This is a genomic window from Erwinia sp. MYb375, from assembly GCF_037479175.1.
In the GTDB taxonomy this organism is placed as follows: Bacteria; Pseudomonadota; Gammaproteobacteria; order Enterobacterales; family Enterobacteriaceae; genus Erwinia; species Erwinia rhapontici.
In genome coordinates this window covers 350,598-462,779 of record NZ_JBBGZS010000023.1, presented here as the reverse complement: position 1 = coordinate 462,779, position 112,182 = coordinate 350,598, and the positions used below count along the sequence as shown (strand labels likewise).

Annotated in this window: 104 protein-coding genes, 2 tRNA genes, 1 other RNA gene, 4 pseudogenes and 1 other annotated feature (1 of these 112 cut by a window edge); of the genes and pseudogenes, 50 read left to right on the top strand and 61 right to left on the bottom strand. The window is 53.5% G+C overall.

Annotated features, from left to right (window positions below):
• The 6 genes and pseudogenes from WH279_RS15160 to WH279_RS15135 all read left to right on the top strand — a co-directional run.
• Positions 1-654: pseudogene (locus WH279_RS15160) on the top strand (electron transport complex subunit RsxC); the annotation flags it as partial.
• A complete protein-coding gene (rsxD, locus tag WH279_RS15155) occupies positions 655-1,716 on the top strand; it encodes an electron transport complex subunit RsxD (RefSeq protein ID WP_133845197.1) in 1,062 nt (353 codons plus the stop codon).
• Positions 1,716-2,348 (top strand): electron transport complex subunit RsxG, encoded by a 633-nt coding sequence (gene rsxG, locus WH279_RS15150; RefSeq protein ID WP_339457589.1) that lies wholly within the window; start codon positions 1,716-1,718, stop codon positions 2,346-2,348. Before rsxD ends, rsxG begins: the two co-directional genes overlap by 1 nt.
• Positions 2,341-3,045 carry an electron transport complex subunit E gene (locus WH279_RS15145; RefSeq protein WP_200643109.1) on the top strand — a complete coding sequence of 235 codons (705 nt, stop codon included), beginning with the start codon at positions 2,341-2,343 and terminating at the stop codon, positions 3,043-3,045. The genes rsxG and WH279_RS15145 overlap by 8 nt, the downstream gene beginning before the upstream one ends.
• Complete coding sequence (nth, locus tag WH279_RS15140) at positions 3,042-3,674, top strand: endonuclease III (protein WP_339457588.1); 633 nt, start codon at positions 3,042-3,044, stop codon at positions 3,672-3,674. Before WH279_RS15145 ends, nth begins: the two co-directional genes overlap by 4 nt.
• Before the next feature lie 111 nt (positions 3,675-3,785).
• On the top strand, positions 3,786-4,421 hold the full coding sequence (locus WH279_RS15135; protein WP_200643108.1) for a carbonic anhydrase: 636 nt from the start codon (positions 3,786-3,788) through the stop codon (positions 4,419-4,421).
• Positions 4,422-4,508: 87 nt separating this feature from the next.
• On the opposite strand, the gene betA is transcribed toward WH279_RS15135, so the two are convergent.
• From betA to betI, 3 genes are read right to left on the bottom strand one after another with little or no spacing between them, the layout of a single operon-like run.
• Positions 4,509-6,155: a choline dehydrogenase gene (betA, locus tag WH279_RS15130; protein WP_339457587.1), complete on the bottom strand. Its 1,647-nt coding sequence runs from the start codon at positions 6,153-6,155 to the stop codon at positions 4,509-4,511.
• A 46-nt stretch (positions 6,156-6,201) separates the two neighbouring features.
• Positions 6,202-7,659, bottom strand: coding sequence for a betaine-aldehyde dehydrogenase (betB, locus tag WH279_RS15125; RefSeq protein WP_339458721.1), 1,458 nt, complete (start codon positions 7,657-7,659; stop codon positions 6,202-6,204).
• Between the two features lie 20 nt (positions 7,660-7,679).
• The gene (betI, locus tag WH279_RS15120; protein WP_200643106.1) at positions 7,680-8,279 is read right to left on the bottom strand and encodes a transcriptional regulator BetI; all 600 of its coding nucleotides are present in this window, start codon (positions 8,277-8,279) and stop codon (positions 7,680-7,682) included.
• Between the two features lie 554 nt (positions 8,280-8,833).
• On the opposite strand from betI, the gene dtpA reads away from it, so the two are divergent.
• Positions 8,834-10,327, top strand: a complete 1,494-nt coding sequence (dtpA, locus tag WH279_RS15115) for a dipeptide/tripeptide permease DtpA (RefSeq protein WP_339457586.1) — start codon at positions 8,834-8,836, stop codon at positions 10,325-10,327.
• A 46-nt stretch (positions 10,328-10,373) separates the two neighbouring features.
• Here dtpA and WH279_RS15110 read toward each other — a convergent pair whose 3' ends face one another.
• Positions 10,374-11,261, bottom strand: coding sequence for a pyridoxamine 5'-phosphate oxidase family protein (locus WH279_RS15110; protein ID WP_339457585.1), 888 nt, complete (start codon positions 11,259-11,261; stop codon positions 10,374-10,376).
• A gap of 2 nt (positions 11,262-11,263) precedes the next feature.
• Positions 11,264-11,881, bottom strand: a complete 618-nt coding sequence (locus WH279_RS15105; RefSeq protein WP_339457584.1) for a glutathione S-transferase family protein — start codon at positions 11,879-11,881, stop codon at positions 11,264-11,266.
• 93 nt (positions 11,882-11,974) lie between these two features.
• On the opposite strand from WH279_RS15105, the gene WH279_RS15100 reads away from it, so the two are divergent.
• Both WH279_RS15100 and gstA read left to right on the top strand, forming a co-directional pair.
• The gene (locus tag WH279_RS15100) at positions 11,975-12,892 is read left to right on the top strand and encodes a LysR family transcriptional regulator (RefSeq protein ID WP_339457583.1); all 918 of its coding nucleotides are present in this window, start codon (positions 11,975-11,977) and stop codon (positions 12,890-12,892) included.
• 100 nt (positions 12,893-12,992) lie between these two features.
• The gene (gene gstA, locus WH279_RS15095; RefSeq protein WP_133845218.1) at positions 12,993-13,598 is read left to right on the top strand and encodes a glutathione transferase GstA; all 606 of its coding nucleotides are present in this window, start codon (positions 12,993-12,995) and stop codon (positions 13,596-13,598) included.
• Positions 13,599-13,643: 45 nt separating this feature from the next.
• Here gstA and pdxY read toward each other — a convergent pair whose 3' ends face one another.
• The 5 genes from pdxY to anmK form a co-directional block, all read right to left on the bottom strand.
• A complete protein-coding gene (pdxY, locus tag WH279_RS15090) occupies positions 13,644-14,504 on the bottom strand; it encodes a pyridoxal kinase PdxY (protein WP_339457582.1) in 861 nt (286 codons plus the stop codon).
• A gap of 71 nt (positions 14,505-14,575) precedes the next feature.
• Complete coding sequence (tyrS, locus tag WH279_RS15085) at positions 14,576-15,850, bottom strand: tyrosine--tRNA ligase (RefSeq protein ID WP_339457581.1); 1,275 nt, start codon at positions 15,848-15,850, stop codon at positions 14,576-14,578.
• A 136-nt stretch (positions 15,851-15,986) separates the two neighbouring features.
• On the bottom strand, positions 15,987-16,643 hold the full coding sequence (gene pdxH, locus WH279_RS15080; RefSeq protein ID WP_339457580.1) for a pyridoxamine 5'-phosphate oxidase: 657 nt from the start codon (positions 16,641-16,643) through the stop codon (positions 15,987-15,989).
• 64 nt (positions 16,644-16,707) lie between these two features.
• Positions 16,708-17,028 (bottom strand): MliC family protein, encoded by a 321-nt coding sequence (locus WH279_RS15075; protein ID WP_339457579.1) that lies wholly within the window; start codon positions 17,026-17,028, stop codon positions 16,708-16,710.
• Between the two features lie 63 nt (positions 17,029-17,091).
• Complete coding sequence (gene anmK, locus WH279_RS15070) at positions 17,092-18,210, bottom strand: anhydro-N-acetylmuramic acid kinase (protein ID WP_339457578.1); 1,119 nt, start codon at positions 18,208-18,210, stop codon at positions 17,092-17,094.
• Positions 18,211-18,484: 274 nt separating this feature from the next.
• Between anmK and slyB the strand changes: the two genes are divergently transcribed.
• Positions 18,485-18,952, top strand: a complete 468-nt coding sequence (slyB, locus tag WH279_RS15065) for an outer membrane lipoprotein SlyB (RefSeq protein ID WP_200643135.1) — start codon at positions 18,485-18,487, stop codon at positions 18,950-18,952.
• 44 nt (positions 18,953-18,996) lie between these two features.
• On the opposite strand, the gene slyA is transcribed toward slyB, so the two are convergent.
• Positions 18,997-19,434 (bottom strand): transcriptional regulator SlyA, encoded by a 438-nt coding sequence (gene slyA / locus WH279_RS15060; protein WP_200643097.1) that lies wholly within the window; start codon positions 19,432-19,434, stop codon positions 18,997-18,999.
• A gap of 149 nt (positions 19,435-19,583) precedes the next feature.
• On the opposite strand from slyA, the gene WH279_RS15055 reads away from it, so the two are divergent.
• The 3 genes and pseudogenes from WH279_RS15055 (at position 19,584) to WH279_RS15045 (ending at position 22,685) form a co-directional block, all read left to right on the top strand.
• On the top strand, positions 19,584-19,820 hold the full coding sequence (locus tag WH279_RS15055; protein WP_200643096.1) for a DUF1656 domain-containing protein: 237 nt from the start codon (positions 19,584-19,586) through the stop codon (positions 19,818-19,820).
• Between the two features lie 4 nt (positions 19,821-19,824).
• Positions 19,825-20,682: an HlyD family secretion protein gene (locus tag WH279_RS15050; protein ID WP_339457577.1), complete on the top strand. Its 858-nt coding sequence runs from the start codon at positions 19,825-19,827 to the stop codon at positions 20,680-20,682.
• Positions 20,679-22,685: pseudogene (locus WH279_RS15045) on the top strand (FUSC family protein). The gene WH279_RS15050 and the pseudogene WH279_RS15045 overlap by 4 nt, the downstream one beginning before the upstream one ends.
• Before the next feature lie 38 nt (positions 22,686-22,723).
• On the opposite strand, the gene WH279_RS15040 reads toward WH279_RS15045, so the two are convergent.
• From WH279_RS15040 to WH279_RS15030, 3 genes are all read right to left on the bottom strand, one after another.
• On the bottom strand, positions 22,724-23,620 hold the full coding sequence (locus WH279_RS15040; protein WP_339457576.1) for an aldo/keto reductase: 897 nt from the start codon (positions 23,618-23,620) through the stop codon (positions 22,724-22,726).
• 87 nt (positions 23,621-23,707) lie between these two features.
• A complete protein-coding gene (locus WH279_RS15035; protein WP_339457575.1) occupies positions 23,708-23,947 on the bottom strand; it encodes a DUF1289 domain-containing protein in 240 nt (79 codons plus the stop codon).
• Between the two features lie 42 nt (positions 23,948-23,989).
• Positions 23,990-24,904 carry a LysR substrate-binding domain-containing protein gene (locus WH279_RS15030; RefSeq protein WP_227536213.1) on the bottom strand — a complete coding sequence of 305 codons (915 nt, stop codon included), beginning with the start codon at positions 24,902-24,904 and terminating at the stop codon, positions 23,990-23,992.
• Between the two features lie 101 nt (positions 24,905-25,005).
• On the opposite strand from WH279_RS15030, the gene WH279_RS15025 reads away from it, so the two are divergent.
• The 6 genes from WH279_RS15025 to rnt all read left to right on the top strand — a co-directional run bounded on the left by WH279_RS15025 (position 25,006) and on the right by rnt (position 30,408).
• Positions 25,006-25,650 (top strand): NAD(P)-dependent oxidoreductase, encoded by a 645-nt coding sequence (locus WH279_RS15025; protein WP_133845240.1) that lies wholly within the window; start codon positions 25,006-25,008, stop codon positions 25,648-25,650.
• Between the two features lie 107 nt (positions 25,651-25,757).
• Positions 25,758-27,395, top strand: coding sequence for a phosphoethanolamine transferase EptA (eptA, locus tag WH279_RS15020; protein ID WP_339457574.1), 1,638 nt, complete (start codon positions 25,758-25,760; stop codon positions 27,393-27,395).
• Between the two features lie 38 nt (positions 27,396-27,433).
• A complete protein-coding gene (locus WH279_RS15015; RefSeq protein ID WP_339457573.1) occupies positions 27,434-28,024 on the top strand; it encodes a TetR/AcrR family transcriptional regulator in 591 nt (196 codons plus the stop codon).
• 44 nt (positions 28,025-28,068) lie between these two features.
• Positions 28,069-29,169, top strand: coding sequence for an alkene reductase (locus tag WH279_RS15010; RefSeq protein ID WP_200643087.1), 1,101 nt, complete (start codon positions 28,069-28,071; stop codon positions 29,167-29,169).
• An 87-nt stretch (positions 29,170-29,256) separates the two neighbouring features.
• The gene (gene gloA, locus WH279_RS15005) at positions 29,257-29,664 is read left to right on the top strand and encodes a lactoylglutathione lyase (RefSeq protein ID WP_133845248.1); all 408 of its coding nucleotides are present in this window, start codon (positions 29,257-29,259) and stop codon (positions 29,662-29,664) included.
• A 96-nt stretch (positions 29,665-29,760) separates the two neighbouring features.
• The gene (gene rnt, locus WH279_RS15000) at positions 29,761-30,408 is read left to right on the top strand and encodes a ribonuclease T (protein WP_339457572.1); all 648 of its coding nucleotides are present in this window, start codon (positions 29,761-29,763) and stop codon (positions 30,406-30,408) included.
• A 97-nt stretch (positions 30,409-30,505) separates the two neighbouring features.
• Here rnt and WH279_RS14995 read toward each other — a convergent pair whose 3' ends face one another.
• On the bottom strand, positions 30,506-30,844 hold the full coding sequence (locus WH279_RS14995) for a Grx4 family monothiol glutaredoxin (protein ID WP_200643084.1): 339 nt from the start codon (positions 30,842-30,844) through the stop codon (positions 30,506-30,508).
• A gap of 385 nt (positions 30,845-31,229) precedes the next feature.
• Between WH279_RS14995 and WH279_RS14990 the strand changes: the two genes are divergently transcribed.
• The gene (locus tag WH279_RS14990) at positions 31,230-32,102 is read left to right on the top strand and encodes a C40 family peptidase (RefSeq protein ID WP_339457571.1); all 873 of its coding nucleotides are present in this window, start codon (positions 31,230-31,232) and stop codon (positions 32,100-32,102) included.
• Positions 32,103-32,144: 42 nt separating this feature from the next.
• Here WH279_RS14990 and cydH read toward each other — a convergent pair whose 3' ends face one another.
• Entirely contained in the window at positions 32,145-32,234 is a 90-nt protein-coding gene (cydH, locus tag WH279_RS14985; RefSeq protein WP_118664219.1) for a cytochrome bd-I oxidase subunit CydH, read from the bottom strand.
• A gap of 294 nt (positions 32,235-32,528) precedes the next feature.
• Between cydH and purR the strand changes: the two genes are divergently transcribed.
• Positions 32,529-33,554, top strand: coding sequence for an HTH-type transcriptional repressor PurR (gene purR, locus WH279_RS14980; RefSeq protein WP_339457570.1), 1,026 nt, complete (start codon positions 32,529-32,531; stop codon positions 33,552-33,554).
• Here purR and punR read toward each other — a convergent pair.
• Entirely contained in the window at positions 33,551-34,483 is a 933-nt protein-coding gene (gene punR / locus WH279_RS14975; protein WP_339457569.1) for a DNA-binding transcriptional activator PunR, read from the bottom strand. The two genes, purR and punR, sit on opposite strands and share 4 nt — an antisense overlap.
• A gap of 113 nt (positions 34,484-34,596) precedes the next feature.
• On the opposite strand from punR, the gene punC reads away from it, so the two are divergent.
• Positions 34,597-35,808 (top strand): purine nucleoside transporter PunC, encoded by a 1,212-nt coding sequence (punC, locus tag WH279_RS14970; RefSeq protein WP_339457568.1) that lies wholly within the window; start codon positions 34,597-34,599, stop codon positions 35,806-35,808.
• A 314-nt stretch (positions 35,809-36,122) separates the two neighbouring features.
• A complete protein-coding gene (gene cfa / locus WH279_RS14965) occupies positions 36,123-37,271 on the top strand; it encodes a cyclopropane fatty acyl phospholipid synthase (RefSeq protein WP_339457567.1) in 1,149 nt (382 codons plus the stop codon).
• 49 nt (positions 37,272-37,320) lie between these two features.
• On the opposite strand, the gene WH279_RS14960 is transcribed toward cfa, so the two are convergent.
• Positions 37,321-37,986, bottom strand: a complete 666-nt coding sequence (locus WH279_RS14960) for a riboflavin synthase subunit alpha (RefSeq protein WP_200643078.1) — start codon at positions 37,984-37,986, stop codon at positions 37,321-37,323.
• Positions 37,987-38,271: 285 nt separating this feature from the next.
• On the opposite strand from WH279_RS14960, the gene WH279_RS14955 reads away from it, so the two are divergent.
• The 5 genes from WH279_RS14955 to WH279_RS14935 all read left to right on the top strand — a co-directional run bounded on the left by WH279_RS14955 (position 38,272) and on the right by WH279_RS14935 (position 42,427).
• Positions 38,272-39,645 (top strand): MATE family efflux transporter, encoded by a 1,374-nt coding sequence (locus tag WH279_RS14955; protein WP_339457566.1) that lies wholly within the window; start codon positions 38,272-38,274, stop codon positions 39,643-39,645.
• A 146-nt stretch (positions 39,646-39,791) separates the two neighbouring features.
• Positions 39,792-39,868: transfer RNA gene (locus tag WH279_RS14950), tRNA-Val, on the top strand.
• 69 nt (positions 39,869-39,937) lie between these two features.
• Positions 39,938-40,014 (top strand) — tRNA-Val (locus WH279_RS14945).
• A gap of 459 nt (positions 40,015-40,473) precedes the next feature.
• The gene (gene pykF / locus WH279_RS14940; RefSeq protein WP_339457565.1) at positions 40,474-41,886 is read left to right on the top strand and encodes a pyruvate kinase PykF; all 1,413 of its coding nucleotides are present in this window, start codon (positions 40,474-40,476) and stop codon (positions 41,884-41,886) included.
• A gap of 304 nt (positions 41,887-42,190) precedes the next feature.
• Complete coding sequence (locus tag WH279_RS14935; RefSeq protein ID WP_034895178.1) at positions 42,191-42,427, top strand: major outer membrane lipoprotein; 237 nt, start codon at positions 42,191-42,193, stop codon at positions 42,425-42,427.
• 106 nt (positions 42,428-42,533) lie between these two features.
• Here WH279_RS14935 and WH279_RS14930 read toward each other — a convergent pair whose 3' ends face one another.
• From WH279_RS14930 to sufA, 7 genes and pseudogenes are all read right to left on the bottom strand, one after another.
• A complete protein-coding gene (locus tag WH279_RS14930; RefSeq protein ID WP_339457564.1) occupies positions 42,534-43,565 on the bottom strand; it encodes a L,D-transpeptidase family protein in 1,032 nt (343 codons plus the stop codon).
• Between the two features lie 139 nt (positions 43,566-43,704).
• The gene (gene sufE / locus WH279_RS14925; RefSeq protein ID WP_133845272.1) at positions 43,705-44,127 is read right to left on the bottom strand and encodes a cysteine desulfuration protein SufE; all 423 of its coding nucleotides are present in this window, start codon (positions 44,125-44,127) and stop codon (positions 43,705-43,707) included.
• 67 nt (positions 44,128-44,194) lie between these two features.
• Positions 44,195-45,415, bottom strand: coding sequence for a cysteine desulfurase SufS (gene sufS / locus WH279_RS14920; protein WP_339457563.1), 1,221 nt, complete (start codon positions 45,413-45,415; stop codon positions 44,195-44,197).
• A pseudogene (gene sufD, locus WH279_RS14915) lies at positions 45,412-46,692 on the bottom strand (Fe-S cluster assembly protein SufD). The gene sufS and the pseudogene sufD overlap by 4 nt, the downstream one beginning before the upstream one ends.
• Positions 46,667-47,413: a Fe-S cluster assembly ATPase SufC gene (gene sufC / locus WH279_RS14910; protein WP_200643073.1), complete on the bottom strand. Its 747-nt coding sequence runs from the start codon at positions 47,411-47,413 to the stop codon at positions 46,667-46,669. Before sufC ends, sufD begins: the two are co-directional and overlap by 26 nt.
• Before the next feature lie 50 nt (positions 47,414-47,463).
• The gene (sufB, locus tag WH279_RS14905) at positions 47,464-48,957 is read right to left on the bottom strand and encodes a Fe-S cluster assembly protein SufB (RefSeq protein WP_200643072.1); all 1,494 of its coding nucleotides are present in this window, start codon (positions 48,955-48,957) and stop codon (positions 47,464-47,466) included.
• Between the two features lie 5 nt (positions 48,958-48,962).
• Positions 48,963-49,337: a Fe-S cluster assembly scaffold SufA gene (gene sufA, locus WH279_RS14900; RefSeq protein WP_133845281.1), complete on the bottom strand. Its 375-nt coding sequence runs from the start codon at positions 49,335-49,337 to the stop codon at positions 48,963-48,965.
• A gap of 391 nt (positions 49,338-49,728) precedes the next feature.
• Between sufA and WH279_RS14895 the strand changes: the two genes are divergently transcribed.
• Complete coding sequence (locus WH279_RS14895) at positions 49,729-50,133, top strand: hypothetical protein (protein WP_339457562.1); 405 nt, start codon at positions 49,729-49,731, stop codon at positions 50,131-50,133.
• 63 nt (positions 50,134-50,196) lie between these two features.
• Here the strand turns inward: WH279_RS14895 and WH279_RS14890 are convergent, their stop codons facing one another.
• The gene (locus tag WH279_RS14890; protein WP_200643071.1) at positions 50,197-50,610 is read right to left on the bottom strand and encodes a hotdog fold thioesterase; all 414 of its coding nucleotides are present in this window, start codon (positions 50,608-50,610) and stop codon (positions 50,197-50,199) included.
• Positions 50,610-53,666 (bottom strand): D-2-hydroxyglutarate dehydrogenase YdiJ, encoded by a 3,057-nt coding sequence (gene ydiJ, locus WH279_RS14885; protein WP_339457561.1) that lies wholly within the window; start codon positions 53,664-53,666, stop codon positions 50,610-50,612. Before ydiJ ends, WH279_RS14890 begins: the two co-directional genes overlap by 1 nt.
• A 241-nt stretch (positions 53,667-53,907) precedes the next feature.
• On the opposite strand from ydiJ, the gene ydiK reads away from it, so the two are divergent.
• A complete protein-coding gene (gene ydiK / locus WH279_RS14880; protein ID WP_339457560.1) occupies positions 53,908-55,032 on the top strand; it encodes an AI-2E family transporter YdiK in 1,125 nt (374 codons plus the stop codon).
• A 263-nt stretch (positions 55,033-55,295) separates the two neighbouring features.
• Positions 55,296-55,399: antisense sRNA RprA (rprA, locus tag WH279_RS14875), an RNA gene on the top strand.
• Positions 55,400-55,532: 133 nt separating this feature from the next.
• On the opposite strand, the gene ppsA is transcribed toward rprA, so the two are convergent.
• Positions 55,533-57,911, bottom strand: a complete 2,379-nt coding sequence (gene ppsA, locus WH279_RS14870) for a phosphoenolpyruvate synthase (RefSeq protein ID WP_339457559.1) — start codon at positions 57,909-57,911, stop codon at positions 55,533-55,535.
• A gap of 473 nt (positions 57,912-58,384) precedes the next feature.
• On the opposite strand from ppsA, the gene ppsR reads away from it, so the two are divergent.
• From ppsR to WH279_RS14840, 6 genes are all read left to right on the top strand, one after another.
• Positions 58,385-59,218: a posphoenolpyruvate synthetase regulatory kinase/phosphorylase PpsR gene (ppsR, locus tag WH279_RS14865; protein WP_200643068.1), complete on the top strand. Its 834-nt coding sequence runs from the start codon at positions 58,385-58,387 to the stop codon at positions 59,216-59,218.
• A 147-nt stretch (positions 59,219-59,365) separates the two neighbouring features.
• Positions 59,366-60,412 carry a 3-deoxy-7-phosphoheptulonate synthase gene (locus WH279_RS14860; RefSeq protein WP_339457558.1) on the top strand — a complete coding sequence of 349 codons (1,047 nt, stop codon included), beginning with the start codon at positions 59,366-59,368 and terminating at the stop codon, positions 60,410-60,412.
• 248 nt (positions 60,413-60,660) lie between these two features.
• Positions 60,661-61,692 (top strand): hemin-degrading factor, encoded by a 1,032-nt coding sequence (locus WH279_RS14855; RefSeq protein WP_339457557.1) that lies wholly within the window; start codon positions 60,661-60,663, stop codon positions 61,690-61,692.
• Positions 61,689-62,510: a heme/hemin ABC transporter substrate-binding protein gene (locus WH279_RS14850; RefSeq protein ID WP_339457556.1), complete on the top strand. Its 822-nt coding sequence runs from the start codon at positions 61,689-61,691 to the stop codon at positions 62,508-62,510. Before WH279_RS14855 ends, WH279_RS14850 begins: the two co-directional genes overlap by 4 nt.
• Entirely contained in the window at positions 62,507-63,508 is a 1,002-nt protein-coding gene (locus WH279_RS14845) for a FecCD family ABC transporter permease (RefSeq protein ID WP_339457555.1), read from the top strand. The genes WH279_RS14850 and WH279_RS14845 overlap by 4 nt, the downstream gene beginning before the upstream one ends.
• The gene (locus WH279_RS14840; protein WP_339457554.1) at positions 63,501-64,277 is read left to right on the top strand and encodes a heme ABC transporter ATP-binding protein; all 777 of its coding nucleotides are present in this window, start codon (positions 63,501-63,503) and stop codon (positions 64,275-64,277) included. Before WH279_RS14845 ends, WH279_RS14840 begins: the two co-directional genes overlap by 8 nt.
• On the opposite strand, the gene WH279_RS14835 is transcribed toward WH279_RS14840, so the two are convergent.
• The 16 genes from WH279_RS14835 to WH279_RS14760 form a co-directional block, all read right to left on the bottom strand.
• Complete coding sequence (locus tag WH279_RS14835; protein ID WP_339457553.1) at positions 64,274-65,713, bottom strand: protein adenylyltransferase SelO; 1,440 nt, start codon at positions 65,711-65,713, stop codon at positions 64,274-64,276. The genes WH279_RS14840 and WH279_RS14835 overlap by 4 nt on opposite strands.
• 90 nt (positions 65,714-65,803) lie before the next feature.
• Positions 65,804-66,547, bottom strand: coding sequence for an EAL domain-containing protein (locus WH279_RS14830; RefSeq protein WP_339457552.1), 744 nt, complete (start codon positions 66,545-66,547; stop codon positions 65,804-65,806).
• Between the two features lie 364 nt (positions 66,548-66,911).
• Positions 66,912-67,370: an NlpC/P60 family protein gene (locus WH279_RS14825; RefSeq protein ID WP_339457551.1), complete on the bottom strand. Its 459-nt coding sequence runs from the start codon at positions 67,368-67,370 to the stop codon at positions 66,912-66,914.
• A gap of 72 nt (positions 67,371-67,442) precedes the next feature.
• The gene (btuD, locus tag WH279_RS14820; protein WP_339457550.1) at positions 67,443-68,183 is read right to left on the bottom strand and encodes a vitamin B12 ABC transporter ATP-binding protein BtuD; all 741 of its coding nucleotides are present in this window, start codon (positions 68,181-68,183) and stop codon (positions 67,443-67,445) included.
• Positions 68,184-68,186: 3 nt separating this feature from the next.
• The gene (locus tag WH279_RS14815; RefSeq protein WP_339457549.1) at positions 68,187-68,729 is read right to left on the bottom strand and encodes a glutathione peroxidase; all 543 of its coding nucleotides are present in this window, start codon (positions 68,727-68,729) and stop codon (positions 68,187-68,189) included.
• Positions 68,730-68,774: 45 nt separating this feature from the next.
• The gene (gene btuC / locus WH279_RS14810; protein WP_339457548.1) at positions 68,775-69,755 is read right to left on the bottom strand and encodes a vitamin B12 ABC transporter permease BtuC; all 981 of its coding nucleotides are present in this window, start codon (positions 69,753-69,755) and stop codon (positions 68,775-68,777) included.
• 197 nt (positions 69,756-69,952) lie between these two features.
• Positions 69,953-70,252 carry an integration host factor subunit alpha gene (gene ihfA, locus WH279_RS14805; RefSeq protein ID WP_017802142.1) on the bottom strand — a complete coding sequence of 100 codons (300 nt, stop codon included), beginning with the start codon at positions 70,250-70,252 and terminating at the stop codon, positions 69,953-69,955.
• A gap of 4 nt (positions 70,253-70,256) precedes the next feature.
• On the bottom strand, positions 70,257-72,644 hold the full coding sequence (gene pheT / locus WH279_RS14800; RefSeq protein ID WP_339457547.1) for a phenylalanine--tRNA ligase subunit beta: 2,388 nt from the start codon (positions 72,642-72,644) through the stop codon (positions 70,257-70,259).
• Between the two features lie 15 nt (positions 72,645-72,659).
• Positions 72,660-73,643 (bottom strand): phenylalanine--tRNA ligase subunit alpha, encoded by a 984-nt coding sequence (gene pheS / locus WH279_RS14795; RefSeq protein WP_133845311.1) that lies wholly within the window; start codon positions 73,641-73,643, stop codon positions 72,660-72,662.
• A gap of 84 nt (positions 73,644-73,727) precedes the next feature.
• Positions 73,728-73,852, bottom strand: a sequence feature (Phe leader region).
• Positions 73,802-73,846, bottom strand: a complete 45-nt coding sequence (pheM, locus tag WH279_RS14790; RefSeq protein WP_133845469.1) for a pheST operon leader peptide PheM — start codon at positions 73,844-73,846, stop codon at positions 73,802-73,804. It overlaps the preceding feature by 45 nt.
• A gap of 109 nt (positions 73,853-73,961) precedes the next feature.
• A complete protein-coding gene (gene rplT, locus WH279_RS14785; RefSeq protein WP_004157375.1) occupies positions 73,962-74,318 on the bottom strand; it encodes a 50S ribosomal protein L20 in 357 nt (118 codons plus the stop codon).
• 41 nt (positions 74,319-74,359) lie between these two features.
• Positions 74,360-74,557: a 50S ribosomal protein L35 gene (rpmI, locus tag WH279_RS14780; protein WP_005968897.1), complete on the bottom strand. Its 198-nt coding sequence runs from the start codon at positions 74,555-74,557 to the stop codon at positions 74,360-74,362.
• Positions 74,558-74,649: 92 nt separating this feature from the next.
• Positions 74,650-75,201, bottom strand: coding sequence for a translation initiation factor IF-3 (gene infC, locus WH279_RS14775; RefSeq protein ID WP_072277407.1), 552 nt, complete (start codon positions 75,199-75,201; stop codon positions 74,650-74,652).
• A 3-nt stretch (positions 75,202-75,204) separates the two neighbouring features.
• Entirely contained in the window at positions 75,205-77,133 is a 1,929-nt protein-coding gene (thrS, locus tag WH279_RS14770) for a threonine--tRNA ligase (RefSeq protein WP_133845313.1), read from the bottom strand.
• A 445-nt stretch (positions 77,134-77,578) separates the two neighbouring features.
• Positions 77,579-78,178, bottom strand: a complete 600-nt coding sequence (locus tag WH279_RS14765; RefSeq protein WP_339457546.1) for a hypothetical protein — start codon at positions 78,176-78,178, stop codon at positions 77,579-77,581.
• 152 nt (positions 78,179-78,330) lie between these two features.
• Entirely contained in the window at positions 78,331-79,086 is a 756-nt protein-coding gene (locus WH279_RS14760) for a DUF481 domain-containing protein (protein ID WP_200643055.1), read from the bottom strand.
• Between the two features lie 452 nt (positions 79,087-79,538).
• Between WH279_RS14760 and ghoS the strand changes: the two genes are divergently transcribed.
• Positions 79,539-79,829: a type V toxin-antitoxin system endoribonuclease antitoxin GhoS gene (gene ghoS, locus WH279_RS14755; protein WP_133845471.1), complete on the top strand. Its 291-nt coding sequence runs from the start codon at positions 79,539-79,541 to the stop codon at positions 79,827-79,829.
• Between the two features lie 99 nt (positions 79,830-79,928).
• Positions 79,929-80,822, top strand: a complete 894-nt coding sequence (locus WH279_RS14750; RefSeq protein WP_133845317.1) for a fructosamine kinase family protein — start codon at positions 79,929-79,931, stop codon at positions 80,820-80,822.
• Positions 80,823-80,855: 33 nt separating this feature from the next.
• On the opposite strand, the gene WH279_RS14745 is transcribed toward WH279_RS14750, so the two are convergent.
• A complete protein-coding gene (locus WH279_RS14745; protein ID WP_200643053.1) occupies positions 80,856-81,395 on the bottom strand; it encodes a YniB family protein in 540 nt (179 codons plus the stop codon).
• Between the two features lie 170 nt (positions 81,396-81,565).
• Here WH279_RS14745 and hxpB point away from each other — a divergent pair, with 170 nt between their 5' ends.
• From hxpB to katE, 5 genes and pseudogenes are all read left to right on the top strand, one after another.
• Positions 81,566-82,237, top strand: coding sequence for a hexitol phosphatase HxpB (hxpB, locus tag WH279_RS14740; RefSeq protein WP_339457545.1), 672 nt, complete (start codon positions 81,566-81,568; stop codon positions 82,235-82,237).
• Between the two features lie 192 nt (positions 82,238-82,429).
• Entirely contained in the window at positions 82,430-83,191 is a 762-nt protein-coding gene (gene kduD, locus WH279_RS14735; RefSeq protein WP_200643051.1) for a 2-dehydro-3-deoxy-D-gluconate 5-dehydrogenase KduD, read from the top strand.
• A 149-nt stretch (positions 83,192-83,340) separates the two neighbouring features.
• Positions 83,341-83,931, top strand: a complete 591-nt coding sequence (locus WH279_RS14730) for a metal-dependent hydrolase (protein ID WP_339458718.1) — start codon at positions 83,341-83,343, stop codon at positions 83,929-83,931.
• Between the two features lie 165 nt (positions 83,932-84,096).
• The gene (locus WH279_RS14725; RefSeq protein WP_339457544.1) at positions 84,097-85,494 is read left to right on the top strand and encodes an L-cystine transporter; all 1,398 of its coding nucleotides are present in this window, start codon (positions 84,097-84,099) and stop codon (positions 85,492-85,494) included.
• Between the two features lie 121 nt (positions 85,495-85,615).
• Positions 85,616-87,769, top strand: a pseudogene (gene katE / locus WH279_RS14720) (catalase HPII); the annotation flags it as partial.
• A 66-nt stretch (positions 87,770-87,835) separates the two neighbouring features.
• Here katE and osmE read toward each other — a convergent pair.
• A complete protein-coding gene (gene osmE, locus WH279_RS14715) occupies positions 87,836-88,171 on the bottom strand; it encodes an osmotically-inducible lipoprotein OsmE (RefSeq protein WP_133845331.1) in 336 nt (111 codons plus the stop codon).
• A gap of 200 nt (positions 88,172-88,371) precedes the next feature.
• On the opposite strand from osmE, the gene WH279_RS14710 reads away from it, so the two are divergent.
• The 4 genes from WH279_RS14710 to cho all read left to right on the top strand — a co-directional run bounded on the left by WH279_RS14710 (position 88,372) and on the right by cho (position 92,054).
• Positions 88,372-88,956, top strand: a complete 585-nt coding sequence (locus WH279_RS14710) for a TetR/AcrR family transcriptional regulator (protein WP_339457543.1) — start codon at positions 88,372-88,374, stop codon at positions 88,954-88,956.
• Positions 88,953-90,143, top strand: a complete 1,191-nt coding sequence (locus WH279_RS14705; protein WP_339457542.1) for a multidrug effflux MFS transporter — start codon at positions 88,953-88,955, stop codon at positions 90,141-90,143. The genes WH279_RS14710 and WH279_RS14705 overlap by 4 nt, the downstream gene beginning before the upstream one ends.
• Before the next feature lie 115 nt (positions 90,144-90,258).
• Entirely contained in the window at positions 90,259-91,086 is an 828-nt protein-coding gene (gene nadE / locus WH279_RS14700; RefSeq protein WP_339457541.1) for an ammonia-dependent NAD(+) synthetase, read from the top strand.
• Between the two features lie 92 nt (positions 91,087-91,178).
• Entirely contained in the window at positions 91,179-92,054 is an 876-nt protein-coding gene (cho, locus tag WH279_RS14695) for an excinuclease Cho (protein WP_339457540.1), read from the top strand.
• 78 nt (positions 92,055-92,132) lie between these two features.
• Here the strand turns inward: cho and spy are convergent, their stop codons facing one another.
• On the bottom strand, positions 92,133-92,621 hold the full coding sequence (gene spy, locus WH279_RS14690; RefSeq protein ID WP_200643042.1) for an ATP-independent periplasmic protein-refolding chaperone Spy: 489 nt from the start codon (positions 92,619-92,621) through the stop codon (positions 92,133-92,135).
• Between the two features lie 556 nt (positions 92,622-93,177).
• On the opposite strand from spy, the gene WH279_RS14685 reads away from it, so the two are divergent.
• Positions 93,178-93,777 (top strand): hypothetical protein, encoded by a 600-nt coding sequence (locus tag WH279_RS14685; RefSeq protein ID WP_339457539.1) that lies wholly within the window; start codon positions 93,178-93,180, stop codon positions 93,775-93,777.
• 249 nt (positions 93,778-94,026) lie between these two features.
• Here WH279_RS14685 and astE read toward each other — a convergent pair whose 3' ends face one another.
• From astE to WH279_RS14660, 5 genes are all read right to left on the bottom strand, one after another.
• Entirely contained in the window at positions 94,027-95,028 is a 1,002-nt protein-coding gene (gene astE, locus WH279_RS14680) for a succinylglutamate desuccinylase (protein WP_339457538.1), read from the bottom strand.
• A 72-nt stretch (positions 95,029-95,100) separates the two neighbouring features.
• Entirely contained in the window at positions 95,101-96,429 is a 1,329-nt protein-coding gene (gene astB, locus WH279_RS14675) for an N-succinylarginine dihydrolase (RefSeq protein ID WP_339457537.1), read from the bottom strand.
• Entirely contained in the window at positions 96,426-97,895 is a 1,470-nt protein-coding gene (gene astD / locus WH279_RS14670) for a succinylglutamate-semialdehyde dehydrogenase (RefSeq protein WP_339457536.1), read from the bottom strand. The genes astB and astD overlap by 4 nt, the downstream gene beginning before the upstream one ends.
• Positions 97,892-98,926: an arginine N-succinyltransferase gene (astA, locus tag WH279_RS14665; protein WP_339457535.1), complete on the bottom strand. Its 1,035-nt coding sequence runs from the start codon at positions 98,924-98,926 to the stop codon at positions 97,892-97,894. The genes astD and astA overlap by 4 nt, the downstream gene beginning before the upstream one ends.
• Complete coding sequence (locus WH279_RS14660; protein WP_339458716.1) at positions 98,923-100,143, bottom strand: aspartate aminotransferase family protein; 1,221 nt, start codon at positions 100,141-100,143, stop codon at positions 98,923-98,925. Before WH279_RS14660 ends, astA begins: the two co-directional genes overlap by 4 nt.
• An 870-nt stretch (positions 100,144-101,013) precedes the next feature.
• Here WH279_RS14660 and WH279_RS14655 point away from each other — a divergent pair.
• A complete protein-coding gene (locus WH279_RS14655) occupies positions 101,014-102,081 on the top strand; it encodes a porin (protein WP_280518170.1) in 1,068 nt (355 codons plus the stop codon).
• A gap of 200 nt (positions 102,082-102,281) precedes the next feature.
• On the opposite strand, the gene WH279_RS14650 is transcribed toward WH279_RS14655, so the two are convergent.
• From WH279_RS14650 to WH279_RS14610, 9 genes are all read right to left on the bottom strand, one after another.
• The gene (locus WH279_RS14650) at positions 102,282-103,187 is read right to left on the bottom strand and encodes a bestrophin family protein (RefSeq protein ID WP_200643036.1); all 906 of its coding nucleotides are present in this window, start codon (positions 103,185-103,187) and stop codon (positions 102,282-102,284) included.
• A gap of 146 nt (positions 103,188-103,333) precedes the next feature.
• Positions 103,334-104,776, bottom strand: a complete 1,443-nt coding sequence (locus tag WH279_RS14645; protein ID WP_445235225.1) for a YchO/YchP family invasin — start codon at positions 104,774-104,776, stop codon at positions 103,334-103,336.
• A gap of 130 nt (positions 104,777-104,906) precedes the next feature.
• Complete coding sequence (gene lpxO / locus WH279_RS14640; protein WP_339457534.1) at positions 104,907-105,809, bottom strand: lipid A hydroxylase LpxO; 903 nt, start codon at positions 105,807-105,809, stop codon at positions 104,907-104,909.
• A gap of 181 nt (positions 105,810-105,990) precedes the next feature.
• The gene (locus WH279_RS14635; protein ID WP_200643033.1) at positions 105,991-106,788 is read right to left on the bottom strand and encodes an SDR family oxidoreductase; all 798 of its coding nucleotides are present in this window, start codon (positions 106,786-106,788) and stop codon (positions 105,991-105,993) included.
• Positions 106,789-106,914: 126 nt separating this feature from the next.
• Entirely contained in the window at positions 106,915-108,420 is a 1,506-nt protein-coding gene (locus WH279_RS14630) for an FGGY family carbohydrate kinase (RefSeq protein WP_339457533.1), read from the bottom strand.
• A 37-nt stretch (positions 108,421-108,457) separates the two neighbouring features.
• Positions 108,458-109,480 (bottom strand): ABC transporter permease, encoded by a 1,023-nt coding sequence (locus WH279_RS14625; protein ID WP_339457531.1) that lies wholly within the window; start codon positions 109,478-109,480, stop codon positions 108,458-108,460.
• Positions 109,481-109,500: 20 nt separating this feature from the next.
• Entirely contained in the window at positions 109,501-111,051 is a 1,551-nt protein-coding gene (locus WH279_RS14620) for a sugar ABC transporter ATP-binding protein (protein ID WP_339457529.1), read from the bottom strand.
• A gap of 10 nt (positions 111,052-111,061) precedes the next feature.
• Entirely contained in the window at positions 111,062-111,673 is a 612-nt protein-coding gene (locus tag WH279_RS14615; RefSeq protein ID WP_339457527.1) for a DUF2291 family protein, read from the bottom strand.
• A gap of 55 nt (positions 111,674-111,728) precedes the next feature.
• Positions 111,729-112,182, bottom strand: the final stretch of a protein-coding gene (locus tag WH279_RS14610; protein WP_200643029.1) for a D-ribose ABC transporter substrate-binding protein. The gene runs 482 nt beyond the window's last position; only the last 454 of its 936 coding nucleotides appear in the window; its start codon lies beyond the right edge, outside the window — the gene reads right to left on this strand; its stop codon occupies positions 111,729-111,731.

Sequence of the window (112,182 nt, the reverse complement as noted above, 5' to 3'; positions counted from 1 at the left end):
GCAAAAGCGAAGAAAGCCGCTCAGGCCACTGCCAGCGCAACAGCACCTGCCGAAGCCGAATCGCCGTCGGCTGAACCGGTGGTGGATGCACGCAAAGCAGCAGTGGAAGCTGCCATTGCACGGGCAAAAGCGAAGAAAGCCGCTCAGGCCACTGCCAGCGCAGCAGCACCTGCCGAAGCCGAATCGCCGTCGGCTGAACCGGTGGTGGATGCACGCAAAGCAGCAGTGGAAGCTGCCATTGCTCGTGCAAAAGCGAAGAAAGCCGCGCAGGCCACCGCCAGCGCAGCACAACCCGCTGAAGCCGAATCGCCGTCGGCTGAACCGGTGGTGGATGCGCGCAAAGCGGCTATTGAGGCCGCCATTGCCCGCGCAAAGGCGAAGAAAGCCGCGCAGGCCACTGCCAGCGCAGCACAACCCGCTGAAGCCGAATCGCCGTCGGCTGAACCGGTGGTGGATGCACGCAAAGCGGCTATTGAAGCCGCCATTGCCCGCGCAAAGGCGAAGAAAGCCGCGCAGACTGCAGAAGAGTCAGTGAAAACAGAAGAGAGTGAAGCGCCTGCCGCTTCAGATGATGCACGTAAAGCGGCGGTGGCAGCGGCCATTGCGCGCGTGAAAGCGCGTAAATCGCAGCAGCCTTCAACGCAAGAGGATTAAATGGCTTTTCGTATTGCAAGTTCGCCTTACACCCACAACCGCCGCAGCACCAGCACCATTATGCTGCTGGTGCTGATTGCCGCCGTGCCTGGCATGGTGGCACAGTGGTACTATTTTGGCTGGGGTAACCTGATTCAGGTCCTGATTGCTGCCATCGCTGCCATCGGTGCTGAAGCCGCCATACTGCGCCTGCGCAAACTGCCGCTGGCAGACACACTGAAAGATAATTCTGCGCTGCTCACTGCCCTGCTGTTGGGCATCAGCATTCCTTCGCTGGCGCCCTGGTGGGTGATTGTGATCGGTACGCTGTTTGCGGTAGTGATTTCCAAGCAGCTTTACGGTGGTCTTGGTCAGAACCCGTTTAACCCGGCGATGGTCGGATATGTGGTGCTGTTGATCTCCTTCCCGGTGCAGATGACCAGTTGGTTGCCGCCGGACGGTTTACAGGGAATGACACCGACCCTCGGTGACACCCTGAGCATGATCTTCCATTTCCATACGCTGGATGGTCACACCATGCAGCAGTTGCAGGTGGGGATTGACGGGGTCAGCCAGGCAACGCCACTGGACACCTTCAAGACCGGGCTGCGCGCCGGGCACAGCGCAGAACAGCTGCTGGCGCAGCCGATTTACAGCGGCGTACTGGCCGGGCTGGGCTGGCAGTGGGTGAACGTCGGTTATCTGCTGGGCGGTGTTTTCCTGCTCTGCACCCGCAGCATCCGCTGGCATATTCCGGCAGGGATGCTGATCTCGCTGGCGTTTTGTGCCACCCTTGGCTGGTTAATTTCTCCGCACAGCCTGGTGTCTCCCGTCATTCATCTGTTGTCCGGTGCGACCATGCTTGGCGCGTTCTTTATTGCCACTGACCCGGTCACCGCCTCTACCACGAACAAAGGCCGGCTGATCTATGGCGCATTAATTGGCCTGCTGGTATGGCTGATCCGCAGTTTCGGGGGTTACCCGGATGGCGTGGCGTTTGCCGTGCTGCTGGCCAACATCTGCGTACCGTTGATCGATTACTACACGCAGCCGCGCGTTTACGGCCATCGGAAGGATAAATAATGCTGGATGCCATTCGTAAAAACGGTGTCACGCTGGCCGTGTTTGCCGCTATCACTACCGGCCTGACGGCGGTGGTCAACACAGTCACTAAACCGACGATTGCTCATCAGACTGCGTTACAGCAGAAAGTATTGCTGGACCAGGTGGTGCCGCCGGAGCTGTATGATAACCACATTCAGCAGGAGTGCTATATCGTCAGTAATCCGGCCCTGGGTAATACCAGTCCGCACCATCTTTATCTGGCGCGTAAAGGCGATAAACCGGTTGCCGTAGCCGTTGAAACCACCGCTCCCGATGGCTATTCGGGTAATATTCAGATGATTGTTGGCGCCAGTTTTACCGGCACGGTTTACGGCACACGCGTGGTCCAACACCACGAAACGCGGGGTCTGGGCTATAAAATTGAGCTGCGCATTTCCGACTGGATCAACAGCTTCAACGGCAAGCAGTTAAACGGCGCCGATGACAGCCAGTTCGCAGTTAAAAAAGACGGGGGTGAGTTTGACCAGTTTACGGGTGCCACCATTACCCCACGCGCCGTGGTGAATGCGGTTAGGCGCACAACGTTGTATATTGAAACCTTACCGGAGCAGCTTTCTTCGCTGCCACCTTGTGGAGAGTCCAATGAGTGAAGCCAAAACCCTGCTGGTCGGCGGGCTGTGGAAGAATAACTCAGCGCTGGTTCAGTTGCTGGGCCTGTGCCCGCTGCTGGCCGTGACCTCAACGGCGACAAATGCGCTCGGCCTCGGTCTGGCAACCACGCTGGTACTGACCTGCACCAATAGCGGAATTTCGCTTTCGCGCCGCTGGGTGCCCTCTGAGATCCGTATTCCTATTTACGTGATGATTATCGCTGCGGTAGTGAGCTGCGTGCAGATGTTGATTAACGCCTATGCTTACGGCCTCTATCAGTCGCTGGGGATCTTTATCCCGCTGATCGTCACCAACTGCATTGTCGTCGGGCGTGCGGAAGCGGTGGCATCGAAAAGCAGTATTCCGCTCTCGGCCCTGGATGGCATGGCCATCGGCCTGGGGGCCACCAGCGTGATGGTGGTGCTGGGTTCGATTCGTGAAGTCATCGGTAACGGCACCATCTTCAATGGTGCGGATCAGCTGCTTGGCCCCTGGGCGAAGGTGATGCGCATTGAGGTTGTCCACTTTGACTCGCCGATGTTGCTGGCAATGTTGCCGCCGGGTGCCTTTATCGGTCTGGGCATGCTACTGGCCGCTAAGTATCTGATTGATAATAAAATGAAACAACGTGCCGCCCTGAAGGCTGAAAGAGAAGCGCAGGCGTTGCCGGATGGAAAAACAACAGGTGTGCTGTGAATAAGGAAAAGCGTCAGGAAATTTTGACCCGGCTGCGGGATAACAACCCGCATCCCACCACGGAACTGATGTTCACCTCCCCTTTTGAACTGCTGATTTCGGTTCTGCTGTCTGCGCAGGCTACCGATGTCAGCGTGAATAAAGCCACGGCAAAACTCTACCCGGTTGCTAAAACGCCTGCCGCCATTCTGGCGCTGGGTGTCGATGGGGTGAAAGAGTACATCAAGACCATCGGCCTGTTTAACAGCAAGGCTGAGAACGTGATAAAGACCTGCCGCATTCTGCTGGAACAGCACGGCGGTGAAGTGCCGGAGAGCCGTGAGGCACTGGAAGCGTTACCCGGCGTGGGGCGTAAGACGGCCAACGTCGTATTAAATACCGCCTTCGGCTGGCCGACCATCGCCGTCGACACGCATATTTTCCGCGTCTGTAATCGCACCCGTTTTGCACCTGGCAAAAACGTGGAACAGGTGGAAGAGAAGCTGCTGAAGGTGGTGCCGAAAGCGTTTATGGTCGACTGCCACCACTGGCTGATCTTGCATGGCCGCTACACCTGCATTGCGCGTAAACCGCGCTGCGGCTCCTGCCTGATTGAAGATCTTTGTGAATTTGATGCTAAAGTAGAATGACCAGACGTCTTAAAAATGCCTTCTGACCCTCATAACAATATCATTTTATGACTATTATCGGCCCGTTCCCTGACGTGGTTCGCGGCCATAATCCAGGATAGAGAGAGTGCTATGCAACATATCATTGAAGGTTTCCTCAACTTCCAGAAAGACATTTTCCCCGAGCAAAAAGAACTTTTCCGCAGCCTTGCTTCAAGCCAGAATCCCAAAGCGCTGTTTATCTCCTGCTCCGACAGCCGCCTGGTGCCGGAACTGGTCACCCAGCAGGACCCGGGACAACTCTTCGTGATTCGTAACGCAGGTAACATTGTGCCGTCATTCGGGCCTGAGCCTGGCGGCGTGTCTGCCACTATCGAATATGCCGTGGTGGCGCTGGGGGTGACGGATATCGTGATTTGTGGCCATTCCAACTGCGGCGCGATGAAGGCGATTGCCACCTGTCAGTGTCTTGACCCGATGCCTGCCGTGGCCCACTGGCTGCATTATTCTGATGCGGCGAAAGCCGTGGTCGAGAAAAAGACCTATGCCACTGAAGAAGACAAAGTGAATGCGATGGTGCAGGAAAATGTCATTGCGCAATTAAATAATATTAAAACTCACCCGTCGGTCGCAGTGGGACTGCGCAACAATGCGCTGCGGCTGCACGGCTGGGTGTATGACATTGAAAGTGGGGCTATTCGCGCGCTGGAGAAAGACACGAAGGAGTTTGTTCTGCTGTCGGATAACCCTGAGGTTTACTTCGAGTAATGATGTGGCCAGGGGCGACCGAAACAGAAGGTCGCCCCTGGTGCAAACACAGAGGCTGACCTTCTGTTTCGGTCAGCCCACATCGTGTTAACGGCTTAAACGGTAGTAATCTGCTTCTGACAGCGGCAGCGCCACTTTACCGCGGATGGCGTCAGAAATTTTCTCTGCAATCATCACCGTTGGGGCATTCAGGTTGCCCGTGACGATCTGCGGCATAATCGACGCATCCACCACACGCAGGCTGTTCATGCCATGCACGCGCCCTTCTGCATCCACCACTGCCATCGCATCGGTGCCCATCGCACAGCTACCACAGGGGTGATAGGCGGTTTCTGCATGCTCACGGATAAAGGCGTCGATCTCCTCATCGCTCTGCACGTTGATACCGGGTTGCAACTCTTCACCGCAATATTCGGCCAGCGCTGGCTGACGCATAATCTCGCGCGTCAGACGCACTGCGTTACGGAACTCCACCCAGTCACGCTCTTCCGACATATAGTTGAAGAAGATCGATGGCGCAGCATACGGGTGTTTGGATGTCAGCTTGATACGGCCACGGCTCATAGAGCGCATCGGGCCGACGTGAGCCTGGAAACCATGCTGTTTCACCGGGCTGCTGCCGTTGTAGTTAATCGCTACCGGAAGGAAGTGGTATTGCAGATCCGGCCAGTCTGGCTGATCGTCACTGCGGATAAACCCACCCGCTTCAAACTGGTTGCTGGCACCTACACCCGTGCCGTTGAACAGCCACTCAGCGCCGATTGCGGGCTGATTCCACCACTGCAAGGCAGGATAGAGGCTGACAGGTTTTTTACAGCCGTACTGCATGTAGACTTCCAGGTGATCCTGTAAGTTGCGCCCGACGCCCGGCAGTGCATGAACCACCTCGATGTCCAGCTCACGCAGCCACTCTTCCGGACCCACGCCCGAACGTTGCAGGATCTGCGGCGAGTTGATCGCCCCGGCACACAGCAGCACTTCACGGCGGGCTTCTGCCTGCTCTTGCTTACCATTGCGCAACCAGGTGACGCCCGTAGCGGTTTTGCCGCTGAACAGAATACGGTCGGTCTGCGCATGGGTGACAATGGTCAGGTTCGGACGCTGTTTTGCCACGTCCAGATAACCGCGCGCGGTGCTGGAACGACGGCCTTTGGCGGTCACGGTACGGTCCATTGGGCCAAAGCCATCCTGGCGATAGCCGTTCAGATCGTCGGTTTCATGATGTCCTGCCTGCTGGGCGGCATCAATAAAGGCGCGATAGAGCGGATTATTGCCTTTTTTCGGCGTGGTGACGCTGAGATAACCGTCGCCACCGTGCCAGTCGTTTTCTCCGATATCGCGCTTTTCCGCACGACGGAAATACGGCAGGCAGTTCAGATAGGACCAGTTTTCCAGACCGGGTTTGCTCGCCCAGTTGTCGTAGTCCATCGCGTTACCACGGATGTAACACATACCGTTGATCAGTGAAGAACCGCCAAGGCCTTTGCCCCGTCCGCACTCCATACGACGGTTATCCATATGAGGTTCAGGATCGGTTTCAAATGCCCAGTTGTAGCGTTTACCCTGCAGCGGATAAGCCAAAGCGGCTGGCATTTGGGTACGGAAGTCCCAGCGGTGATCTTTGCCGCCTGCTTCCAGTAACAGTACCGATACGTCAGCATCCTCAGTCAAACGGGTTGCCAGCACGTTGCCTGCTGAACCCGCACCAATAATGATATAGTAAAATTTCTGCATTAAACCTCCGTAAATATTGCCGCGACGCGCACGCCGCGGCGAAAAATCAGAACGCGGATGGATACTCGCCCATCTCGATCAGAATAGATTTGGTTCTGGTGTAGTGATGCAGCGTTTCCAGACCATTTTCGCGCCCTACGCCAGACTGCTTATAGCCGCCAACAGGCATCGGTGCAGGTGACTCGCCCCAGCTGTTTACCCAGCAGATACCGGCTTCCAGCTGATGGATCACCCGATGTGCGCGATTCAGTGAAGTGGTAAACACCCCGGCCGCCAGACCGTACTCGGTATCATTGGCACGCTTGATGACTTCGTCTTCATCGTCAAATGCCAGGATGCTCATGACCGGCCCAAAGATCTCTTCACGCACGATACGCATGTCGTCGGTGCAGTCGGTAAAGACCGTTGGCTGCACGTAACACCCTTTCGCCAGTGGACCTTCGGTAATACGTGAACCGCCAGCCAGCAGACGCGCCCCTTCTTGTTTACCGATCTCCAGATACGAGACTACTTTCTGGCAATGCCCTTCACTCACCAGCGGGCCAAAGTTGACCGCCGGGTCGGTCGGGTCACCGCAGTGGATCCCGGCCATTTTTTCTTGCAGACGTTTTTCAAAGGCAGGCAACAGCGAACGCTGGACGAACACACGCGTTCCGTTGGTGCATACCTGGCCGCTGCTGTAGAAGTTCGCCATCATCGCGCCGTCGACCGCACGCTCCAGATCGGCATCATCAAACACCACCAGCGGCGACTTCCCGCCCAGCTCCATAGTGACAGACTTCAGGTTAGCCAGTGCGGCATCGGCCATTACGCGTTTACCGGTGTTCACTTCACCGGTGAAGGACACTTTGGCAATCCCGGTGTGCTGGCTCAACCCCTGCCCCACGGCAGCAGCGCCCTGAACGACGTTGAACACGCCATCCGGCAGCCCGGCTTCGGTAAAGATTTTGGCCAGTTCGAGTACGCTGAGAGGCGTGACTTCACTCGGCTTGAAGATCATCGCGTTGCCCGTTGCCAGCGCAGGGGCGCTTTTCCACAGGGCAATCTGGATCGGATAGTTCCAGGCACCAATGCCAGCGCAGACGCCCAGCGGCTCACGGCGGGTATAGACCAGTGCGGTGTCACGCAGCGGAATGGATTCGCCTTCGACGGCGACGGCCAGCCCGGCGTAATACTCCAGCACATCCGCGCCGGTGACGATATCCACGGCTGAGGTTTCACCGATCGGTTTACCGGTATCGGCCGTTTCCAGCTCGGCCAGTTCCTGATTGCGTTCGCGCAACAGGGCAACGGCCTTCAGCAGAACGCGGCTGCGTTCAACCGGAGTATAGCTGCGCCAGATACGCTGGCCGGCTTGTGCAGAAGCAACAGCATCCTCAATATCCTGCTGGCTGGCCGCGGTTATTTCGGCCAGGACATTGCCGTTGGCAGGGTTAACGGTGGTGAACAGTTCGCCATTGCCAGGCACTTCGCGTCCGTTGATGTATAAACCGCGGCGTTTCATATCGGCCATGTCTCCTCCTGTCAGGGGGTGGGTGCGCTGTTCAGCCACAGCGCAAGATTTTGATAACAAAGCATGCGAGCCTGCTCCAGGCCCTGTTCCATCGGCTGAGGTGCCAGCGTCATACGCAGCCACACCCCATCAATCAGTGCCGCAAGACATGCACCGGCGGCACGGGCCTGTTCCTCAGGCAAAACACGGCGGAAATGCGCCGTCAGATTGGAATAAAGGCGACGATCGTTCATGCGTTGCAGACGGTGCAGATTTGGCTGATGCAGGCTGTCGGCCCAAAACACCAGCCAGGTTTTCAGCACCGGCGCAGCAATCTGTGTGACGTCAAAATTGCCATCGATAATAGCGCGGATCTGCGCAGCAGGGTCTGGTGCCGCCTTCTGACGATGGTGCTCTAATGCTACATAGAGGTCAGAGAGGATCTGGCGCATACAGGCGTCGAGCAGACCGTTTTTGTCGCCAAAATAGTGGCTGACAATCCCGGTAGAGACCCCGGCTTCTTTCGCTATTAATGCCAGACTGGCATCTGCCAGTCCGACCCGGTCAATCACTGTCAGCGTCGCGTTAATCAGCTGCGCCTGACGAATCACCTTCATTCCTACTTTTGGCATCGCTTCATCGGTTTTAGCTATCGAATGAGACTAATTGTAGTTGTTTTATATTGAACGTTCAATCAATAAAAAACATTTGGAACTTTTAAGTTCCTTTTCAACAAAAATTATCACAACTTATGTGATTAAAATCACACAAAGGCGCTTTACTTGTTATTCACCCCACACAACTGCTGTATAGCAACGAAAAAACACTAAAAAAACCTTATAAAACAGTGAATATAACTCACAAATTTATTTATTAAAGACGTTACAACCAAAGACATCGTCACCAGAACTATTGTCTGCTCATCGGACAAACACGCCGCAGCTACTGGCATAATCATCCATTAAAAAGATCCAAATTAGTGCAATAAAACAAACAAACTGTAAAGCCACTCATTTAAGACTGTTATTTCATCAGTCAGCGATATTGAAATAACGCTTGCCTCAGCGCCTGCAATCGGCGAAATTATTTGGCGTTTTTCCATCTTATAACTATACGGTGAGCGCACGTCCCGCGTTACGCCGACTTATTTCCTGTCACGAAACAGGTCAAGCATTCAGAGGTACTAGTGTCAACTGCAAACAAGAAACCTGAGGTAGCAAGCCTCAACGCGTTCAAGCAACCACGATCGTTTTATCTGATTTTCTCCATCGAATTATGGGAGCGTTTCGGTTACTACGGCCTGCAAGGGATTATGGCTGTCTACCTAGTGAAAATGCTGGGGATGTCAGAAGCGCAGTCTATTACCCTGTTCGCTTCGTTCAGTGCTCTGGTGTATGGACTGGTCGCCGTTGGCGGATGGCTCGGCGATAAGGTGCTGGGAACCAAGCGCGTTATCGTGCTCGGCACGCTGGTGCTGGCGCTGGGCTACGCACTGGTGGCCTGGTCAGGTCACGACATTAGCCTGGTGTATATCGGCATGGCGACCATCGCCGTGGGCAATGGTCTGTTTAAAGCTAACCCTTCTTCTCTGTTGTCTACCTGTTATGAGAAAGATGATCCGCGCCTCGACGGTGCGTTCACCATGTATTACATGGCGATCAATATCGGCTCCTTCTTCTCTATGCTTGCCACGCCGTGGCTGGCGGCTGAATTTGGCTGGAGTACGGCATTTGCTCTGTCATTTGTCGGCATGCTGATCACCCTGGTGAACTTCATGTTCTTCCGTAAGTGGGTGAAAAATCACGGTTCGAAAGCAGATTTTGCCCCACTGAACATCCGCAAATTGTTGATGACGCTGGTCGGTATTGTGGTGATGATCACCCTGGCCACCTGGTTGCTGCATAACCAGGGTATTGCCCGCCTGGTACTTGGCGTGATCGCTGTCGGTATCGTACTGGTGTTTGCCAAAGAAACCTTCGCACTTCAGGGGCATGCGCGCCGCAAGATGATTGTTGCTTTTGTACTGATGGTGCAGGCTATCGTCTTCTTCGTGCTGTATATGCAGATGCCCACCTCGCTGAACTTCTTCGCTATTCGTAACGTCGAGCACAGCATTCTGGGCATCACATTCCAGCCAGAGCAGTTCCAGGCACTGAATCCTTTCTGGATTATGGTGTTCAGCCCGTTGCTGGCCGCTATCTATAACAAGATGGGCGACCGCCTGCCGATGCCACATAAGTTTGCGCTGGGCATGGTGCTGTGCTCCGCAGCCTTCCTGGTGTTGCCGCTGGGTGCCTCGCTGGCTAACGAGTTGGGTATTGTTTCTGTCAACTGGCTGATCCTCAGCTATGCGCTGCAAAGCATCGGGGAACTGATGATTTCCGGTCTGGGCCTGGCGATGGTGGCACAGTTGGTTCCACAGCGTTTGATGGGCTTTATCATGGGCTCCTGGTTCCTGACCACCGCAGGTGCTGCCATGGTTGCCGGCAAAGTGGCCAATCTGATGGCGGTGCCAGAAAATATTACCGATCCGCTGCTGTCGCTGCACGTTTATGGTGATGTGTTCCTGAAAATCGGTATCGTCACCGGGGTGATCGCTGTACTGATGATGTTCACAGCTCCCCTGCTGAACCGTATGACTCAGGACGGGACCCCCGCTCCGCAGAAAGCGAATGACTGATTACTAACAGTATGATGACCAGGGCGACAGTGATGTCGCCCTTTTTTTATCTTTCAGCTGCCAGTGTGGACACGGCATATTCCACGTCCGTTCCGGTAGCGGGTAATAACTGCCTGAGGCGCAGGATGCGTTCCGGTTCAACCGTCCAGTAACGTTCCACTCGCCCTTCCCCCGGTGATTGCCACAGGATCTCAGCCCTTCCCTGAATATGCAGTGCTGCACCCTGATGGAAGTCCATGATCAGCAGAGCACAGCGGGGTTCCAGCAGCAGGTTTCCCAACGTATTCATATAACGATTACCTGAATAATCCGGGATAAAAAGCTTTCCCTGCCTGAGGGTGATAAACCCGGGTAACCCTCCCCGATGCGAGATATCCGCCCCTCCCATTCCCTGACTGCGCGGTGCATGGCTGGCCACAAAGAAAGTATCCGCAGCAGAAATCAGATAGCGCGCATCGGCATCCAGCATGCAGAGGGGTTCAATATGCAGCGATCGTCGCTTATCCTGCGCGGGCAATCGTCGTCGCTGAATATACTGCGGGCAGTTGCCAAAACTTTCCTGTACATGCAGCTGTAGCCGATCGTCACTGAAACCCTCTACCACCGCGTTGACCCGATTACGGCGGCGGCTGGCGAAGTCGATGCCAAGGCCACCGAACGCCATTCCGGGCTTCAATGCAGGCAGATAAGGTACCGCCTCGATGGCACTGCGCAGCAGGGACAGATGGCTCTCATCCGGCGTAGCAATAAACCCGGCAGCCCCCTGAACCAGGGCTGCAAACGGGTAACCGCTGTCATCCTGTACGGTCATATAGAAAGTCTGCAGGCCCTGATAAAACAGACGGTGCTGATCAGGCATCGATGGATAAAGGGCGGCTTTCACCTGTTGATAGCCTGCTTTATTCTGCGCCTGCAACTCCCCTGGATGGAACACCGTTATGCTTCCGCAGGTAAAGGCAGAGGTGGCAGCGTGATAAAGCCCGGCAGTGCGGCCGTCTGCTGTAACCAGGCCTGAATGTTGGGGTAGGCATGCAGACCAATGCCCCCTTCAGGCGCACAGGCCACATAGGCATAACAGGCCAGGTCAGCAAGGGTGGCACGTTTTCCCACCAGCCACTGACGATCGCCAAGATGTGCTTCCAGTTGAGGTAAAAATTTCTTTGCCACATATACCGCTGAAGCGTAGTTTTCCGGCGCGTTGAACTGCTTAATCAGACGCGCAGACGCCACACCATAACGGATTTCTCCGGCGGCTTTTGCCAGCCACTGGTGCACCTGCACCTCCTCGAGCAAATCCGCCGGCAACCAACCACTGTCGGGTGCGTAGCGCTTCACCAGCCAGATAAGAATGGCATTACTGTCGCTGATCACCGTGTCACCATCCACTAAAACGGGCACCTGCCCGAGAGGGTTGAGCGCCCGATAACCGGCACTTTGTCTGACCTGGGCATCAGCCTCAACCCAGGTGGCGGAAAGACCCAGTATGCTTAACAACACGCTGACGCGGTGAACGTGGCCGGAAAGTCCGGTGCCATATAACGTTAATGAACTCATGATGATCTCCTGTTTTTTACTCAGCTTACTCTTGCTGAAAACGAGGTAAACAGGCAAAAATAGCAATTCATAATTTCGGAAAGTGGAATAATCATGGATAAACTGGATGAACTGGCGGTGTTTGTCGCCGTGGTACAACGGGGGAGCCTTGCTGCAGCCGCACGAACTCTGCGGCGGTCGCCTCCGGCGATTACGCGTGCCCTGACAGCGCTCGAAAGCCGTTTTGCCGTGAACCTGATTGAACGAACCACCCGGCGCCTGTCGCCCACGCCCGCCGGACTGGCGCTTTTTGAACGCGCAAAAGGCGTGCTGGAGGATTATCAGCAGGCACTAAACGCCACCACCCGCAACCAGCTGAGTGGCAGGGTCCGTCTGACCGCGCCGGTTCAGTTCGGCCGCCAGCATATTGCCCCGCTGGTGCTGACATTTCTCGATCGCTACCCCGATATCCAGATTGATCTGATGCTCAGTGACCGTTATCAGGACCTGATCGAACAGGGGCTGGATATGGCGGTACGCATCGGCCAGTTGCGCGACTCCTCACTGGTGGCGACAGAGGTGGGCCAGGTGCAAAGGATGCTGGTTGCCAGCCCTGACTACCTCACACTGCACGGTACGCCGCTGACGCCCACCATGCTGGTCGATCATCACCTCATCGCCAGTGCGGCGCTCACCGCACAAAGAGAGTGGCGCTTCGGCCCTGAGACGCAGCAGGAGAGAGTGCGCATCACGCCAAGACTGACCGTCAATGAAGTGGAGACTCAGCTGATTGCTGCCCGCGCCGGGAAAGGTATTGCCCGCCTGCTCTCTTATCAGGTTCATGATGACCTGCTGCGGGGCACCCTGATCGAAATTCTGCCGGACTTCCGCCCTCCGGCCGTTCCGGTGCAACTGGTCGCGCAGAACGTAAAATATATGCCGGCAAAAGTGCGCGCATTCTGGGATCTGGCCCGAACATCCCTGCCTGAACTGGGCAGTTTAGGGCAGCCACGTTTGCCACAGGTTAATTAATCGGCAAAAAATGCGCCATTGTCCGCGCGTTGACACTGACTTTTATGTTCTTCGGCAGTAAGCTGAGGAGATCGTCATCATTCAATGAAAGGAGCGAGCAATGAAGCTGTTCTGTAAACCCGGGGCCTGTTCACTGTCACCCCATATTGTGCTGCGCGAATCCGGCCTTGATTTCACGCTGGTCACCGTGGATACCAAAACGAAGAAGACGGAACAGGGCGAAGACTATCTGCGAATCAATCCGAAAGGCCAGGTTCCGGCGCTGCAACTGGATGACGGGTCGGTGCTGACTGAAGGCGTGGCGATTGTGCAGTATCTTGCCGACCTGAAACCTGACCGCCAACTGCTGGCCCCACCCGGCAGCCTGACACGCTACCATACGCTCGAATGGCTCAATTATATTGCCACTGAACTGCATAAAGGGTTCAGTCCGCTGTTTCGCCCCACCACCCCGGACGAGTTTAAGGTACTGTCCAGGGAATTGCTGGAGCAGAAATTCCAGTATGTGAATGCCGAATTGAAAGAGAAGCAGTGGCTGATGGGGCTGCGTTTCACCGTGGCAGATGCTTATCTGTTTACCGTGACCCGCTGGGCTCATGCGTTGAAGCTGAACCTGAGTGGGCTGGATGCGTTAAACGACTGGTTTGAACGGGTGGCTGCGCGTCCTGACGTGATCGCTGCGCTGAAGGCTGAAGGGTTAAACTAATGTCGAAGGCAGGCCAAATGGCCTGCCCGGTACCGCGAGGGTACGTCAGAGTTTCTCTGCCGCAAAATGCTGCTGCGGTTCAGCAATCGCCTGCTGTGCAGCGACCAGCTGTAACTCATACTCACCCATCTGATGGGTTTTCAGCATCACTTCATACACAGCGGCCGTCACATGTTCCAGCGCCTGTTGCAGCGATAGCCCGTGCAGGAGGTCCACCAGTAATAATCCGCTGGTCAGGTCACCCACCCCTACCGGCTGACGCACGCCAAAGTCAATCAGCGGACGGGCAATATGCCAGGCTTCATCTGCCGTCACCAGCAGCATTTCGAAGCGATCGCTACGGTAACCGGCCCGCGCAAGGTGCTTAATCAGCACCACTTTTGGCCCTTTAGCAATCAGCTCACGTGCTGCCGCAACAGCCTGCTCCACATCGGCCACCTGGCGCCCACTCAACATTTCCAGCTCCAGCAGATTGGGCGCGATAATATCACTGGCGGGTAGGGAGGCATTCGCATGGAACTCAGCCACACCCGGTGCCACAATGCAGCCCTTTTCCGGATGGCCCATCACCGGATCACAGAAATACCAGGCTTCCGGGTTTGCCGCTTTGACCATCCGTACAATCTCAAGAATAGCCTCTCCCTGCTCGGCGGAGCCGAGATAACCACTTAACACCGCATGGCAGGTTTTCAGACGATCAATATCAGCAATACCCCGGGCAATCTCGGTCAGATGGCTGGCCGGCATGACCGTTCCGGCCCAGTGACCATACTGAGTATGGTTGGAAAACTGAACGGTATTCAGTGGCCAAACGTTTGCGCCCAGGCGGCGCATAGGAAATTCTGCTGCACTGTTTCCGGCGTGACCAAAAACAGTATGGGACTGGATGGAGAGAATATTTTTCATCGCGCGACTCTGACCCTTCTTGCCTAAAAAAAGCCGGCATGGCCGGCTTCAGTACGTAACGAACCTGCTTATTATTTCCAGCTGATTAAGCTGTAGTTCTTTTTACCACGACGCAGCAGGGTGTATTTGCCGAACAGACGATCGGCCTCTACGAAGGCATACTCTGCCTCCGTTTGCAGTGCACCGTTGATGCTGATGGATTTCGCCTCAATCAGCTTACGAGCCTGACCACGTGATGGGGCCAGTTCGGTATTGACCAGCGCCTGTTGCAGATCTTGCCCGTTTTCCAACTCAACGCCCGGCATGCCATCCTGTGCAAGCTGTGCCAGATCCTGTTCCGTCAGTTCGCTCAGCGCCCCGGAGAACAGGCTTTGGGTAATGCGCTGTGCCGCCACCAGACCGTCCTCACCGTGTACCAGTTTGGTCACCAGTTCGGCCAGAACATACTGGGCACGGGGTGCTTTACCGCTGTTCTTGTCTTCATCTTCCAGCGCGTTGATCTCGTCAATGCTCAGGAAAGTGAAGAACTTCAGAAAGCGATAAACGTCTGCGTCAGCGGTGTTGATCCAGAACTGATAGAACTTGTAAGGGCTGGTTTTTTTCGCGTCCAGCCACACTGCGCCACCTTCGGTTTTACCGAATTTGGTGCCGTCAGATTTAGTGATCAGCGGAACGGTCAAACCAAACACCTGGTTCTGGTGCAGACGACGCGTCAGGTCGATACCGGAGGTGATGTTCCCCCACTGGTCAGATCCCCCAATCTGCAACGCCACGCCGTGGCGCTCGTTCAGACAGGCGAAGTCGTAACCCTGCAGCAGGTTGTAAGAAAACTCAGTAAAGGAGATCCCCTGATCATCACGATTCAGACGTTGCTTGACGGCTTCCTTGTTAATCATCTGATTAACTGAGAAGTGCTTGCCAATATCACGCAGGAAGGTCAGCACATTCATGCCGCCAAACCAGTCATAGTTGTTGGCTGCAATCGCGCTGTTGTCACCGCAGTTGAAATCAAGGAAAGGGGCGACCTGATGGCGGATTTTATCGACCCATTCATTCACGGTATCACTGGTGTTCAGCTTACGCTCGGCTGCTTTAAAGCTCGGGTCGCCGATCAGGCCAGTTGCGCCACCGACTAAAGCCACTGGCTTATGTCCGGCATCCTGAAAACGTTTCAGGCAGAGCAACGGCACCAGATGCCCCAAGTGCAAGCTGTCGGCAGTCGGGTCGAAGCCACAATAGAGTGCGATTGGCCCCTGTGCCAGTCGTTCTGCTAACGCCTCTTCATCCGTTACCTGGGCGACAAGGCCCCGCTCTTGCAATTGTTTGATCAGGTTACTGCTGGCCATCTAAGACTCCATGTAAAAAAGTCTGCACCTAAGCTGGTACACAGCTTTCCGCTGAGACGCGGAGAGAAAAAATAAGGGGTATAGAATAATGGGCCGGACCGCTGTGATCCAGCCATTGACGGCATTATTTCGTGTTTTAGGGGGCCAGGCGGTCGAGTTTCCACGCGTCATCTTCACGCTGGTAGAAAAAACGGTCATGCAGGCGATGAGCGCCACCCTGCCAAAACTCCATTGAGTCAATGTTGACCCGATAACCGCCCCAGAAACTCGGCAGCGGAATTTCACCCTGCTGGAACTTCTGCTTCAGTTCAAGGAACTTGCCTTCAAGAATGCCACGGGCAGAGATGCGGCTGGATTGCTTCGACACCCAGGCCCCCAGTTGACTGTCTCGCGGGCGGCTGTGGAAGTATTTCAAGACTTCTAGCGTAGATAAACGCTCAACACTCCCCAGCACCATGACCTGACGTTCCAGCATATGCCAGGGAAACAGCAGGCTGATGCGCGGGTTGGTTTCCAGCTGCTGCGCTTTGCGGCTGCCCAGATTGGTATAAAACACCATGCCGCGCTCATCAAAATGCTTCAACAGGACGATACGCTGATAGGGTTGGCCTTGTTCATCCACCGTGGCCACACTCATGGCTGTGGGATCCGGCAACTGTGCTTCAACCGCCTGGTTAAGCCAGTGTTCGAACAAGGTCAACGGATTAGCGGGGAGATCCTTGCGGCGCAGGCCGCCACGAGTGTATTCACGCCGCAGATGGGCAATTTGTTGCAGATGGTCGCTGTCAGTCATCGCTCTGGCTTCTGATAAGTAGGGATACCGCATTGTGCGCCGCACCCTACAATAGTTCAATGGGTTAACTGGCTGGCTGCTGAAGCTGACAGTCATCGATAATGATTTTGTCATTGCGCTCAATGAACGCGCTGTCGCCCTTCGACCAGAAGACGTAATGCTCATCGCTGTACCGGGTTCCTGACGCCGCAGGCTGCTGCTTCAGTACCAGCGGTTGACCGTCGAGGATCAGGCTGACTTCACTTTTACTGTTATCCAGTTTCACCGTTAACGGCAGCGTGCCGCAGGTATAATGCAATGTGTTGACCGGCGTATGAGAGCCGGTCTGAAAATAGCTGCATCCTGACAGCGCCACCAGCATGGCGGCGATATACCCCTTTTTCATTGTTTATTCCTTGTGAGCTACGGGACGTTCACTTAGGCTAAAACGTCTTTCCGGGTGATGCAATCAGCGAAAAGGCCGATTTGCCGGGAATATTGCCCCGATCACGCTGGCCTCACGCGCACCGGTCACCGACGGTAAATTGCCCGGTAACCCACTCAAGGTACACCATGCCAGCCAGGCGAAAGCCAGCGCTTCCATATCATCGCCACTGATGCCAGCCTGGTCGGTACTCGTCACTTCTGTCCCGGCCAGCTGCGCCGCCAGACGTGACATTAACAGCGGATTGTGGCCCCCACCGCCGCACACCAGCAACCTGTCACACCCCCCGCTGAGTAAGACCTGCTGTGCGATAGTGGTCGCCGTCAGTTCTACCAACGTTGCCTGCACATCCTGTGCGGGCAGACCCGGGAAGGATGACAGCTGCTGTTCCAGCCAGCTCAGGTTGAAATATTCGCGTCCGGTGCTTTTCGGTGCACTCAGTGCAAAATAGGGGTCACTGAGCATCTGTTGCAGCAGTGGCCAGGCCACGTGACCGCCGGCCCCCCAGGCCCCCTCTTCATCATAGGGTTTGCCCTGCTGCCGCCAGATCCAGGCATCCAGCAGCATATTTCCTGGCCCGGTATCAAAACCACGCAATGTTTGCCCGGGTAACAGCAAAGACAAATTCGCAATGCCCCCGATGTTCAGCACCATGCGGCGCTCAGTGGAGTGCATCAGTACCGCATGGTGGAAAGCCGGCACCAACGGTGCGCCCTGCCCGCCCAGCGCCATATCACGTCGGCGGAAATCGCCCACTACGGTGATACCCGTTGCTGCTGCGATTTGATTATTATCGCCAATTTGTAAGGTATTTGGGGCATCGCCCTGCGGCTCATGCCACACGGTCTGGCCGTGACAACCAATGGCGGTAATATCATCCGCTGACAATCCCTGCTGCTTGAGTAGCGCCAGTACCGCATCCGCAAACAACCGCCCCATGCGAGTATCCAGTTGCCCTAACTGCGACAACGTTAATGATTGCCCCTGGCAGATTGCCAGGATCTGCTGGCGCAGCGCTTGTGGGATCGGGTGACTATAGCTGGCCTGCTGTGCCACCATATGTTCATCAATCACCGCCATCACCACATCAACGCCGTCCAGGCTGGTGCCAGACATAACGCCAATAAATCGACCTGATTTCATGCCTTCGCCTTATCCCGTCTGCGGGTTTGAGTGTCATTGCGCCAGCCTGGCAAAATTAGCGCGTCAATTCTATGATTTAGAGATCTTTTATTCACGTTGTTAACTACGTCGTATTTTCTTGTCGTGATTGAATCCACGTTTAAGCACCCCAGGTTATCTTTCTGCGGTGCTTTTACAAACTAATTGTGAGAAAGGCGCGGCTTGTACCTTATAATAGTGTTATTGACCGCTGCCCGATGATCCGCAGCACCTGCTACACATAGGAGTTTTAATGATGACGATGCGTTTATTAATCGTGGCGCTTGCCGGGATAACGCTGGCTGGCTGTGTAAGTGATAATACGCTTTCCGGTGATGTTTACAGCGCCTCTGAAGCTAAACAGATTCAGACCGTGAGCTACGGTACACTGGTATCTGTTCGTCCGGTGCAAATTCAGGGTGGCGATGACAGCAACGTTATCGGTGCCATTGGCGGTGCCGTTCTGGGTGGCTTCCTCGGTAATACAGTCGGTGGTGGTGCGGGGCGTAGCCTGGCAACCGCAGCCGGTGCCGTAGCGGGTGGTGTTGCAGGCCAGGGTGTGCAGGGATCGCTGAACAAAAGTCAGGGCGTTGAGCTGGAAATCCGCAAAGATGATGGCAACACCATCATGGTGGTCCAGAAACAGGCAGCAAGCCGCTACTCTGTGGGTCAGCGTGTAGCAATGGCTTCAAACGGTAGCCAGGTGACTGTGTCTCCACGCTAATGGCACCTGTTCGCAAAAAAACCGGCTTCTTATGCCGGTTTTTTTTATTCATCTCGCCCCTGAAGCTCAATAATATTCTTTTCAAGTCTGGCAATCAGCGTGACCATTTTGTCGATCTCCGGCTGAGAAATTCCGGCCAGAATATCATCACGAGTCGCATCTATCACATGCTCAACCTGAGTAATAATCGGTTCTGCCTGTGCAGTGAGGCTGATTCGCTTAGCCCTGCGGTCATTTGCACAGGTGCTGCGCGTAATTAACCCTTTTTCTTCCAGCTGGTCGAGGGTGCGTACCAAAGAAGGTTGTTCAATACCAATGGCTTTCGCCAGCTGAATTTGCGACTGTTCAGGCGGTAGCTGGTGGATGTTGTGTAACGTCACCCAATGGGTTTGCGTCAGCTGCAACGGTTTCAATCGTTGATCGATTAATGCGCGCCAGACGCGCACCAATCTTGACAGGTCGGTTCCCAGAGTTGTATTCAATTCCTACCTCTTATAATTAGCTTGCTAGCTATCAAGCATGATTTTAGACTATTCTGCGAGTTTACAAGGCAAAACACAAATCCATCATAATCAGATGGACGCATTCAGTTATCCTCATCGACAATTCACTGGTCATAGGGATTTTGTGTGTGATTACCTCAATATTAACGGCTGCCAGCCCCATTACCGAACTGGTGTTCGGGGACTCACTTTATTTTCCGCCCCTGTTCAAAGTCGTTCTGCTCGGTTTTTTCTTATGGCTGTTACTTCATCCGTTACTGCGTGACTGGATGTACTCAGGCGAGATCTGGCACCCCACTTTATTGGATCTCTCCTTGTTTACTCTCTGCATAGCCGCCTCTCTGGGGCTGTTAATCGTCGGGTAATGTGATGAAAATCAATTATTTAAGATATTTTTCCACCGTGTTTTTTTTCGCGGCGGCACTCTGTGCCGGATGGTGGATGTGGAATTACTATATGCAGTCACCCTGGACACGAGATGGCAAAGTCAGAGCCGAACTGGTCAGTATTACTCCACAGGTCTCAGGGCGCATTGTGGCGCTCGATGTAGAAGATAACCAGTTTGTGAGCAAAGGAACCCGCTTGTTTACCCTTGATGATCAGCCCTATCGTATTGCCGTACTGAATGCAGAAGCCCAACTGGCAAAAGCACAGTCGGACCTTGTCAAGGCGCAGCATGAGGCTCATCGTCGTCAAAATCTTGGGCGTAATGTTATTTCAGAAGAAGCGCTTGATGTCGCTAATCTCACCGTCAAGGCAATGGAAGCAAACGTTAAGGCTGCTCAGGCTGAGGGGGATCGTGCGCGCTGGAACCTGTCGCAAACCGTGGTTTTTGCCCCCACCGATGGTTGGATCAACAATCTGGAAACCCGGGTAGGTAACTACGCCAGCACCGGTTCACCGCTGTTTGTGCTGGTAGATAGCCATTCGTTTTACGTGATGGGTTATTTTGAAGAGACCAAACTACGCCATATCCGTACAGGCGCCGAGGCAACTATCACCCTGTACAGTAACGATCAGCCACTCACCGGCGTGGTACAAAGTATCGGCCGGGCGATCTACGACCAAAGTGTAGAATCTGACAGCGGCCTGGTGCCGGATATCAAGCCGAACGTTCCGTGGGTTCGGCTGGCCCAGCGCGTACCGGTACGTATCCGCCTGACTCATCTTCCGCCCTCCGTCACACTGGTTGCCGGGACCACCTGCACAATTTCTGTCCAGCAATGAGTCGGCTTAATCTGAGCTGGCTGCAATGGCAGCAGTTGCCTTGGATCAAAGCCACCGCCGGACAATGGCGCTACGCCTTGCGCAATACCATCGCTATGTGTCTGGCGTTGAGTATCGCTTACGGCCTTCAGCTGGATGAACCTTACTGGGCGATGACCTCTGCTGCGGTGGTGAGTTTTCCTACTGTTGGTGGCGTGATCAGTAAAAGTCTGGGGCGCATTGTGGGGAGTATGCTGGGCGCGACGGCAGCCCTGATGATCGCCGGTCATACGCTGGACGAGCCCTGGCTTTTTGCCGTGTCGATTGCAAGCTGGCTGGCGCTATGCACCTGGGTATCAAACCATTATCAGAATAATGTGGCCTACGCCTTTTCGCTGGCGGGCTACACGGCCGCCATCATCGCCTTTACCTGTGTCAATGAGGTTGAGATCGACAGTATATGGGCCATTGCCCAGGCCCGCGTTTGTGAGGTCATTTCCGGGATACTGTGCGGCGCACTGATGATGATGATCCTGCCCAGCACCTCGGATGGAGAGACGTTAATCCATTCCCTGAACGAGATGCACAGCAAACTGCTCGACCATGCAATGGTGATGTTGAAGAAAGAGGACACCAGCACGGTACGTCAGGCCCACGAGAACGTGATTGGCGAAATCCTGACAATGAATCTGCTGCGCATTCAGGCATTCTGGAGTCATTACCGCTTTCGCCGTCAAAACAATGTGCTGAACTATGTTTTGCACCAGCAGTTGCGCCTGACCAGCATTATCTCCAGCCTGCGCCGGATGCTGCTGAACTGGGACCATCCACCAGAAAACCTGTTTGTAACACTGCACCAGCTACTGGAAGCCATGGCTAAGGGTTAAAAATATAAGTACTACCTGGCGAAGATACTCTATCGCGCAGCCCCAAAGGACACGACGGATTATCGGCACCGGGCCTTCTGGGAGCAGCTACGTTACTTCTGCTGGCTGTATCTGAATATCGCACGCTGGCTACGCCAGTTCGAACATGCAGATAACCATACGCATCTCGCTCCTCCGGTTGTGCCATCACTGGCACGCGAGGCAGATGGGGCTGAAGCCAGCTGGAATGCCCTGCGAACCTTTTGTGTGATTTTTTTCGGAACCAGTTTCTGGATCACAACGCAATGGGATGCCGGTGACTCAGCACTGACGCTGGCCGCTATCAGTTGCGTGCTTTATTCATCTTCTGCATCCCCGGTCAGCAGCGCCGTATTATTGATCAAAACACTGGTGCTGCTGTCACTCTTCAGCTTTGTGATGAAGTTCGCTTTCATGATTCAAGTGACCGTACTGTGGCAGTTTCTTATCGTACTCTTCCCTCTGCTGATCACCATGCAACTGATTAAATTACAGGATAAAAAACGGACTGCCCTTTGGGGGCAACTGGTTGTTTTTTTGGGATCCTTCCTGTCAGTCACTAATCCACCCACCTATGATTTTTCGGGTTTTGTTAATGATAATCTGGCAAAAGTCTGTGGCGTGGCGATGGTCTGGCTGGCCTTCTCTATTTTGCGTCCCAGTTCTGATAAACACCGTAGCAGGCGTCATATCCGCGCTTTACGCGGTGAGTTTGTCGACCAGTTGGGAAGACATCCTCGCCTAAGTCAGAATAGTTTTGAATCGCTGGTTTATCACCGCATCAACCAGCTTAAAAACAGTCGCGATGACCAGGCACATCTGTGGCTGATGCGCTGGGGTGTTGTATTACTCAACTGTTCGCATATTGCCTGGAATCTGCGCAACTGGAAAACACCCTCTTCAGCGTTGGCGAGTATACGCGACGCCGTGCTACACGATTTGCAATCTATTATCAGTGAACGCGGGATACACCATATTCCCCTGAACGAGACGTTGAAAACACTACAACAGCGCATCGATATACTGCGTGATACTCACGAAGATCAAGGCATCGATCTGGCCGGGATCATCTGGCGTTTATATTGCTCACTCTCACGGTTGCAAACGACATCAACGTGATGTCGTCAGACAATGGCGCTACCACTGTTAATTGCGGATTACGGCACATCAAAACCCAGTGCGGCTTTACGAATACGGAACCACTGCTGACGAGTCAGCGTCACGTTAACCGCTCTCGCTGCCGCGCTGACGCGTTCAATTTTACCACTTCCAATAATCGGCAGTGGCTTAGAAGGTAATTGCAAAATCCAGGAATAGATCAACTGCTCAATATTCTCTGCACCGGTCTCTTGCTGGATCAATAACAGTTCATCACGCAGCGGCTGGTACTCAGGTGCGCTGAACATCGTTCCGCCCGCAAGACATGACCATGCCATCGGCCTGACCCGCATCTGCTGACACTGATCCAGCGTACCCTCTAATAACAGCGGCTGATGCACAGGGGAAATTTCAACCTGGTTGGTGACCAGTGTAAACGGCAGTCGTGACTGTAACAGCGAATATTGTGCAGGGGTAAAGTTAGAAACGCCGAAATGTTTTACTTTTCCGCTTTGATGAAGCTGCTGAAACGCGCTGGCAACTTCATCTGCGTCCATGAGGGGATCGGGACGATGGATCAATAACAGATCAAGGTAGTCTGTATTGAAATAACGCAGGGAATTTTCAGCACTCGTCATGATGTGCGCTGCATCTGTAATATAGTGACCCAGGGTGTTATCTGGGTTTGCCGTTGTGGCAATCCCGCATTTCGTCACCAACTCCAGACGTTGACGCAAAGAGGGTTGCAGGCGCAGCGCTTTGCCAAACTCGGCTTCACACTGGTAGCCGCCATAAATATCGGCGTGGTCAACCGTACTGATACCACATTCCAGATGTTGCTCAATAAACTGCACCAGCTGCTGAGAGGTCATTCCCCACTCCATCAACCGCCAGTATCCCATCACCAGTGGTGAAAATGACGGTCCCTGTGGGGCGATCTGTACGCGTTGTAGCATCTTATTCTTACTCCCGTTGATGAAATAGCTGACCCGGATAATACGCCATCAGGTCATCGCTACAACAGGGGCGGATCAAACTCCGCGTCAAAACAGCGTGGGCTGCTCGGGCTGGTCCGTAACGTCTGGATTCTCCCCACGACGCTGGCGCTGGAAACGCAGGCGACACAAACGCAAAACGTCACGTTTCTGTGCATCGTTATACGTCATCCAGTTGAACCGTTCTTCACGACTACGCAGGCAGCCACGGCAGTAACCACGTTCGTTAACCTGACAGATCCCGCGACAGGGACTGGGTACCGGGAAAAACTCTAATTGTTCTGCCACCGCCACTCCTGGTAAGTTCACTCTGTCTTCATTGAAGACGGCTCATCCCATGTCTGCAAGTGTGACCCGGTGATTTTTACTAAAATAGTCACGTAACGCCCGTAATGCCTGCTGACTTTTCTCCGGTAAAACGCGTTCAAGCGTCAGTGCCGTCAGCTTCAGAGGGCTGGCGCGCCACTCAGGCAACAGCACCATTAATTGCCCGCTGTGCAGCTCTTCCTGGATCTCCTGCAAAGGCTGCAATGACAACCCCATACCCGCAACGGTAAAAGCGCGCATCACGTTCATACTGTCGCTAACCACCTGCCCTTCAGCCAGACGCAGCGTCAGCGCCCCTTCTCTTGCGTGATGGAAATCAATATGACGGTGCGTACGATGACCGTGTATCCAGCGATGGGCTGAGAGCGCCTGCGGCGTTTCCGGCACGCCATAACGGCTGAGATAGGCGGGTGCTGCACAGATAACCATCGGCCATTCTGCCAGCGGATGGGCAATAATATTGGCATCACTGAGTTGACGGCTAAAGCGTAAAGCAATATCAATCCGATGCTCAATCATATCCAGCACGTTATCGGTGGCAATAATGCGTAGCTTCAGCCCCGGATTCTGTTGTAACAAGGGTGATAACGCACTGCACAGCGGCTGGCCGCCGATCCCTACCGTTGCGCTGATGCGCAACTCTCCGCTCAGCGTATCGCGCATTTCCGCGAGACGTTTTTCCGCTTCCAGCGCATGATGAAGCATGGCCTCGCAGCCCGGATAGAATGCCGCCCCCGCCTCAGAAAGTGTGAGCTTTCGGGTTGAACGATGCAGTAAGGGCACCCCTACCGCCTGCTCAAGTGCCCGCAGATGCTGGCTAACCGCAGAAGGCGACATACCCAGACGGCGTGCAGCGGCTGCCAGAGAACCTTCGCTGACAACCGTTGCAAACACGGCCATACGATTGAGTTTTTCCATTATTCGTAAGTATCACTTCATTATAAAAGCTAAAATATGCCACTTATCATCCTATCTGTTAAGCCGTAAAGTTGAATCCACACTTACAGAGGAATGAATAAATGAAAATTACCATTATTGGCGCAACGGGTTTTGTCGGCCCTGATGTTGTAAAAGAAGCCCTGGCACGAGGCCATCAGGTGACGGCCCTCTCTCGCTCAGGAAAAAATCTGCCTTCAGATCCTCAGTTGACTGTGGTCACAGGTGATATTCATGACAGCGCCTGGTTGAGTGGCGTTCTGAAAGGTCAGGATGCCGTCATCAGCGCCTATAATCCGGGTTGGGCGGAGAGCGATCTGTTTGAAAAATTTACCCGCGGCAGCCAGCAAATCCTGCAAGCCGTAAAAAGCAGCGGCGTGAAGCGCATACTGGTAGTGGGTGGCGCTGGCAGCCTGGAAGTGGCTCCGGGCGTAGAGTTGGTGGATACGGAAGCCTTCCCGGCTAATATCAAACCCGGCGCGCTGGGTGCACGTGCATTGCGTAATCAGCTTCAGGCTGAAGAACAGGCGCTGGAGTGGACTTACCTTTCCCCTGCTGCGTTTCTCGAACCCGGCCCGCGCACCGGGCAGTTCCGTCTGGGCACCACCTCATTACTGATGGATGGAGACAAACCCGCGTCTGTCAGCGTTGCTGACCTGGCCGTAGCCATCCTGGACGAAATCGAACATCCGCAGCATATTCGCCAGCAATTTACCGTTGCTTACTAATATTTTGGCCCGCTTCTGGCGGGCTATCCCTATGTTTAAACAAAGTTAAGGTTTATCTAAGCTTTCGCGGTTACTCTTGTTTCAGATTATTCTGTTACTGGACGACCATGAAACGCCTGAACAAGTTACGTTGTAATGAAATTACCTTTAACGTTTCCGCTGCGCTGTTTTTCGCGCTGATACTCAACAGTATCTTCCTGCTTCGGGCATGGGAAATTATTCCCTATCAGGGACTGCACGACTATCTTTATGCGGCTACGCTTCCCCTGGTGCTGTTCTGCGCCTTTTTAGTGATCTTCAACGTCGCCGCACTGCCGTGGCTACGTAAGCCTTTATTGGTGATACTGATCGTTGCCAGTGCCGCCGCTAACTACTTTATGTACAGTTTTGGTACGGTGATCGATACCAACATGATCCAGAACGTGTTTGAAACGGATCTGCAGGAAGCGACCTCTCTGTTCAGCGTGAAATATCTCCTCTGGCTGCTACTACTGGGCGTACTCCCTGCGGCGATCATGTTGCTTACCCGAATCGAAAACAACCGCCCGTGGTGGATGGCTATCGTCTGGCGCGTAGTGACGTCTCTGGGTGCCATTCTTGTGGTACTTTTGGTGGCAGCGCTGTTATATAAAGATTACGCCTCGATGATCCGCAATAATAAAGGGCTGGTGAAAATGATCACGCCAGCCAATGTGGTCAGCGGCATTGGGCACTACGCAGATAATCGCTGGTTTGCGGGCAATCAGGCGCTGGTCAAAATTGGTCAGGATGCGCATAAAGGCCCGCTGTTAGCGGGTGAAAAGAAGAAGACGCTGGTCATTTTTGTGCTGGGGGAGACCGCACGGGCTGAAAACTTCTCACTCGGAGGCTATACGAGGGAGACCAATCCCAAACTGAAGCGTGACAATGTTATCTACTATCGCAACGCCACCTCCTGCGGCACCGAAACCGCCATCTCCGTGCCCTGCATGTTTTCCAATATGCCGCGCCAGCAGTATGACGCGGGCCTTGCACATCATCAGGAAGGGCTGCTCGATGTCATGGCGCATGCCGGTGTTAACGTTCTCTGGCGAGAAAATGACGGTGGCTGCAAAGGTGCCTGCGATCGCGTGCCGCATACTGATATGACCAAATGGAAGGTCAGTGCATTATGCAAAAGTGATTACTGCCTTGATGACGTGCTGCTGCATCGCCTCAGTAACTATATTGATAGCGTGAAGGATGACACGGTGATTGTCCTGCATCAGATGGGCAGCCATGGCCCGGCTTATTATCTGCGTTACCCGGATGCCCTGCGACAGTTCACACCAACCTGTGACAGCAATCAGATTCAGGACTGCGACCCTCAGGCGCTGGTCAATACATACGACAACTCCATTCTCTATACTGACAGCATGCTGGACAGCACGATTAATCTGCTGAAGTCGTACAGTGATAAATACAACGTGGCGATGGTCTATCTCTCGGATCACGGGGAATCACTGGGGGAACACGGGATGTATCTGCATGGTGCACCTTACGTGTTTGCACCGAGCCAGCAGACACATATTCCGTTTTTACTCTGGATGTCGCCGGACTACGCCAGCGCATTTGGCATTGATCAGCAATGCCTGCAACAACAGGCGCAGACGGATGATGTCTCTCAAGACAACATCTTCCATACCCTGTTGGGTATGATGAATGTGCAGACCCGGGAGTATCAACCTTCTCTGGATATGATCCGATCGTGTCGTAAAACCAGCTAAGGGTTGAAACCGACCGTTCGGTCTAGTACCCTGCTGCAATGAATAACACGACCCGCTTTGACACACGTGAACATCTGCTCGATACCGGTGAACTGCTCTGCCTTCAGCGCGGCTTCAACGGTATGGGCCTGATCGAGCTGCTCAAACAGGCAGAAGTGCCAAAAGGGTCGTTCTACTACTACTTTGCCTCTAAAGAAGTGTTCGGCGTTGCCATGCTGGAACGCTACTTCGCCCGCTATCATCAGCGTCTGCAAGATTATCTACATGATCATCAGGATGACTCCCGACAGCGCGTGCTCGACTATTATCATCAGTCACTCTCTTACTGTGAAGAAAGCAGTTTTGCGGGATGCCTGTCGGTAAAATTATCCGCCGAAGTCTGCGACCTGTCTGAAGCCATGCGCAGTGCGCTCCATGCGGGATCCACTGCGTTGATGGATACCCTGAAGGCATCACTGGAAAAAGCACAACAACAGCAAACACTGCATACTGACGTGAACAGTGCAGCCTGTGCACAAACCCTGTACACGCTGTGGCTGGGCGCCAGCCTGCAAAGTAAAATCTGCCGTGATAACGCACCATTACTCAATGCATGGCAGGAAATGGCGCGAATATTGCGCAAAGCTTAAAAAAAACAACCCACACTAGTCGACCGGTCTACCAGGAGTAAGTTATGAAACTGAACACGCTGTTTACCCCGTTGAAAACCGGTGCCATCACCGTGCCGAACCGCATTTTTATGGCGCCGCTGACGCGCCTGCGTAGCATTGAACCCGGCGATATCCCTATCCCTCTGATGGGTGAGTATTATCGCCAGCGCGCAACTGCCGGGCTGATTATCACTGAAGCAACACAGATCAGCTTCCAGGCGAAAGGTTATGCCGGTGCACCGGGATTACATTCATCAGAGCAGATGAGTGCCTGGAAAGCGATCAACGCGGGGATTCATCAGGATGGCGGCCACAGCGCCGTGCAACTCTGGCATACCGGGCGTATTTCTCATGCCAGCCTGCAACCTGAAGGTAAGGCTCCCGTTTCTGCTTCTGCTATTAATGCCGAAACCCGCACATCCCTGCGTGATGCAGAGGGTAACCCGGTACGTGAGGCCACTTCCACCCCGCGCGCATTAGCAACGGCAGAAGTTGCTGGCATCGTTGGTGACTTCCGTCAGGCCGTAATTAATGCGCGTGAGGCCGATTTTGACCTGGTTGAACTGCATGCCGCGCACGGCTATCTGATTCACCAGTTCCTTTCTCCGGCTTCCAACCAGCGTGACGACCAGTATGGTGGCAGTATCGAAAATCGTACCCGCTTTGCGCTGGAGGTGGTGGATGCCGCCATTGCTGGCTGGAGTGCCGATCGCATCGGTATCCGTATTTCTCCGCTGGGGCCTTTCAACGGTCTGGATAACGGCGAAGATCAGGAAGAAGCCGCCCTGTACTTTATTGCTGAGCTGGCAAAGCGCCAACTGGCCTACCTGCACATTTCTGAACCTGACTGGGCCGGTGGCAAGCCATACACCAGTGAATTCCGTCAGGCCATCCGCGCTGTCTATCCTGGCGTCATTGTCGGCGCGGGCGGTTACACGGCAGAAAAAGCTGAAGCCCTTATCGGGCAAGGTCTGATTGATGCCGTTGCGTTTGGCCGTAGCTACATTGCCAACCCGGACCTGGTCGCGCGTCTGCAAAACGGTGCTCCGCTGAACGAACCTAAGCCAGAATCCTTCTATGGTGGCGGTGCCGAAGGCTATACCGACTATCCGTTCCTCGGTTAATTTCCACAAGGGTTCGCACCCGATGGCATAATCGTTATACTGGTTTTTTTACGTCATCCATCGATGACGCCGATAAAAGAGGATGTTATGCGTTTACTTCACACTATGCTGCGCGTTGGCGATCTGCAACGCTCTGTTGATTTTTATACTAAAGTGCTGGGCATGCGCCTGCTGCGCACCAGTGAAAATACCGAATATAAATACACCCTCGCGTTTGTCGGCTACACCGAAGAGAGCGAAGGTGCTGTCATTGAGCTGACCTACAACTGGGGCGTGGATAAATACGACCTGGGCAATGCTTACGGACATATCGCACTGGGCGTAGATGATGTGGCCGCGACCTGCGACCGTATCCGCAACGATGGCGGGAACGTGACCCGTGAAGCCGGCCCGGTAAAAGGTGGCACCACCGTGATCGCGTTTGTTGAAGACCCGGATGGCTATAAAATTGAGCTGATCGAGAACAAACAAGCGGGCAATGGCCTCGGCCACTAAGTATTTCGGGTGCCTTTTACGCCCCCCGCTTCCCCTCCCTGCTGCATCCCCCGACAAAATTTGCCATAATGCGCGCTGCCTTTTTTCTCCTGTGAGATGCCGATGTCTGAATCGAATGAACTGAATACCCTTAGCAGCCGTTTTCGCGGTTTTTATCCAGTTGTTATTGATGTTGAAACCGCCGGTTTTGATGCCAAAACTAACGCATTACTGGAAATCGCAGCGGTGACGCTAAAGATGAATGACGATGGCTGGCTGGAGAAAGACGAGACGATCCATTTCCACGTAGAGCCTTTTGTCGGGTCAGTTCTGCAACCCGAAGCACTGGCATTTAACGGAATCGATCCGGAGAATCCGCTGCGCGGTGCTGTCAGTGAACATGAAGCGTTGCATGCCATTTTCAAACTGGTGCGTAAGGGCATTAAGGAGAGCGGTTGCAGTCGGGCAATCATGGTTGCACACAATGCCACATTCGATTTGAATTTTATGAATGCGGCTGCTGAACGCGCCAGCCTGAAGCGTAACCCTTTCCACCCATTCGTCACCTTCGACACCGCGGCACTCAGCGGCCTGGTATTGGGGCAAACCGTTCTGGCGAAGGCCTGTACGGCGGCGGGAATGCCTTTTGATAACGCTCAGGCTCACTCCGCGCTTTACGATACCGTACAAACGGCCGATCTGTTCTGCGAGCTGGTCAACCGCTGGAAACGTCTGGGAGGCTGGCCACTGCCGGTTGATGCTTAAAGCGACGACAGCGAAAAATAGAAACAACGTGCTGTAGACTCGAAAAAAAACCGGACCTCTCAGGGCCCGGTTTTTTTATGCTGACAATGTGCCTGCATTACTCTGCGGCGTCAGACGGATATTTCTGCGCAGTTTCTTTAATCAGCTGCTGCAGCTCGCCGCGCTGATACATCTCGATGATGATATCGCAGCCACCCACCAGCTCACCGTCTACCCACAGCTGTGGGAACGTTGGCCAGTTGGCATATTTTGGCATTTCTGCACGGATGTCCGGGTTCAGCAGAATATCAACGTACGCGAAGCGCTCGCCACAAGCAGATAACGCCTGAACAGCCTGAGCAGAAAAACCGCAGCTTGGCAGTTTCGGAGAACCTTTCATGTACAGCAGAATAGGGTTTTCAGCGATCTGGCGTTGAATTTTTTCAACAGTACTCATAAATATCTTCCTCAATACGATACATCGTGTGTAGGCTGGGCGCAGCCTGCTTATTGTAGCGATTCTGCCCTGGGGATGAAAATGACATTTTCACATGCGAGAGAGGTAAAAATGTGACCAATAGACAAAACAGGGAAACAAAATAACATTTTCTTATCATCACTGCTGCACCTGTTATGACTAACACTGGTTTTATTGCTGGGTTAACCACCTGATTGTGCTCAATATTACATCATTTTCTTGATCTGTATTATTGAAACAAAAAAGACCTTACCCTTTGTTAAGAAGTTAGATTAGAATTGGCCTAACCTTCTGCATACCGCAGAAATCTCTTTTCTGACCGCGTTGCTGCTTTTTTGTAGCGCACAAACTGTTAATGGGAACGATGCGTTTACTCATCACGCTCTTCATACTGGCTTTCACTCAGTTGTTCTTCAACATGGCGCACGCATCGCCACATGCCCCTATTAATGCAAAACAGCAAAAAGCCGAAAGCAATACTGCACGTGTAGATGACCGCCGTAAGCGCCGTCCGGTAAAAGCCACTTCGACCAAAAAAGTCAAAGAACCTGTCAGTAAGAAAGCCAAAGAAACCGTTAAAAAAGAACCGTCTAAATCAGCACGGCTTTTGCTGGCAAAAAAACTGAAAGAGAAAGAAAAGAAAAAAAACAGCGCAGCCCCGGTGCGTAATGCGAAGGTGGAGAAGAAAACACTGAGCAAAAAACTCGCGGCCAGCAAAAAAGCGGATAAAAAACATTATGGTCGTCAACGCGCAGGCAGCAAAGCCACTGACGATGATAACGATGCTCTGAGCGCCCCGCTCAAACTCAGCAAAGCACATCGCGCACGCTACCAGAAAGCACGTGAGACGGCGATGAACAAGCTAATGGGCCAACTTGGAAAGCCTTATCAATGGGGCGGCACCTCTCCGAAAACCGGTTTCGATTGCAGTGGTCTGGTGTGGTATGCCTACAAAGATCTGGTGAAGTTTAAGATCCCGCGCACGGCCAATGAAATGTACCATCTGCGTGATGCGGCTTCGATTAAGCGCGATCAGTTAGAGAAAGGTGATCTGGTCTTCTTCCGCATTAACGGACGTGGCACGGCCGATCACGTTGGCGTCTATCTGGGTGGAGGGAAATTTATTCAGTCTCCACGTACTGGTAAAGACATTCAGGTCAGTGCATTGAGCGAAGATTACTGGCAGGAACACTACATCGGTGCGCGCCGTATGATGACGCCTAAAACGATTCGATAATGCGTGTGGGTTCGGGAAGAGTGTCCTCCTCCCGTGCAAAACTTAATGCATGACAGCCGTAAAACTAAACGCAATAATCATCAGCAGTGAACCCACAACGGCCAGTGCCGTCATTTTCATATCAGTGTTCATTCTCTCTCCTCAATAACCTTGTTATTAGTAAGCCAACAGATTTTCCCACAGTTACCCGTAAAAATCTCGTTTTCTGTGCGCAGCCTTGTTAGAATTCTTTATTCCGTTGCGCAACACAGTCGGCAACGTGTAAAAGTCAGCACTGCATGTCACTCTACGGACGATTCTACCCCTTCCCGACCCTTTGAGACAGCACCCAAAATAATTCTGGTCGGGCAGGAATGGCTGTACCCAGGCAAACGTTTAACCAATTAGTTATCAAGATGTTACGATAACACCAGGAGTACGATTTTCATGGCAACAATTAAGGATGTGGCAAAGCGCGCCGGTGTTTCAACCACCACCGTGTCTCATGTGATTAACAAAACGCGCTTTGTAGCCGAAGAGACGCGCGAAGCGGTATGGGTGGCGATCAAAGAATTGCATTACTCCCCCAGCGCCGTGGCCCGCAGTCTGAAGGTCAACCACACCAAAACCATTGGCCTTCTGGCAACATCCAGCGAAGCGCCCTATTTTGCAGAGATCATTGAGGCGATAGAAAACCGCTGCTTTGCCAAAGGCTATACGCTGATTTTGGGCAATGCGCACAATGACCTGCAAAAACAGCAGGCCTATCTGTCAATGATGGCGCAAAAACGCGTCGATGGGTTGCTGGTGATGTGTTCGGAATATCCTGACACGTTGATTTCCATGCTGGAAGATAACCGTAATATCCCGATGGTCGTCATGGATTGGGGCGAGTCGCGCGGTGATTTAACTGATACCGTACTGGATAATGCTTTTGAGGGCGGTTATCTGGCGGGACGCTACCTGATCGAGCGTGGGCACCGCGATATCGGCGCGATCCCAGGCCAGCTTGAACGTAATACGGGCGGTGGCCGCCATGCCGGATTCCTGAAAGCGCTGGCAGAAGCAGGCATCACGCTGCGCGATGAATGGCTGGTGCAGGGCGACTTTGAACCTGAGTCGGGCTATCGTGCCATGCAGCAAATATTGTCGCAGAAGCAGCGCCCGACGGCCATTTTCTGCGGTGGTGATATTATGGCTATGGGCGCGATTTGCGCAGCAGATGAAATGGGGTTGCGCGTACCGCAGGATATTTCGGTGATCGGTTATGATAACGTGCGCAACGCCCGCTACTTTACGCCCGCACTGACCACCGTCCACCAGCCAAAAGAGCGTCTGGGCGAAACCGCTTTTGATATGTTGCTGGACCGTATCACCAGCAAACGCGAAGACCCGCAAACCATTGAAGTTCACCCTTCACTGATTGAGCGTCGTTCCGTTGCCGATGGCCCTTTCCGCGACTATCGCCGTTAATCACTCACCTGCCACTGGCCGGGATGTTCACTTAACCACTCTGCATTCAGGGTTTCTGTGTTACCCAGATAGTCCAGTAACCAACTTAGCGCCGGTGAGGCGCTTTGTTCAGACCAGCTGAGATAACAGGGACTGTCGGGAAACGGTGACGTCAGCGTCACTTCTCCCAACACGCCTTGTTGCAGCCAGGGCTGGGCAAAATGACCGGGTACCATCCCAACACACAGCCCGGCTCGCAGGCAGTCAAACGCACTTTCCCAGTCAGGCACCACCAGCCGTCGTTGATTATCTAATGTCCACGTGGTGCGTTTTGGCAAGGCACGTGAGGTATCTTCCAGTACCAGCGATGGCCACTCACGGATTAACGTCTCGCTTAACGGCCCCTCATGGCTCAGCAGAGGATGCGACGTTTTCACCACGCAGCGCCAGTTAAGGCTTCCCATATCACGAAAAGCAAAACGTCCTCGTACCGGGATCGCCTGAGTCGCACCGATTGCGACATCGACGCGACCGTCAGCCAGTGCATCCCACACGCCATTGAACACTTCCGGCATGATATGCAGTTCCATGTCGGTAAAATGCCGTAAAAAATCCACGACCAGCTGTCGGGTGCGTGCCGGGCGCACAATTCTGTCGACCGCAATATTGATTTGTCCCCGCCAGCCGTTAGCCACCTGTTGGCAGCGTGTGCGGGTGGCGAGCATTTTTTTGATAACAGCCCGACCTTCTTCAATGAAAACCCGTCCGGCGTCCGTCAACTCCACATCGCGATGACGACGCTCAAACAGACTCACGGCCAGCCAGGCTTCCAGCTGCCGCACGGTATAACTCACAGCGGAAGGGACGCGATGCAATTCTGCCGCAGCAGCGGTAAAACTGCCCGTTCGCGCCACCGCATCAACCACTTCAAGAGAATGTTCAGACCACATGATTTGCCTTCAATATTTTTCATCGCAACCCACGAATATTAGCGTTTCACAGACGGGTCAGCACGCGATTACACTGCACGCGTAAAAAAATTGTCTAATAAGAGTTAAAAACCATGCGTTCCAAAGGATTTATGATTTACCTTGCGCTGCTCAGTATGCTGGGCTTTCTTGCTACCGATATGTACCTACCCGCGTTTGGCGTGATGCAACAGGACTTACAGACGGAAGCCGGTGCCATTAGCGCCAGTTTAAGTATCTTCCTTGCCGGGTTTGCCTGCGCACAGCTAGTCTGGGGCCCGTTGTCAGACCGCATCGGCCGCAAACCGGTGTTGATGATGGGCTTGAGTCTGTTCGCCGTTGGTTGTGCAGCCATGCTGTGGGTGGAGTCGGCTTTCTGGTTGCTGATCGTTCGCTTTGTTCAGGCCGTGGGTGTGTGCGCTGCGGCGGTGAGCTGGCAGGCTCTGGTGGTTGATCGCTACAGTGGTCCGCGGGCCAATCGTGTCTTTGCGACCATTATGCCACTGGTCGCCCTCTCGCCTGCGCTGGCTCCCCTGTTGGGTGCCTGGCTACTGCAACACTTTTCATGGCGTTCGATTTTCGTTGTCTTGCTACTGCTCAGCCTCGCACTACTGATCCCTACATTGCGCTTGCCGTCACGCCCGGTGGACGATCACGCTGCCGTTAAGCCCCGCACGCCTGGCTTCTTCACATTGCTGAAGTCGCCCATTTACAGTGGCAACGTGGCGATTTATGCCGCGTGCTCTGCCAGCTTCTTTGCCTGGCTCACCGGGTCCCCTTTCATTCTGGGTAACCTGGGTTTGTCCCCTGCGGATATTGGCCTCAGCTATGTTCCACAAACTGTGGCGTTTCTTGTCGGCGGGTTTAGCTGCCGCGCGCTGTTGAACCACTTTGCCGGGCGCCAATTGTTGCCATGGCTGCTGGCCTTCTACAGTGTCAGCATTCTCGCGATCTATTTTGTTTCACTGCAGCCGCAGCCTTCCTTGTTTGCATTACTGCTGCCGTTTTGTGGAATGGCGATGGCAAACGGTGCGATCTACCCGATTGTGGTATCCAGTGCGTTACTGCCCTTCCCCCAGGCGACCGGTAAAGCAGCCGCCTTGCAGAATATGTTGCAGCTCGGCCTCTGTTTTTTCGCCAGTCTGGCGGTGTCAACATGGATTGAATCCCCGTTACATACCACTACGCTGGTGATGGCTGGCACGATTGTCCTGGCTGTTGTTGGCTACATTGTCCAGCGACTGGCGGAGCAAAAACAGCCTCACCTGACGGCTCCGTGCCAGGTGGAATCCTGTAAAAACACTTAGTTAGCGCCCTAACAATAATGCATTGAATATTACCTTTCGTGGGCATATACTTTTCAGCGCAAGATAAAATAACAACTTAACAACATTTTTGAGTGGGCGACGGCGTTTTTGTCGTCGTCCACTGTTGGTTCCTGACAAGGTTGTCATGGAGTTGTTCCGAGTGACTACGTTACGACCTCTGCCAGTTTCACATCAAACCTCTTTTTTAACGTCGGATATCAGACTGCGGCATTCGCCGTGAGTGCTCTCACTGGCCTGTAGAAATTGACGCGTCTTTTTCTCAGGTTTCAATCACACAGGGTGATGGAGAAGCTATGAGTTCATCGTGTATAGAAGAAGTGAGCCTTGACGACAACCCGTGGTATCGAATCGTCCAGGAAATGTTGAGTCAGGCCAATATCGAAATCAATGGTTCCCGCCCCTGGGATATCCAGATTACCAACCCCGATTTTTTTAAACGCGTTCTGCAGGAAGGATCGCTGGGGTTAGGTGAAAGCTATATGGATGGCTGGTGGGAATGCGAACGCCTGGATATATTTTTCCAGCGTGTTTTGCAGTCAAAATTAGATCAGCAACTCCCTCACCATTTCCGCGACACCTTGCGTGTTGTGGCGTCCCGGCTCACGAATCTGCAATCTCGCAAACGCGCGTGGATTGTTGGCAAAGAGCATTATGACCTGGGTAACGATCTCTTCACCCACATGCTCGATCCTTATATGCAATATTCCTGCGCTTACTGGAAAGAAGCCCGTACGCTGGAAGATGCTCAAGAAGCCAAATTGCAGATGATCTGCGAGAAACTTCAACTGGAGCCGGGCATGTCTCTGCTGGATATTGGCTGTGGCTGGGGAGGTCTGGCGGAATATGCGGCGCGTCACTTTAGCGTGCATGTTGTGGGGGTGACCATTTCTGCTGAACAACAAAAGCTGGCACAACAGCGCTGTGACGGACTGGATGTCACGATTTTGCTTCAGGATTATCGCGATTTGTCTGAGCAGTTCGACCGCATTGTTTCTGTCGGCATGTTCGAACATGTCGGGCCAAAAAATTACGCCACCTATTTTGATGTGGTGAATCGTAATCTCAAGCCTGAGGGTATTTTCCTGCTGCATACCATTGGTGCTAACAAAACCAATAATGAGGTTGACCCGTGGATCGACAAATACATTTTCCCTAACGGCTGCCTGCCCTCTGTGCGGCATATTGCCGCAGCCAGCGAGCCCTGGTTCGTGATGGAAGACTGGCACAATATTGGCGCTGATTATGATGTGACGTTGATGCACTGGTATCAACGTTTTCTTAGCGCATGGCCTCAACTCTCAGACAAATATGGCGAACGTTTTAAAAGGATGTTCACTTACTACCTGAATGCTTGCGCGGGTGCGTTTCGTGCAAGGGATATTCAGCTCTGGCAGGTGGTATTTACCCACGGTAAACAAGGTGGCCTGCGCGTTGCGCGTTAGGTAATACCCTTTTCAGCAAGGGCGACGTCATGTCGCCCTTTTTATGACATTACGCTTCCGGGCTCTCAGCCTGTTTTTCACTGACTGCGGCGGCCAGTAATGCCGCTTCACGCTGAGCCAGAACGCGCTCAACGGTTTCCACAATCGCCTGCGTATGCGGGTCGATCTCAATATTCACACGATGCCCCAGACGTTTGCTGCCTAAGGTGGTGCGCATCAGTGTTTCGGGGATCAGGTGAACACAGAATTTTGTGCGCGTCACCTCTCCTACCGTCAGGCTGATACCGTCGATGCCAACAAATCCTTTATGCAGGATATATTTCATCTGACTGGCATCCTGCGGTTTAAACCAGATTTCGCGATTGTTTTCCGAGGTCAGTATTTTGCTGATCTCAGCCGTGGTCATAATATGCCCTGACATCAGATGACCGCCAATTTCATCGCTGAATTTTGCCGCACGCTCAACGTTAACGGTATCACCGACTTTCAGATCGCCCAGATTAGTAATACGCAGCGTTTCTTTTACCAGATCAAAACTAACGCGGTCGCCATCGACTTCGGTCACCGTCAGGCAACAACCATTATGGGAAACGGACGCCCCCAGTTCCAGCCCGGGCAATAATGCCTCCGGCATTCTGATCACATGGGTACGAAAATTAGGTTTTTCGTCAATGTCCAGCACCTCCGCGGTGCCCTGCACAATACCGGTAAACATAGCTGTTGCCTCAATCAATGTGTTTTCGCTCCAGTTAGTTTGCCCTGGCATCGCAACAAAACCAAATAAAGTCCCGTTTAATTGCGTGACATAAAGAGCGATTCTTTTATCAGAAGATTGGCTATTTCCGCCGCTGACACTAGAATGGAACGCCTGCCCTGCTGGCATCATCGCAAATGCCGTTTATTTCTTCAGCAGTGTCTTTCATCATTCAACTCCCCAATGGATTTCACGGTGCAGTAAAACGGCGTGAAACATAGCGGAAAAATTAAAAAAGGTGTATGTGTGCAGAAGTACCTCTTAGAGGCGCGTCAGTTATTAGCCCTTGCTATCCCGGTGATCCTTGCGCAGGTTGCGCAAACCTCCATGGGCTTTGTTGATACAGTAATGGCCGGTGCCGTTAGCGCCACGGATATGGCCGCCGTTGCAGTAGGAACCTCAATCTGGTTACCTTCCATTCTTTTTGGTCACGGTTTGATCCTGGCGCTGACGCCGGTGGTGGCGCAGCTTAATGGCTCCGGCCGACGTGAGCGCATTGCACATCAGGTTCGCCAGGCTTACTGGCTGGCAGCGATGGTCTCTGTGCTGATTATGGTGGTGCTGTATAACGCCGGATACCTGATCGGCGCGATGCATAATGTTGACCCGGAATTATCCAGAAAAGCGGTGGGATACCTGCACGCCTTGCTGTGGGGCGCTCCCGGTTATCTGTTTTTCCAGGTTGCCCGTAATCAGTGTGAAGGTTTATCAAAAACGAAACCCGGCATGGTCATGGGGTTCCTCGGGCTGCTGGTGAATATTCCGGTTAACTACGTCTTTATCTACGGTCACTTTGGCATGCCTGCACTGGGCGGAATTGGTTGCGGCGTGGCCACCGCATCGGTCTACTGGGTGATGTTTATCGCGATGAAGGCCTGGGTGAATCGAGCCAAATCAATGCGCGATATTCATATTGAGGGACGTTTCAGTGCGCCAGACTGGAAAGCATTACGCCGTCTGACCGGGCTTGGTCTGCCGGTTGCGCTGGCACTGTTCTTTGAAGTGACATTGTTTGCTGTCGTGGCCCTGCTGGTGTCTCCGATGGGGATCGTCAAAGTCGCGGGCCATCAGATCGCCCTGAACTTCAGTTCACTGATGTTCGTCCTGCCGTTATCGCTTGGGGTCGCCACCACCATCCGCGTAGGCTTCCGACTGGGTCAGGGTTCTGTCGAACAGGCCAAAGTCGCCGCGTGGACAGCGCAGGGCGTTGGCATCGGTATGGCTTGTATGACCGCGCTGTTCACAGTGACGTTTCGCGAAGAGATCGCCCTGCTTTATACCGATAACCCTGAGGTGATTACGCTGGCAGCACAGCTGATGTTCCTGGCGGCGGTGTATCAGTTCTCTGACTCGATTCAGGTGATCGGCAGCGGCATTCTACGTGGTTATAAAGATACCCGTTCTATCTTCTTTATTACCTTCGTCGCCTACTGGATCCTCGGCCTGCCGAGCGGTTACGTGCTGGCGATGACCGACTGGGTGGTCCCGGCAATGGGCCCTTCAGGATTCTGGACCGGCTTTATCATTGGACTGACCTCCTCTGCCGTCATGATGATCTGGCGGATGCGCCGCCTGCAACGGCAGCCTGCGGAGATGATTCTGAAGCGTGCTGCACGTTAATTTTCTGATAAACGTGCGGAAAATGATTAAAATTGCTGCGCTTCGCACAGTTGCGCAGCAATCGGACACAAAAATCCTTTTTTCTCCTTGCCAGTCGTTCAGGGTGTCGCTAATATTCGTCCCCGTTGTCACCACGACAACAATTTGCGTCTGTAGCTCAGTTGGTTAGAGCACCACCTTGACATGGTGGGGGTCGATGGTTCGAGTCCATTCAGACGCACCATCTTTCTTCCAAAGAAAGATGAACGGAAGTTGCTATCAAAGCAGTAGTACGAAAGACGAAGCAAATTATGCGTCTGTAGCTCAGTTGGTTAGAGCACCACCTTGACATGGTGGGGGTCGATGGTTCGAGTCCATTCAGACGCACCAAATTCTTTTCGCAATACCCTCCACGCTTGTTACCTCATCCAAACGACTTTTTCGACTTCTCCAGAACGCACCACAACTGCCGGTATGCCCCTTCATCCAGACTTTCAGATTAACCTTACTTCGCACTGGTTTGCGCAACGAACTTGATGCGCATCATTCCTGCATGCTATTTCACGCTTTTTAATTGGTTTTCGAACACTTAGCGACTATAATACGGAACGTTGTTTCACTTGAATGGTTTCAGCGTATGGTTGCCCCTCAATTTATAACGAGTACCTGTTGCGCAACGTCTTGCTGCGCCTGCGCCGAAACCACGTCTCAACTTACCCTGCATGCTTTAATTCTGTCACCTATCCTTACTCAGTATCGACGTTTTCATAACGCAAATTTTTTCCTCCGGGGGAATCACCGCCGGGATCCATCTTTAATCATCCATCACAACTTAATAGATAAATCGTCATGAAAAAGACTAAAATCGTATGTACTATCGGCCCAAAAACCGAATCTGAAGAGATGCTGACCAACCTGCTTGATGCCGGCATGAACGTGATGCGTCTGAACTTTTCCCACGGGAATTATGAAGAGCATGGCCAGCGTATTACTAACCTGCGCTCCGTGATGAGCAAAAGCGGTCACCAGGCTGCCATTCTGCTGGACACTAAAGGTCCTGAAATCCGTACGATGAAGCTGGAAGGCGGTAACGATGCCTCCCTGAAAGCGGGCCAGACCTTCACCTTCACCACCGACCAGACCATCATCGGTAACGCTGATACCGTCGCAGTGACTTACGCTGGCTTCGCTTCTGACCTGAAAATCGGCAACACCGTACTGGTGGATGACGGTTTGATCGGTATGGAAGTTATCGACGTCACTGAAAGCACCGTGGTATGTAAAGTGCTGAACAACGGTGACCTGGGTGAGAACAAAGGCGTTAACCTGCCGGGTGTGTCCATTCAGCTGCCTGCGCTGGCTGAAAAAGACAAGCTGGACCTGATCTTTGGCTGTGAGCAAGGCGTCGACTTCGTTGCTGCCTCGTTCATTCGTAAGCGTTCAGACGTGATCGAAATCCGTGAGCATCTGAAAGCACACGGCGGCGAGCATATCCAGATCATCTCCAAAATTGAAAACCAGGAAGGCCTGAACAACTTCGACGAAATCCTTGATGCCTCAGACGGTATCATGGTCGCTCGTGGTGACCTCGGCGTTGAGATCCCGGTTGAAGAAGTGATCTTCGCTCAGAAGATGATGATCAAGAAGTGTAACCGTGCACGTAAAGTGGTGATCACCGCCACTCAGATGCTCGATTCCATGATCAAAAACCCGCGCCCTACCCGTGCGGAAGCCGGTGACGTTGCCAACGCCATTCTCGACGGTACTGATGCTGTGATGCTGTCTGGTGAAAGCGCCAAAGGGAAATACCCGCTGGAGTCTGTCACCATTATGGCCACCATCTGCGAGCGTACCGACCGCGTGATGAAAAGCCGCATCGACTCCCAGCACGACAACCGCAAAATGCGCATCACGGAAGCAGTATGTCGTGGTGCGGTAGAAACGGCTGAGAAACTGGAATCGCCACTGATTGTGGTTGCCACTGAAGGCGGCAAGTCTGCGAAGTCTATTCGCAAATACTTCCCGAACGCGACTATTCTCGCACTGACGACCAATGAACAAACTTCACGTCAGTTATTGCTCAGTAAAGGCATCATCACTTCCGTGGTGAAAGAAATCGCCTCAACTGACGACTTCTACCGTCTGGGTAAAGAAGCGGCAGAAGCCAGCGGCTATGCGCAGAAAGGCGATGTGGTCGTCATGGTTTCTGGTGCACTGGTACCAAGTGGAACCACCAATACTGCGTCAGTGCACGTTCTGTAATTAAAAATTACGCCTTGTATTTAAAAAGCGCCCTCAGTGGCGCTTTTTTTACAACTTGCGTAAGACGTTTCACAAAGCGTCCAATCGAAATTAACGATTTAATTACCGTAGAAACGATGTTCCCTCCGATTAAAATCGCCTGTTTTCGCTTCGTTTTTTGTAAAATATCAGAAATAAGATGCTTCTTTGAGCGAACGATCAAGTTTAAGCACTTTCTCATCAAAAAATTATTCTCATTAGAAAATACTTTGTGTAATACTTGTAACGCTACATGGAGATTAACTTAATCTAGAGGGTATTAATAATGAATCGTACTAAACTGGTACTGGGCGCGGTAATCCTGGCTTCAACTATGCTGGCTGGTTGCTCAAGCAACGCTAAAATCGATCAGCTGTCTACCGATGTGCAGACTCTGAACGCTAAAGTTGACCAGCTGAGCAACGACGTGAACGCAATCCGTTCTGACGTTCAGGCTGCTAAAGATGACGCAGCTCGTGCTAACCAGCGTCTGGACAACCAGGCTCACTCTTACCGTAAGTAAGAGTTCTGGTAATGAAATGGCGCACATTGTGCGCCATTTTTTTTGCCTGTTATCCGGAGTCTTCCGCCATGCGCCCAACCCCGTCTAAAACGCCCTGTAAACGACGCTAAGCCCCGCCAGCGCCAACACGAGTCACTGGTGCAGATTTACCCTCTGCCGCAGCAGAAGGCTGTTTAGCCTCGCTGACAGGAAACTCCACGTTACCCCCGGCTTTTTCACCTTCATTAACCAGTACTGGCATCCCCGCCCTGCGCTCAATCGCCGCTTTGATCACTGCCCGATCGCTGGCATCACTGTTGATGAATTTCTTAGCAGCCACCGTTAATGCAATCGGCATGGTTTGCGGATCATCCTTCTCGCTATGTGATAACGGCTGATGCACTTCCAGATACCGTTTACCGTCGGGTTCAACCGCGTACTTCACGGGCTGATTGATGATCTGTACACGCGTCCCTTTTGGAACGCTGTTAAACAGTGCTTCAATATCGTCCGGGCGCAACCGGATGCACCCTGAACTGACGCGCATGCCGATACCAAAATCAGCGTTAGTACCGTGGATCAGATAGTGTTGCTTACCGTAAGCCAGACGCAGCGCAAACAGCCCCATCGGGTTATCCGGCCCTGCGGGTACGGTTACCGGTAGCGTCTTGCCTTCAGCCGCGTAGCGCTTACGAATATTGGGGGTGGGTGTCCAGGTAGGATTGGGAATTTTCTGGCTGATGCTGGTGACCATTGCCGGGGTGTTTGCGCCCAGCTGACCAATACCGATGGGATAGACGATCACTTTGTTTTCATCTTTCGGATAGTAGTAGAGGCGCAGTTCAGCCACGTTGACGACGATGCCTTCACGTTTCGTATCAGGAAGCAGCATCTGCGTTGGAATGGTCAGCTGCGAACCCGCTTTAGGTAACCAGGGGTCGGTACCGGGATTGGCTTCCAGCAGACCCAGCAGGCCCACTTTATATTTGGCCGCCACAGACTCCAGCGGCTGCCCGTCATTGGGGACGACAAAGGTGGTGTTCTCACCAATCAGGCGGCTGTTGTCTGGGGGAAGTGGATACTCGGTTGCGCTAACGGCGTGCATCCCGGCAAGAAAGGTAAGAACAGAGATCCCGGCAAAGCGGTAAAAGAGTTTCATGCGCATTTCTCGGTTATGAATGGATAGATACACAACCTGACTCGCTTACCGGGGGCGATAAATGCACCCGCAATCGGGATCGGGATGTGTAAACACCCCACTGTAGCCTGGCGGGGTGCTTACCGAGAAGTGTAGCAATTCAAGGCTGAGTAAGAATCAGCGCTTTCTTACGAATGGCACGAATCATTGCTTCCAGTCCCTGCGAACGGGACGGCGTTAATTGTTGCGTCAGTGAAAGGTCAGCAAACCAGGGGCGGACATCAAAATCGACGATTTCCTGCGGCGTCATCTTTTGGTACAGCGCGAAAACAATGGCAATCAACCCTTTTACCAGCGCGGCATCGCTGTCGCCCTGCAGGCGAACACAGCCTGTTTCATCGGTGTCGACGACAATCCACACCTGGCTCTGACAGCCCGGAATGATGTTTTCCGGCTGCTGGAGGGTTTCCGCCTCGCCCGACAGGCGCGCACCCAGCTCAATGATGTACAGATACTTCTCTTCCTGGTTAGCGCAACGATTGAAGTTACGTACCAGCTTGTCTTTATCTGGCAGAGTTGCCATTGCTTCCTCACTTAAAAACGAAAGGGCGAGGCATGCCTCGCCCCTGCGGGTCGGTGCGGGTTGAAACTTAACCCAGCAAACGGTGAATACGTGTTAAACCGGCGGCCAGTCGGTCCACTTCTTCTTCGCTATTATACAGAACAAACGAGGCACGACACATGGCAGGCACCTCGTAATGCTGCATTAACGGCATGGCACAGTGATGTCCAGTACGTATCGCGATGCCATATTGATCCAGGAAGCTGCCAACATCAAAAGCATGGTGCTTACCCAGGTTGAACGCAATCACGCCAGCACGCTGCTGCGGGCCATAGATCACCAGATCCGGCACTGCGGCCAGTTTATCCAGTGCATAGCGCATCAGCTGCTGTTCACGCTCGGCAATCACATCCAGCCCCAGATCGCTGATCCACTTGATGGCAGCGCCCAGACCGATAATCGCCCCGGTATTCGGTGACCCCGCTTCGAAGCGCCATGGCGCCGCAGCAAAGGTGGTGCCTTTGGTCAGGCTGACGGTCGCAATCATCGCCCCGCCCCCTTCCCACGGCGGCATCTGATCCAGCAGTGCCTTGCGGCCATACAGGATGCCAATGCCGGTCGGACCATAAAGTTTGTGCCCGGAGAAAACATAGAAATCGCAGTCCAGATCCTGGACATCGACCTGATGATGCATCACGGCCTGTGCACCGTCGATCAGCGTGACCACGCCTGCAGCTTTCGCCTGCGCGACCAGCGCTTTCACCGGATTTTCAGTCCCCAGCACGTTAGAGACCTGCGTCACTGCCAGCAGGCGGGTACGGCTGTCCATCAATGCCGGTAACTGAGCGATATCCAGCTCACCGTTAGCGGTCAGTGGGATAAAGCGCACTTCAGCGCCGGTGCGCTGGGCTACCATCTGCCACGGAACGATATTCGCGTGATGCTCCATCTCCGTGATGATAATGTTGTCGCCCGGCTGCAACTGGCTGCCGCCCCAGCTGTTAGCGACCAGATTGATCGCTTCTGTGGTGCCTTTAACGAAGACGATCTCTTCCGCTGACGCCGCATTGAGGAACTGTGCTGCCTGAGTACGCACATTTTCCATTTCCGTGGTGGCTTCCGCACTCAGCGTATGAATACCACGGTGCACGGCGGCATAGCCATGCTCATAAAAGCGGCTTTCTGCGTCAATGACTGCCTGCGGCTTTTGCGCACTGGCCGCACTGTCGAGATAGGCCAGCGGTTGCCCGTTGACCTCACGCGCCAGCAGCGGAAACTCCGCCCGAATGCGGGCCAGGTCAAAACTCATTGCAGGCCTCCAGGGAAACGCTGCGCGATGCGCTGCATCACGGCTTCTTTCAGCGTTTCATCAGAAATGGCTTCGGTTAATTCAGCGGCAAACGCATAGATAATCATGCGCTGCGCGGCGGCTTCGTCGATCCCACGAGAACGCAGATAGAACATCTGCTCTTCGTCGATACGACCGATCGTCGCACCATGACCGCATTTCACGTCATCAGCGTAGATTTCAAGCTGCGGTTTGGTATCCACTTCTGCCAGACGTCCCAGTAACAGGTTGTTGTTACTCATCTGACCGTCAGTTTTCAGCGCATACTTGGCCACTTTAATATGACCATTAAACACGGCTCGGGCACGGTCACGCACAATGGTTTTATGCAGCTGACGGCTCTGGCAATGGCCTTTGTTGTGCTCAAGATAGGTGCGGCTGTCACACACTTCTTTGTCCAGCGGCAGCATCAGGCTGTTGATCACCAGGTCGCTGCCCTCGCCTTCCAGTTTGCTACTGGTGTTGTGACGGGTCAGACCCGCACCCAGCAGGAAGCTGTGGCTCTGCACGCGCACATCACGGCCCAGCATCAGGTCGTTATGTGAGAAGTGATAGCTGCTTTGATCTTCGAAGCAGAGGTTGTAGTGCGTCAGCTGTGCGTTATTGCCCACATCAGCGGTGAAACGCGCACCGGTAAAGTGCGTTGAGGCGTTAAGCGTGACGTAATGCTCAATCACCGTCGCTTCCGCCGCTTCTTCCAGCACCAGATGGTGACGATAGTGAGAGGTATTCATCTCGCCTGCCGCACTGCCGCTGCTGATATGAAGCAGGTAAAGGGGACGCGCTGCCGCTTTACCGCGTGCCAGCTGAATGGTCGTCACTTCTTCTGCCAGGCTTTCGGTCAGATGCAGGAACACTTCGGGCTGGATTGGCGCACTCAACTCGCGACGTTCCGCGGCCTGAGTCACCTGAATAGCGAACAGATCATGCTCACTGTCACTCAGGGCCGGTGCAAAACGGCCATCAATAAACACCAGGCGCACAGCATCAATCGCCAGTGCCACGTTGTCGATAGCGTCTGTATTCAGTTCAGCAGGCTGAGGCAGCACAAACTGGTGGCTCAGTAGCTGGTCCAGTGGCGTGTATTTGCAGTTTTACTGCTTACGCGTAGGCAGACCTAAACGCAGCAGCTGCTGCCAGTGTTGCTGTGCCTGCAACGAACGGCTTTCACCACGCGTTTCAAACAGGTGATGCCACTGTTGCAGCGCGTTATCACTCTTGGTCGGTAAGCCAGCCATAGCCTTGCTCCTCCAACTGTTTAACCAGTGAGAAATCACCTGATTTCACAATTTTGCCCTGATACAGCACGTGGACGAAGTCCGGCTTGATGTAGTCAAGAATACGCTGGTAGTGCGTAACGATAATGAATGAACGTTTGCCATCGCGCAGGTTGTTAACCCCGTTTGCCACGATTTTCAGGGCATCAATATCCAGACCGGAGTCCGTCTCATCCAGAATGCACAGATCCGGCTCCAGTGCCGCCATCTGCAGAATGTCATTACGCTTTTTCTCACCGCCGGAGAAACCAACGTTAACGGAACGGGTCAACAGATCCTCAGGCATTTTCAGCATCTGAATCTTATCTTCAATGAAGTCCTGGAAATCAAAACGGTCCAGCGCTTCCTGCTCACGGTATTTGCGCACCGCGTTAACAGAGGTTTGCAGGAAGAACTGGTTACTGACGCCAGGGATCTCAACCGGGTACTGGAAAGCCATAAAGATGCCTTCGCCGGCACGATCTTCCGGGGCCAGTTCCAGCAGGTCTTTACCTTTAAACTCCACGGAGCCGCCGGTGACTTCATAGTCTTCACGCCCTGCCAGAGTGGCGGAAAGGGTACTTTTCCCTGAGCCGTTTGGCCCCATGATGGCGTGAACTTCGCCGGGTTTGATTTCAAGATTCAATCCACGCAGGATAGCTTTGTCTTCAACGCTGACCTGTAAATCTTTAATGCTTAACATAAGGTTTCCTTCGTAGTGCTTTCCGGCACCATATCAATGCTGTGCGTAGGTTAGCCCACGCTGTGTTCGAGGCTGATAGCCAACAGTTTCTGCGCTTCCACTGCAAACTCCAGCGGCAGCTCTGAGAAGACATCCTTGCAGAAACCGTTAACAATCATAGAAATCGCATCGTCTTCGCTGATCCCACGTTGCAGGCAGTAGAACAGCTGATCTTCACCAATACGTGATGTGGTGGCCTCATGCTCTAACTGTGCGGTGTTATTACGCACTTCCACATACGGGAAGGTGTGCGCACCGCATTCCGCACCAATCAGCATCGAGTCACACTGGGTAAAGTTACGCGCATTGGTGGCGGTTGGCATGATTTTCACCAGGCCGCGATAGGTATTCTGGCTGGTGCCAGCAGAGATACCTTTAGAGATGATGGTTGACTTGGTATTTTTACCAATGTGGATCATCTTGGTGCCGGTATCAGCCTGCTGGCGTCCGCTGGTCAGCGCCACAGAGAAGAACTCACCAATCGAGTTATCGCCACGCAGGATCACACTCGGGTATTTCCAGGTGATCGCAGAACCCGTTTCCGACTGCGTCCAGGACATCTTGCTGTTCGCACCTTCACAGAGTGCACGCTTGGTCACAAAGTTCAGGATACCGCCCTCGGAATCGCCACCGGAGAACCAGTTTTGCACCGTGGAGTATTTCACTTCAGCATCTTTATGGATGATCACTTCCACCACCGCCGCATGCAGCTGGTAGGTGTCACGGACCGGCGCGGAACAGCCTTCGATGTAGCTCACGTAGCTGCCTTCATCGGCAATCAAAATGGTACGTTCGAACTGCCCAGTTTTCGCCGCGTTAATACGAAAATACGTCGACAGCTCCATCGGGCAGCGCACCCCTTTCGGGATGTACACGAAAGTACCGTCAGAAGCCACAGCCGAGTTCAACGCAGCGAAGAAGTTGTCATTTGCCGGAACAACGGTGCCCAGGTACTGTTGAACCAGCTCCGGGTGCTCGTGGATAGCTTCACCGAACGAACAGAAGATAATGCCCTCTTTCGCCAGCTTATCGCGATAGGTGGTCGATACGGAGACGGAGTCAAAGATCGCATCTACGGCCACTTCCTGGCCTTCACGTACCGGCACGCCTAACTGTTTAAAGGCGTCTTCCACTTCCTGCGTCAGGTAGTTTGGCGCATCGGTTGCTGAAGCCTGTGTCGCACCTGGCTCAGAAGCACAGCTATCATCACAGTTGCCGCAGGACGGTGCGGAGTAGTAGCTGTAATCCTGATAATCCAGCTTTTTGTAGTTGGCTTTCAGCCAGTGTGGCTCTTCCATTTCAAGCCACGCAGCGAAGGCCTTCAGGCGGAATTCCAGCATCCACTCAGGTTCGTTACGTTTAGCCGAGATTGCGCGCACCACATCTTCATTGATGCCGTGTTCAAATTCTTCGGTTTGCAATTGGGTAAAGAAGCCTTCTTTGTAGTTCTGAGGGCTGCCTTCCCAAACCTGTACATCGTCAGATGCTTCAGTATTACGAGACATAGGGTTCACTCAACGCCAAAGCTCTCACCACAGCCGCAGGCGTGTTGAGCTTTAGGGTTATTAAATTTGAAAATCTGGTTCAGGCCTTCGCGCACGAAATCAACTTCCGTACCGTCGATGTAGGGCATCGCCTGCAGGGGCACGAATAACAACGCGCCGTTATGGCTGAACACCAAATCATCCGCCGCCGATTCTTTCGCCATATCCATGGTGTAACCAAATCCGGCACAGCCAGAGGTTTTGACACCCAGCTTCAGGCCCTTAATCTCAGGGTCACCTGCGGCCAGATTGATGATTTGCTTTGCTGCGCTGTCAGTAAGCGTCAGCCCTTTCCAGATGTACTCATCCGGAGAAAAAGTGGCAGGATTTGCTGATTGCATAATTTACCTCGCGATACGATAGCCCTTCGGGCTAGTGCCCCTATGTTAGTGATTACCAGAATCACTTCAACCTCTTGTTTTGCAGGGATAAAGGACAAAAGGTGCTTTTAGGGAACTCTTGACTAAGTTTAGACCCTGTAAAAAAGATTGCGCTTTACCTGAAAGACGCATCGTCTCAAAAGATAAGCGTTTGAAAATAAGATGTTTATATTTTGTTATCTAAACCGAATACTTTATCTAACTCATTCTAGTTATTCACCGTGACGCGGTTATCGTTATCACCGATTTTTCTGAGAGGTGACGCGTATCAATAAAAATTCCCACGTTACGATTGAATAATATCGCAGTTATAATATGATAATGATTATCATTAGCGCGACTGGGACCCGTAATGAATCTGTCGATGAGTGCGTGGCTGCAACATAAAATTGATGAGTACACGTTTTCCGTACGTGATATCACCGTCGACTTTTACATGGCACAGGCTAAGTTAAACCGGCCCGAGTGTTCCATTGAACAACTGCGTAAGTTCAATGATACCTGCCTCGACATGGCCGAACTCTGCCAGCTAAATGGCGACGATCAGAGCTATCTTCACGCGATGGGAAAACTCCATCAACGACTGATTGTTGAGCTGAGCAATACCGCCCGCGAACGCCTGTTCCGGATGCAGGCCTGGCAACTGGCGCGCCACTCCCTGAGTCGCCTCTGTCATCAACTGGCAATGAATGGCGAATGGGATAAAGCAACCGTGTTGCAAAGCGAATTCGTTAAGCACGCGTCGTGGATAATGTAATCTTCAGAGTATTATACCGCGTGCCAGTGATGCGAAAAACCCCGCATTAAACGGGGTTATCGGTCAAATCACAGCAGTTGTGAGGCGGGACGTACAGCACAAGCGATTATTGTTGTCGAAAATTTCTATTTGCCACACCTGATGACGCCGTCCGAGATGCACAGAATGGCACACGCCACGCACCTCGCCTTCGCGGGCAGCCCGCAGATGATTCGCATTGATCTCCAGCCCGACCACCTGCTGTTCACCCTCGGTACAGAGATACCCTGCCATTGAGCCTAGCGTCTCCGCCAGCACCACCGATGCCCCGCCGTGCAGCAGACCAAACGGCTGGCGAGTACGCTGATCCACCGGCATCACCGCTTCAATTCGGTCCTCCGCCAGCACCGTAAAACGGATACCGATATGGTCTACCATCGTGTTTTGACTGCGCAGATTTAACTGCTCAAGCGTGGCTTCACGCTGCCAGATTGCCATTACAGGATCTCCAGTAATGCCTGCAGAGGATGGCGTATACCGCTACCTTCAATACGTTTAACCTGACTGCGGCAGGAATAGCCGGTCGACAGACAGCGCTGACGCGGCAGTTTTTGCAGGGCATTTTGCCAGGAGAGCGCATAAATCCCGAGCGAGTTTTCCAGATTTTTTGCTTCATGTCCGTAAGTCCCGGCCATGCCGCAGCAACCCACGCTGACATTTTCCAGCCTGGCGCCAAAGCGAGCAAAGATCGTTTCCCACTGTTTAATCGAGCCGGGCAGCGCAGTGACCTCGGTGCAGTGGCCAAACAGATACCAGGATTCACCTTGTGCTGCGGGCTGGGCATCACGCGTCGCCAGCGCAGTGTGCAACCATTCATGAACTAACTGCACATGGAAATCACCCCGTTTATCCCCCAGTACCTGTTTATACTCATCGCGGTAGCAGAGCACCAGCGCCGGATCGACCCCCACCAGCGGCATCTTCAACTGCGCCACACGATTGAGAACGTCGGCTGTTTTCTGTGCCGTACGCGCAAACTGTTGCAGGAAGCCCTTAATATGCTGCGCTTTGCCGTTCGGCGAGAACGGCAGCACCACGGCAGTGAAGCCCAGCTTCTCAATCAGTTGCACAAAGTCGGCCACCAGCTGCGCTTCGTAATAGCTGGTAAACGGATCCTGCACCACCAGCACAGACCGCGCACGCTGTTCAGCACTCATCTGTTCGAGATCTTCCAGCGTCGTGCCCAATGACCGATGACCGGCCAGCTGCTGCTTCAGCGTCGGTGATGACAATAGCGGCAGATCGACCATACCGATATGGCGCTTACTGAGTGATTTGACCCACGACTGACGCAGAAAGAAGTTAAAGGTCTTCGGCGCTTTTGCCATCAGTGGCGCATAGCTCTCTACCGTTGCGACCAGATAGTCGCTGGCGGGGCGCAGATAGCGCGTGTGATAAAGCTGCAAAAAGCGCGAACGAAAACCAGGGACATCAATTTTGATCGGACATTGAGTTGAACACGCTTTACAGGCCAGGCAGCCTGACATTGCGTCTTTCACCTCATGGGAAAAATCATACTGCCCGCGTTTGGCCTGCCAGCTGTTGCGGGTCCGCTGGATCATCCCGCGCAGACTAATCCCTTTAGACGGCAGTTGCTGCTCCAGCACCAGCGGGTCAACGCCCTGCTCGGCCAGCAAACGCAGCCATTCGCGCGTCAGCGTCGCACGCCCTTTCGGCGAATGCATGCGGTTGCTGGTGATCTTCATTGACGGGCACATCGGACTTTTCACGTCAAAGTTAAAGCATAAGCCGTTGCCGTTACACTCCATTGCGCCACGCCAGTCAGTCCGAACGTTAACCGGGATCTGGCGATCGTACGTACCACGTTTTACTGCATCGACTTTGAGCATCGGGTCGTCCACGCCCAGCGGTGCACAGATTTTACCCGGATTCAGACGGTTGGCAGGGTCGAAGGCGGCTTTAATGCGGCGCAATTCGTTATACAGCACCTCGCCAAAGAACGCCGGACTGTACTCCGCGCGGAACCCTTTCCCGTGCTCACCCCACAGCAGACCGCCGTAACGCGCTGTCAGGGCCACAACTTCATCAGAGATCTGCTTCATCAGCATCTCCTGCTGCGGATCGCACATATCCAGCGCAGGGCGCACATGCAGCACCCCGGCATCCACATGGCCAAACATGCCATAGCTGAGGTTATGCCCGTCAAGCAGTGCACGGAAATCAACAATATAGTCAGCGAGGTTCTGCGGCGGCACGCAGGTGTCTTCTACAAACGGAATCGGCTTGGCACGCCCTTTGGCATTCCCCAACAGCCCCACGGCTTTTTTACGCATCCCGTAGATGCGCTCAATACCGGAAACGTCATCACAGAGCTGGTAGCCAATGACCCCGCCCTCACGCAGTGACATCAACGTTTCAAGACGCTGGCACAGCGACGCCACCTGGCTGTCGATCAGGGCTTTATCGTTGCCAGCGAACTCCACCATATTCAGGCCAAGCATCTCTTTGTCCGGCACATCAGTAATCAGTTCACTGACGGAGTGCCAGACAATGTCTTCACGGGCAAGGTTCAGTACCTTCGAATCAACGGTTTCGACCGACAGCGCTTTGGCCTCCACCATAAATGGCGCATTGCGCAGCGCAGAGTCAAAGGAGTCGTATTTGATGTTCACCAGCCGCCGCACTTTCGGGATCGGGGTGATATCCAGGGTAGCTTCAGCGATAAACGCCAGCGTGCCTTCAGCGCCGCATAAAATGCGCGTCAGATCGAGCTGTTGCAGATCGTCACTCAATACATGGCGCAGATCGTAACCGGTGAGAAAACGGTTAAGCTTAGGGAATTTTTCGATGATCACGTCACGCTGCTCACGACAGCGCTCCAGCACTACGCGATAGATATTGCCTTCCGCACCGGGTGCCTGCGCACGTATTTCCGCTTCGCTGACGGGCATCGCATACGTATCCAACACCTCTCCCCCCAGCAGGACCGCTTTCAGGCCCAGCACATGATCGGAGGTTTTGCCGTACACCAGCGATCCCTGCCCTGAGGCATCCGTGTTAATCATGCCGCCAAGCGTGGCGCGATTACTGGTGGACAGTTCCGGGGAGAAAAAGTAGCCAAAGGGTTTCAGATAATCATTGAGCTGATCTTTTATGACGCCAGCTTCAACTTTTACCCAACCCTCTTCGACATTGATATCCAGAATGCGCTTCATGTGACGCGACATATCCACCACAATGCCCTGATTCAGAGACTGGCCGTTGGTGCCGGTTCCGCCGCCGCGAGGCGCAAAGGTCAGTGAGCCGAAGCGACTATCCGCCGCAAGGCGCGCAATCAGTGCCACATCAGCCGTGGATCGGGGGAAAATAACCGCATCAGGCAACAGTTGATAGAGACTGTTGTCGGTGGACATAATCAGACGGTCGGCATAGCTTGTCGCTGTGTCGCCAGTAAAACCATCCTGTTTTAAGGCATCCAAAAAACTCAGCACCAACGGAACAAGACCCGGTGCCTGGGAAATCTGTGGGATCATTATCGGGTGACCAAAAAGTTATGTGAATCGTTTGCGTTGCTCAAATAGCGCAGTAATCCGTTTTATCACATTTTTTTATGACCTGCCGTTATTTCCAAAAACGAAGCAAAAGAATAACCTGTTGTTTCTGTCGCTAAATCGTTTCATACATCATGATTTAAACGTCAGGGTTAGCGTAACCGATGCGCCTGCGCTGATTTTAAGAGATAAATCGCATTTTACTTGAGGTCATTGTTAATCGATGAAGAACGCGCAAAAAGATTGGGACTTACCGCAAATCGTGTTTTCACTGCTGTTTATCAGCCTCACGATTGTCGCGTGTTTTTGGGTGGTTCAGCCGTTTATTCTGGGGTTTGCCTGGGCCAGCATGGTGGTGATTGCCACCTGGCCATTAATGATCAAAATTCAGGGTCTGCTATGGGGCCGCCGCGGGCTGGCAGTGCTGGTCATGACGCTGCTGCTGATTCTGGTATTTATTATTCCTGTAGCCGTACTGGTCAATAGCCTGATTGAAAACATCACGCCGCTGCTTGCCTGGCTCAGCTCGGGTCATCTGCAAATGCCGGATCTGCACTGGTTGCGCAGCATTCCCCTCGTCGGCAGAAAGCTCTATTCGGCTTATCACAATCTGTTAGCCGGCGGCGGGTCAGCGTTAATTACGCAGGTACAGCCTTATATTGGCCGCACCACCGGGTTCTTCTTTGCTCAGGCGGGCCACTTTGGGCGCTTTATGATGCATCTCGGTCTGATGCTGCTCTTTGCCGTGCTGCTGTTCTGGCGCGGTGAGCAGGTGGGGCACGGTATCCGTCATTTCGCCTTCCGTCTGGCGTCTCGTCGTGGGGATGCTGCCGTACTGTTGGCCGGTCAGGCTATCCGCGCGGTCGCCCTCGGCGTTGTCGTCACGGCGTTAGTGCAGGGCGTGCTGGGAGGGATTGGGCTGGCAATCTCCGGTATTCCTTATGCCACCATCCTGACGGTACTGATGATTCTCTCCTGCCTGGTCCAGCTTGGTCCGTTGATTGTGCTGGTACCCGCTATCATCTGGCTCTACTGGAGCGGAGACACCACCTGGGGCACAGTCCTGCTGGTCTGGAGCTGTGTGGTGGGTACCCTGGACAACGTGCTGCGACCGATGCTAATCCGTATGGGTGCTGACTTACCGATGATCCTGATTCTGTCAGGCGTGATTGGTGGCCTGATTGCCTTTGGTATGATCGGTCTGTTCATTGGCCCTGTCGTGCTGGCCGTCTCTTACCGCCTGGTGTCGGTCTGGGTACATGAGTCACCGGCACCGGAAGAAGACCCGCTGGCAGTGGTTGAAGAACTCGCCGAAATTGAAGCAGAAGCGCACCATCCGAAAGCATAATTCCCCCTTCGTTTGCAGTCAGTTCGCTGGCTGCAAACATTAGTGTCTGGAATATTTCCGCATCATAAATCCTGATTTTCATTAATAGAATTTATCACTAAATCCCATATTTCACGTTTTCCAGGCTTTGCATCGCTAAATTGCTGATATTTTACCCATCAATTTGGGTTAAAAATCGCCATTCGCATGGGGAAATATTATGAGTTTTAAACTAATAAGATGATTCTTAAAGACGCCATAAACGCGGTTGCATAGTATGGACTCAAGTTTGAAATCACCCCACTGGTTTCCGAACAAAATTATTTCCCTGAGTAAAGAATTGCTGTGTGTAGTCTTTGCCCATCCCCTGTGATGGGCTTTTTTTTGTCTGAAATTTGGCATAAAAAAAGGATAACCTCAGCGCGGTTATCCCTTGCATATCCCGGGCGTGGTATGCCACGCCTCTACGGATATCTGGTTAATCGAAGGGCCGGGCATGCCCGACCCGCAACCAACCGCGTTTACTTCTTCAACTCAGCCAGGCTCAGCCACGTCTGTACTACGGTATCCGGGTTCAGTGACAAACTGTCAATGCCCTCTTCCATCAGCCAGGCGGCAAAGTCTTCGTGGTCTGAAGGTCCCTGCCCGCAGATACCGACGTATTTTCCCTGCTTCTTCGCGGCGCGGATTGCCATCGACAACAGCGCTTTTACGGCATCATTACGCTCGTCAAACAGCTCGGATACCACACCGGAGTCGCGGTCCAGCCCCAGCGCCAGTTGGGTCATATCGTTTGAGCCAATTGAGAAGCCGTCAAAGTATTGCAGGAACTCGTCAGCCAGCAGCGCATTGGACGGGATCTCACACATCATGATGATCTTAAGCCCGTTTTCACCGCGCTTCAGTCCCTGGCGTTCCAGTTCCTCCACCACGGCTTTCGCCTGGGCTACGGTGCGCACAAACGGCACCATGATCTCCACGTTGGTCAGCCCCATATCGTTGCGTACACGCTTGACCGCCGCGCACTCCAGTGCAAAGCAGTCACGGAAGCTATCCGCCACATAGCGACCGGCGCCACGGAAGCCGAGCATCGGGTTCTCTTCTTCAGGTTCATAACGTTCGCCACCGACCAGATTGGCATATTCGTTAGTCTTGAAGTCTGAAAGACGCACAATCACGCGTTTCGGCGCAAATGCCGCCCCCAGTGTGGCAATCCCTTCGGTCAGGCGGCCAATATAAAACTCAATCGGGTCGTCAAACCCTTTCATCATGGCGCGGATCTGCTTCTGCAACTCCGGCGTCTGCTGGTCAAACTCCAGTAGTGCCTTCGGATGTACACCGATCATACGGTTGATAATGAACTCAAGGCGCGCGAGCCCCACCCCTTCATTCGGCAGGCAGGCAAAATCAAATGCACGATCGGGGTTACCCACGTTCATCATGATTTTCAGCGGCAGCGATGGCATTTCATCAACCTGCGAACTTTTGACCTCGAAGTCGAGCAGTTCATCATAGACATAGCCGGTGTCGCCTTCCGCACAGGACACCGTCACTTTGTGACCGTCTTTCAGGATATCGGTGGCATTACCGCACCCGACAACCGCCGGGATCCCCAGTTCACGGGCAATGATCGCCGCATGACAAGTTCGTCCACCGCGATTGGTGACAATGGCAGACGCCTTTTTCATGATCGGTTCCCAGTCAGGGTCGGTCATGTCGGTCACCAGCACGTCACCTTTTTCAATCCGGTTCATTTCACTGATGTCGTGAATGACTTTCACTTCACCGGCACCGATACGGTGACCGATGGCGCGCCCTTCAACCACCACCTTACCGTTGCCCTGAAGTGTGTAACGCTCCATCACTGAACCGTTAGAACGGACGGTTTCCGGACGAGCCTGTACGATAAACAGTTTGCCGGTGTGGCCATCCTTCGCCCACTCAATGTCCATCGGACGCTGGTAGTGTTTCTCAATCTGCACGGCCTGCGCCGCCAGGGCTTCCACTTCTTTGTCCGTCAGGGAGAAACGGTCACGCTCTGCTTCTGGCACGTCCTCGATCCTGACCTGCTCGCCATGCTCCTTCGAGTCTGCGTAGACCATGCGGATTTTCTTCGAACCCATATTACGGCGCACAATGGACGGGCGACCTGCGGCCAGCGTCGGTTTATGCACGTAAAACTCATCCGGGTTAACCGCGCCCTGCACCACCATCTCACCCAGGCCCAGCGCAGAGGTAATAAACACCACCTGATCGAAGCCGGATTCGGTATCAATAGTAAACATCACGCCAGCAGAGGCGAGGTCAGAGCGCACCATACGCTGCACCCCGGCGGAGAGAGCTACACCACGGTGATCGTATCCCTGATGCACACGGTACGAGATCGCCCGGTCGTTAAACAGGGAGGCATAGACATGCTTAACGGCAATCAGCACCGCATCATAACCCTGCACATTGAGGAAGGTTTCCTGCTGCCCGGCAAAGGAGGCATCCGGCATATCCTCTGCGGTGGCGGAAGAACGCACCGCAAACGATGCATCAGCATCATCGGCTGACAGCTGGTTGTACGCCTCGTGTATCGCCTGTTCCAGCTCTGGCGTAAACGGCGTTTCTACCACCCACTGACGGATCTGTTTACCCGCCTTCGCCAGCTCATCAACATCATCAATATCGGTCTTATCCAGCAGATCATAGATACGCTGATTGACGCCGCTTTGGTCGAGGAACAGGTTGAACGCTTCCGAGGTTGTCGCAAATCCGTTCGGCACTGATACACCCAACGATGACAAGTTAGTAATCATTTCACCCAGAGAGGCATTTTTTCCTCCCACCCGATCCACATCGTTCATGCCAAGCTGGTTATACCAGAGCACTAGCGGCAATTGGCCTTTATTGGACATTGAAGCAATCCTTGTAAGATTTAATTAAAAATATGAGGAGTACAGTAATGCTTCTTGAGACTGGCACAGTTAAGCTGGATTGATAAAGTGTTGAATCGTTCAAGCAGATGATTTTTTTATTTTTAAGATTTCTCCGCGTAATAAGACAACGTTGCGCAACAGGAAAAATAGAAAATATTGATAATAAACATAGGCTTGAAAATATATGAAAGATAAACCCTTATCGCAACTTGCGCAACAAAAAAGGATTCCATATTAGAATGGTTTTAATTGAAAGGGCGATAAAGATGAATAGTGAACAGAAACGTCATTTCATTTCATGATAAAAGTGCGATTCCTCTGATTTTATAAAAATAAAAAGTTCAAATCATTAGGTAATGGTTTTTTTATTTTGTTTTGTAGACTGAATCACGATTTGCTTTAACAGGGCAGATTAATTTAGTCTGCATTGCATACTCGCCAGCGGAGATAAAATGGACGTGAACGCCGAACGTAGTGTTTTTTATATTTCAGATGGCACCGCCATCACGGCCGAAGTATTAGGTCATGCGGTTCTGTCACAGTTCCCGGTGGCAACACAGAGTGTCACCCTGCCCTTTGTGGAAAACGTGCAGCGTGCTCAGGCCGTGAAAGCGCAGATAAATGCGCTCTACCAGCACAGCGGTGTGCGTCCGCTGGTGTTTATTTCGGTGATCTCTCCGGAGATCCGCGAGATCATTTTGCAAAGCGATGGCTTCTGCCAGGACATTGTTCAGTCGCTGGTCGCCCCGCTCCAGCAAGAGTTAGGCGTCGATCCTGCGCCTGTGGCGAACCGTACGCACGGTCTGACCGCCAACAATCTCGGCAAATATGATGCACGTATCGCCGCGATTGATTACACGCTGGCCCATGACGATGGTATCTCACTGCGTGGGCTCGAAGACGCGCAGGTGATCCTGCTGGGCGTTTCGCGCTGTGGCAAAACCCCCACCAGCCTTTATCTCGCCATGCAGTTCGGCATTCGCGCGGCTAACTATCCGTTTATCGCGGATGATATGGATAACCTGAAACTGCCCCCGGCATTAAAGCCCTTCCAGAATAAGTTGTTCGGGTTAACCATTGACCCGGAACGCCTGGCCGCCATCCGTCAGGAGCGGGCAGAAAACACCCGTTATGCGTCAATGCGCCAGTGCAGGCTGGAAGTGGGCGAAGTTGAAGCGCTGTTCCGTACCCATCAGATTCGCTACCTCAACAGTACTAATTATTCAGTGGAAGAGATCGCCACCAAAATCCTCGATATCATGGGTCTTACGCGTCGTATGTACTGATTTTTCCGTTTCCGGCTTTTTCCCAGAGAGCCGGAAATGCTATTCCCCTGCTGTTTTACGGTTGAAATCATCGCGGTTTGGTTTAAGGTGAACGCCATTACTTCCCGGTATTCCTGCCGTTGTGAAGACAAAATTTTAGAGATCGCCATGAACAAAACAGATGAACTGCGGACCGCGCGCATCGACAGCTTAGTGACGCCTGCAGAACTGCAGGCGCAGCTGCCGATTACTCCGGCCATTGTCGAAAACGTGACAACGTCACGAAAACGTATCGCCCGCATCCTGACCGGTGAAGACCCTCGCCTGCTGGTGGTGGTGGGCCCCTGCTCACTGCATGACCCGGTTGCCGCCCTGGAATACGCGCAACGTCTTAACGCGCTGCGTGAGAAATACCATGCACGTCTGGAAATCGTGATGCGCGCCTATTTTGAAAAACCGCGCACAGTGGTCGGCTGGAAGGGATTGATTTCTGACCCGGATCTCGATGGCAGTTTCCGCCTCAATCACGGGCTGGCGATAGCACGTAAACTGCTGCTGGATATCAATGCGCTGGGAATGCCGACAGCGACTGAATTTCTGGATATGGTGATCGGGCAGTTTATTGCCGACCTGATCAGTTGGGGTGCAATTGGGGCGCGCACCACGGAAAGCCAGATCCACCGCGAAATGGCTTCGGCACTCTCCTGCCCGGTGGGTTTCAAAAACGGCACCGATGGCAATACGCGCATCGCCGTGGATGCTATCCGTGCCGCCCGCGTCAGTCATATGTTCCTGTCGCCGGATAAACGCGGCCAGATGACCATCTATCAGACCAGCGGCAACCCTTCCGGGCATATCATTATGCGCGGTGGTAAAGCGCCAAACTACCACCCGGCGGACATTGCCGCCGCGGTCGCTCACCTGCGGGAATTCCACCTGCCGGAGCACCTGGTCATCGACTTCAGCCATGGGAACTGTCTCAAGCAGCATCGTTTACAGAAAGAGGTTTCCACCAGCGTGGCGCAGCAGATCCGCAACGGTTCGCGCGCCATTGCAGGGGTGATGATCGAAAGCTTCCTGCAGGAAGGCACGCAGAAAGTGACTCCGGAAACCCCGCTGGTCTATGGCCAGTCTATTACCGATCCCTGCCTCGGATGGGACGATACGGCCAGCGTCCTGCAACAGTTGGCGGATGCCGTCGATAGCCGCTTCTGACACCTCAGGCAGGCCCGCAACGGGCCTGCTTTCTTTTATACCCTAAATAATTCGAGCAGCTTCAAGGCGGCAATGGAAGGAATCCAACGCTGAAGCCGCTTGAAGTATGACGGGTATATGCCCTTCTTTATGCTAACTGTTACCTGAAGGTTAATTTCTGCTTGCACGCGGCCTTCTTTCATTGATAATGATTATCATTCTGATAATGAATACCCTTCCCTATTAGCGGCTCCGTGAGGACAACAGCAATGACTGCGCACTATCAACAATACAGCGAATTAAAAGAACAGCATCCGAAGAAATATGCGCGCGATCTGGCCGCGTTGATGGGGATCAGTGAAGCGGAACTGACCGCAGCGCGTGTCGGCCATCAGGCACAACCGTTACGCCCTGCCATGCGAGAACTGTTGCAGGCGCTGGAAGCCGTGGGTGAGACCAAATGTATCACCCGCAACGAATATGCCGTACACGAGCATTTGGGCGTTTTCAGCAATATTCATATCAATGAACATGCCGGCATCGTGCTGAATCCACGGGCACTGGATCTGCGCGTATTCGTTAATCAGTGGGCCAGCGTTTTTCACCTGCAGGAGATGACCGGTCACGGCGAACGTCAGAGCATTCAGTTCTTCGATCAGCACGGTGATGCGGTACTGAAAGTCTATGCCACCGAAAACACCCACTCTGAAGCCTGGCAGCAGCTCATTGCGGACTACCGTGTAGAACCGGCAGCCTCATTCAGTGTCACTCCGGCTGTGCCCGCCGCCTTTGCTGACGAAATCGACGGTGCCACGTTGGAAACGGAATGGCGGGCGATGACCGATGTGCATCAGTTCTTCCGTCTGCTGAAAAAGCATAACGCTTCACGCCAGCAGGCCTTCCACGCCGTCAGCGACGATCTGGCGCAGCAGGTCAGCAATCAGTCACTGGCCACGCTGCTGGAAACAGTACGTCAGGATGGCAACGAAATTATGATTTTCGTCGGTAACCGCGCCTGTGTGCAGATCTTTACGGGTCAGATTGAAAAGCTGATGCCCATGCACGGCTGGCTGAACATCTTCAACCCGGCTTTCACCCTGCATTTGCAGGATCAGCTGATTGCGGAGAGCTGGATCACCCGTAAGCCCACCGCTGACGGCATTGTCACCAGCCTGGAACTGTTTGCTGCCGACGGCACGCAGATTGCTCAACTGTACGGCCAGCGCAGCGAAGGCCAGCCAGAACAAACACAGTGGCGTGAGCAGTTAGCAGCACTCAGCGCGGAAGGTGCAACCGTATGAAATCACGCTTATTCGCTCTGATTGCTCTGCCGCTGGCCTTCCATGCTGCTGCAGCTGAGCGCATTGTCAGTATCGGTGGCGATGTCACCCAAATCATCTATGCGCTGGATGCGCAGCAGGAGCTGGTGGCGCGTGACAGCACCAGCCTGCACCCTGAAGTAGTCAAAAAACTGCCTGACGTCGGTTATATGCGTCAGTTAAATGCTGAGGGAATTCTGGCCCTCAAGCCGACGCTGGTCATCGCCAGTGAGCTGGCAAAACCGGCGCTGGCGTTGCAACAGGTTGAGCAGAATGGCGTGAAAGTGGTGGATGTCACCGGCAAGACAGACATTGCAGCCATCAATGAAAAGATCCAGACCATTGCCACTACCCTGCACCGTGAGGAAGCCGGCAAGGCGTTACAGGAAAAAGTCCGCAAGCAGCTGGCCAGCGTGCCGAAAAATCCTCTGCCCGTCAAAGTACTGTTTATTCTGGCACATCAGGGGATGGGAACGATGGCTGCCGGGCGCGATACCTCCGCCGATGCTGCCATCCGCGCAGCCGGTCTGCAAAATGCCATGTCCGGTATTCAGCGTTACCAACCGCTGTCCCAGGAAGGCGTGATCGCCAGTGCACCCCATCTGATTGTGGCAACCCGTGATGGCATCCACACGCTGGGCGGCGAAGATAATCTGTGGAAACTCCCGGGTATCGCATTGACTCCGGCGGGGAAAAATCAGCAACTGCTGGTGGTGGATGATATGGCCCTGCTGGGCTTTGGCATTGATACGCCTGCCGCAATCCTGAAACTTCGTCAGATCGCGGAAAGCCTGAAGTGAGGTCAGCGCGATCTCGCAGCTGGCTGGCCGCTTTAACGCTGATAATGCTGGTGCTGGGTGTCAGCGCCGCCAACATCGGCGCGATGGATTTGTCGCTGCCGATGCTGTGGGATGCGGGCAGGGACAGCAGCCTGTGGCAGATCTGGTACAGCATTCGCCTTCCGCGCGTGTTGCTGGCGGTAATGGTGGGGGGAGCGCTGGCACTCTCCGGCTGTGTGATGCAGGGGTTGTTCCGCAATCCGCTGGCGGACCCGGGTCTGCTCGGGATCAGCTGCGGTGCCGCGCTGGCAGTGGCCATCTCCATCGTGCTTTCATTTTCGCTGCCCGGTGTACTGAAACTGTATCAGCCTCTGCTGGCCGCCTTTATCGGAAGTCTGGCAGTAACGTTGGTGATTTTCCTGCTCAGTCGGCAAGGCCAGACGGGACTCAGCCGCCTGCTGCTGGTGGGCATCGCTATTAACGCACTGTGCAGTGCAGCGATTGGCGTGTTGTCATGGATAAGTAACGATCAGCAGCTGCGCCAGCTGTCATTATGGGCGATGGGCAGTCTCGGCCAGGCCCAGTGGCCTGTTGTGCTGGTTTGCGCCTCCGTGGTGCTGCCCTGCATGGTTCTGGTACAACGCCTGGCTACGCGTCTCAACCTGCTGCAACTCGGCGAAGAAGAGGCGCATTATCTGGGCGTTGATGTGCCACGTACCCAGCGCTATTTACTGGTGCTGAGTGCGTTTCTGGTGGCGTCTGCTGTCGCGGTCAGTGGCGTGGTGGGTTTTATTGGTCTGGTAGTACCGCATCTGATGCGCTTCTGCCTCGGTGGCGATCACCGCTGGCTGCTGCCCTCTTCACTGTTAAGCGGTGCCATCCTGTTACTGCTGGCCGATACCCTGGCACGCACAGTCGTGGCCCCGGCAGAGATGCCGGTCGGGCTGCTGACCAGCCTGATTGGCGGCCCCTGGTTCCTGTGGCTGATCCTGCGTCGTCGTGGAGGTCTCAATGGCTGATGCCCTGATTGCCAGTGGGTTGAGCTATCAGCTGGATACACGCTGGCTGATTGACGATATTTCACTGACCCTGCGCCCCGGCGAACTGGTGTCCTTGATTGGCCCGAACGGCGCGGGTAAATCCACGTTGCTGAGGCTGCTCACCGGGTTTCTCACACCGCAGCGGGGCAGCTGTGTATTGAATAACCAGCCGCTGGCCGCATGGTCTGCCGCACGGCTTTCGCAACAGCGTGCGGTCATGCGCCAGCAAAGCAGCATGGCATTTCCACTCAGTGTGGTGGAGGTGGTGGCGATGGGCCGCGCGCCCTGGCCTGGATCTGCGCAGCAGGTGGTGAAGGAAGTGATGACCCTGACGGGCTGTGACGGGCTGGCCGAACGCGACTATTTGCAACTTTCCGGCGGTGAACAGCAACGGGTGCAGCTTGCCCGCGCGCTGGCGCAGCTGTGGCGTGCGGATGGCCCTCAGGGCTGGTTGTTCCTCGATGAACCGACCTCAGCACTGGATCTCTACCACCAGCAGCATCTGTTGCGATTGCTGTCACAACTGACACAACAGTATCCGCTGAGCGTCTGTTGCGTCCTGCACGATCTCAACCTCGCTTCGTTGTGGTCCGATCGTGTTATGCTACTGGCCGGGGGGAAACTGGTGGCGGAGGGCAGCCCGGCACAGGTACTGGATGAGGCCACATTGACGCGCTGGTATCACGCCGATGTGATGGTCCACCCTCATCTTATTGAGGGTGTGCCTCAGGTGGCGCTGCGCCGCTAGCTGGAGCAGCTCACTTCCAGCTTCTTACCCCAGTCAGGCGGGCGACGCGTCAGGTCAGCAAACTCTGGTGCATCATCAAACGGCCGCAGCAGTGCATGATGAAGGCGTGCCAGCACGCTGACATCATCCTGTTCGGCCTGCTCAATCGCCTGTTGCGCCAGATAATTACGCAGCACCAGCGCCGGATTAGCCTGTTTCATGGCTTGCTGGCGCTGTTCATCACTCTGCTCATCCTGCAACAGACGCTGACGATAAACGTTGTACCAGCTATCAAACGCTTCACGGTCAATAAATTCATCACGCAGCGGCGAACGCGACTGCTGCTGTTCCACTGCGCTCAGTTGACGGAAGGTCCGCGTGTAATCGCTGTTCTCTTTGGTCATCAGTGACAGCAGGCCGGTCAAAATATTGTTGTCGTCTTTACCGGCCGTCAGCAGTCCCAGCTTGGCGCGCATTTTCTCACCCCAGCAACGCATCAGCTCGGTTTCATACAGCGCCAGGGCCTGTTTCAGCTGTTCAGTGCTCATCAACCCTGACAGCGCGTGCGCCAGACGATTCAGGTTCCACAGTCCGATCATCGGCTGATTCTCGAAACTGTAACGCCCCTGATGATCAGAATGGTTGCAGATAAACCCAGGCTGATAGTCATCGAGGAAACCGTAAGGACCATAATCCAGTGTCAGCCCGAGGATCGACATGTTGTCGGTGTTCATCACACCGTGAGCAAACCCCACGCTCTGCCAGCCCGCAATCAGGCGTGCCGTACGCTTCACCACATCGCTAAACCACAGCAGGTATTTATCCGGCTCCTGCTGCCATTGGGGCCAGTGATGAAGGATCGCATAATCTGCCAGTCGGGTGACCTGTTCCTGCAGCCCCTGATAGTAGAAATGCTCAAAATGGCCAAAACGCAGGTGGCTCTCGGCCACGCGCAGCAGCATCGCACCCGGTTCGGCGCTTTCGCGGTAGACCGGTTCATCGCTGGTGACCACCGTCAACGCACGCGATGTGGGGATCCCGAGGGCATGCATTGCCTCAGAAGCGAGAAACTCTCGCAGTGTGGAGCGCAGCACCGCGCGGCCATCCCCCATGCGTGAATAGGGCGTTAACCCTGCCCCTTTCAGATGCCAGTCGAACTTGCGCCCGTCAGGCAGTTGCTGTTCGCCCAGCAGCAGACCGCGCCCGTCACCCAACTGCCCCGCCCAGACACCAAACTGATGACCGCTATAAACCTGCGCCAGAGGCTGCATGCCGTCCATCAGCGTTTCACCGCTCCACAGGTCGACATTTTCTGCGTCAAACAGGCGGCTATCCAGACCCAGCTCCTGCGCCAGTGGCGCACTGTGATAGAGCAGACGAGGATTTTTTAACGGCGTCGGTTCAAGAGCCGTGTAAAAACCACTCAGCTCCTGGTACCAGGTATTATTGAATTGCATGGCGCCTCCATCAGTGCCACAGGGAACACCCCCGATGACACCGTTAGTGTAAAGCGCCGCGAGGCTGGTAAACACGGAGAGTTTACAGGGTTATTGCAGCATGCGTTCCCGCAGTTGATAAGGGGGTTCTGTCAGATCAATTAATGCCTCTTCACCAACCGGCGGGAATAACGCACTCTGAATGCCATCAAAAGCATAGTCACGAATAGTCTGTAACCCGGTGATGTCATCCACGCCCTGAACGACAATCTCCTGACAGTGGGGTTTGATATGATCGAGGATAGCGCTGATAAACGGGTGAAAAGATAAGCGTTTAATATTGTGTTGAATAAATCCTTTATCCAGCTTAATACGATAAAACAAGTCGTCAAAAACAGCTTTTGAGGTCGCCTTACCGGCACCGTAATTATTCAGACTTAAGTTAAATTTCTCACTGAGCGCTTTCAGGAAACTATTATTCCTCCCCGACGTTAAATCGGGAAAGCTTTCGCTGACTTCCAGTTCCAGGCAATCCAGCTGACACATTTTTTTCAGAATAAACTCACTCTGAAGGATGGTCTCAGCCAGCGGTTGATCAATATTAATCGCCACTTTCAGGTCGTTGTCGCTAAAAAAATCGTAATGTTTTTCAATAACGTTAATTTGTTCCTGCAACAACAGGACACGCTGTCGGTCATTTAATAGCGGCGTCAGAATCTCCTGCGGCATGGCCACATTGGCACTCGCATGAGTAAAGTGGGTTAACATCTCAATGGACGTAAACAGCCCGCCAGGGCTGTAAACCGGGCAGAATGCTGTGTAAGTTTTATAATCAGCTTCTAAAAAGATGTTCATCTTAATCGCCATTATTAAGCGGCACTCACCGCATCCTATATCAACAAAATAGGACAAGCAACAGTGTCAACAGACTGTCACCCCGCGGAAATTCAATTGCAGTGTGCTTTTGCTTGTAATCCATATCCTTAAGCTAACACAAAACTGACATAAACGATGCTTACTGATATCACTTTCCTGACGCGCAGAAATAAATTTTGGCGTTTTAAGCAACGCCACCTTACGAATGTGTATTTCAGCACCAGAGAAAAATTGACTTAAGGTAAATTTGAGTTGAAGTGGTATTTTAGATTCCACAAACACTATTTATGCGGACAAAAATCAAATGCTAATTAAAACAGCAGGCGGCGCCTTAATCTGGCGATTAAATACGCCGTGCCTGCCAGAATACTTTTCGCCAGTAAACATTATCCAGTGAAGAACGGGTGACGCCCTGACTGGTCGAGGCATGGATAAACTGATTATCGGTATCGTAAATGCCAACATGCAGGCCATTTTCTCCGCTGCCGGTTTTAAAGAACACCAGGTCGCCCGGCAAAAGCTGGGCTTTATCAATGCGGGTACCGATATCGGTCTGCGCGGATGTGGTGCGCGGTAACTGCAAATTAAAGCGATCGCGGAAGGTCAGATAGACAAAACCAGAACAGTCGACGCCACGGCGGCTCATCCCGCCATAGCGATACGGCGCACCGCGCCACTGACCGAGCTGGTCATTAAGCTGGGCAATAACGGCAATGGAATCGGAGAGACGCCCGTCAGGTGCCGGGGCACGACTGCTACAACCCGCCAGAACAATAACAATAAGCAGAAGCCAGTAACGCATAACAGTGCCTCTCAATAGCAACAGTCTGTAATCTAACGGTAATGCCTGAAACAGGCAACAGCGATACTGTGCTCAACTGAGCGTTGTCAGCATTGCCTGTCCTTCAATATCCAGCATCCGGAATGAGACCTGATAAAGCGCGCTGAGATGTTCCGGTGTCAGCACGTCCTGCGGATTACCCTGTAATGCACACTGCCCTGGCCGCATCAGCCAGACACAATCCGCGTATCGCAGGGAATGATTGATATCATGGCTGCTCATGATCACACTGACACCCTGTTGCGTTAGCGCCGGGATCAGGCGGTCAAACGCGGCCTGCTGGGCAATATCCAGTCCCGTCAACGGCTCATCTAACAGCAGCAACTTGCCGTCCGGGTGACTGACCTGTAAGAGTACCGCCGCCAGTCGCACACGTTGCCACTCGCCGCCGGAAAGTTGCGTCAGCGGCCGGGACAGTTTATCACTCAGCTGTAAGGCCTGGGCCAGCGTGAGTAGCGTTGCATGATGCGCCTCGCCCTGCTGCTGCATATGCATCAACAGATAATGCCAGACGGGCATCTGCCCCGGAGGGGGCTGCTGCTGGGCGAGATAAGCACGCTGGCGGGCCAACGCCATGCCGGGCCAGTCAGCCAGCGCATGCCCGGCAAACTGTACCTCACCACGTGCCGCCAGCAACCCGGCTATCGCCATCAGCAGCGAGCTTTTTCCGGCACCATTGGGGCCGACCAAATGGATAACCTGCCCGGACTGTACCTGCGCACTGAACGGAAACAGGCGCCCGGCTAGCGCGACGCCTGTTAATTCCAGCAGCACCAGTTACGCCAGCGCCTGGTGGATGCGGGCGATCAGTTGCGGATCATTCGGTGCCGTATCCGGCGAGAAGCGTTGTAATACCTTACCGTCACGGCCCACCAGGAACTTTTCAAAGTTCCATAAAATATCTCCCGGCACCTTCGGCGCACGCCCTTTGCTGGTCATACGCTCAAGGAAACCACTCCCCTCTGGCGCAGTGGCTTCAGGCTGTGCCGCCACCAGCTGGGCGTACAACGGATGCCGTTGCGGGCCATTCACCTCGATTTTGCTGAACATCGGGAACGTTACACCGTAGGTGGTGCTGCAAAAGGTTTTAATCTCAGCGTCGGTGCCTGGCTCCTGCTCAAGGAATGCGTTACACGGGAACCCCAGCACCGTCAGCCCCTGTTCATGCAACGCTTTTTGCAGCGTCTCCAGCCCCTCATACTGAGGAGTGAGCCCACATTTAGATGCCACGTTAACCACCAGTAGAACATCACCCTGCCATTGCGCCAGTGTTGTTTTATCACCATCCAGCGTGACCAGTTCTGTATCGAAAATACTCATCGTCTTTTCCTGTTTCAACGTAAGAACACGACAGCCTTCAGACTGTCAGCGGTTGCTCAATAATAGCCAGATAAACACCGGTGCGCCCAACGTCGCCGTCACCACCCCGATCGGTAGTTCGGCGGAGGTCAACGCCACACGGGCAATAATGTCCGCAGCCAGCAGCACACCTGCGCCAGCCAGCGCACAGCAGGGCAACAGAATACGATGATCGCTCAGGCCGTTCAGTCGCAGGATATGCGGTATCACCAGGCCGATGAAACCAATAGCCCCTGCCAGAGCGACGCTGACACCCACCAACCAGCCCACGGCCATTACCAGCAAATTACGCCACAGCACCAGCGGCAGACCCAACTGCTGCGCAGAGATTTCCCCCAGTGCCAGCAGGTTAAGCACACGAACCCGACTGATCAACCACAACAGCACCGGGATCACTGCCAGCATCAGCCAGCCATAGCGCCAGTCAATGCCGCTAAAACCTCCCATCATCCAGTACATTAACTGACGTAAATCCATGCTGCTGCTGAAATAGACCGCCCATGTCATCAGTGCGCTGCAAATGATCCCCAGCGCGACCCCGGCCAGCAGCAGACGGCTGCTGGACAGATGCTGACGGGCAAAACGCATCAGAATCACGGTGACCAGCAGCGCCCCCAGAATAGCGCTGAGACTCATCAGCCAGGGGTTACCGACACCGGCGAGGATACACATCACCAGCCCTACGCCTGCGCCGCCGGATACGCCCAGCAGGCCAGGTTCAGCCAGTGGGTTACTGAACAGCGCCTGCATTGCCGCGCCTGCCACAGCAAGCGAGGCACCGACCAACATCACCGCCAGCGTGCGCGGTAGGCGGAGTTGCCAGACAAAGAGTTGTGCGTCGGCGGTCAACCATTCGGCAGGCGAGATCCAGCGCTCACCCGCGCACAGACTCAGCAGCAGCAGCGACAGACAAAATATCCCCAGCCCGCACAGCCAGAAGCCGGAACGACGGTGAGCAGCGGATATCTGTTGGGAAAGCAGAGTCATAACCGACGTTTTTTAAAAGAAAACAGAGGGTTAATTGTAGAGGGAAATCGGCAAAAAGAAAGAGCCAGCAACGCTGGCTCTGAGTGGATTAATGATACTGGTTTTGCTTTGACGTTTTCGCCTTAGGGTGCTCGCCGCCTTTGGCTCTGCTCTCATAATGAAAAAGGCCGCTTGCGCGGCCTTTTGAATAGCAGAAATCAGTCTTCCTTCGGTGAAGCGTTCTCAACCCGGCTTTTCAGTTTCTGACCAGGTCGAAACGTCACAACCCGGCGAGCCGTAATGGGAATATCTTCACCCGTTTTGGGGTTACGTCCCGGACGTTGATTTTTGTCGCGAAGGTCGAAATTGCCAAATCCAGACAGTTTGACCTGCTCACCATTCTCCAAAGCACGACGCACTTCTTCGAAAAACAGTTCAACCAGCTCTTTGGCATCCCGTTTGCTAAGACCCAGCTTCTCAAACAGGTATTCGGACATTTCAGCTTTTGTAAGCGCCATAGGTTCAATCCCTCAAGGATGCTTGGAATCGCTCTTTCAGTGCCTCTACGCATTTTGCAACGGTAGCGGCAATCTCATCTTCTTCGAGTGTCCGGCTGGTATCTTGCAAAATCAGGCTGATAGCGAGGCTCTTAAAACCATCATTTACGCCCTTACCACGGTACACGTCAAACAAGTTTACGCCAACTACCTGATTTACGCCAACTTTCTTACACTCGGTGATAACATCTGCTGCTGGCACGTTTTCAGCGACAACGACAGCGATATCGCGACGGTTCGCCGGGAAGCGCGAAATGCCGCTGGCATCAGGCAGGACGCGGTCTGCCACCTTATCCCACAGCAGTTCAAACACCACGGTACGTCCGTTAAGATCCAGTTTACGTTCAAGTTCCGGGTGCACTACACCAATGAATCCGATGTGTTCGCCACGTAAATAAATGGCGGCACTCTGCCCCGGATGAAGCGCCGGGTTAGTGGCGGCCACAAACTGAATCTCATCGAGTTTGCCAGTTAATTCCAGCAGTGACTCTAAATCACCTTTTAAATCATAGAAGTCTACCGGGTTACGCGCCAGATCCCAGTGCTCTTCGTTGCGATGACCACTGATCACGCCGGCCAGCATAACGTCCTGACGGATACCGAGGTTTGCCTGTGTATCAGGCACAAAGCGCAACCCGCTCTCGAAAAGACGTACACGAGACTGTTGACGGTTCTGGTTATACACCACCGCACCCAGCAGGCCACTCCACAGCGACAGACGCATTGCTGACATCTCAACGGAGATGGGGCTTGGCAGCACCAGATTTTCTTCGCCCGGGTGCAGTAACGCCTGAATTTTCGGGTCAACGAAGCTGTAGGTAATCGCTTCCTGATAGCCTTTGTCGACCAGCAATGCTTTAACACGCTTCAGTGAAAGATTCGCTTCACGATGCTTCGTCATCACCAGACCGGCCTGTACAGGCACATCAGGAATATTGTCGTAGCCGTAAACACGAGCGACCTCCTCCACCAGGTCTTCTTCAATGGCGATATCAAAACGCCAGCTTGGTGCCACTGCCTGCCACTCGCCCTGGCCTTCTGTCACGACGCAGCCCAGGCGACGCAGAATATCGCTCACCTCAGCATCAGCAATCACATGGCCAATCAGACGGTCCAATTTTTCACGGCGCAGCGTGATGGTGGCACGCACTGGCAAGGTTGCTTCGTTGGTCACATCGATGACCGGGCCAGCTTCACCTCCGCAGATATCCAACAGCAGGCGGGTCGCACGCTCAATCGCCGTGTGCTGCAATGCCGGGTCAACACCACGCTCGTAGCGATGTGAAGCGTCCGTATGCAAACCATGGCGGCGTGCACGACCGGTAATCGACAGCGGACTGAAGAAGGCACATTCAAACAGCACGTTCCGGGTTTCTTCATTCACACCGGAATGTTCGCCACCAAAAATACCGGCCATCGCCAGCGCTTTCTTTTGATCCGCAATCACCAGCGTATCGCTGCTCAGTTTGGCTTCGTTACCGTCCAGCAGGACCAGGGTTTCACCCTCCTCTGCCATACGCACCACGATACCGCCCTCAAGGCGATCAAGGTCGAAGGCGTGCATCGGCTGACCCAACTCCAGTAAAACATAGTTGGTGATATCGACAACCGGATCGATTGAGCGAATTCCACAGCGGCGCAGTTTTTCCTTCATCCACAGCGGTGTAGCGGCTTTGACATTGATGCCTTTCACTACGCGGCCAAGATAACGCGGACAGGCTTCGCTCGCCTCCACACGGATCGGGAAGGTATCCTGCACGGTCGCGGCTACGGGGGCCATCTCCGGAGCCGTCAGTGGCAGTTTGTTCAGCACGGCCACATCGCGCGCCACGCCGATAACCCCCAGGCAATCGGCACGGTTTGGCGTCACGCTAATCTCAATCGTGTTGTCATTCAGCTTGAGATAATCGCGGATATCAGTACCGATGGTCGCATCCAGCGGCAGTTCAATGATGCCGTTGTGGTCGTCGGAAATACCCAGCTCGGAGAAAGAGCACAGCATGCCTTCTGACGGCTCACCGCGCAGTTTAGCGGCTTTGATTTTGAAATCGCCCGGCAGTACCGCACCCACAGTTGCCACGGCCACTTTCAGCCCCTGGCGGCAGTTGGGTGCACCGCAGACGATATCCAGCAGGCGTTCGCCGCCCACATTGATTTTGGTCACGCGCAGTTTGTCTGCGTTAGGGTGCTGACCGCACTCAACGACTTCACCGACCACAACGCCATGGAAAGCACCGGCAACCGCATCTACGCCGTCCACTTCCAGGCCGGCCATGGTGATTTGATCGGACAGGGCTGCACTGTCTATGGCCGGGTTGACCCATTCACGTAACCAGAGTTCACTGAATTTCATTGGTTTTACCCGCCCTTATTTAAACTGTTTGAGGAAACGTAAATCATTTTCGAAGAAGGCACGCAGATCGGTCACACCGTAACGCAGCATGGTCAGACGCTCCATTCCCATACCAAAGGCGAAGCCTGAGTACACTTCCGGGTCAATACCCACATTGCGCAGCACGTTAGGGTGCACCATGCCGCAACCCAGTACTTCCAGCCATTTGCCGTTTTTACCCATCACATCCACTTCAGCAGAAGGCTCAGTGAACGGGAAGTAGGATGGACGGAAACGGACCTGTAAATCTTCTTCAAAGAAGTTGTTCAGGAAATCGTGCAGCGTGCCCTTCAGATTGGTAAAGCTGATATTTTTATCAACAATCAAGCCTTCCATCTGGTGGAACATGGGGGTATGAGTCTGATCGTAATCGTTACGATACACGCGGCCTGGTGCAATAATGCGAATTGGCGGCTGCTGGTTTTTCATCGTGCGGATCTGTACACCTGACGTCTGAGTACGCAGCAGGCGGGTGGCATCAAACCAGAAGGTATCGTGATCGGCGCGCGCCGGGTGGTGGCCCGGAATATTCAGCGCATCGAAATTATGATAGTCATCTTCAATTTCCGGGCCCGTCTCGACAGAGAAGCCCAGTTCGCCAAAGAAGGTTTCAATGCGGTCGATGGTACGCGTGACCGGATGCAACCCACCGTTTTCAATGCGACGGCCCGGCAGAGAAACATCAATGGTTTCCTGTGCCAGACGGGCGTTCATCACCGCAGATTCCAGTGCGTTTTTCTGCGCGTTCAGCGCTTCCTGCACCTGTTGTTTAGCTTCATTGATTACCGCACCCGCTGCCGGACGATCTTCCGCAGGCAGTTCACGCAAGGAGGTCATCTGGAGCGTGAGATGCCCTTTTTTACCCAGGTATTCGACGCGAACGTTATCTAACGCGGCGACATCCTGAGCATCATTGATGGCGGCTTTCGCGCTCGCCACCAGGTCTGCGAGATGTGACATGCTTTCCTCTTCTTCCAGCCACGCTGGCTGATCTGTTTTTTTCAGGACGAATAGCCGCCCGGTCGTTATTTAACGTGCGCTAAAACGAAAAAAGCCTCCACGAGGGAGGCTTTCAGCGCGATTTTTCGTTTCTTTTCTTTGCGCTAAAGCCCCGATGATCAGGCGCTAAAGTAAAAAAAGAAACGGAAAATAGCAGTATTCATGGTTAGCTGACCTTAAATGGAGTTTCGGACCGCTCTATTGAAAGGCCGGAGGGGAAAAAAGTCAATCATTTCAGATAATAAAAAAGAGGGAGACGAGCTCCCTCTTCAATCTGGCTTACGCCAGAGCTGATTTCGCTTTTTCTACCAGAGCAGCAAATACTGCTTTGTCGAATACTGCGATGTCAGCCAGAATCTTACGGTCGATTTCGATCGAAGCCTTTTTCAGGCCATTGATGAAGCGGCTGTAAGAGATACCGTTAGTGCGGGCAGCAGCGTTAATACGCGCAATCCACAGCTGACGGAACTGGCGCTTCCGCTGACGACGGTCACGGTAAGCATACTGACCAGCTTTGATAACAGCCTGGAAAGCAACACGGTATACACGTGAACGTGCACCGTAGTAGCCTTTAGCTTGTTTTAAGATTTTCTTGTGACGTGCGCGAGCAACTACACCACGTTTTACACGAGCCATTTAGCTCTCCTGTTTAATATTCTGTTAAAAAAAATTGATACTTATGCGTACGGCAGGCAGGCAATAACCAGACCCAGATCGCCTTTAGACACCATACCTTTAGGACGCAGGTGGCGTTTACGCTTAGTAGATTTTTTAGTCAGAATATGACGCAGGTTAGCGTGTTTACGCTTGAAGCCGCCACCGGCGGTCTTCTTGAAGCGCTTGGCCGCGCCACGTACAGTTTTAATCTTTGGCATTTAAAAAATATCCACTTCGCATTGTTAATAAAATGAACCAGACAGGCGAATCACGCCGCGTGCCGAAACACGCAGCAAGATTACTTTAGGGCCTACTGTTTCTTCTTGGGAGCGAGCACCATAATCATCTGACGACCTTCAATCCTTGTAGGGAATGATTCGACAACTGCCAGATCAATATCTTCACACAGATCTTTACGGACGCGGTTAAGCACTTCCATACCGATCTGCTGGTGCGCCATCTCACGACCGCGGAAACGCAGCGTGATCTTGGCTTTATCGCCATCTTCCAGAAAGCGAATCAGGTTGCGTAGTTTTACCTGATAGTCGCCATCATCGGTACCAGGACGGAATTTAATTTCCTTAACCTGGATAATCTTTTGCTTTTTCTTCTGTTCTTTAGAAGATTTGCTTTTTTCGTAAAGGAACTTGCCGTAATCCATTATACGACAAACGGGCGGCTCGGCGTTGGGGCTGATCTCTACCAGATCCACGCCCGCTTCTTCAGCTTTTTCCAAAGCTTCATTCAGACTGACAATACCAATCTGTTCGCCATCGACGCCAGTCAGACGAACCTCAGTGGCGCGAATTTCTCTATTTATGCGATTAGGACGCGCCGGTTGAACTCGTTTTCCGCCTTTAATACTTTATTCCTCCAATTGATGAAGATTGCGGCTGCGGATTTCACCCTGCAGCTTAGCGATCACTTCGTTTACGTCCATGCTTCCCAGGTCTTTACCGCGGCGGGTGCGAACGGCAACTTTGCCAGCTTCCACCTCTTTATCACCACAGACCAACATATAAGGGACACGTCGTAAAGTATGTTCACGGATTTTAAAGCCAATCTTCTCGTTTCTCAAGTCCGCTTTTGCACGAATGCCCGCATTTTGCAGTTTTCGAGTCAATTCTGCAACATATTCGGACTGACCATCGGTGATATTCATCACCACAACTTGTACAGGAGCTAACCAGGTCGGGAAGAAACCGGCATATTCTTCGGTTAAAATCCCGATAAAGCGCTCCATGGACCCCAGGATTGCACGGTGAATCATCACCGGCACCTGACGTTCATTACTTTCACCTATATATGAGGCACTCAGACGGCTCGGCAGAGAGAAGTCGAGCTGAACGGTACCGCACTGCCATGCACGGTCGAGGCAGTCATACAGGGTAAATTCAATTTTAGGGCCGTAGAATGCGCCCTCACCCGGCTGATAGTCGAACGGTATATTATTCTCTTTCAGTGCAGCGGCCAGATCGGCCTCTGAACGGTCCCAGAGATCATCACTACCAATACGTTTTTCAGGACGGGTAGACAGTTTTACCACGATTTTTTCAAAGCCGAAGGTGCTGTACATGTCGTACACCATCTTAATACAGCCGTTGACCTCATCACGTACCTGTTCTTCGGTACAGAAGATGTGGGCATCATCCTGGGTAAAACCACGCACACGCATCAGGCCATGCAACGCACCTGACGGCTCATTACGGTGGCAACTGCCAAACTCAGCCATACGTAAAGGCAGGTCGCGGTATGATTTTAGACCCTGATTGAAAATCTGCACGTGGCCTGGGCAATTCATTGGCTTAATACAGTATTCACGGTTTTCAGACGAAGTGGTGAACATCGCCTCTTTGTAGTTTTCCCAGTGCCCGGTTTTCTCCCACAGCACACGGTCCATCATAAACGGACCCTTCACTTCCTGGTACTCATACTCTTTCAGCTTGGTACGAACAAACACTTCCAGTTCACGGAAAATGGTCCAGCCATCGTTATGCCAGAACACCATACCTGGTGCCTCTTCCTGCATGTGATACAGGTCGAGCTGTTTACCGATTTTACGGTGGTCGCGTTTTGCTGCTTCTTCCAGACGTTGCAGATAGGCGGCTAATTGCTTCTTATCGCCCCATGCAGTGCCGTAGATACGTTGCAGCATTTTGTTATTGCTGTCGCCACGCCAGTAAGCACCAGAAATTTTCTGCAGCTTAAAGTGATGACAAAAACGCATATTGGGTACGTGCGGACCACGGCACATATCCACATATTCTTCGTGATGATACAGACCAGGACGATCGTCGTGGCTGATATTTTCATCAAGGATGGTGGTTTTATAAGTCTCACCGCGTGCAGCGAAGGCATCACGCGCTTCCTGCCAGCTGACTTTCTTCTTGATGACGTCGTAATTCGTCTCAGCTAACTGGTGCATACGCTTTTCCAGTAGCTCGATGTCTTCCTGGGTCAGCGTACGGTCGAGATCAACATCATAGTAAAAACCGTTGTCGATAACAGGACCGATAGCCATTTTAGTATCTGGCCACAGTTGCTTGATCGCGTGCCCTAAAAGGTGGGCGCAGGAGTGACGAATAATTTCCAGACCCGCATCGTCTTTGGCCGTGATGATGGCAACTTGCGCATCTTCGGTGATCGGATCAACCGCATCAACCAGTTCGCCATTAACACGTCCGGCAATACAGGCTTTAGCCAGGCCAGGACCGATGTCCAGGGCAATATCCATCACGCTTACGGCGTGGTCAAACGAACGCTGGCTTCCATCAGGAAGAGTAATAACAGGCATGAAACATCCTTAATTGCAGTGGTAACCCACACGTAAGATTACATGCAAAATTAAAATTTACGTTATACAACAAGCACTTTGTACTTGAAACCGACTCACATTTGCCGATTTGGTACAGGCCTGGTACACATATTCAAAAGTGTCTGTTTATCAGAAACTTCAGAAGGAGGAACATCTTACACTTCATAGAGGTCAATTGCACGAAGGGGGTATTGCTGCCAGTGAGGGACATTATTCTGTGCCCCCAATCAGCGTGGTGTTTTTCAAAAAGAAACCTGACGCGGCGGCAATGGGCGGGGTGTAATGATTGTTGTCAGCGAGGTGGTTATCGACGGCTTTGCCAAAATGAGTGCTCACTGGTGACAACGGAGTCCGGCAGACCACGAAAAGACCCAGACAATGTCAGCCAGGAACGGCCCGATAAGTAACGCCAAAAAACGCCCCGTTACGATGTTAAGCCCGGTGCCGGGGTCACCTTTTGGAATATTCTGAGATATTCGCTGGAATCGTAAAAAGGAAAAATCAGGAAGATTAATCCAGCACCACCCTCTTCATAATGCACAGCCATATCTGCATGGCGGGTGATAAAAATCGTATGGTTCCACCATCTGCATCCCACACTCATGTCTGGCGTGCAATTCCGGGTTTTCTTCATTAACTGACCGCCTTTAGTCAGAACGAGATAATCCGCGTCAGCGTTGGATGGCTTTGCTGCCGATTCATCAAGCAGGGCAAATGTTCTCTTACGCAGCGTTTTTTGGTGCGTGTCCAGCGACGAGACTTCGACTGACCGCCCAGGGTAATTGAAGCGTAACTGAAGCATTGAAGCTGCATTATCACTGACATAAAAGAGTTCGGCTACGTTATCAGAACCCCAGTATTTTTTGCCGCTGGCACTCACCGGTTTCGTCATAAAATGGTAAACACTCTGCTGACGGATGTCCTGACGGTGAGGATACTCTGCGTTAAATTGCGCTTTTTGCGAAGGAGTGGTGACGCATCCGGCAAGTAATGCTGTCAGTGTGACTGCTAACAATGTGCGCATTGGCGTACTCCCGTTGTGCTCAGCCGGCCAGTAAAGCAACGATGATATTTACGCTGTAATATAAAGGCGGTTGCGGTCCAGGTAAATGGACACTTAGCGTCAAGGGCTCGGGCAGGAGAAAAACGAGCCGCAGGCAGCGGCTCGTCTGAGGGTTACATCGCGTAGGAGAGCATGATCGTTGTTTTGGTATCAGTATGATCAGGCGCAGACTCTGGAGGATTCTGGTTCCAGGTCACGTTGTAAGCCATTTTCAGGGCGAAGTGTTCATTAATCGCCACCTGAAGACCGGTTTCTGAGTTGACGGTAGTATCGTCGCTACCCAGAACGGAAACACCCTGAACGAACTTAGTGGTATCAGTTAACTGCCATTGGTAGCTCAATGCACCGTAAGCCAGCGCCTGAGTTTCATGGCCACCTTGATGGTAATCGTCATAACGCACACCAGGACCGGCTTCCACACGCAGTGAGTGCACCGGGCCATTCAACAGCTGACGACCATAACCTGCCGCCAGGATGGAACGACCATCGTAGCCATTGAAACGGTCACTTAACCAGCTTGCCTGGCCGAACAGGTAATCGGCACTGTTCATGTTGTAACGCGTACGGCCACCCACCTGATAAGTCTCTGAAGAGCGCTCATCATTGGATGAGGTGTTACTGGCGTTGCCCCACAGGCTGTATGCAAAGCTTGGCGTATACCAGGTCAGGTTGGTGTTTGCCGTGGCAGATGAGCTGGTGGTGTTGCCAGACTGCGCCAGATAACCTGCAGCGGCGTTGCCTTCAAAATCTTTTTTCGCCGTGGAAGGGTCATCCATAACCGTGAAGACGTTATTATCCGCCAGGGCTTGTTGACACAGTGCTCCCCCGGAGAGCAGCAGAACTACAGACAGCTTATTAAGCGCTTTCATTTAAATGTGACCCGTACGACAGTTTTTAAAAGAGTGAGTCTGAAGCGTTTTGAAGGACGATCAACGCATTTTACGGTAATATTCGTAACAATTTGTTAATTCGCTCTTTTTATAAAGCATCATGACAAAACAGCACCGTTATTGAGAACATTCCCATTAACGCGGCGCATTATAGAGGGTATTTGGCGAGAAAACACCTGGCTGTAAATAAGAAATATCTTTAGTAACGGGCACTTTATCACCGAAAACCGTCAGCAATGTGACTAAATGTAAAATCCTCCCCGTCAACGGGCAGCTTTCATCTTCACCGCTTTCTCAAGCCCCCCTGCTCTGATTTGCAACACGCACAAATGTGTTAATGCGCCACATCCCCCCTACGATATGCTGATTTTACTGCGCCCTCTTCAGGATGGGCTACGCTGAAAACATGTTTTTTTACAATGAGGTGAATGATGAGTAATCAGGGGATCCATCAGTATGTTGTGACTTTTCATTACGATGAAAAAGGTTTGTCAGATGTGCTGGAACTGAGTAGTGCGCTGATTAGTAGTGGATTTTCTACCACGTTGAAAGATGACGATGGTCATCCACACGAACTTGGCACCAACAGTTTCGGCATCATTACCGCTTTGTCAGAAGAGGATATCCACCAGCAAGCGGTGGGGATCGGTGAACAGGTACTGGGAGAAGTACCGCAACTGGACGTTCAGCACTGGGAAGACTTTCGCAGTAACACCGACTAAGTTTTTGTAAAGACGGGCGCTTAACGTGCGCAAACGCAGATTTTGATTATTCTTTAAGCGTTACCCTAGTGCAATCACAGCGAAAAACAGGAGTGTCCTATGTGGTCAGCCATTCGTCGTCTGTTGAGTGAACAGTTGGGGCCGGCAGAGATCACCGAACGCAGCGAGCTGCCCGGTGGTGATGTTCATCCCACCTGGTATCTGCGCTATGGTGAGCATGAAATCTTCGTTAAATGTAACCAGCGTGACATGCAGGACCTGTTCACATGGGAAGCCGATCAGTTACAGCTGCTGGCACGCAGTCAGACAGTGCGTGTACCTGCGGTATACGGGGTGGGTAGCGATCGCGATACCAGCTTTTTACTGCTTGAGTACATCCCGGTCAGGCCGCTTGACGCCCACGGTGCTTTTCAACTGGGTCAGCAGCTGGCGCACCTTCATCAGTGGAGTGAACAACCGCAGTTTGGCCTCGACTTCGACAATAACATCACCACCTCCCTGCAGCCGAACAGCTGGTTACGCCGCTGGTCGGTATTCTTTGCCGAACAGCGCATCGGCTGGCAGCTTCAACTCGCCGCAGAGAAAGGCATTCAGTATGGTGACAGCGAACTGATCGTCCATTGCGCACAAGCGATTCTCGAATCACATCATCCTCAGCCGTCCCTGCTGCATGGCGACCTGTGGCCTGCCAACTGTGCCGGGAGTGACAGCGGCCCGTGGATATTTGATCCCGCCTGCTACTGGGGGGATCGTGAATGCGATCTGGCGATGCTGTCGTGGTTCCCGGATGTTCCGGTGCAGGTTTATGATGGTTACCAGTCAGTCTGGCCGCTACCTGGCGACTTCCTGCAACGGCAGCCTGTCTATCAGCTCTATTACCTGCTTAATCGGGCCAATGTCTTTGGCGGACGCTGGCTGGGAGAGGCACAACGGGCCACCAGCGCATTGCTGGATACCGATGAGCGGGTAAAACGCCACGCGCGCCCGGCCTGATGGCAGAACGCACACGTGGGTATGATGGCTGGCTTAGTAGATGAAGCCAGCCAGTTTCAGCACAAAATATCCGGCCACAATAATGATCACCGGCAGGATGTACAGCGGGAAGATTTGCAGGAAAATCGTGTGCCGTGGCACCACAATTTTTGCTTCCAGCTGTTCCCGGCTTTGCCCTTCTGTGCCGCGCGCTTTCTCCAGGATCATCTGATCTTCAAGACTTTCACGCAGAAAACGCGTCTGCCGCCACATGCGTGCTCCCGAAGCCTGTAGCGCCAGGCCAACAAAAATCAGCGCATAAATAATCCAGAACAGGACATTCGTTCCCTGATTAAAATCCGGTATGGGCGAATTTGCCCAGAAGCCAGAGAGAAAACCAGTATTGAAGCGGATCATATCAATCATCACATGGGCAAAATCCTGCATCACCGCATTGATACCTTCACGCTGTTCACGACTCTTTTCCAGAAAACCCAGCAATGAAATCAGCGTCGATAACAGCGCGGGAATAAAAATAATCCAGCCCGCGATGCGCTTTATAACCGCAACCCTGCCAGCCTGTTGATATGTCATGCTTTCTCCAGTCCATCTGTTGTCTGCCTGTCAGTTTACCTGTAGTGACATAAAAGTGCCTGTAAAATGCAGAGTTAATGCCAGGTTTCCACAGACAGCCTGCCGCGATGATAATTTTTTCATCAACACTTCGTGCTAAGCTGCCATAAACTGTTAAATGGAGCCGTAGCATGTCTTATCACCGCCCTGTACTCGCCGCCATTTTTGATATGGATGGTCTGCTGATTGATTCCGAGCCCCTGTGGCAACAAGCCGAGCTGGATATCTTAACCACCCTTGATGTTGACCTCAGCCGTCGCGGTGAAATGCCGGATGCGCTGGGTCTGCGGATCGATCAGGTGGTACGTATGTGGTATGAAAACCTGCCGTGGAAAGGGCCCTCCCAGGCCGAAGTCACCCAGCGGGTCATCGCACGGGCACTGAGTCTGGTTGAAGAAACCCGGCCGCTCCTGCCTGGCGTTGAGCGGGCGTTGCAGCTCTGCCAGTCCGAGGGATTGAAGATCGGCCTCGCCTCCGCCTCACCGCTGTTTATGCTGGAACGTGTGCTGGAGATGTTCAACCTGCGCCATTACTTTGAGGTCCTGGCCTCGGCAGAGTCTCTGCCTTACAGCAAACCCCATCCGCAGGTCTACCTGGATGCTGCCGCTCGTCTGGGCGTGGACCCGCTGAACTGCGTGACGCTGGAAGACTCCTTCAACGGAATGATCGCCACCAAGGCAGGACGTATGCGGTCTATCGTTGTCCCTGATGCCGCTCATGCCGCCGATCTGCGCTGGTCACTGGCTGACGTTAAACTCGCCAGCCTTGAAGAGCTTACCCCACAGCATTTGCACGGACGATGAACCCATACCAGGCGGCAACACGTCCGCCTGTTTTTTTTCATTTCTACCACTCGCCCTCAAAATAAATAAAACAACGTTTCATTTTTGTTGAATTCACCCCCGCTTCTGCCTATGATCCCTTAACCGGCTCGCGCATCTCCGTTTTGTCATTTCTGCCATGGCGCGTGCCCACTTAATCGATAAGGAGCCACGATGATCCTGAATACATTTAATCTTGAAGGCAAAGTGGCCATGATTACCGGCTGTAACACCGGTCTTGGTCAGGGAATGGCGCTTGGGCTGGCCCAGGCAGGATGCGATATTATTGGTGTTAACCGCTCCTCTGCCAGTGAGACTGCACAGAAAATCACGGCCACCGGGCGACGGTTTATCAGCATCACCGCAGACCTTTCCGACAGTCATTGCCTTGAAAGCGTAATGGATCAGGCGCTGACCGCCTGCCCACAGTTGGATATTCTGGTCAACAATGCCGGGATTATTCGCCGCGCAGATGCTCTCGACTTCTGCGAACGTGACTGGGATGACGTGATGAACGTTAACAGCAAGACCGTGTTTTTCCTCTCACAGGCCGTTGCCCGCCAGTTTATTCGCCAGGGGCGTGGGGGTAAAATTATCAATATTGCTTCGATGCTCTCTTATCAGGGCGGGATCCGGGTGCCCTCCTATACCGCGTCAAAAAGTGCGGTGATGGGCCTGACGCGTTTAATGGCCAATGAATGGGCGCAGTATGGTATCAACGTCAATGCCATCGCCCCTGGTTATATGGCCACCAATAACACGGAACAACTGCGTGACGACGAAGATCGGAATCAGCAAATTCTGGATCGCATTCCTGCCGGACGCTGGGGTCAAAGTGACGATATGATGGGCCCGGTGGTGTTTCTCGCTTCGGCGGCCGCAGACTACGTTAATGGCTACACGCTGGCGGTGGACGGTGGCTGGCTGGCGCGTTAATGCCCCGCGGTGTACAAAAGGTGCTCACGCTTTGTTCACCGCCGCATTCATAGCTAATTATTTATCTTTCGTTACAGCGTCACATATTTATTCTACTGTATATATTCCCTATACTGGATGCATTGACAGTTATGCAGCCAGGTACTCCCATGACGGCCGAAGGCCATCTTATTTTTGCCATCGCCAGTGCCATTTTTGCCAAGCGTGCCGAACTCACCCCCGTTCTGGCCAGCGCCGACTGGTGGCATATTATTCCGGCTACGCTGCTGACCTGTCTGTTGCCCGATATCGACCATCCGAAGTCGTTTCTTGGCCAGCGCCTGAGGTGGCTGTCGCATCCGATCGCCCGTGCGTTTGGTCACCGCGGGTTCACCCACAGCCTGCTGGCCGTCGTCGGGGGGGTAGCTCTGTTGCAGTTAAAACTCCCGGACGGCTGGCTGATTCCGGCGGATGCTTTCCAGGGGATGGTGCTGGGTTATCTGAGCCACATCGTCGCCGACATGCTGACACCCGCTGGCGTGCCGCTACTGTGGCCCTGCCGCTGGCGCTTTCGTCTGCCACTGCTCAACAGCCAAAAAGGCAATCAACTGGAGCGCGCCCTGTGCCTGGTTTTAGTCGGCTATGCCATCTGGTTCCCCCCCAGCTCGCTACCTTTTAGTGCATCCGGCTGGACAACTCAGGTGGTCAGCTCCGCGCAATATCACATTGAGCGCTTAATTAATAAACGAAGGGTTGATTAAGTGTTCAAATAACACCAAAAAGTTATAAATAATTCCATCTGGATATAAGGCTGCACCATAAGTAGCTGATACCATTCCGCCACTGTTTTTACTTTCTGCGCATCAAAAATTAATTGTCACCCGCATGGCGACATTGTAGTCCGTATTTATTGGGAGAAAATGGGAATGAACTTTCCGCTAATCATTAACCTTGTGGCGTTTGTCGCACTGCTGCTGCTGGTAGCAAAAACCGGGCGCACAGGCTGGAGCCTGTCAAAGAAAGTGCTTTTCGGTCTGGTGATCGGGGTACTGTTTGGCCTGACCCTTCACGCGATCTACGGCGAAAATAGCCCGATCATTAAAGAGTCGGTCAGCTGGTTTAACCTCGTCGGTAATGGCTATGTTCAGCTGTTACAAATGATTGTCATGCCGCTGGTATTTGCTTCCATCCTCAGCGCGGTTGCGCGTCTGCACAACGCATCATCACTGGGTAAAATCAGCCTGCTGACCATTGGTGTTCTGCTGTTCACCACCGCGATTTCAGCGGCAGTCGGGATCTTTGTCACCTGGTTGTTTGGCCTGAATGCCAGTGGTCTGGTGCAGGGTGTGCAGGAAAGTGCCCGTCTGGCTGCGATTCAAAATAACTACGTTGGCAAAGTTGCTGATCTCAGTGCGCCGCAGCTGTTGCTCTCTTTTGTGCCGAAAAACCCGTTTGCCGACCTGACCGGGGCTAACCCGACGTCGATTATCAGCGTGGTGATCTTTGCGGCCTTCCTCGGTGTTGCCGCGCTGCAACTGCTGAAGGACGATGTCGAAAAAGGTCAGCGTGTTCTGAAAGCCATCGATACGCTGCAAGCGTGGGTGATGAAACTGGTCCGCCTGATTATGAAGCTGACGCCGTACGGCGTGCTGGCGCTGATGACCAAGGTGGTCGCCACATCCAACCTCAGCGACATTATCAAACTGGGTAGCTTCGTGCTGGCATCCTATCTTGGCCTGGCCATCATGTTCGCCGTGCACGCCTTACTGCTGTCGGTTAACGGTGTGAACCCGCTGCGCTTTTTCCGCAAAGTGTGGCCAGTGATTACCTTTGCCTTCACCAGCCGTTCCAGTGCCGCCACTATCCCGCTGAGTGTTGAGGCTCAAACCCGCCGTCTGGGTATTCCTGAATCCATCGCCAGCTTTGCCGCCTCATTCGGTGCCACTATAGGTCAGAATGGCTGTGCCGGTCTCTATCCGACCATGCTGGCCGTGATGGTTGCGCCGACCGTTGGCATCAACCCGTTTGAACCGATGTGGATTGCCACGTTGATAGGCATTGTCACCCTCAGTTCTGCAGGTGTGGCAGGCGTTGGCGGCGGTGCCACCTTTGCTGCTCTTATCGTACTGCCGGCGATGGGCCTGCCAGTCACCCTGGTCGCCTTGCTGATCTCCATTGAACCGCTGATCGATATGGGACGTACTGCGCTGAACGTTAACGGCTCCATGACTGCAGGAACGCTGACCAGCCAGTGGCTGAAGCAAACGGATAAGAAGATTTTGAATACCGATGCGGATAACGAAGCCGAATTAGCTCACCGTTAATGACCGTTTACGGGCCGGTATCCTGCCGGCCCTTTTTTATTTCCTGCCATTAATTTGACTTATCCCTCCATTTTGCAGGCGTATACCGCTCACTGTTCTATAGTTACGGGTACCCGAAAGCCCGTCACTGGAGCAGTGTAGTATGTCAAAAAAAAACGAACGCCCGGATAGCGGCCACCTTTCCTCCCCCGCCAACACTAAAGTTGATGCACTTGACCCCTTTCGCAAGAGCGGAAAAAACCAACCCCTGACCACCAATCAGGGTACGCGGATCGCGGATGACCAGAATTCACTGCGCGCAGGGACTCGAGGCCCGACCCTGCTCGAAGACTTCATTCTGCGCGAAAAAATCACCCATTTTGACCATGAGCGAATTCCGGAACGGGTTGTTCATGCGCGCGGTTCGGCTGCACATGGTTATTTCCAGCCCTACCGTGATATGAGTGATATCACGAAAGCCAGTTTTCTGACCTCACCTGATACTGTTACCCCTGTTTTTGTCCGTTTCTCAACGGTTCAGGGCGGTGCGGGTTCCGCCGATACCGTGCGCGATATTCGCGGTTTCGCCACCAAGTTTTATACCGATGAAGGTGTCTTCGACTTAGTGGGCAACAATACCCCGGTTTTCTTCATTCAGGATGCGCACAAATTCCCTGACTTTGTCCATGCAGTGAAGCCCGAACCGCATAATGAAATGCCGCAAGGCGGTAGCGCTCATGACAGTTTCTGGGATTATGTCTCGCTTCAGCCCGAGACCCTGCACAATGTTATGTGGGCCATGTCCGACCGTGGCATCCCGCGCAGCTATCGCACTATGGAAGGTTTTGGTATTCACACCTTCCGCTTTATCAATGCCGCAGGCCACGCCACCTTTGTGCGTTTTCACTGGAAACCGGTGGCAGGTAAAGCGTCACTGCTGTGGGATGAATCCCAGAAACTCAGCGGCCGCGATCCGGATTTCCATCGTCGTGATCTGTGGGAGTCTATTGAGGCCGGTGATTTCCCTGAGTACGAACTGGGCGTACAGCTGGTAGAAGAGAGCGATGAATTTGCTTTTGATTTTGATCTGCTGGATGCCACCAAGCTGATCCCTGAAGAACTGGTCCCCGTAGAGCTGATTGGCAAGATGGTACTGAACCGTAACCCGGATAACTTCTTCGCCGAAACCGAACAGGTCGCCTTCCATCCAGGCCATATCGTTCCTGGCATGGACTTCACCAATGACCCGTTGCTTCAGGGACGCCTGTTTTCTTACACCGATACGCAAATCAGTCGTCTTGGTGGGCCTAACTTCCACGAAATTCCCATCAATCGGCCGGTGTGTCCTTATCACAACTTTCAGCGTCAGGGCATGCATCGCATGGATATCGATACCAACCCGGCCAACTATGAACCTAACTCGATTAATGACAACTGGCCGAGGGAAACCCCTCCAGCGGCACAGCGGGGTGGATTCGAAAGCTACCAGGAACGCATTGAAGGTCATAAAGTCCGTGAGCGCAGCCCCACGTTTGATGAGCATTACTCTCAGCCACGGCTGTTCTGGCTCAGCCAGATGCCCGTTGAACAGCAGCACATTATTGAGGCCTTCTCCTTTGAATTAAGTAAGGTGAGCCGCAGTGCAATCCGCGAACGCGTGGTGGATCAGCTGACGCATATTGATATCTCTCTCGCCACCGGTGTGGCTGAACATCTGGGTGTGACGCTGTCCGATGAGCAGATGCAGACCGCCCCCCCTAAGGACATTAATGGTCTTAAAAAAGATGCCAGCCTGAGCCTTTATGCTGTTCCCAGCGGCAATATCAAAGGCCGGCAGGTTGCTCTGCTTGTCAGCGATGGCGTTGATGCTGCTGATACGCTGGCTATTTTTCTGGCACTTAAACAACATGGCGTACATGCAAAACTGCTGGCGGCGCACATGGGCCAGGTGACCGCCAGCGATGGTTCCTCACTTCCCGTGGATGGCACCTTTAGCGCGTTGCCCTCACTCGCTTTTGATGCTGTCATCGTTCCGGATGGTAATATCGATGCGCTGCTGCTGCGCGGCGATGCATGCTATTTCCTTCTGGAAGCTTATAAACACCTGAAAGTGATCGGGCTGAGTGGAGATGCACGGCGCTTTGCGACGCATTTTGGTCTGGCTGACGACGAACAGGAGGAAGGCATTATTACTGAAAGCAAAGCGGAAGGTAAATTAATGAGCGATTTTGTCGCGGCACTGGCGATGCACCGCATCTGGTCACGCAGCCAGAAAGCATTAAGTGTTCCGGCATAAGCGACAGAAGAAAACTCAGTATAAAAAAAGGCCACCGAAGTGGCCTTTTTTCATTCAAACAATCCGCTACTGATTAACTTGAGGATCGGTATCGTATTCTTTACAGCTCTGGAAGCCATAGTTCATCACACGGCCGGTGTCAGCGTAGCTGACGAAATAGGTTTGCTGCTTCCCGTCACGTTCACCCAGCACATAGGTCTGGCACGTACCACGCGCATGAACCATCGTAATTTCGGTTGATGGTGGCCCGGCAATATCACGAACCTGCTGACGCGTCATGCCCTTTTTCACATCCTGTACGACTGGTTTCGTCGCATAGCTTTCAGCGCGGTCGTAAGCTGTACAACCAGATAACACAGCCAGTGCTACTGCGGCACCAATCAATCCCGTCATTTTACGCATTTATTATTCCTCGTGTCTTATCCGTGTAACGTTAAGCTTGGAATAGAAATACAGATTTATCAACTTTTTGGCGTCAAATTATTATCAGTTTTATCTGGAAGGTGCTTATAATCGACAAATTGAGAATGAACATTCGCACTCAATATCCTGATCTGCGTCATCCGCATTTACAGGACCTTTTACCTGACAGTGGAGCGCCAGTGAGCCTGCAAACAGAAGCCCGTGATGCCCGCCATCGTCTGCGCCAGGATGAAATCATTATCGCCGCCCGTCGCTGTTTCCGTCAGCACGGTTTTCATGCCGCCAGTATGGCGCAACTGGCCACGGAAGCGCAGCTCAGCGTCGGCCAGATATATCGTTATTTCACCAATAAAGATGCGATTATCCAGGAAATCGTAAAGCGAATTATCGACTCGCGTGTGCAGGAGATGCTCACCACCAGTAGCAATATTCATCTGGCCGAGATGCTGGCATGGCGCGAGGTGCAGGATGAAGATGATGAGGCGCTGATGATGGAAGTGGCTGCTGAAGCCACCCGCAACCCGCACGTGGCAAAAATGATGGCGGATGCCGATGAGCGCATGTTCAGCCACGCCTGTCAGAAAGTTGCCCGCCTGCATCCCGAATTCAGTGCCGAACGGATTCAGGCCAGCGTCGAGATCCTCGCCGTGATGGTTGAAGGCACCTCTTATCGCCGACTGACGCCGCAAAAAGCGTCACCCGATCGCCTCTACACCTTATATCAACACATTAACGACCTTCTTTTTAAATCAGAGGAATCATGACACCTGTGCACCCCAAACGTCTTGGCTATGCCATCACGCTCGGACTGCTGGCGGCCCTGGGCCCGCTTTGCATTGACCTGTATCTGCCCGCCCTGCCAGAGTTGGCCACAGACCTGAACACCCCGACGGCCACCGCACAGCTGAGTCTGACCGCCGGGCTGCTTGGCCTCGGCCTTGGGCAGCTGTTTTTTGGCCCCCTGAGTGATAAATATGGCCGCATTCGTCCTTTGCTGCTATCACTGGTGTTGCTGCTGGTGGCATCGATCGGCTGTGCACTGGCACAGGATATCCACCAGCTTCTGCTGGCGCGCCTGTTTGAAGGATTGTCCGGTGCCGGGGGCGCAGTGCTGTCACGTGCTATCGCCCGCGATATGTATAGCGGACACGAGTTAACCCGTTTCTTTGCCCTGTTAATGCTGGTGAACGGGCTGGCCCCTATTGCCGCCCCGGTAATGGGTGGCGCACTGATGGCCTTCCTCGACTGGCGGGGTCTGTTTATGGTCATCGCACTCATTGCCCTGCTGCTGTTTATTCTGGCACGTATCAAGCTGCATGAAACTCTGCCCCCGGAGCGACGTAGCCAGGGCAGTATCTTCTCGGCGTGGGCCGCCTTAGGTCAGGTCGTCACTCACCGTCCGTTTATGGGATTCTGCCTGACGCAGGGCTTTATGATGTCCGGCATGTTTGCTTACATCGGCGCCTCCCCTTTCGTGTTGCAACAAGTCTACCACCTGTCGCCGCAGGCCTTCAGTTTATGCTTTGCTGCCAACGGTGTCGGCCTGATTATTGCATCACAGGTCAGTGCCCGTCTCTGCCCGCTTTGGGGTGAATACCGGGTGCTGAAAGGCGGTCTGACACTGGCGTTTATTTCATCCAGTAGTCTGCTACTGGCAGGCATAAGCGGCGCGGCTCTGCCGCTGGTGCTGGTTGCGCTATTCTTTAGCGTGGCCAGTAACGGGGTCATTTCCGTCACCGCGTCATCGCTGGCGATGCAAAGCCAGGGTCACCGGGCGGGCAGCGCCTCTGCGGTGATTGGCGTCACCATGTTTACCCTGGGGGGCATCAGCGTGCCAGTGACAGGCATTGGCGGCACATCAGTGCTGACCATGACCGCCACCATATTCGGTTGCTATATGCTGGCCATATTGATGTTTACCCTGCTGGCAGTGAAACCGAAAAACGCCTGATATATCAGCGTGTGGCGCGAATAAGTATTTGTTGTTTCGCGCCATGCAGGTTAGCTTTAACAGACAAAAATGCATCTGGCCGCCGTCTGTCGGCGCTGAATCTGAGGAGAGATCAATGGCTTTGCAACAGGACATTATCAAGGCGCTGGGCGTCAAACCCACTATTGATGCCCGTGAAGAAGTTCGCACCAGCGTAGAGTTTCTCAAGTCGTATCTGAAAACCTATCCGTTCCTGAAAACGCTCGTGCTGGGGATCAGCGGCGGTCAGGACTCGACGTTAACCGGAAAACTGTGCCAGACCGCCATCAACGAACTGCGTGACGAAACCGGCGATACGACTTACCAGTTTATCGCGGTACGTCTGCCGCATGGCATTCAGGCTGATGAGCAAGATTGCCAGGATGCCATTACGTTTATCCAGCCAGACCGCGTGCTGACGGTTAACATCAAGGCGGCGGTGCAGGCCAGCGAGCAGGCACTGCGCGAGGCAGGTATTACGCTGTCTGATTTTATTCGTGGTAATGAGAAAGCCCGTGAACGCATGAAAGCTCAGTACAGCATCGCGGGGATGACGGCAGGTGTGGTGGTCGGTACCGATCATGCGGCCGAAGCGGTCACCGGATTTTTCACCAAGTATGGCGATGGCGGTACGGACATTAACCCGATTTTCCGTCTCAACAAAGGCCAGGGGAAACAGCTATTGAAAGCGCTGGGTTGCCCGGAACATCTCTATCTGAAACAACCTACGGCCGACCTGGAAGATGACCGTCCAGGTTTGCAGGATGAAGTCGCGCTGGGCGTGACCTATGAGATGATCGATCGTTATCTGCAGGGCGAAACGATCGATGCCACCGCGGCGAAAACCATTGAAAACTGGTATATGAAAACTGAGCACAAGCGGCGCCCGCCGATCACCGTCTTCGACGATTTCTGGAAGAAATAACCCTCAGCGGGGCGCTATCCTGCCACCCCGCTGCTTTTTCATCTCAGCATTCACTGCTACACTGTACAAGTAACCAGTAAGTGGAGTCGTGAGTGACAAAAAAAATAGCCAGCCGTCGCCCAGTTTTAGAGGCGGAAACCCTCTACCAATACCCCGAGCAACTCCGTCCGTGGCTTTCCAGCCTCCCCGCCCTGCCCGGTGTGTATACCTTCCACGGCGAAAGCGACAGCCTGCCGCTCTATATCGGTAAAAGTGTCAATATCCGCAGCCGCGTGCTGTCGCACCAGCGCCCCCCCGCCGAGGCAAGAATGCTCTACCAGGCCCGGCGCATCAGTTTCATACCTACTGCAGGAGAGATGGGCGCCCTGTTGCTGGAAGCACAGATGATCAAGCTACAGCAACCGCTGTTTAATAAGCGCCTGCGCAAAAACCGCCAGCTCTGCGCACTGCGAATCCATGAGGGTCGGCCCGAAGTGGTCTATGCCAAAGAGGTCGATTTTTCCCATACGTCAAATCTGTTTGGCCTGTATGCACATCGCCGCGCTGCGCTGGCTACGCTGCAGAAGATCGCCGATGAACAACGGCTCTGTTACGGCCTGCTGGGTCTGGAGCCGTTAAGCAAAGGGCGCGCATGCTTTCGTTTTGCCCTGAAGCGCTGCGCAGGTGCCTGCTGCGGTAAAGAGCCACCAGAGGCACATCAGCAGCGTTTACTGGCCGCGCTGGAAGCGGTACAGCTCCAGTGCTGGCCATGGCCTGGCGCAGTGGCGGTGATTGAAGAGGGCGAGATGCAAAAGCAGATACATGTGATCAATAACTGGCTGTATCTGGGATCGGTCAGCGCACTGGAAGACGCCGTCGCACTGTGCAAAACGCCGCCAGGGTTTGACAGCGATGGCTACAAAATCCTTTGCAAACCGCTGCTCTCGGGCAAACTGCCCGTGATCCCCCTGCCCGTCTCAACGCTATAAACAAAACCGCCGACGCTGACCACCGCCATTCAGGCAAGGTGGGCAACGTCGGCGGTCTCCAGTCTGTGTCAGCGAGGTTTAGTCGTCTGCAGGGGGCATTTTACCTTCATGCTGTGGTTTTTCTGTCAGACGTTTCTCAAAATTCTGATTAAACTGTTTTTTCTGCTCAGGTGTCAGCACGTTATACAGTTTGTTCTGCGTTTCCAGCATCGACAGTGCGCGCGCCTTACCGTTCGCCGACATCTCCGTTGCCTGGGCTTCCGCTTTAGTACGGTCGAAGCTGTCTGCCGCGATAATGCTGTGCATCGCACGACGCTCTTCCAGGGAAGGACGCTTCATCTCTTTGTGCGACTCTTTCATGATGGTGCGCATCTGCTGTTTCTGCGCATCGGTCAGATTCAGTCCCTTAAACATTTCGTGCATGCCGCCATGACGTGGTGGCTTATGCATCATCGGTTTGTCAGCCCCCGCTGGCGGTGGCGTTAAGGTATCCGCTGCGGCATGAACAATACCCGCAGCGCCAAGGGCCAGTGTAGCGGCTACAACGAAAGAAGATAATTTACGCATAATATTGTCCTTATATTTCAGTCTGTGGCAATTCAGTTGTCGTGATGTCGAAAGCAAGTCTACGACGCTGAACGTCAAGTACTCAGAGGCAGAGTAAAGCAGTGAAAGCATAAAAGACAATTTATCGGCAATCATGGAGACAATGCGAAGAATTAGGTGAGGAATTGCAAACAAATATGAATACGGGGGCATTTATGCATTAATTATGGAGAAGTGTAATACGTACAACAGGATTGCGGAAGGAAAAAGTGAGCTGATTTACGCTTTGCTTAAAGGTGATAAACATTGAGCCAACATGTTGCAGATAACCGCTAATTTGATGATATAAACGGCAATAAAAGCGTTATAACCCAGGCACCCCCTTAGATTCAACCATTCTAACGAAAAACGTAAGATAATGATAAATAATATATATTTATCAAGATGAAATACTTTATTTCATATGCTTACTTTGAAATGAAATAAGTTTACCTTTACATTAAATCTGCTCACTGCCTCAGGTATAAAAACGTACCCGCCATAACTTATTATAACGACAGCGATGGGTATTAATTCAATGATGAATAACATCAGGGTTGATGTGGCATTTTTCAGTAAGGTAGTAAGACTTATCCTGCTCACCTTTCTTTTAACTGGTATCACTTTCGCCCATGCAGCATGGCACCCTATTGATATTCAGGATGAACGAGTACTTCTTGATCCACCGCATATTTACGCGAAAGGAAATACGCTTTACTTTGATGGGAAAATTGATGAAGACACGGATACCGTTGTCATCGCACTCATCAAGAAAAACAACATCAGAACAATATCCATCAACAGTATTGGCGGCGCTATCGTCCCGGCGATGAAAATAGGCCTGATTATTTACCAGAGAAAAATCGATATTGAGATCCGCAGCGTTTGCGCGTCAGCCTGCGCCAACTATATTTTTACCGCGGTAAAAAATAAAAAACTCACCCCTGATTCTTATCTTTTGTGGCACGGTAGTGCCCACAGCCCCAAAGCTGAATTCACTATTGACTACAGCCAGGAGAAAATCGCCCGAAAACAATTTTTTTCAGCGCCAGAATTTATCGCCATGAAAAAATGGAACGTGATTTTTACCACACCATTGGCGTGCAGTATAAAATCGGTTTTTGTCCGCAACGCCTGAAAGATTATCACCAGCGTTTCCCGGAAAAATGGTTCTCATATTCTGAGAAAGACCTGCAAGCATTTGGTGTAAAAAGTGTTTTTTATGTTGGAGGCAAAGAAAAATGGCATCGTTCGATGAAGGATAAGGGCGTGATTTTCGCGGCCCCTTGTAGATAGATGAGTTCAACAGACTACGTCACTGTCTGGACATGAATAATCTGCTGAACCCAAAAAATATACCAGCCGTATTCTTGCTGGCAGTCATACATTACAGCGTTGAACTCAGCGCCTCGTTATGCGCACTGTCTTCCACCAGCATCAGGCCAGCACGTGAGCCCGTAGCGACAGCTGGGTTCGGGAACAGGACAAATTCCTGCGCCTGCTGGACGTAATAGCGCTTATCACCATCTTCCGCCAACAGCGCCCCCTGCGGGAACGCGGTGAAGTTCAGCGTCTCAGGATTCATATGCAATACAAATTGTTCGGAAAGCCGGGTAATTTGCTGTGACACGCGGTAGCGCCGCGGCGGCTCTGCCACCTCAGGTAATGCGCCGCCGCTGATCAATGCGCGCAGAGCCTGCGCTGAAGTCGCAAACTGGCTCAGATCGTTCGCACCGAAAGGTAACGCTTTACCCAGTTCCAGCGTACAGCTGGCGGCCTGGAAATGCTGACTACTGTAATGCGTAAACGTCCCGCCTGGTGCCCGGTGAAATACCAGTGCTTCCAGCCCGGCAGCGGCCAGCCAGTCCATAAAGGTTTCAGGCCACGGCGTTTCACGCAGCGGCATGACACCAAAGCGGGTGTGATACGAACCGCGGATGGCCGTGTGCATGTCGATATGCCAGCGCACCTCTTCATACTCACCCGCCTGCCAGAAGTTTTCCATTGCCTGCTCCAGCCGCCAGGCACGACGGGCTTCGGGGCAATCTTCATACTGCTGCCAGCGGCCGCCAAACATGCGGTTCATGTCGCCGTGCAGATAACGCTTGTTCTGGCGCAGCGCAGCCGGATTGCCGTAAATCACCAGCAAGCGGGTTAACAGCGGCTGCTCTCCGCGCAACAGCGGCTCGATAAGCTGTTCCAGGATCTCTACGGGGGCTGTTTCATTGCCATGAATGCCTGCGGAGACCACCAGTGCCATCGACACCGTCTCATGCGGTGTCAGTTCAAGAATACCCACGTCAATCCAGCGCCAGCTCAGATGCGCATTCTGCCCTTCCGAATGCGCAGGGCTGTGCCCGTTGAGGGTTAATGTGAGGAAATCCTGCATCGATACTCCTTAGAAAAATCGCCGTTCAGCCCTGACAGGCCGGAGAAGACCTCCGGCCCTGCGATCATCGCTTTACTGCTGAAAACGGTACACATTGCCTAAGTTTAGCAGCTTCGTCAGCTCTTCGAGTGCTTCGCGTCCTTCGCGCAGCAAATGAGGGTCGGCAAGGTCAGCCTGCGACAGCCGATCGCGGTAGTGACGTTCCACCCAGGCATTGAGGGTCGCGAATAAACGATCGTTCATCATGACCGCCGGATTGACCGCCGCCTGCTGCTGCGCATTCAGCACCACACGCAGGCGCAAACAGGCCGGGCCGCCGCCGTTGCACATACTTTCACGCAGATCGAACACTTTCAGTTCATCGATCACGCCGCCGCTGGCCGCCAGCTCCGTCAGATATGACCAGACGCCGGCATGACGCCGTGCTTCATCAGGCAGCACCAGTAACATCTTGCCATCGTCTTTACTTAACAGCTGGCTGTTAAACAGGTAGGTCGCCACCGCATCCGCCACACTGACGCGATCGTCAGGCACTTCAATTGCGATAAAGCCCGGCACTTTCCCGGCCAATTCGGCCAGCAGCTGCGGCTGGTGTAAGAACGCCTGTTGATGGCAAAACAGCGCCTGCTGGTTGCTGACCGCAATGACGTCGTTATGAAACACGCCCTGATCGATCACCGCCGGATTCTGCTGGGCGAACACCGTGCGCGCCGCATCAAGCTGATGCAGACGGCTCACTGCTTCACTGGCTTCACGCGTCTGACGTGCCGGGTAACGCACGGGGGCCTCGCCACCGTTCAACCCGGCACGACCATAGACAAACATCTGCACACCGGGCTCACCATAACCGCGGCTAAAGCGGTTATGGTTTGCCGCCCCTTCGTCGCCGAACATCGCCACCTGAGGCAACGCATCGTGCACGCTGAAATGCTCAGGATCGCGGAAGATAGCCCTTAGCAGCGCGCCTGTCGTTGGCGCTTCCATGGCGCGGTGGAATTTATTATTCAGGTTCGCCACGGTAAGGTGCACGCGGCCATCGGCGCTGTCGGCCGATGGCGACACCGTGGCAGCATTCGCCACCCACATTGCCGAGGCCGAACTGGCGGCAGACAGCAGCGCCGGGTTCTGTTTCGCCGCCTGCGCCAGCACCTGTTCATCGCTGCCGCTGAAGCCAATCTGGCGCAACGCCGCAATATTGGGGCGCTCATGCGGTGGGATCACGCCCTGGGCAAAGCCCATATCGGCCAGGGCTTTCATCTTCATCAACCCCTGCAATGCCGCCAGCTTCGGGTTGGAGACCTGGTGCTGATAACGCGTTGAGGCCTCATTACCAAACGACAGTCCGGCGTAATGATGCGTCAGACCCGGTAAACCATCGAAATTCACTTCACGGGCGCTCATGGCGTTTCTCCCTGTGCACTAAAATCCAGACCCGGTGACAGGCTGGCGGGCAGTGTTAAGTCAGGCGACTCCAGTGACGCCATCGGCCATGCGCAGTAATCCGCAGCATACCAGGCGCTGGCACGATGGTTGCCTGAGGCACCAACGCCACCAAACGGCGCCGTACTCGCCGCCCCGGTCAGCGGTTTGTTCCAGTTCACAATCCCTGCTCGTGCTTCGATCAGCAGGCGTTCGAACTTTTCGCGCTGCGGTGAAATCAGCCCACATGCCAGCCCGTAGCGGGTGTGGTTGGCGATGCGGATCGCGCGGTCAAAATCGTCATAGCGGATCACCGCCAGCAGCGGCCCAAAGACTTCTTCATCCGGCAGATTTTGCAGCCCGGTCACATCGATAATGCCCGGCGTCAAAATGGCACTGCTGCGGTCCGGCCACTGCATCGGCAGCAATACCTTGCCACCCGCATCAATACGCGCTTGCCACTCGCTGAAGATCTTCTCTGCCGCCTGGAGTGAGATCACGCTGCCCATAAAAGGCTGAGGCTCATCGTTCCAGCGCCCGCTACGAATTTTTGCCGCCACGGCCACCAGACGCTCGAGGAACGCATCCCCGGCGGCGCCGCGTTTCACCAGCAGACGACGTGCGCAGGTACAGCGTTGTCCGGCACTGATAAAGGCCGACTGAACGGCAATATGCACCGCGGCGTCGATGTCATCCGGATCTTCGACGATCAGCGGATTATTACCGCCCATCTCCAGCGCCAGCATTTTTTCCGGCTGTCCGGCAAGCTGACGGTGCAGCTGATAGCCGGTTGCTGCGCTGCCGGTAAACAGGACACCATCCACCTGGGGTTCCTGCGCCAGCGCCTGTCCGGTCTCACGGCCGCCCTGCACCATATTAAACACGCCGCCGGGCAGCCCGGCACTGAGCCATAATTTTCCCGTCAGCTCAGCCGTCATCGGTGTCAGCTCGCTGGGTTTAAAGACCACACAGTTGCCTGCAAGCAATGCGGGAACGATATGACCATTGGGCAGATGACCGGGGAAGTTATACGGGCCAAAGACCGCCATCACCCCGTGCGGACGGTGGCGTAGCGAACTTTCGCCTTCTGCCTGCTCACCGGTGCGGGCATGCCAGGCGCGCAGCGAAATCGCCACTTTATTGATCATTGCCTGCACTTCTGTCTGCGTTTCCCAGCGCGGTTTGCCCGTTTCACGCGAGATGGTTTCACTCAGCTCAACTTTGTTTTTTTCCAGCAACCCGGCAAATTTCTCCGCGATGGCCTGCCGCTCAGAGAACGGGCGGCGTGCCCAGGCGGGAAACGCCGCGCGCGCCGCTTCACAGGCCGATGTCACCTGCCCTGCCGTGGCGGCTTTACCCTGCCATAACAGTTCACCGCTCACCGGATCGGTTTTACTGAAGTTCTCGCCACCACCGGTCAGCCACTGACCATTAATACAGTGCGTCATGCTTTTTTCTCCTCATGACTAAGGGTAACCACCCGCAGGTTATCACCCGGCTGGCACCCTAAAATGTCGGCCTGAGCGGCCGTGATACAAACGGTGTTGCTCTGCGGATCGGCAGGCAACAACATCACACGGAACTGTTGATAGTTCTCATTAGCGACCAGGCACAGCGGCAGCGCGTCATCTTGCTCCTCACTGATCAAGGCCGTCAGCAGACGGCTTTTTCGGATGGCGCGGACACGATCAATGTCGCACTCCAGCGTCGGGCCGCCGTCGAAAATATCGACGTAATTCTGGAAGTGAAAACCTTCGGCTTCCAGCACGGCACGCGCGGGCGCAGTATGCGGATGGACCTGGCCAATCACCGACCTGGCCTCATCCGACAGATAATCGATATACAGCGGATGCTTCGGCATCAGCTCGGCAATAAAGGCTTTTTGCCCGGTGCCGCACAGATAGTCAGCATCGGAAAATGACATCGAGAAGAAGCGGCTGCCCACGCTGTCCCAGAAGGGAGATTGCCCCTGTTCATCAATCACACCCCGCATTTCGGCGACCACTTTCTGCATAAAGTGCTGGCGGAATCCGGCCATAAACAGAAAGCGTGATTTTGATAACAGATAGCCGTTTTTCCCATTTCGGTAATCCGGGTCAAGAAACAGTGTGCACAGTTCGCTGCTGCCCGTGTGGTCGTTGCTTAACGACAGCGTGGGCAACATATTGTAAACGTTCAGCTCTTTCGAGGCGTGCACCTGAGTGCCGACGCGAAAGTTGTACCACGGGTCCTGCAGACCCACCGCCACTTCAATGGCGCAGATGCCCACGGCCTTTTTGCTCTCACTGTCTGCCAGTACAAATACGTATCCCTGTTCTGCACGCGGCAGTTTTCCCTGCCAGGTCAAAAGCGAACGATCGATACGCGCTGACAGCGTGTCACTGTCAGCCGGCAGCGAGGTCAGCCCCCCGCCGGTTTTTCCGGCAAGGTGCATTAACTGCGCCAGATCGTCTCGTTCAACGGGACGAATATACATCATGCGCGGGCTCCTTCAGTGACGGCGAGGCAGGCACGTTCAAAGCGCGCCAGCCCCTCCTCAACTTCCTCCCGGGTGATGATCAGCGACGGCGCAAAACGCACCACGCTGGCACCCGCGATTAACACCATCAGCCCTTCACGGGCGGCGGCCTGATTAATCAGCTTCGCCTTGCCGCTGTAGTCCTGATTAAGCACACAGCCAATTAACAGTCCCAGTCCGCGGATTTCACTGAACAGCTGCAAGCGCTGGTTGATGGCATTCAGTCCGTCGACAAACCACCGATGACGTTCTGCCACGCCTGCCAGCACTTCCGGGCGATTGATCAGTTCCATCACCTTGCCACCCACTGCGCCTGCCAGTGGATTGCCGCCGTAGGTGGTGCCATGACTGCCCACATTCAGGTGCTCAGCCAGGGTTTCCGTCGTCAGCATCGCGCCAATCGGGAAGCCGCCACCCAGTGCTTTCGCGGTGCTCAGCACATCCGGTGTGACGCCATAATGCATATAGGCATACAGCGATCCGGTTCGGCCCATCCCGGTCTGGACTTCATCGAAAATCAGCAGCGCACCGTGTTTATCACACAGTTCTCGCAGACCACGCAGGAAGGCCGGCTCAGCGGGAACCACACCGCCCTCACCCTGAATCGGCTCGACAATCACTGCACAGGTCTGGTCGTTAATCAACGCAGCAGCCGATGCCAGATCGTTGTACACCGCGTGCTGAATGCCCTGCGGCAGCGGTGCAAAATCTTTCGAGTAGGCCGGCTGGCCGCCCGCGGAAACCGTAAACAGCGTGCGGCCATGAAACGCATTGTTAAATGCCACAATACCGCTTTTCTGCGAGTGACCATGATCCATCGCCACCTTACGCGCCAGCTTCAGTGCCGCTTCGTTCGCTTCCGCACCGGAGTTACAAAAGAACGCCCTGTCGGCAAACGTGGCATCAATAAGCTGTTTGGCCAGCCGCAGAATGGGTTCATTGGTGTAACCATTCCCGGTATGCCACAACAGTGCGGCCTGCTGCTGTAACGCAAGCTGCAAGTCGGGATGCGCATGGCCGAGGGCATTGACCGCAATACCACCGGCAAAGTCGATATATGACTTCCCTTCCTGATCCCACAGTGTCGAACCTTCTGCTCTTACCGGAACAAAACTGGCCGGGGCATAGGTGGGAACAATCCATTGATCAAAGTTTTCACGGGTCACTGACGGTTGCATATCGGCCTCGTTTTGCACATTCCCCGCCTCAGGCAGGGTGAATTAAAAGTTTAAATAATGTTAATGAAATGATTCATTGCAGCTCTACTGTAGATTGCACGCCGCGTGCCATCCAGAGAAAAAAATGCATAAACCGTTCGCAACCACCCAATATCAATGAGTTACAACACAGACCCATTCATTGTTAATGCATAAAAAGTGAATAACAATCTGAACAACCTGCCTTAACAGCACAATAAAAAGCAGAATTATGCAGTAGCAAAATAAAATATCGAATGTGTGATCAATGCCGGGATTTGGTTTTAAAAAGAGTCAGTTAACGCCCCAAAAGACGTCAACCGCACCAAAATAGCGCACAGCAATGGTGCATAGCAGCAAAGAAAGCCGTTGAATGCAGTTTCATTCCCCTGCTGATAATCCCCTTTTTTATTATTATGGTTGAAAGCTATTTTACAGCGAATAATAGTCTTTATTTACATATGGACATTTTATGTTAATGAAAATTAATTCCCGCAATTAAACTATGGAAAAAAAACTCAATAATAAACGTTCAAAAAATGAACCAATGCCATTTTCAATATAAGTTAAAATTATCCTGGCATAAAGAAACCCTATAGTTAAAAACCACACAACACACTGATTTTAAATAAAATAAGATAAGCAAATCATACACTAAAAGAAGGTCATCGTATAAATTACAAGCAACAGAAAAAATAAAAGTGCATTGCCCTGGTTTTCATTTACCGGGGCTAAAATTCAAATTAACATTTTGTTACTAATATTTAGTTTTTATGACACACTTACTTGTGTCATTTTCCATATCGCACGATTTGACAAAACATTATAAATTTTAAGAACAGGGATTATTTAATGATGAAGCATTCGTTTCTGGCTTTAACGGTATCTGCATTACTGGCTTCTACGGCGGCCCAGGCTGCCGAAATCTACAATAAAGATGGCAATAAACTGGACCTGAACGGCAAGATCAACGTCGGGCACCTGTTCTCGGATGACATCAATAACGATGGTGACGTGTCTTATGCGCGCTTCGGTTTCAAAGGTGAAACGAAGATCAGCGATGAGTTAACGGGTTATGGGCAATGGCAGTACAACTTCCAGTTGAATAAATCTGAAGGGTCGGATGCATTAAGCGGCGATAAAACCCGCCTTGGTTTCGCCGGCCTGAAGTACGGTAAATGGGGTTCATTCGACTACGGTCGGAACTATGGCCTGGTGTACGATGCGCTGGCCTGGACCGATATGCTGCCTAAATTCGGCGGTGATTCCGGTTATGCCGATGTGTTCCTCTCAACCCGCGCTACCGGTGTCGCGACCTGGCGTAATACGAATTTCTTCGGTCTGGTCGACGGTCTGAACGTTGCGGTGCAGTATCAGGGTAAAAATGAACGCACCGATGGCAACGCCGTGCGTCGTTCAAATGGCGATGGTTATGCCACATCGGTCAGCTGGACGGCCGATTCTGGTTTCGGCGTTGTCGGCAGCTATGCCAATCTGGGCCGTACCGGAACACAAAACAATGCCACCTTCGGTAAAGGTGATCGCGCAGAGCACTGGGCAACGGCAATCAAATATGATGCCAACCAGATTTACCTGGCCGCGATGTACGGTAACACGCACAACGCCACGCCAATTACGGGTGGCTTTGCTAACAAAGCGGTGAATTTTGAAGCCATCGCACAGTATCAGTTCCTGAATGGCTTCCGCCCTTCTCTCGCCTATGTCAGCTCACGCGGTAAAGACATTGAGAACGTGGGTGATGCCGATATCATCAAATATGCCTCTGCGGGTGCGAACTACTACTTCAACAAAAACTTCCTGGTGTATGCCGAGTACAAATTCAACCTGCTGAAGGAGAACAATCCGTTAGCGCTGGCGGATGATGATGTGGCGGGTGTGGGTCTGAACTATCAGTTCTGATGGGGAAACCTGACCAAAACAGGCAGGGTTTAACACTGACAGCGGGCACGCTCTTGCGGGGATGAGGTCAGTTTGAGGTAAGCCGGACGTCACGCGGCAGGGATGCCGCGAGCCGAGGCACGCACGGAGGCGTTTTTTGCCGATCCGGCGTGCTCAAACTGACCTCATACCTGAAGCCGACCCACCCGCCAGCAAATCCCTCACGTCAACCGATAACGACAGTCCGGCCGTGGCGTATCCGGCAACTCCTCTTCCAGATTCATTTCCCGAAGATTAATCTCAATATTGGTACACATCGCATCCAACGGCAGATGGTTGTTGGCAAAACCAAACGGCATCTCCAGCTCTTCCGCCAGCGTATCCAGCGACAGGAAGGTATAAGCAATAAACACCGAGACCAGCGGCGTCATGTAGTGTAAGTCCGGCACCAGCGCAAACGGCAACAGCGTACAGAACAGATATACCGTTCTGTGCAGCAGCAAACCATAGGCAAACGGCACGGGCATACTCGCCAGACGCTCACATCCCCCCAGCACCTGTGACAGCTGATTAATATTGCTGTCCATGTGCATATAGAGAATGTCGGACAGGTTACCGCGGCGGCGCTGGTCGGCCAGCCACTGCGACAGTTGCAGCTCAATGAAATTGGTCGGCGAACGACGTTTCAGCACTTCATCCGCTTCATCCCCAAGGTAACGACGCAGATCCTCACGGGCATCACTGTGGCGCAACTGATGCTTGAGGCTGTAAGAGAACGCCAGCAGCAACGATGTGACACGCGGCGCATCAGCGGGCGAAATCGCCAGTGCCAGACGTTGTAACGTGCGGCAGGCAATCAGCAGATTGCCCCAGAACATACGTGCTTCAATAAAGCGGCCAAAGCAGACGCTGTTACGAAAACCCAAAAATACCGCAATGGAAACCCCCAGCAGGCTGAACGGTGCCAGCGTCAGCTTGATACCCAGCGTTTCATACCAGTCGAGACAGAAAATAGCGATCAGGGACATCAGCAGATTAAGCGTTAAGCGGAACCAGATTCCGGGTAATACCGAACCGTGCCAGGCGAACAGGCGGATAAACCAGTGACTATGAGGACGGATGATCATGATGTGCAGGCGAGTGAGATTTTTCGCAGATTGTGCAGAAAATCCTCGCGCCTGAGAAGTGGTTTTTTGTGACTTTAGTCACATATATTTCGAGGCAGCGTATTGACAAAAATCACGTTTTCAGCGGATAGCAGAATCCCCTGTATTCAGGGGGACATCAGGTCGAAACTCCCGGTATCCGCAGGCTGTAACGTGACAGGTTGCGCCAGTTTTAGCGTGATCCAGTTAGAAGTCACGCGCTGCTGCTTACTGTCTTCCAGCGTGACGGACAGATGATATTCATTGCTGGCGCCTTCGCTGCTGTCCCAGGCCGGAGCGATAATACTCCAGCCGTTAGGGCTGGCATTATCTGCCGGAGGCGTCAGGCTCAATGCCTGCGTATCCCCCTGCCAGCTCACCGCTTTAATCGCATTGCTGTTACGGACCTGTAATTTCAGCGCCAGTGTTTCACCCGGCTGCACCTGCCACGGTGGCGTGGCGAGGAAGACTGATAGCGTTTTACGCTGACGGAACTCCATCACCGGGGAATTATTGCGGTTAACCTGATCGTAACGGCTCCCGCTTAACGACTTCGCCGCCGCGACATTGCTGGCCGAAAGCTGCTGGCTCAGCGCCACACCAATGCGGTAATTCATCTTCAGCGCAAACTGATCCTGTGACTCGCCGCCATCGCCCTCTTTATGGCTGGCAGAGAGGGTAAACAGCGGCACGGGCGTGTAATTCACCCCCAGGGAAACCGCCGTCGGGTTTGCCGTTGCATTTCCGCTGTTAAACAGATCGATATGATTGCCGAGATACTGCTCGTAACTCAGGCTGACCCCCAACTGGCGGTAAAAGGGCAGATAGCCCTGTGTAGTGATGTCATAACCGCGCGCCATCCGCATCTGCGTCGTGCTGTTGCGATTGCGCCAGCCCGATAGCGGATGGTAATAATTGGCGGAAAAACGCAGATACTCTCCCCAGGCTTCTACCCCCAGAGAACCGCGCTGCTGGTGGGTGGTGAGCACATCGTCAACGAACGCGTTATACCCCACACGCCAGCTCCCGGCGATCCAGCGCTGGCCCAGCCCGGCGTTGCCTACAGTGCCATATTCCGTCTGCTCCACCCCTAACTGGCTGAAGGTCAGATACTGATAATTATCCTGCCAGGGCGTCATCAACTGAGCGGAGGTGCCATTAAAACTCCCGGCATCATCTACGGCCAGCGACACGCTGGCGCGGCCATAAGGTGACAGAAGCAGTTCCCCTTCACTGGCAGCACGCTCGCTGGCGGCAGTACGGAACTGATTAAACGCCCACTGACCCGCTTCCTCACGCAGAGATTTATCACTGTCGTTGTTCATGCTGGCTTCACCGATGCTTTTTGCCGCCTCAGCGATTTTCTGTGCCAGTCCGTTATCATGATCGGTGATGCCCATTCCGGGCAGCTGTTGCTGCATCTGCCGGAAACGACTGGGATCATCAAAGGGAGCATCGGGTACACGTGTGGACTCATCAAAAGCGCGTGCCGCCGTGATCGGCAGGCCGATCACGGCAAGGGAAAACATCAGGCTGGAAACGTGGAACAAATAACGACTAAATAGAATCATAAGCTCAAAGCAATATTTTTTATATGCGCGAGTGTGAGTTTGTTCACAAAATCATACAACTAACCTTAGCACAGAATCCCTCCCCAACGCGAAAATCGGGTCCCCCGCGCGCGAAGGGCAGCCCAAAAACTTACAGCGTTCGCCAGATCAAAATGGCGATACCGCCGAACAGCAGCCATTTGATCACATAATATATCGGCTTATTCCACGCCTTCAGGCGTTTCCCGACCTTGCGCACCGCATAAAGATATTTGAACACCCGGTTAATGCCCCCGGTACGGTCACTATTATTATTGGGGGCCGCAGCTGCCCCCACCAGATGACGGCCAAACCAGTGATTCACTGCCTGCGTCCAGCGCCAGACCATCGGCCGCTCAATGTCGCAAAACAGAATCAAACGAGGCTGCCCGCTGTGATTCTCAGCATAGTGAATATAGGTTTCATCAAATATCACGCCCTCGCCGTCACGCCAGCTGTAACGTTCACCATCCACTTCAATAAAGCAGCGGTCATCATTCGGGGTGATCAGGCCAAGGTGGTAGCGCAGCGATCCGGCATAAGGGTCGCGGTGGCGCGGCAGGCGGCTGCCGTCCGGAAGTGAGGCAAACATGGCGGCTTTGATTGACGGAATACCGCGCAACAGCGCGGTGGTACGCGGGCAGAGAGACATCGCAGAGGGATGTGCCTCGTCATACCATTTCAGATAAAAGCGTTTCCAGCCGGTTTTAAAAAACGAATTAAACCCGGCATCGTTATAGCGATCCGAAGCTTTAACCTGCTCTGATGCCAGCAGCGCCTCGCCTTCGTCACGAATCGACTGCCAGTTGTCACGCAGCTCAGCAAGCTCGGGAAAGTGATGAGGTGAAAGAAAGGGCGTGGTGGGAATGCGGGAAAACAGATACATAAAACAGTTTAGGGGAGCGACAAAGGTAGAATGGTCAGCCAGCTGACGCCAGAAACCGTAACGAACCTTCCCTCTCCAGTGCACATACAGTACGGTAATTATCCACATCAATAAAATGAAGTATTTCATGTTGCTCTACTCGTCAGGTGACCGGGATCATCCTGTGATCCCGTAGATAAATGTCAGCATGTGTCAGGCAGGCGAAGACGACTTTTCGCCGGGTAGTGCATGACCGGAGAGAGTATAAAGACTTTTCGGCGGAGCAGAATGACGGTGGCACGAATGGAATAAAATCGGCCACCGCAACGCATCAGGACATAATCAGACCACCGTCGACGTTGATGGTCTGCCCGGTAATATAGCGTGCATCATCAGAGGCGAGGAAAGCCACCAGCCCGGCAACATCGTCCGGCAGGCCCGCGCGTTTTAACGGAATACCCTGCACCCATTCTGCCATCAGCTCGCCTTTACCATACTTTTTACTGTCGGTACTGAGGATTTCACCCCATACGCGATCGTTGTAATCCCACATTTCGCTTTCGATAATACCGGGGCAAAACGCGTTGACGGTGATATTCCATGGTGCCAGCTCCTGCGACAGGCTCTGCGTAATCCCGATCACTCCCATCTTGCTGGCGGCATAATGCGGCGTATAGATAAAGCCCTGACGCCCCTGCCCTGACGATGTATTGATCAGGCTACCGGACTGCTGTTTCACCATATATTTTGCGGCTTCACGGCAGCAGAGCCAGACGCCCGTGGTATTCACCGCTAGAATTTTATCGAAGTCAGCTTTGGGCATTTTATCGAAGGTGTCGATGGTGATTACACCGGCATTTTGAATCGACACGTCAATCGTTGCGAAACGTTCCGCAGCCTGACGGTACAACCCCTGCACCTGCTCTTCATCGGTGACATCCACCTGCAGTGCCAGAATCTCGCTGCCCCAGGCGGCTTTTATCCGATCAGCCGTTTCAAACACGCGCTCAGCGTTGGAGACCATTACCAGGTTTGCCCCCTCTCTGGCAAAACGTTCGGCAATACCCGCCCCAATACCGCGACAGGCCCCTGTGATCACCACGGTTTTATTACTGAAATTACGTTTCATCTGTTGCTCCTTTATGACGGGTCAGGCGTGCCTGACCCCTACGGAATTCGATGCCTGGGCGTAACACCCTTCTGTGTTGTAGGGGCGCGGCATGCCTCGCCCGATCAAAACCACACAGCACGGCAATTAACGCGACGGTTGCCATAAGGTGCGTTTCACCGCATCCTGCCAACCCAGCCAGCTCTGTTGACAACGCTCATGTCGGCCCGGATCGGGCTGCCAGAGATCATGTTCTGGCATCAGCGCCAGCAGTTGTTCGTCATTAAGCTGGCCAAGCGTCCGCCGTGCCAGTAGCCCGGCCCCGAGCGCCGACAGCTCTGGCGTACTGCTGCGGGCCACCGGGCAACCCAACAAATCAGCCTGAAACTGCATCAGCCACGGATTTTGCGTGGGGCCACCATCCACCATCAGCGTCTCCAGCCGGAAGTCCGGGTGAAGGCGCATGGCCTCAATCACATCGGCAATCTGGTAGGCAATCGCTTCCAGTGACGCACGGATCAAATGTGCTGGTGTTACGCCGCGGCTGAGCCCGCAAATCACGCCGCGCGCCTGGTCATCCCACCACGGGGCGCCGGTGCCGGTCAGCGCCGGAACAAAATAGACCCCAAGGGTCGAATCGATACTGGCGGGCAGTTCGTGTAGCGCGCGGCTCAGTACCAGACCTTTACCGTCGGTCAGTCCGGTCGCCTGCGCCATCCACGCCACACCATCACCGGTATGGGGAATATTGCCTTCAAGGCCGTAAACCAGCCGCTGACCGTCATGCCAGGCCACAGTGGTCGCCAGCGAGGTGATACTGGTATCCGCCTGGCCCAGAGGTGCCATCACCGACGATCCGGTGCCATAGGTGGCTTTCACCCCGCCCGGCGCTCCCAGCCCGTGACCGTACAGTGCGGCATGGGAATCCCCGACCATGGCCATGATGGGCAACCCATCGGGAATACCGGCCAGACCACGGGTCACACCAAACAGGCTACCTGAGGGGCAAATTTCCGGCAGCGCGGCACGCGGGATGCCAAACAGCGCCAGCATCGATTCATCCCAGCCGCCGCTGTGCAGATTTAACAGCTGGGTACGTGAGGCATTCGAGGTATCGCAGCGGAACTGCTGCCCGCCGCTCAGGTTCCACAGCAGCCAGGCATCGATGGTACCGAGGCAAATCTCACCGCTGTCAGCACGCGAATGCCCCTCCGGGGTGTTATCCAGCAGCCAGCGCATTTTCGATGCTGAAAACAGCGGTGCCACCGGTAACCCGGTAATAGAGCGGATCAGCACCTCCTGATTATCGCGTTTGAGCTGATCGCAAAAGGCACCTGAGCGTGAACACTGCCAGGTCAGCGCAGGGCCAATCGGGCGACCACTGTGGCGCTCCCAGCCGATGGCCGTCTCGCGCTGATTGCTGATGGCCAGTGCCGCCACCCGATTTTCACCCACGGTGTTGAGTACGTCGCGCAGCACAGTCAGCGATGCGTTAAGCAGCGTGAGCCCATCCTGTTCAACCCAGCCCGGCTGCGGCGTGGCAACCGTGAGCGGGCGGGACGCTTTTGCCACCACGTCACCGCGAGCATCAATCGCCACCGCTTTCACATTGCTGGTCCCTTCATCCAGCGCAACAATCAGTTCTCTAGCCATGGCTGACCTCAGAGAGCGGCGCGGCCGCCTGCTTTTTTTAATGGCGACGCATCAACACCACTTTGCTTTGCAGCTTCTGCTGGAACTGGTCGATGACGACGGCGGTGACAATGACCAGCCCTTTGATCACCATCTGCCAGAAGTCGCTGACACCCATCATCACCATGCCATCGGCCAGGAAGACAATCACAAAGGCACCGATGATCGATCCGGACACCCGTCCGCGTCCCCCGGCCAGTGCCGTACCGCCAAGCACCGTGGCCCCGATGGCATCCATCTCAAACATATTCCCGGTCATCGGATGCGCAGTTTGCAGCTGTGACGCCACCACCAGACCGACCAGCGCGGCGCACAGACCGGAAAAAGCGTAGACAAAGACCTTCACTTTGATAATCGGCACACCGGCCAGACGGGCAGCAGATTCATTGCCACCCGCCGCATAGATATAGCGGCCCAGCGGGGTTTTGCGCGTAATGTACAGCCCAATCAGCAGGAAACCCACCATCAGCCAGATCGGGAAATACACACCGAGGAAACTGCCCGAGCCGAGCAGTGAAAACCCGGTATTGCCCAACTGCGGAACGCCAACCAGGTTGGCGTAGGTGCTGCCGTCGTTAAACAGCAGCGCCGCGCCGCGGGCGATATACATCATGCCAAGCGTACAGATAAAGGGTGCGACGCCAAGACGGGTGATCACCGTCCCGTTGATCAATCCCAGCACCACCCCAAACACCGCCACCGCGAGGATCACTTCCGGGACATTAAGAAACAGGACCTGTCCGCCCCAGAGGGGAACACCGCTGGTCAGCAGCGCCCCGGCCACCATCCCACAGATGCCCGCCACCGCCCCAACGGAGAGGTCAATCCCTCCCGTCAGAATCACCAGCGTCATGCCAATCGCCAGCAGGCCGGTGATCGCCACGTGCTGCGTCATAATCAGCACATTGGACAGGGTCAGGAAGTTCGGCACCATCACACTGAAAAAGCCCACCACAATCAGCAAGGCAATAAACGTTCTGGCTTTCAGCAGGTACATATACAGCAGATATTTTTGATTCATTTTTTCTTCCTCAAGCCCGCTTATTCGTGCGGTGTCGACGCAGTGATTAACGTTTCGCGCGTGGCATCAGCACGCAGCAGGTCAGCGGTAATACGCCCATCCGCCATCACCAGAATGCGGTCGGCCAGCGCCATCACCTCATCCAGTTCCGAGGACGAAAACATCACGGCCAGCCCTTCCTGGGCCATTTTGCCGATCAGTTGATACACATCGGTTTTGGCGCCGACATCAATCCCCCGCGTCGGTTCGTCCAGCAGGACCACTTCCGGGCCGGTCATCAGTACCTTGCCCAGCACCACTTTTTGCTGATTCCCGCCGCTCAGAGAGGTGATGGGCAGATCGGTATCGCTGACCTTGATCGCCAGGCGTTGCACCATGTCGTTCACCTTTTCGCTCTCCTGCTGCGGACGCAACAGCCCCAGTGCCCGACGAAAGCCACGCAGACTGAGATCGCTCAAGGTCATATTGGTTTTGATCGACATCATGCCGATCATCCCCTCGCCTTTACGATCTTCCGGCACCAGCGCGATGCCCTTTTTCAGCCGGTACTGAAAATCACGCTTGTCCAGTACTTCGCCGTTCAACACCACGCGGCCGCTCTGGCAGCCCATCAGTCCTATCAGACCTTTAAACAGCTCTGTACGCCCGGCGCCCAGCAGGCCATAAATGCCCACCACTTCACCTTTACGCAATGAGAACGTCACATCGTTCAGCTTGTATCCACCATCCTGACGCAGCGCGGTGAGTCCGCTGACGTCCAGTACCACCTCTCCCTGGGTTGCGGCGGCATAGTCGAACTGCTTTTTCTTATCGCCTACCATCTGGGCGATGATCCACGGCACGCTGGCATCGCGCACATCACGTTCGCTGATAAAACGCCCGTCACGGAAGATGGTGATGTGATCGCCGATCTCCATCAGCTCTTCCAGACGGTGCGAGATATAGATAATGGTGACGCCACGCCGCTTCAGCGCCGCAATCACGTTAAACAGGACTTTGACTTCCGACTGGCTGAGCGCCGAGGTCGGTTCATCCATAATCAGTACCCGGGTGTCTTTCGACAGTGCACGCGCAATTTCCACCAGTTGCTGGTGACCGATGCCCAGCTCACCGAGCGGCGCATAAGGGTCCACATCCAGCTCCAGCCGTTCCAGCAGGGCTTTCGCCAGCTGGTACTGATATTTTTCGTTAATCCGGCCGCGCTGGAAAAACTCATTACCGATAAAAATGTTGTCCATCACATTCATATTCGGGAACAGATTCAGTTCCTGAAAAATGATGCTTATCCCGTGCTTCTCAGCCTGCTGGGTGGAGTGCAGCGACACGGGTTCGCCGTCGAGAAAAATCTGCCCGGAGGACGGCACTTCCACTCCGGCCAGCATTTTCATCATGGTGGATTTTCCGGCACCGTTCTCACCGATTAATACGTTGACCTTGTTGCGATACACGCGGTAATTCACCTGATCCAGTGCGGTCACGCCTGGATAGATACGCGACACATCACGCGTTTCAATCACCACTTCTTGCAGCGGCTCCGGCGATAACAGCGGGTCGATTTGATATTCAGCCATCATGAACCCTCTACTTGCGTACCACGTGAGCCGGGGTGACATCCGGTGGTGTTTGCGGCACATCCCAACTGCTGAAGACCCCATCAACCTCAACGTTTTCACCCACTTTCGGTTGCAGCTTTTTCACCTCATCTGACGCCAGGTTATTGATCGCCCGACCGTAATCACCAAACAGCACCTGATCGTTGAAGTCCTGATAGCTGGCCCCCTTATAAGCGTCACGCAGCGCGGTGCCACGAATGATCGGGCCAATCTGCACCACGACCTGCTGGCCGCTGACGTCTTTGAGGGTCATTTTTCCGCTGCGTGAGGTGGTATTCACCTCAGTGACCGTACCCTGAATTTTGACGCTGAAGACACACGGGTTCTCATCCTGACTGCGGTATCCCCACTGTTTACAGGCCGCATCAAAATCTTTTGCTGCGGCCAGCGACGTCATCAGTTCGTCGAGCGGTTTTGCCTCGCTGACGATTTGTGGCACGATTTTTTGCTGATACGTGGCGGTGACATTTGCCATCGCGGGGTTGGGCGGATTTTTTAAATCGGCCAGCTCCTGCTGCGACACAATACGGCAGCCCCCGAGGGCTAAAGTGGCCATTGCCAGCCAGACTCGCCTGGACATAATTCTCTCCTTTGCGCCCCCGCAGGGGCGCAGTCACATCTTATGAAGCGTTAACTCAGGATTTGAAATTGAAGTCCTGCACTTTGTCTGCGTTGCCCTGGTTGATCAGGATGCCGCGGAACATCACGCGCTGTTTCTCGGGTTTGGTGCCTTTCTGCAGGAAATTGTCGATATCGGTGACGCCCTGCGCAGCGATGGCCTGCGCCTGCAACATCACGGTGGCTTTCAACGTGCCGGCTTTGACCGCATCACGTTCGTCGTTACTGCCATCAATACCCACCACAATCACATCATTACGACCGGCTGCTTTCAGGGCCGCAATGGCACCCAGCGCCACCGGACCGTTACCACAGATCACTCCTTTTACATCCGGGTGCGCCTGGAGAATGCTGTCCATGATGCGCTTACCGTCGATCAGGGTGCCTTTCGCATCCTGTTTCGCCACACTTTTCATATCCGGGTACTGATCCAGCACCTGGTGGAAGGATTTCGAACGGGTGACGCAGTTG

What these genes read in the sequence shown, in the direction of transcription:
- betA (WP_339457587.1), bottom strand. Translation starts at nt 6,155, where the DNA reads ATGCAGAAATTTTACTATATCATTATTGGTGCGGGTTCAGCAGGCAAC.
- WH279_RS15015 (WP_339457573.1), top strand. Translation starts at nt 27,434, where the DNA reads ATGAATAACACGACCCGCTTTGACACACGTGAACATCTGCTCGATACC.
- WH279_RS14725 (WP_339457544.1), top strand. Translation starts at nt 84,097, where the DNA reads ATGAACTTTCCGCTAATCATTAACCTTGTGGCGTTTGTCGCACTGCTG.
- WH279_RS15040 (WP_339457576.1), bottom strand. Translation starts at nt 23,620, where the DNA reads ATGCTACAACGCGTACAGATCGCCCCACAGGGACCGTCATTTTCACCA.
- rsxG (WP_339457589.1), top strand. Translation starts at nt 1,716, where the DNA reads ATGCTGGATGCCATTCGTAAAAACGGTGTCACGCTGGCCGTGTTTGCC.
- ppsR (WP_200643068.1), top strand. Translation starts at nt 58,385, where the DNA reads ATGGACGTGAACGCCGAACGTAGTGTTTTTTATATTTCAGATGGCACC.
- ppsA (WP_339457559.1), bottom strand. Translation starts at nt 57,911, where the DNA reads ATGTCCAATAAAGGCCAATTGCCGCTAGTGCTCTGGTATAACCAGCTT.
- WH279_RS14615 (WP_339457527.1), bottom strand. Translation starts at nt 111,673, where the DNA reads ATGTCCAGGCGAGTCTGGCTGGCAATGGCCACTTTAGCCCTCGGGGGC.
- rpmI (WP_005968897.1), bottom strand. Translation starts at nt 74,557, where the DNA reads ATGCCAAAGATTAAAACTGTACGTGGCGCGGCCAAGCGCTTCAAGAAG.
- betB (WP_339458721.1), bottom strand. Translation starts at nt 7,659, where the DNA reads ATGAAACGCCGCGGTTTATACATCAACGGACGCGAAGTGCCTGGCAAT.
- pykF (WP_339457565.1), top strand. Translation starts at nt 40,474, where the DNA reads ATGAAAAAGACTAAAATCGTATGTACTATCGGCCCAAAAACCGAATCT.
- tyrS (WP_339457581.1), bottom strand. Translation starts at nt 15,850, where the DNA reads ATGGCCAGCAGTAACCTGATCAAACAATTGCAAGAGCGGGGCCTTGTC.
- WH279_RS15010 (WP_200643087.1), top strand. Translation starts at nt 28,069, where the DNA reads ATGAAACTGAACACGCTGTTTACCCCGTTGAAAACCGGTGCCATCACC.
- WH279_RS14760 (WP_200643055.1), bottom strand. Translation starts at nt 79,086, where the DNA reads ATGAAAGCGCTTAATAAGCTGTCTGTAGTTCTGCTGCTCTCCGGGGGA.
- anmK (WP_339457578.1), bottom strand. Translation starts at nt 18,210, where the DNA reads ATGAAATCAGGTCGATTTATTGGCGTTATGTCTGGCACCAGCCTGGAC.
- WH279_RS14860 (WP_339457558.1), top strand. Translation starts at nt 59,366, where the DNA reads ATGAACAAAACAGATGAACTGCGGACCGCGCGCATCGACAGCTTAGTG.
- slyB (WP_200643135.1), top strand. Translation starts at nt 18,485, where the DNA reads ATGACGATGCGTTTATTAATCGTGGCGCTTGCCGGGATAACGCTGGCT.
- sufS (WP_339457563.1), bottom strand. Translation starts at nt 45,415, where the DNA reads ATGAGTTTTGACCTGGCCCGCATTCGGGCGGAGTTTCCGCTGCTGGCG.
- lpxO (WP_339457534.1), bottom strand. Translation starts at nt 105,809, where the DNA reads ATGAAATACTTCATTTTATTGATGTGGATAATTACCGTACTGTATGTG.
- eptA (WP_339457574.1), top strand. Translation starts at nt 25,758, where the DNA reads ATGAAACGCCTGAACAAGTTACGTTGTAATGAAATTACCTTTAACGTT.
- WH279_RS14890 (WP_200643071.1), bottom strand. Translation starts at nt 50,610, where the DNA reads ATGGCAATCTGGCAGCGTGAAGCCACGCTTGAGCAGTTAAATCTGCGC.
- WH279_RS14765 (WP_339457546.1), bottom strand. Translation starts at nt 78,178, where the DNA reads ATGCGCACATTGTTAGCAGTCACACTGACAGCATTACTTGCCGGATGC.
- WH279_RS14895 (WP_339457562.1), top strand. Translation starts at nt 49,729, where the DNA reads ATGAATCTGTCGATGAGTGCGTGGCTGCAACATAAAATTGATGAGTAC.
- WH279_RS14855 (WP_339457557.1), top strand. Translation starts at nt 60,661, where the DNA reads ATGACTGCGCACTATCAACAATACAGCGAATTAAAAGAACAGCATCCG.
- ydiK (WP_339457560.1), top strand. Translation starts at nt 53,908, where the DNA reads ATGAAGAACGCGCAAAAAGATTGGGACTTACCGCAAATCGTGTTTTCA.
- WH279_RS15135 (WP_200643108.1), top strand. Translation starts at nt 3,786, where the DNA reads ATGCAACATATCATTGAAGGTTTCCTCAACTTCCAGAAAGACATTTTC.
- WH279_RS15075 (WP_339457579.1), bottom strand. Translation starts at nt 17,028, where the DNA reads ATGAAAAAGGGGTATATCGCCGCCATGCTGGTGGCGCTGTCAGGATGC.
- WH279_RS15025 (WP_133845240.1), top strand. Translation starts at nt 25,006, where the DNA reads ATGAAAATTACCATTATTGGCGCAACGGGTTTTGTCGGCCCTGATGTT.
- punC (WP_339457568.1), top strand. Translation starts at nt 34,597, where the DNA reads ATGCGTTCCAAAGGATTTATGATTTACCTTGCGCTGCTCAGTATGCTG.
- WH279_RS14645 (WP_445235225.1), bottom strand. Translation starts at nt 104,776, where the DNA reads ATGATTCTATTTAGTCGTTATTTGTTCCACGTTTCCAGCCTGATGTTT.
- pdxY (WP_339457582.1), bottom strand. Translation starts at nt 14,504, where the DNA reads ATGAAAAATATTCTCTCCATCCAGTCCCATACTGTTTTTGGTCACGCC.
- purR (WP_339457570.1), top strand. Translation starts at nt 32,529, where the DNA reads ATGGCAACAATTAAGGATGTGGCAAAGCGCGCCGGTGTTTCAACCACC.
- ghoS (WP_133845471.1), top strand. Translation starts at nt 79,539, where the DNA reads ATGAGTAATCAGGGGATCCATCAGTATGTTGTGACTTTTCATTACGAT.
- WH279_RS14930 (WP_339457564.1), bottom strand. Translation starts at nt 43,565, where the DNA reads ATGAAACTCTTTTACCGCTTTGCCGGGATCTCTGTTCTTACCTTTCTT.
- thrS (WP_133845313.1), bottom strand. Translation starts at nt 77,133, where the DNA reads ATGCCTGTTATTACTCTTCCTGATGGAAGCCAGCGTTCGTTTGACCAC.
- cydH (WP_118664219.1), bottom strand. Translation starts at nt 32,234, where the DNA reads ATGAACACTGATATGAAAATGACGGCACTGGCCGTTGTGGGTTCACTG.
- WH279_RS14685 (WP_339457539.1), top strand. Translation starts at nt 93,178, where the DNA reads ATGATGAATAACATCAGGGTTGATGTGGCATTTTTCAGTAAGGTAGTA.
- btuC (WP_339457548.1), bottom strand. Translation starts at nt 69,755, where the DNA reads ATGACTCTGCTTTCCCAACAGATATCCGCTGCTCACCGTCGTTCCGGC.
- astB (WP_339457537.1), bottom strand. Translation starts at nt 96,429, where the DNA reads ATGAGCGCCCGTGAAGTGAATTTCGATGGTTTACCGGGTCTGACGCAT.
- WH279_RS14825 (WP_339457551.1), bottom strand. Translation starts at nt 67,370, where the DNA reads ATGCGTTACTGGCTTCTGCTTATTGTTATTGTTCTGGCGGGTTGTAGC.
- WH279_RS15145 (WP_200643109.1), top strand. Translation starts at nt 2,341, where the DNA reads ATGAGTGAAGCCAAAACCCTGCTGGTCGGCGGGCTGTGGAAGAATAAC.
- gstA (WP_133845218.1), top strand. Translation starts at nt 12,993, where the DNA reads ATGAAGCTGTTCTGTAAACCCGGGGCCTGTTCACTGTCACCCCATATT.
- WH279_RS14840 (WP_339457554.1), top strand. Translation starts at nt 63,501, where the DNA reads ATGGCTGATGCCCTGATTGCCAGTGGGTTGAGCTATCAGCTGGATACA.
- WH279_RS14990 (WP_339457571.1), top strand. Translation starts at nt 31,230, where the DNA reads ATGCGTTTACTCATCACGCTCTTCATACTGGCTTTCACTCAGTTGTTC.
- WH279_RS14625 (WP_339457531.1), bottom strand. Translation starts at nt 109,480, where the DNA reads ATGAATCAAAAATATCTGCTGTATATGTACCTGCTGAAAGCCAGAACG.
- WH279_RS14730 (WP_339458718.1), top strand. Translation starts at nt 83,341, where the DNA reads ATGACGGCCGAAGGCCATCTTATTTTTGCCATCGCCAGTGCCATTTTT.
- WH279_RS15050 (WP_339457577.1), top strand. Translation starts at nt 19,825, where the DNA reads ATGAAAATCAATTATTTAAGATATTTTTCCACCGTGTTTTTTTTCGCG.
- sufA (WP_133845281.1), bottom strand. Translation starts at nt 49,337, where the DNA reads ATGCAATCAGCAAATCCTGCCACTTTTTCTCCGGATGAGTACATCTGG.
- WH279_RS14935 (WP_034895178.1), top strand. Translation starts at nt 42,191, where the DNA reads ATGAATCGTACTAAACTGGTACTGGGCGCGGTAATCCTGGCTTCAACT.
- WH279_RS14705 (WP_339457542.1), top strand. Translation starts at nt 88,953, where the DNA reads ATGACACCTGTGCACCCCAAACGTCTTGGCTATGCCATCACGCTCGGA.
- WH279_RS14750 (WP_133845317.1), top strand. Translation starts at nt 79,929, where the DNA reads ATGTGGTCAGCCATTCGTCGTCTGTTGAGTGAACAGTTGGGGCCGGCA.
- WH279_RS14815 (WP_339457549.1), bottom strand. Translation starts at nt 68,729, where the DNA reads ATGAGTATTTTCGATACAGAACTGGTCACGCTGGATGGTGATAAAACA.
- pdxH (WP_339457580.1), bottom strand. Translation starts at nt 16,643, where the DNA reads ATGACTGACAGCGACCATCTGCAACAAATTGCCCATCTGCGGCGTGAA.
- ihfA (WP_017802142.1), bottom strand. Translation starts at nt 70,252, where the DNA reads ATGGCGCTTACAAAAGCTGAAATGTCCGAATACCTGTTTGAGAAGCTG.
- astA (WP_339457535.1), bottom strand. Translation starts at nt 98,926, where the DNA reads ATGATGTATATTCGTCCCGTTGAACGAGACGATCTGGCGCAGTTAATG.
- WH279_RS14850 (WP_339457556.1), top strand. Translation starts at nt 61,689, where the DNA reads ATGAAATCACGCTTATTCGCTCTGATTGCTCTGCCGCTGGCCTTCCAT.
- cfa (WP_339457567.1), top strand. Translation starts at nt 36,123, where the DNA reads ATGAGTTCATCGTGTATAGAAGAAGTGAGCCTTGACGACAACCCGTGG.
- pheS (WP_133845311.1), bottom strand. Translation starts at nt 73,643, where the DNA reads ATGTCACATCTCGCAGACCTGGTGGCGAGCGCGAAAGCCGCCATCAAT.
- rsxD (WP_133845197.1), top strand. Translation starts at nt 655, where the DNA reads ATGGCTTTTCGTATTGCAAGTTCGCCTTACACCCACAACCGCCGCAGC.
- WH279_RS14835 (WP_339457553.1), bottom strand. Translation starts at nt 65,713, where the DNA reads ATGCAATTCAATAATACCTGGTACCAGGAGCTGAGTGGTTTTTACACG.
- WH279_RS14960 (WP_200643078.1), bottom strand. Translation starts at nt 37,986, where the DNA reads ATGTTTACCGGTATTGTGCAGGGCACCGCGGAGGTGCTGGACATTGAC.
- sufE (WP_133845272.1), bottom strand. Translation starts at nt 44,127, where the DNA reads ATGGCAACTCTGCCAGATAAAGACAAGCTGGTACGTAACTTCAATCGT.
- rnt (WP_339457572.1), top strand. Translation starts at nt 29,761, where the DNA reads ATGCCGATGTCTGAATCGAATGAACTGAATACCCTTAGCAGCCGTTTT.
- astE (WP_339457538.1), bottom strand. Translation starts at nt 95,028, where the DNA reads ATGCAGGATTTCCTCACATTAACCCTCAACGGGCACAGCCCTGCGCAT.
- sufC (WP_200643073.1), bottom strand. Translation starts at nt 47,413, where the DNA reads ATGTTAAGCATTAAAGATTTACAGGTCAGCGTTGAAGACAAAGCTATC.
- WH279_RS14650 (WP_200643036.1), bottom strand. Translation starts at nt 103,187, where the DNA reads ATGATCATCCGTCCTCATAGTCACTGGTTTATCCGCCTGTTCGCCTGG.
- WH279_RS14745 (WP_200643053.1), bottom strand. Translation starts at nt 81,395, where the DNA reads ATGACATATCAACAGGCTGGCAGGGTTGCGGTTATAAAGCGCATCGCG.
- betI (WP_200643106.1), bottom strand. Translation starts at nt 8,279, where the DNA reads ATGCCAAAAGTAGGAATGAAGGTGATTCGTCAGGCGCAGCTGATTAAC.
- sufB (WP_200643072.1), bottom strand. Translation starts at nt 48,957, where the DNA reads ATGTCTCGTAATACTGAAGCATCTGACGATGTACAGGTTTGGGAAGGC.
- WH279_RS14620 (WP_339457529.1), bottom strand. Translation starts at nt 111,051, where the DNA reads ATGGCTGAATATCAAATCGACCCGCTGTTATCGCCGGAGCCGCTGCAA.
- WH279_RS15105 (WP_339457584.1), bottom strand. Translation starts at nt 11,881, where the DNA reads ATGAGTTCATTAACGTTATATGGCACCGGACTTTCCGGCCACGTTCAC.
- pheT (WP_339457547.1), bottom strand. Translation starts at nt 72,644, where the DNA reads ATGAAATTCAGTGAACTCTGGTTACGTGAATGGGTCAACCCGGCCATA.
- osmE (WP_133845331.1), bottom strand. Translation starts at nt 88,171, where the DNA reads ATGCGTAAAATGACGGGATTGATTGGTGCCGCAGTAGCACTGGCTGTG.
- nadE (WP_339457541.1), top strand. Translation starts at nt 90,259, where the DNA reads ATGGCTTTGCAACAGGACATTATCAAGGCGCTGGGCGTCAAACCCACT.
- WH279_RS15030 (WP_227536213.1), bottom strand. Translation starts at nt 24,904, where the DNA reads ATGGAAAAACTCAATCGTATGGCCGTGTTTGCAACGGTTGTCAGCGAA.
- WH279_RS14660 (WP_339458716.1), bottom strand. Translation starts at nt 100,143, where the DNA reads ATGCAACCGTCAGTGACCCGTGAAAACTTTGATCAATGGATTGTTCCC.
- WH279_RS14995 (WP_200643084.1), bottom strand. Translation starts at nt 30,844, where the DNA reads ATGAGTACTGTTGAAAAAATTCAACGCCAGATCGCTGAAAACCCTATT.
- WH279_RS15100 (WP_339457583.1), top strand. Translation starts at nt 11,975, where the DNA reads ATGGATAAACTGGATGAACTGGCGGTGTTTGTCGCCGTGGTACAACGG.
- gloA (WP_133845248.1), top strand. Translation starts at nt 29,257, where the DNA reads ATGCGTTTACTTCACACTATGCTGCGCGTTGGCGATCTGCAACGCTCT.
- ydiJ (WP_339457561.1), bottom strand. Translation starts at nt 53,666, where the DNA reads ATGATCCCACAGATTTCCCAGGCACCGGGTCTTGTTCCGTTGGTGCTG.
- hxpB (WP_339457545.1), top strand. Translation starts at nt 81,566, where the DNA reads ATGTCTTATCACCGCCCTGTACTCGCCGCCATTTTTGATATGGATGGT.
- WH279_RS14655 (WP_280518170.1), top strand. Translation starts at nt 101,014, where the DNA reads ATGATGAAGCATTCGTTTCTGGCTTTAACGGTATCTGCATTACTGGCT.
- WH279_RS14635 (WP_200643033.1), bottom strand. Translation starts at nt 106,788, where the DNA reads ATGAAACGTAATTTCAGTAATAAAACCGTGGTGATCACAGGGGCCTGT.
- spy (WP_200643042.1), bottom strand. Translation starts at nt 92,621, where the DNA reads ATGCGTAAATTATCTTCTTTCGTTGTAGCCGCTACACTGGCCCTTGGC.
- kduD (WP_200643051.1), top strand. Translation starts at nt 82,430, where the DNA reads ATGATCCTGAATACATTTAATCTTGAAGGCAAAGTGGCCATGATTACC.
- astD (WP_339457536.1), bottom strand. Translation starts at nt 97,895, where the DNA reads ATGACGCACTGTATTAATGGTCAGTGGCTGACCGGTGGTGGCGAGAAC.
- rplT (WP_004157375.1), bottom strand. Translation starts at nt 74,318, where the DNA reads ATGGCTCGTGTAAAACGTGGTGTAGTTGCTCGCGCACGTCACAAGAAA.
- punR (WP_339457569.1), bottom strand. Translation starts at nt 34,483, where the DNA reads ATGTGGTCTGAACATTCTCTTGAAGTGGTTGATGCGGTGGCGCGAACG.
- WH279_RS14830 (WP_339457552.1), bottom strand. Translation starts at nt 66,547, where the DNA reads ATGAACATCTTTTTAGAAGCTGATTATAAAACTTACACAGCATTCTGC.
- WH279_RS14630 (WP_339457533.1), bottom strand. Translation starts at nt 108,420, where the DNA reads ATGGCTAGAGAACTGATTGTTGCGCTGGATGAAGGGACCAGCAATGTG.